The 115,343-nt window shown below is 44.4% G+C and carries 95 protein-coding genes, 7 pseudogenes and 1 riboswitch (1 of these 103 running past the window's edge); of the genes and pseudogenes, 62 read left to right on the forward strand and 40 right to left on the reverse strand.

The genetic code is table 11. From position 1 onward, the window contains the following. The 3 genes from P4S59_RS05180 (at position 1) to udp (ending at position 3,971) form a co-directional block, all read left to right on the forward strand. Entirely contained in the window at positions 1-420 is a 420-nt protein-coding gene (locus P4S59_RS05180) for a CBS domain-containing protein (protein WP_005390603.1), read from the forward strand. Positions 421-599: 179 nt separating this feature from the next. Beyond that, positions 600-2,906: a zinc/cadmium/mercury/lead-transporting ATPase gene (locus P4S59_RS05185; RefSeq protein ID WP_337168048.1), complete on the forward strand. Its 2,307-nt coding sequence runs from the start codon at positions 600-602 to the stop codon at positions 2,904-2,906. 306 nt (positions 2,907-3,212) lie between these two features. Then, the gene (gene udp / locus P4S59_RS05190; protein ID WP_337168049.1) at positions 3,213-3,971 is read left to right on the forward strand and encodes a uridine phosphorylase; all 759 of its coding nucleotides are present in this window, start codon (positions 3,213-3,215) and stop codon (positions 3,969-3,971) included. A gap of 156 nt (positions 3,972-4,127) precedes the next feature. On the opposite strand, the gene P4S59_RS05195 is transcribed toward udp, so the two are convergent. Further along, positions 4,128-5,288, reverse strand: coding sequence for a DUF1887 family protein (locus P4S59_RS05195; RefSeq protein ID WP_005390608.1), 1,161 nt, complete (start codon positions 5,286-5,288; stop codon positions 4,128-4,130). A gap of 163 nt (positions 5,289-5,451) precedes the next feature. Beyond that, positions 5,452-7,443 carry a methyl-accepting chemotaxis protein gene (locus tag P4S59_RS05200; RefSeq protein WP_005390610.1) on the reverse strand — a complete coding sequence of 664 codons (1,992 nt, stop codon included), beginning with the start codon at positions 7,441-7,443 and terminating at the stop codon, positions 5,452-5,454. 267 nt (positions 7,444-7,710) lie between these two features. Here P4S59_RS05200 and hinT point away from each other — a divergent pair, with 267 nt between their 5' ends. The 7 genes and pseudogenes from hinT (at position 7,711) to P4S59_RS05235 (ending at position 13,928) form a co-directional block, all read left to right on the forward strand. Continuing rightward, positions 7,711-8,061, forward strand: coding sequence for a purine nucleoside phosphoramidase (gene hinT, locus P4S59_RS05205; RefSeq protein WP_005390611.1), 351 nt, complete (start codon positions 7,711-7,713; stop codon positions 8,059-8,061). Positions 8,062-8,133: 72 nt separating this feature from the next. Continuing rightward, positions 8,134-9,531 carry a COG3014 family protein gene (locus P4S59_RS05210; protein WP_065645411.1) on the forward strand — a complete coding sequence of 466 codons (1,398 nt, stop codon included), beginning with the start codon at positions 8,134-8,136 and terminating at the stop codon, positions 9,529-9,531. Next, the gene (locus P4S59_RS05215) at positions 9,531-9,923 is read left to right on the forward strand and encodes a YcfL family protein (protein WP_005390620.1); all 393 of its coding nucleotides are present in this window, start codon (positions 9,531-9,533) and stop codon (positions 9,921-9,923) included. Before P4S59_RS05210 ends, P4S59_RS05215 begins: the two co-directional genes overlap by 1 nt. A 66-nt stretch (positions 9,924-9,989) precedes the next feature. Then, positions 9,990-10,580, forward strand: coding sequence for a penicillin-binding protein activator LpoB (lpoB, locus tag P4S59_RS05220; protein ID WP_005378467.1), 591 nt, complete (start codon positions 9,990-9,992; stop codon positions 10,578-10,580). Between the two features lie 24 nt (positions 10,581-10,604). Continuing rightward, a pseudogene (gene thiK, locus P4S59_RS05225) lies at positions 10,605-11,485 on the forward strand (thiamine kinase). 75 nt (positions 11,486-11,560) lie between these two features. Further along, positions 11,561-12,100 carry an alpha/beta hydrolase YcfP gene (gene ycfP, locus P4S59_RS05230; protein WP_012842003.1) on the forward strand — a complete coding sequence of 180 codons (540 nt, stop codon included), beginning with the start codon at positions 11,561-11,563 and terminating at the stop codon, positions 12,098-12,100. Between the two features lie 538 nt (positions 12,101-12,638). Beyond that, positions 12,639-13,928: an NAD(P)/FAD-dependent oxidoreductase gene (locus tag P4S59_RS05235; RefSeq protein WP_005390626.1), complete on the forward strand. Its 1,290-nt coding sequence runs from the start codon at positions 12,639-12,641 to the stop codon at positions 13,926-13,928. Between the two features lie 84 nt (positions 13,929-14,012). On the opposite strand, the gene P4S59_RS05240 is transcribed toward P4S59_RS05235, so the two are convergent. The 4 genes from P4S59_RS05240 to P4S59_RS05255 all read right to left on the reverse strand — a co-directional run bounded on the left by P4S59_RS05240 (position 14,013) and on the right by P4S59_RS05255 (position 19,539). Then, complete coding sequence (locus tag P4S59_RS05240) at positions 14,013-14,561, reverse strand: GNAT family N-acetyltransferase (RefSeq protein ID WP_048626173.1); 549 nt, start codon at positions 14,559-14,561, stop codon at positions 14,013-14,015. 163 nt (positions 14,562-14,724) lie between these two features. Beyond that, positions 14,725-15,495 carry a peptidoglycan binding protein CsiV gene (locus P4S59_RS05245; RefSeq protein WP_074191059.1) on the reverse strand — a complete coding sequence of 257 codons (771 nt, stop codon included), beginning with the start codon at positions 15,493-15,495 and terminating at the stop codon, positions 14,725-14,727. A 7-nt stretch (positions 15,496-15,502) separates the two neighbouring features. Next, positions 15,503-18,964, reverse strand: coding sequence for a transcription-repair coupling factor (gene mfd / locus P4S59_RS05250; RefSeq protein ID WP_337168050.1), 3,462 nt, complete (start codon positions 18,962-18,964; stop codon positions 15,503-15,505). A gap of 5 nt (positions 18,965-18,969) precedes the next feature. Continuing rightward, entirely contained in the window at positions 18,970-19,539 is a 570-nt protein-coding gene (locus P4S59_RS05255; protein ID WP_025766933.1) for a hypothetical protein, read from the reverse strand. 249 nt (positions 19,540-19,788) lie between these two features. On the opposite strand from P4S59_RS05255, the gene lolC reads away from it, so the two are divergent. From lolC to lolE, 3 genes are read left to right on the forward strand one after another with little or no spacing between them, the layout of a single operon-like run. Further along, on the forward strand, positions 19,789-20,997 hold the full coding sequence (lolC, locus tag P4S59_RS05260) for a lipoprotein-releasing ABC transporter permease subunit LolC (RefSeq protein ID WP_213910967.1): 1,209 nt from the start codon (positions 19,789-19,791) through the stop codon (positions 20,995-20,997). Beyond that, positions 20,990-21,697, forward strand: coding sequence for a lipoprotein-releasing ABC transporter ATP-binding protein LolD (gene lolD / locus P4S59_RS05265; RefSeq protein WP_337168051.1), 708 nt, complete (start codon positions 20,990-20,992; stop codon positions 21,695-21,697). The genes lolC and lolD overlap by 8 nt, the downstream gene beginning before the upstream one ends. A 2-nt stretch (positions 21,698-21,699) precedes the next feature. Continuing rightward, entirely contained in the window at positions 21,700-22,944 is a 1,245-nt protein-coding gene (lolE, locus tag P4S59_RS05270) for a lipoprotein-releasing ABC transporter permease subunit LolE (RefSeq protein WP_337168052.1), read from the forward strand. Positions 22,945-23,093: 149 nt separating this feature from the next. Here lolE and P4S59_RS05275 read toward each other — a convergent pair whose 3' ends face one another. Next, positions 23,094-23,603, reverse strand: coding sequence for a DUF2062 domain-containing protein (locus P4S59_RS05275; RefSeq protein WP_005390643.1), 510 nt, complete (start codon positions 23,601-23,603; stop codon positions 23,094-23,096). Positions 23,604-23,611: 8 nt separating this feature from the next. Between P4S59_RS05275 and P4S59_RS05280 the strand changes: the two genes are divergently transcribed. The 5 genes from P4S59_RS05280 to kdsB are packed head-to-tail and all read left to right on the forward strand — an operon-like array spanning position 23,612 to position 29,578. Continuing rightward, a complete protein-coding gene (locus tag P4S59_RS05280; protein WP_337168053.1) occupies positions 23,612-25,870 on the forward strand; it encodes a DNA internalization-related competence protein ComEC/Rec2 in 2,259 nt (752 codons plus the stop codon). A gap of 31 nt (positions 25,871-25,901) precedes the next feature. Further along, the gene (msbA, locus tag P4S59_RS05285) at positions 25,902-27,650 is read left to right on the forward strand and encodes a lipid A ABC transporter ATP-binding protein/permease MsbA (protein WP_006742148.1); all 1,749 of its coding nucleotides are present in this window, start codon (positions 25,902-25,904) and stop codon (positions 27,648-27,650) included. Positions 27,651-27,655: 5 nt separating this feature from the next. Further along, positions 27,656-28,663, forward strand: a complete 1,008-nt coding sequence (gene lpxK / locus P4S59_RS05290; RefSeq protein ID WP_337168054.1) for a tetraacyldisaccharide 4'-kinase — start codon at positions 27,656-27,658, stop codon at positions 28,661-28,663. Then, a complete protein-coding gene (locus P4S59_RS05295; RefSeq protein ID WP_005390649.1) occupies positions 28,644-28,823 on the forward strand; it encodes a Trm112 family protein in 180 nt (59 codons plus the stop codon). The genes lpxK and P4S59_RS05295 overlap by 20 nt, the downstream gene beginning before the upstream one ends. Continuing rightward, the gene (gene kdsB / locus P4S59_RS05300) at positions 28,823-29,578 is read left to right on the forward strand and encodes a 3-deoxy-manno-octulosonate cytidylyltransferase (RefSeq protein WP_301658968.1); all 756 of its coding nucleotides are present in this window, start codon (positions 28,823-28,825) and stop codon (positions 29,576-29,578) included. Before P4S59_RS05295 ends, kdsB begins: the two co-directional genes overlap by 1 nt. 77 nt (positions 29,579-29,655) lie before the next feature. Here kdsB and P4S59_RS05305 read toward each other — a convergent pair whose 3' ends face one another. The 9 genes and pseudogenes from P4S59_RS05305 to P4S59_RS05345 all read right to left on the reverse strand — a co-directional run bounded on the left by P4S59_RS05305 (position 29,656) and on the right by P4S59_RS05345 (position 42,634). Next, positions 29,656-31,215, reverse strand: a complete 1,560-nt coding sequence (locus P4S59_RS05305) for a SpoVR family protein (RefSeq protein WP_006742146.1) — start codon at positions 31,213-31,215, stop codon at positions 29,656-29,658. Between the two features lie 11 nt (positions 31,216-31,226). After that, positions 31,227-32,498, reverse strand: coding sequence for a YeaH/YhbH family protein (locus P4S59_RS05310; protein WP_048626176.1), 1,272 nt, complete (start codon positions 32,496-32,498; stop codon positions 31,227-31,229). Positions 32,499-32,545: 47 nt separating this feature from the next. Then, positions 32,546-34,480: a PrkA family serine protein kinase gene (locus tag P4S59_RS05315; protein ID WP_005390658.1), complete on the reverse strand. Its 1,935-nt coding sequence runs from the start codon at positions 34,478-34,480 to the stop codon at positions 32,546-32,548. A 486-nt stretch (positions 34,481-34,966) separates the two neighbouring features. Continuing rightward, complete coding sequence (locus tag P4S59_RS05320; protein ID WP_005390659.1) at positions 34,967-35,467, reverse strand: YfbU family protein; 501 nt, start codon at positions 35,465-35,467, stop codon at positions 34,967-34,969. Positions 35,468-35,603: 136 nt separating this feature from the next. After that, a pseudogene (locus P4S59_RS05325) lies at positions 35,604-36,268 on the reverse strand (energy-coupling factor ABC transporter permease). A gap of 154 nt (positions 36,269-36,422) precedes the next feature. After that, positions 36,423-37,163: a pyruvate formate lyase 1-activating protein gene (pflA, locus tag P4S59_RS05330; RefSeq protein ID WP_226422017.1), complete on the reverse strand. Its 741-nt coding sequence runs from the start codon at positions 37,161-37,163 to the stop codon at positions 36,423-36,425. Between the two features lie 211 nt (positions 37,164-37,374). Then, the gene (locus P4S59_RS05335) at positions 37,375-38,352 is read right to left on the reverse strand and encodes a lipid A deacylase LpxR family protein (protein ID WP_182036986.1); all 978 of its coding nucleotides are present in this window, start codon (positions 38,350-38,352) and stop codon (positions 37,375-37,377) included. A 152-nt stretch (positions 38,353-38,504) separates the two neighbouring features. Beyond that, the gene (pflB, locus tag P4S59_RS05340) at positions 38,505-40,781 is read right to left on the reverse strand and encodes a formate C-acetyltransferase (RefSeq protein ID WP_005390666.1); all 2,277 of its coding nucleotides are present in this window, start codon (positions 40,779-40,781) and stop codon (positions 38,505-38,507) included. 305 nt (positions 40,782-41,086) lie between these two features. Then, on the reverse strand, positions 41,087-42,634 hold the full coding sequence (locus P4S59_RS05345; RefSeq protein ID WP_005390668.1) for a DUF3360 family protein: 1,548 nt from the start codon (positions 42,632-42,634) through the stop codon (positions 41,087-41,089). A gap of 455 nt (positions 42,635-43,089) precedes the next feature. On the opposite strand from P4S59_RS05345, the gene P4S59_RS05350 reads away from it, so the two are divergent. The 6 genes from P4S59_RS05350 to P4S59_RS05375 all read left to right on the forward strand — a co-directional run bounded on the left by P4S59_RS05350 (position 43,090) and on the right by P4S59_RS05375 (position 50,797). Further along, entirely contained in the window at positions 43,090-44,553 is a 1,464-nt protein-coding gene (locus P4S59_RS05350; protein ID WP_170891661.1) for a 54K polar flagellar sheath protein A, read from the forward strand. 241 nt (positions 44,554-44,794) lie between these two features. Continuing rightward, positions 44,795-45,565: an ABC transporter ATP-binding protein gene (locus tag P4S59_RS05355; protein ID WP_337168055.1), complete on the forward strand. Its 771-nt coding sequence runs from the start codon at positions 44,795-44,797 to the stop codon at positions 45,563-45,565. An 82-nt stretch (positions 45,566-45,647) separates the two neighbouring features. Further along, positions 45,648-46,418 (forward strand): ABC transporter substrate-binding protein, encoded by a 771-nt coding sequence (locus P4S59_RS05360; protein ID WP_012841998.1) that lies wholly within the window; start codon positions 45,648-45,650, stop codon positions 46,416-46,418. Between the two features lie 81 nt (positions 46,419-46,499). Beyond that, the gene (locus P4S59_RS05365; RefSeq protein ID WP_006742137.1) at positions 46,500-47,240 is read left to right on the forward strand and encodes an ABC transporter permease; all 741 of its coding nucleotides are present in this window, start codon (positions 46,500-46,502) and stop codon (positions 47,238-47,240) included. Between the two features lie 3 nt (positions 47,241-47,243). Beyond that, a complete protein-coding gene (locus P4S59_RS05370) occupies positions 47,244-47,921 on the forward strand; it encodes an ABC transporter permease (protein WP_005390676.1) in 678 nt (225 codons plus the stop codon). 155 nt (positions 47,922-48,076) lie between these two features. Continuing rightward, positions 48,077-50,797 (forward strand): ImpA family metalloprotease, encoded by a 2,721-nt coding sequence (locus tag P4S59_RS05375; RefSeq protein ID WP_337168056.1) that lies wholly within the window; start codon positions 48,077-48,079, stop codon positions 50,795-50,797. Positions 50,798-50,894: 97 nt separating this feature from the next. Here P4S59_RS05375 and xthA read toward each other — a convergent pair whose 3' ends face one another. The 5 genes and pseudogenes from xthA to dinG all read right to left on the reverse strand — a co-directional run bounded on the left by xthA (position 50,895) and on the right by dinG (position 55,376). Next, the gene (xthA, locus tag P4S59_RS05380; RefSeq protein WP_048626179.1) at positions 50,895-51,701 is read right to left on the reverse strand and encodes an exodeoxyribonuclease III; all 807 of its coding nucleotides are present in this window, start codon (positions 51,699-51,701) and stop codon (positions 50,895-50,897) included. 94 nt (positions 51,702-51,795) lie between these two features. Then, positions 51,796-51,960, reverse strand: a complete 165-nt coding sequence (gene rsmS / locus P4S59_RS05385; RefSeq protein ID WP_337168057.1) for a pleiotropic regulatory protein RsmS — start codon at positions 51,958-51,960, stop codon at positions 51,796-51,798. After that, complete coding sequence (locus P4S59_RS05390) at positions 51,960-52,505, reverse strand: primosomal replication protein (protein WP_012841995.1); 546 nt, start codon at positions 52,503-52,505, stop codon at positions 51,960-51,962. The genes rsmS and P4S59_RS05390 overlap by 1 nt, the downstream gene beginning before the upstream one ends. Beyond that, positions 52,502-53,287 carry a sulfite exporter TauE/SafE family protein gene (locus P4S59_RS05395; RefSeq protein ID WP_005390688.1) on the reverse strand — a complete coding sequence of 262 codons (786 nt, stop codon included), beginning with the start codon at positions 53,285-53,287 and terminating at the stop codon, positions 52,502-52,504. Before P4S59_RS05395 ends, P4S59_RS05390 begins: the two co-directional genes overlap by 4 nt. Positions 53,288-53,301: 14 nt before the next feature. After that, positions 53,302-55,376, reverse strand: a pseudogene (gene dinG / locus P4S59_RS05400) (ATP-dependent DNA helicase DinG). A 516-nt stretch (positions 55,377-55,892) separates the two neighbouring features. Here dinG and P4S59_RS05405 point away from each other — a divergent pair. The 3 genes from P4S59_RS05405 to P4S59_RS05410 all read left to right on the forward strand — a co-directional run bounded on the left by P4S59_RS05405 (position 55,893) and on the right by P4S59_RS05410 (position 57,677). Beyond that, entirely contained in the window at positions 55,893-56,924 is a 1,032-nt protein-coding gene (locus tag P4S59_RS05405) for a porin (protein ID WP_006742133.1), read from the forward strand. 76 nt (positions 56,925-57,000) lie between these two features. Beyond that, on the forward strand, positions 57,001-57,252 hold the full coding sequence (locus P4S59_RS24390) for a hypothetical protein (RefSeq protein ID WP_225311856.1): 252 nt from the start codon (positions 57,001-57,003) through the stop codon (positions 57,250-57,252). Continuing rightward, positions 57,186-57,677 carry a DUF2057 family protein gene (locus P4S59_RS05410; protein ID WP_263641620.1) on the forward strand — a complete coding sequence of 164 codons (492 nt, stop codon included), beginning with the start codon at positions 57,186-57,188 and terminating at the stop codon, positions 57,675-57,677. The genes P4S59_RS24390 and P4S59_RS05410 overlap by 67 nt, the downstream gene beginning before the upstream one ends. Before the next feature lie 85 nt (positions 57,678-57,762). Here the strand turns inward: P4S59_RS05410 and P4S59_RS05415 are convergent, their stop codons facing one another. Continuing rightward, positions 57,763-58,464, reverse strand: a complete 702-nt coding sequence (locus tag P4S59_RS05415) for a pseudouridine synthase (protein WP_053807161.1) — start codon at positions 58,462-58,464, stop codon at positions 57,763-57,765. 311 nt (positions 58,465-58,775) lie between these two features. Here P4S59_RS05415 and P4S59_RS05420 point away from each other — a divergent pair, with 311 nt between their 5' ends. Then, positions 58,776-61,001 carry an NADP-dependent isocitrate dehydrogenase gene (locus P4S59_RS05420; protein WP_337168058.1) on the forward strand — a complete coding sequence of 742 codons (2,226 nt, stop codon included), beginning with the start codon at positions 58,776-58,778 and terminating at the stop codon, positions 60,999-61,001. A gap of 187 nt (positions 61,002-61,188) precedes the next feature. Here P4S59_RS05420 and cspD read toward each other — a convergent pair whose 3' ends face one another. Then, positions 61,189-61,407 (reverse strand): cold shock domain-containing protein CspD, encoded by a 219-nt coding sequence (cspD, locus tag P4S59_RS05425; RefSeq protein ID WP_005378407.1) that lies wholly within the window; start codon positions 61,405-61,407, stop codon positions 61,189-61,191. A gap of 704 nt (positions 61,408-62,111) precedes the next feature. Between cspD and clpS the strand changes: the two genes are divergently transcribed. Further along, complete coding sequence (gene clpS / locus P4S59_RS05430) at positions 62,112-62,432, forward strand: ATP-dependent Clp protease adapter ClpS (protein ID WP_031780157.1); 321 nt, start codon at positions 62,112-62,114, stop codon at positions 62,430-62,432. Positions 62,433-62,482: 50 nt separating this feature from the next. Then, positions 62,483-64,750, forward strand: a complete 2,268-nt coding sequence (gene clpA / locus P4S59_RS05435) for an ATP-dependent Clp protease ATP-binding subunit ClpA (RefSeq protein ID WP_005390700.1) — start codon at positions 62,483-62,485, stop codon at positions 64,748-64,750. A gap of 139 nt (positions 64,751-64,889) precedes the next feature. Here the strand turns inward: clpA and infA are convergent, their stop codons facing one another. The 3 genes and pseudogenes from infA to aat all read right to left on the reverse strand — a co-directional run bounded on the left by infA (position 64,890) and on the right by aat (position 66,594). Next, on the reverse strand, positions 64,890-65,108 hold the full coding sequence (gene infA / locus P4S59_RS05440) for a translation initiation factor IF-1 (protein ID WP_001040192.1): 219 nt from the start codon (positions 65,106-65,108) through the stop codon (positions 64,890-64,892). A gap of 81 nt (positions 65,109-65,189) precedes the next feature. Further along, on the reverse strand, positions 65,190-65,891 hold the full coding sequence (locus tag P4S59_RS05445; protein ID WP_337168059.1) for an arginyltransferase: 702 nt from the start codon (positions 65,889-65,891) through the stop codon (positions 65,190-65,192). Beyond that, a pseudogene (gene aat, locus P4S59_RS05450) lies at positions 65,888-66,594 on the reverse strand (leucyl/phenylalanyl-tRNA--protein transferase). The gene P4S59_RS05445 and the pseudogene aat overlap by 4 nt, the downstream one beginning before the upstream one ends. Positions 66,595-66,633: 39 nt before the next feature. Between aat and P4S59_RS05455 the strand changes: the two are divergent. After that, positions 66,634-67,110 carry a glycine zipper 2TM domain-containing protein gene (locus P4S59_RS05455; RefSeq protein WP_337168060.1) on the forward strand — a complete coding sequence of 159 codons (477 nt, stop codon included), beginning with the start codon at positions 66,634-66,636 and terminating at the stop codon, positions 67,108-67,110. A 290-nt stretch (positions 67,111-67,400) separates the two neighbouring features. Next, the gene (gene aroA, locus P4S59_RS05460) at positions 67,401-68,681 is read left to right on the forward strand and encodes a 3-phosphoshikimate 1-carboxyvinyltransferase (protein ID WP_337168061.1); all 1,281 of its coding nucleotides are present in this window, start codon (positions 67,401-67,403) and stop codon (positions 68,679-68,681) included. 63 nt (positions 68,682-68,744) lie between these two features. Here the strand turns inward: aroA and P4S59_RS05465 are convergent, their stop codons facing one another. Further along, positions 68,745-68,993, reverse strand: coding sequence for a YciN family protein (locus P4S59_RS05465; protein ID WP_337168062.1), 249 nt, complete (start codon positions 68,991-68,993; stop codon positions 68,745-68,747). Positions 68,994-69,430: 437 nt separating this feature from the next. Here P4S59_RS05465 and topA point away from each other — a divergent pair, with 437 nt between their 5' ends. The 4 genes and pseudogenes from topA to P4S59_RS05485 all read left to right on the forward strand — a co-directional run bounded on the left by topA (position 69,431) and on the right by P4S59_RS05485 (position 76,249). Then, positions 69,431-72,061 (forward strand): type I DNA topoisomerase, encoded by a 2,631-nt coding sequence (topA, locus tag P4S59_RS05470; RefSeq protein WP_005390711.1) that lies wholly within the window; start codon positions 69,431-69,433, stop codon positions 72,059-72,061. A gap of 610 nt (positions 72,062-72,671) precedes the next feature. Continuing rightward, on the forward strand, positions 72,672-73,889 hold the full coding sequence (gene glgC, locus P4S59_RS05475; RefSeq protein ID WP_048626184.1) for a glucose-1-phosphate adenylyltransferase: 1,218 nt from the start codon (positions 72,672-72,674) through the stop codon (positions 73,887-73,889). Further along, positions 73,879-75,335 (forward strand): annotated as a pseudogene (gene glgA / locus P4S59_RS05480) (glycogen synthase GlgA). Before glgC ends, glgA begins: the two are co-directional and overlap by 11 nt. Before the next feature lie 110 nt (positions 75,336-75,445). Continuing rightward, positions 75,446-76,249 carry an alpha/beta fold hydrolase gene (locus P4S59_RS05485; RefSeq protein ID WP_006742124.1) on the forward strand — a complete coding sequence of 268 codons (804 nt, stop codon included), beginning with the start codon at positions 75,446-75,448 and terminating at the stop codon, positions 76,247-76,249. 37 nt (positions 76,250-76,286) lie between these two features. Here P4S59_RS05485 and P4S59_RS05490 read toward each other — a convergent pair whose 3' ends face one another. The 5 genes from P4S59_RS05490 to torD all read right to left on the reverse strand — a co-directional run bounded on the left by P4S59_RS05490 (position 76,287) and on the right by torD (position 80,630). Further along, positions 76,287-76,607, reverse strand: a complete 321-nt coding sequence (locus P4S59_RS05490) for a DUF2007 domain-containing protein (RefSeq protein WP_225462357.1) — start codon at positions 76,605-76,607, stop codon at positions 76,287-76,289. A gap of 20 nt (positions 76,608-76,627) precedes the next feature. Further along, the gene (locus tag P4S59_RS05495) at positions 76,628-77,314 is read right to left on the reverse strand and encodes a TVP38/TMEM64 family protein (RefSeq protein ID WP_046874737.1); all 687 of its coding nucleotides are present in this window, start codon (positions 77,312-77,314) and stop codon (positions 76,628-76,630) included. Positions 77,315-77,429: 115 nt separating this feature from the next. Further along, positions 77,430-78,020, reverse strand: a complete 591-nt coding sequence (locus P4S59_RS05500; RefSeq protein ID WP_005390721.1) for a TfoX/Sxy family DNA transformation protein — start codon at positions 78,018-78,020, stop codon at positions 77,430-77,432. A gap of 116 nt (positions 78,021-78,136) precedes the next feature. Beyond that, positions 78,137-78,226: riboswitch (cyclic di-GMP riboswitch) on the reverse strand. A 285-nt stretch (positions 78,227-78,511) separates the two neighbouring features. Then, positions 78,512-79,516 (reverse strand): HTH-type transcriptional repressor PurR, encoded by a 1,005-nt coding sequence (gene purR / locus P4S59_RS05505; protein ID WP_053807169.1) that lies wholly within the window; start codon positions 79,514-79,516, stop codon positions 78,512-78,514. A 466-nt stretch (positions 79,517-79,982) separates the two neighbouring features. After that, the gene (gene torD / locus P4S59_RS05510) at positions 79,983-80,630 is read right to left on the reverse strand and encodes a molecular chaperone TorD (protein ID WP_006742122.1); all 648 of its coding nucleotides are present in this window, start codon (positions 80,628-80,630) and stop codon (positions 79,983-79,985) included. Positions 80,631-80,896: 266 nt separating this feature from the next. On the opposite strand from torD, the gene torR reads away from it, so the two are divergent. After that, entirely contained in the window at positions 80,897-81,607 is a 711-nt protein-coding gene (torR, locus tag P4S59_RS05515) for a two-component system response regulator TorR (protein WP_005390726.1), read from the forward strand. A gap of 73 nt (positions 81,608-81,680) precedes the next feature. Here the strand turns inward: torR and elyC are convergent, their stop codons facing one another. Further along, entirely contained in the window at positions 81,681-82,466 is a 786-nt protein-coding gene (gene elyC, locus P4S59_RS05520) for an envelope biogenesis factor ElyC (RefSeq protein WP_337168063.1), read from the reverse strand. Positions 82,467-82,580: 114 nt separating this feature from the next. Between elyC and cmoM the strand changes: the two are divergent. From cmoM to mukB, 4 genes and pseudogenes are all read left to right on the forward strand, one after another. Beyond that, a pseudogene (cmoM, locus tag P4S59_RS05525) lies at positions 82,581-83,373 on the forward strand (tRNA uridine 5-oxyacetic acid(34) methyltransferase CmoM). Between the two features lie 2 nt (positions 83,374-83,375). Then, positions 83,376-84,713, forward strand: coding sequence for a chromosome partition protein MukF (mukF, locus tag P4S59_RS05530; protein WP_048626187.1), 1,338 nt, complete (start codon positions 83,376-83,378; stop codon positions 84,711-84,713). Next, on the forward strand, positions 84,694-85,419 hold the full coding sequence (mukE, locus tag P4S59_RS05535) for a chromosome partition protein MukE (protein ID WP_337168064.1): 726 nt from the start codon (positions 84,694-84,696) through the stop codon (positions 85,417-85,419). The genes mukF and mukE overlap by 20 nt, the downstream gene beginning before the upstream one ends. Before the next feature lie 2 nt (positions 85,420-85,421). Next, positions 85,422-89,885 (forward strand): chromosome partition protein MukB, encoded by a 4,464-nt coding sequence (mukB, locus tag P4S59_RS05540; protein ID WP_337168637.1) that lies wholly within the window; start codon positions 85,422-85,424, stop codon positions 89,883-89,885. 127 nt (positions 89,886-90,012) lie between these two features. Here mukB and P4S59_RS05545 read toward each other — a convergent pair whose 3' ends face one another. The 7 genes from P4S59_RS05545 to P4S59_RS05575 form a co-directional block, all read right to left on the reverse strand. Beyond that, positions 90,013-90,165, reverse strand: a complete 153-nt coding sequence (locus P4S59_RS05545) for a hypothetical protein (protein WP_005390736.1) — start codon at positions 90,163-90,165, stop codon at positions 90,013-90,015. 220 nt (positions 90,166-90,385) lie between these two features. Beyond that, on the reverse strand, positions 90,386-91,354 hold the full coding sequence (locus P4S59_RS05550; RefSeq protein WP_337168065.1) for an alpha-L-glutamate ligase-like protein: 969 nt from the start codon (positions 91,352-91,354) through the stop codon (positions 90,386-90,388). A gap of 3 nt (positions 91,355-91,357) precedes the next feature. After that, positions 91,358-92,863 (reverse strand): inactive transglutaminase family protein, encoded by a 1,506-nt coding sequence (locus tag P4S59_RS05555; protein ID WP_337168066.1) that lies wholly within the window; start codon positions 92,861-92,863, stop codon positions 91,358-91,360. Positions 92,864-92,874: 11 nt separating this feature from the next. After that, positions 92,875-93,621 carry an ATP-dependent zinc protease family protein gene (locus P4S59_RS05560; protein ID WP_012841986.1) on the reverse strand — a complete coding sequence of 249 codons (747 nt, stop codon included), beginning with the start codon at positions 93,619-93,621 and terminating at the stop codon, positions 92,875-92,877. Between the two features lie 276 nt (positions 93,622-93,897). Continuing rightward, the gene (gene cmoB / locus P4S59_RS05565; RefSeq protein ID WP_012841985.1) at positions 93,898-94,869 is read right to left on the reverse strand and encodes a tRNA 5-methoxyuridine(34)/uridine 5-oxyacetic acid(34) synthase CmoB; all 972 of its coding nucleotides are present in this window, start codon (positions 94,867-94,869) and stop codon (positions 93,898-93,900) included. Positions 94,870-94,954: 85 nt separating this feature from the next. Then, a complete protein-coding gene (cmoA, locus tag P4S59_RS05570; RefSeq protein ID WP_048626189.1) occupies positions 94,955-95,692 on the reverse strand; it encodes a carboxy-S-adenosyl-L-methionine synthase CmoA in 738 nt (245 codons plus the stop codon). Positions 95,693-95,785: 93 nt separating this feature from the next. Then, on the reverse strand, positions 95,786-96,619 hold the full coding sequence (locus P4S59_RS05575) for a DUF72 domain-containing protein (protein WP_337168067.1): 834 nt from the start codon (positions 96,617-96,619) through the stop codon (positions 95,786-95,788). Positions 96,620-96,925: 306 nt separating this feature from the next. Between P4S59_RS05575 and aspS the strand changes: the two genes are divergently transcribed. The 21 genes and pseudogenes from aspS to P4S59_RS05680 form a co-directional block, all read left to right on the forward strand. Next, the gene (aspS, locus tag P4S59_RS05580; protein ID WP_074191083.1) at positions 96,926-98,704 is read left to right on the forward strand and encodes an aspartate--tRNA ligase; all 1,779 of its coding nucleotides are present in this window, start codon (positions 96,926-96,928) and stop codon (positions 98,702-98,704) included. 142 nt (positions 98,705-98,846) lie between these two features. Beyond that, a complete protein-coding gene (locus P4S59_RS05585) occupies positions 98,847-99,593 on the forward strand; it encodes a YebC/PmpR family DNA-binding transcriptional regulator (RefSeq protein WP_047008558.1) in 747 nt (248 codons plus the stop codon). Between the two features lie 102 nt (positions 99,594-99,695). Further along, positions 99,696-100,217, forward strand: coding sequence for a crossover junction endodeoxyribonuclease RuvC (ruvC, locus tag P4S59_RS05590; protein ID WP_012841980.1), 522 nt, complete (start codon positions 99,696-99,698; stop codon positions 100,215-100,217). A 67-nt stretch (positions 100,218-100,284) separates the two neighbouring features. Further along, positions 100,285-100,896 carry a Holliday junction branch migration protein RuvA gene (ruvA, locus tag P4S59_RS05595; RefSeq protein WP_012841979.1) on the forward strand — a complete coding sequence of 204 codons (612 nt, stop codon included), beginning with the start codon at positions 100,285-100,287 and terminating at the stop codon, positions 100,894-100,896. A 289-nt stretch (positions 100,897-101,185) separates the two neighbouring features. Continuing rightward, a complete protein-coding gene (ruvB, locus tag P4S59_RS05600; RefSeq protein ID WP_031780162.1) occupies positions 101,186-102,190 on the forward strand; it encodes a Holliday junction branch migration DNA helicase RuvB in 1,005 nt (334 codons plus the stop codon). Between the two features lie 461 nt (positions 102,191-102,651). Beyond that, on the forward strand, positions 102,652-104,238 hold the full coding sequence (gene cydA / locus P4S59_RS05605; RefSeq protein WP_012841977.1) for a cytochrome ubiquinol oxidase subunit I: 1,587 nt from the start codon (positions 102,652-102,654) through the stop codon (positions 104,236-104,238). 17 nt (positions 104,239-104,255) lie between these two features. Further along, entirely contained in the window at positions 104,256-105,392 is a 1,137-nt protein-coding gene (gene cydB / locus P4S59_RS05610; protein WP_006742909.1) for a cytochrome d ubiquinol oxidase subunit II, read from the forward strand. Positions 105,393-105,404: 12 nt separating this feature from the next. Next, entirely contained in the window at positions 105,405-105,512 is a 108-nt protein-coding gene (gene cydX, locus P4S59_RS05615; RefSeq protein ID WP_000270284.1) for a cytochrome bd-I oxidase subunit CydX, read from the forward strand. Beyond that, positions 105,505-105,807 (forward strand): cyd operon protein YbgE, encoded by a 303-nt coding sequence (ybgE, locus tag P4S59_RS05620; protein WP_337168068.1) that lies wholly within the window; start codon positions 105,505-105,507, stop codon positions 105,805-105,807. The genes cydX and ybgE overlap by 8 nt, the downstream gene beginning before the upstream one ends. 172 nt (positions 105,808-105,979) lie before the next feature. Continuing rightward, on the forward strand, positions 105,980-106,399 hold the full coding sequence (gene ybgC / locus P4S59_RS05625; protein ID WP_012841975.1) for a tol-pal system-associated acyl-CoA thioesterase: 420 nt from the start codon (positions 105,980-105,982) through the stop codon (positions 106,397-106,399). After that, a complete protein-coding gene (gene tolQ, locus P4S59_RS05630) occupies positions 106,389-107,087 on the forward strand; it encodes a protein TolQ (protein ID WP_005378301.1) in 699 nt (232 codons plus the stop codon). The genes ybgC and tolQ overlap by 11 nt, the downstream gene beginning before the upstream one ends. Positions 107,088-107,090: 3 nt before the next feature. After that, entirely contained in the window at positions 107,091-107,534 is a 444-nt protein-coding gene (locus P4S59_RS05635; protein WP_005378298.1) for an ExbD/TolR family protein, read from the forward strand. 13 nt (positions 107,535-107,547) lie between these two features. Then, a pseudogene (gene tolA / locus P4S59_RS05640) lies at positions 107,548-108,614 on the forward strand (cell envelope integrity protein TolA). A gap of 12 nt (positions 108,615-108,626) precedes the next feature. Then, positions 108,627-109,979, forward strand: a complete 1,353-nt coding sequence (tolB, locus tag P4S59_RS05645) for a Tol-Pal system beta propeller repeat protein TolB (protein ID WP_337168069.1) — start codon at positions 108,627-108,629, stop codon at positions 109,977-109,979. A 30-nt stretch (positions 109,980-110,009) separates the two neighbouring features. Beyond that, positions 110,010-110,534 (forward strand): peptidoglycan-associated lipoprotein Pal, encoded by a 525-nt coding sequence (pal, locus tag P4S59_RS05650; protein ID WP_337168070.1) that lies wholly within the window; start codon positions 110,010-110,012, stop codon positions 110,532-110,534. A 15-nt stretch (positions 110,535-110,549) separates the two neighbouring features. Continuing rightward, complete coding sequence (gene ybgF, locus P4S59_RS05655) at positions 110,550-111,305, forward strand: tol-pal system protein YbgF (protein ID WP_337168071.1); 756 nt, start codon at positions 110,550-110,552, stop codon at positions 111,303-111,305. 253 nt (positions 111,306-111,558) lie between these two features. Next, positions 111,559-112,620, forward strand: a complete 1,062-nt coding sequence (nadA, locus tag P4S59_RS05660) for a quinolinate synthase NadA (protein ID WP_337168072.1) — start codon at positions 111,559-111,561, stop codon at positions 112,618-112,620. Positions 112,621-112,738: 118 nt separating this feature from the next. Next, positions 112,739-113,782, forward strand: coding sequence for a potassium channel protein (locus tag P4S59_RS05665; RefSeq protein ID WP_337168073.1), 1,044 nt, complete (start codon positions 112,739-112,741; stop codon positions 113,780-113,782). Then, positions 113,782-114,198: a DUF350 domain-containing protein gene (locus P4S59_RS05670; protein ID WP_337168074.1), complete on the forward strand. Its 417-nt coding sequence runs from the start codon at positions 113,782-113,784 to the stop codon at positions 114,196-114,198. Before P4S59_RS05665 ends, P4S59_RS05670 begins: the two co-directional genes overlap by 1 nt. An 8-nt stretch (positions 114,199-114,206) precedes the next feature. After that, entirely contained in the window at positions 114,207-114,776 is a 570-nt protein-coding gene (locus P4S59_RS05675) for a DUF1190 domain-containing protein (protein ID WP_005390768.1), read from the forward strand. 8 nt (positions 114,777-114,784) lie between these two features. Then, positions 114,785-115,343, forward strand: partial view of a glutathionylspermidine synthase family protein gene (locus P4S59_RS05680; protein ID WP_337168075.1) — the 5' portion only. It continues 608 nt past the right edge of the window; the window shows 559 of its 1,167 coding nt (coding positions 1-559); it begins with the start codon at positions 114,785-114,787; its stop codon lies off the right edge, out of view.

Below are 115,343 nucleotides of genomic sequence, written 5' to 3' on the forward strand. Positions count from 1 at the left end.
ATGCATTCATTAAAAGTAAAAGATTACATGACGTTGCAAGCGGTGACCTTCACTAAAGATATGTCACTTTCGGCTGCTTTGAATAAAGTCATGCAAAGCGTCACATTAGGTGGACCCGTCATTGATGAGAATGAAAAGGTAGTTGGATTCTTATCAGAGCAAGATTTGTTAGATAAATTGGTGAAAGCGAGTTATCACTGCCAAGATACGCATACCGTTCAAGAGTGTATGCATGACGATGTTTTATCTGTTTCTCCAGACATGTCAGTGATTGAGTTGGCTGACATGATGAAGATTGGTAAGCCAAAAATGTATCCAGTGGTTGACGGCAAAGGTAAATTGGTTGGCGTTATCACTAGGCGAGATGTGCTGCGCGCCATCGGGATGACTTTAAATGAGTGTTTTAAGCATCCAGTTTAACCTTTTTGATCAAATTTCATAGGTGCTTGATTTTAAATAAGTCATTTGGAAAGACGCTTCGGCGTCTTTTTTTATTTTCAATCGACGAGTTTTTAAAAAATTACCTTGACCTTGGAGCTAGCTCTAAGGTTTATCCTTAGTCATAGGCAAAGAGCCTACACCAATAAGGAAAATAAATTATGTGCACGAAACATCAAGGTTGCCAATCTAGCAAAATCAAAACTGCGGTGCCGCTTGGCGCGAGCGAGTCGTGCTGCGCACCAGTAAAATCTTCACTCAACATTTCTCAAGCTGGCGTAGAAGTGTCCGAAAGTTCATGTTGCAGCGGAGGGAGTTGTAGCGCCGACCCTGGTGAGGAAGAAGAGCCCTCAAGGGAGAGTGATTCCTCAATTCGAAACTCGTGGCTTGTGTCAGGTATGGATTGCCCTTCATGTGCACAAAAGCTTGAGAAGGCTATTACGTCTTTGGAAGGCGTTAATCAAGCAAAAGTCTTATTTGCAACAGAAAAACTGGTTGTCGATTTTGACGATCGCGAGCTGACCTCTACGATAGAGCATACAGCCCAACAAACAGGTTTTCCGCTTTCTTCACTCGATGCTCCAAAACCAAATACCGCAACGAAGGGCTGGCGTGGGGTAGTAAAAGACAACATTCAAATTCTCTCTATTGCTAGTGCGATGGTTGTCGCGGCAATAATTTCTAAGATCGACCCTCAAATAAGCACTTGGTTATTCACGTTGACCTGTTTACTGGGTTTATACCCAATTGCGCTCAAAGCGCTCAAGTTGGCGCGTAGCGGTACGCCTTTTGCGATTGAAACGTTAATGAGTGTGGCAGCGCTCGGCGCTTTATATTTAGGTGAAACCGCTGAAGCGGCAATGGTGTTATTGCTTTTCCTTATTGGTGAAAAGTTAGAAACATATGCATCATCCCGCGCTCGAAGTGGTGTCCAAGCGCTAATGGACTTAGTCCCAGAAAATTCAATTTTAATTGTTGATGGTGAGCGTAAAGAGGTGCCTGCAGCTCAGCTTAAGCCGGGGGATATTATAGAAGTTGCACCCGGTGGTCGTTTGCCAGCGGATGGTGTGTTGCAAGATGCGCTTGCAAGTTTTGACGAAAGCGCGTTAACGGGAGAATCCGTTCCCGTTGAGCACCAAACGGGTGGCAAAGTGATGGCCGGGGCTGTGGTTGTCGATAAAGTCGTTCGTTTACAGGTGACTTCTCGTCAAGGCGAGAATGCGATTGACCGAATTCTCCATTTGATTGAAGAAGCAGAATCTCGTAAGGCACCATTAGAACGTTTTCTGGATAAATTCAGCCGTTGGTATACGCCGCTGATGATGTTGGTGTCCTTGATGGTTATCGTCACGCCACCACTGTTGTTTGCTCAACCATGGGAAACGTGGATTTATCGAGGACTTGCCCTGTTACTGATCGCCTGTCCGTGTGCGTTGGTTATTTCAACGCCTGCAGCGATTACTTCTGGCTTGGCGGCTGCGGCAAAGCGGGGGGCATTAATCAAAGGTGGTGCGGCGCTTGAGTTGCTTGGTAAGGTGGAGTCCGTCGCATTTGATAAAACCGGTACATTGACGCAAGGTAAGCCGCAGGTGACCGACGTCTTTGCTTTTGATGTAGATGAAGACAAGTTACTTAGCCTGACAGCCTCAATCGAAGTTGGCTCAAGCCATCCTCTCGCAGTTTCTTTAGTTAATAAAGTGCAACAGCAGGGGCTTCCTATTCCTGAAGCGCTAGATAAAACCGCACAAGTGGGCTCTGGTGTCACTGGTTACGTCGATGGGAAAATAGTCCAAGTAGTCACGCCTTCTAAGGCCGGTTTCCCACTTTCTCAAGAAACCGAAGAGCGAGTGGTGACGTTGGAACAACAAGGTAAAACGGTTGTTATTGTGCGTTACGATTACGAGGTCATTGGCGTGATCGCATGGCAAGATACATTGCGCCCAGATGCCCAAGAAGCTATCGCTACGTTGAAGGAGCTTGGGATAACGTCGGTGATGCTAACCGGTGACAACCCGAGAAGTGCTGAAGCAATGGCGACCAGAATAGGCTTGGATTATAAAGCAAGCTTATTACCAGCAGATAAAGTGCATTACGTCGAGAAACTATCACAGCAACACACCGTTGCAATGGTGGGAGATGGTATTAATGATGCGCCAGCGATGAAAGCTTCGAGTATCGGTATTGCGATGGGAGGCGGTACGGATGTTGCGCTGGAAACGGCCGACGCGGCATTAACGCACAATCGTCTGATTGAGTTACCTGCCATGATAGAACTATCGCGTGCGACGTTAAGTAATATTCGTCAGAATGTTGCGTTAGCGCTTGGTTTGAAAGGCGTTTTCTTGGTGACAAGTTTACTGGGTATTACGGGTCTATGGGTGGCAGTATTAGCCGACAGCGGCGCAACTGCACTGGTTACGTTAAATGCGTTGAGATTGCTCCGTTTTGAGTCCAAGCAGGCCAAGTGACCTACCTAACTAGTTAATAAAAAGCCCGAGGCATTCGTGTCTCGGGCTTTTTTAACCGTATCGACGAAATCTAATAATATGTTTTAGTTTGTTTTTGTAATCACGCATCGCTATGCAACAAAATGAGCCAAACTCCCCAAAAGTGTGATCATTGCTTGTTTTGGGTGAAATTATAGTTTCATTACATTTTCTCATTGTGATTGTGATCACTCTATGTTGGTGAAAGGTTCGCTACAGTGCATTTGTACCCAATAACTGATTAATGAGCTTATTGTTCATAAAATAAGCCACAATAAGGAGCGACTTATGTCTCAAGCTGTATTTCATTTAGGTGTTACTGAAGCTGATCTTAATGGTGCGACTCTAGCCATCATTCCTGGTGATCCAGCGCGCGTTCAAAAAATCGCAGAACAAATGGAAAACCCAGTATTTCTAGCAAGTCACCGTGAATACACGCTATACCGTGCCGAATTAGACGGTAAACCTGTTGTGGTTTGTTCTACAGGTATTGGTGGCCCTTCTACCTCTATCGCAGTTGAGGAACTCGCGCAACTTGGTGTTCGTACTTTCCTACGTGTTGGTACAACTGGCGCAATTCAACCGCATGTAAACGTAGGTGACATGATCGTAACGACGGGGTCAGTTCGCCTTGACGGTGCGAGCCTGCACTTTGCGCCAATGGAATTCCCAGCAGTTGCTGACTTTGAACTAGCAACTGCAATGAAAGCGGCAGTAGAAGAGTCTGGCGCTGCGGTTCACATGGGTGTGACGGCTTCAAGTGATACTTTCTACCCAGGTCAAGAGCGCTACGACACGTTCTCTGGTCGCGTTGTTAAGCGTTTCCAAGGTTCTATGCAAGAATGGCAAGACATGGGCGTACTTAACTTTGAGATGGAGTCTGCAACATTGCTAACAATGTGTGCGAGCTCTGGTCTAAAAGCAGGTTGTGTAGCGGGTGTAATCATCAACCGTACACAAAAAGAGATTCCAGATCATTCAACTCTGAAAGAGACGGAAGCTCGTTCAATTAAGGTGGTAGTAGAAGCAGCGCGTAAAATGCTGTAAGCCGCGATAATTGGCATTTTAAACAAACGGAAAAACCAGAGGCATGCCTCTGGTTTTTTTCTACCTATCTAAACCCACACTTAAAAATTAGGTATAAAAAAAGCAGCCTGTAACGCTGCTTTTGATCATTTTGAATTCTAGCTGTTATCGCTGATGTTAGATCTCGTCCGAGCCACCTGCGTCTTTAAACCAAGCCGTTAGGTGCGTTCTTAAGTCTTTAAGCTCATCAGGGCCAATCAGAGCTAGCCCCAAATCTTCTGCACGAGTAATGTCATTGTGACGAAGCGGTCGGAAGCTCACCAGCATTGCACGTGCTTGTAAACCACCTAGCAGATCTCTGAGGGATTCTAGCTTGTACAAGGTGTCATCGCCGTCATCTCGCATGCCTTTGGTTTTACACTCAATGATGTGGAGCTTGTTGTTTACCACTGTTGCAACATCCAACTCATTGCGTACTTCACTTTCCCCAAGTTTGCGATAAACCTGAACATTCAAAGAGCGATCTTGAATCGTCGGCATCGTATCTTGAATTTGCTTGACCGTGCTGTGTACCAGAGTCTCTAACCATTCACCGTTTGAAAAGCGGCGTGCATCTTCATCTGCAAACGTTAGAACACCATTCTCATAAGTGGCGATTTGCGCTTCCACTAAGTCCGAAAGCAGCATGTTGAGCTCACGGTAGCCTTGTTGCTTTTCAGAAAGCTCCACATCAAGTTTTTGCTCTTTGCGGCATGTGGTTGCAAGGTAGTTAAGAGTCGCTAAGCCTGGACCAAGTTCAAGCGCATTTGAGGCCCAGCGTTCACCAAGTTCATACAGTTTTTTATCAAGAAGAGGAGGTAAATCAACGTGGTGGAACTCGCCGCGTGCGCCGAAGATAGTGAGGTAGTCAGCAATCGTAATGTGGTCTTCGACCTGAGTATCTTCTTTGCCATCTGGGTATAACCAGCAAAGCTTATCGCTACTTGGCTCAACCACAAAAATTGGCCAGCGATAGGTACGGAAAACCTCGTACACAGACAATAAGCGATGACGAAGACCGCAACTGGCGTTCAATTTCACATCTTCGCCGCGCTCATGGAGATCTTTTGCCAGTTTTTGAATCGCTTGTTTGATCAGCGAAGTATTGACGGCGGATGGGATTTCAAAAAATTCGGAAGTAATGTCTCGTTGCTCTAAAACGGCACTCAGTCGGTCAAATATATCTAACTGGCTCTTGTCTCCGATGAAGACGATATGTGTGCTTAGCGTACGATTATCTAATAGAGGAGTGACCAATCTCACTGGGTCTTGGTCGATAATACCAACATGAACAGCCATAGATTTTCCTTTTTATGAGGCCGCTCGAAAAGAGATGTGCAAGGGGATGAGCTGGCCATATTAATCATATGTAGACATGGCTGATAAAAAACAAGGGCGACTTAACAAAAAGTCGCCCTTATACAGTTGATTGCACTAATTAATGCTCAAATTTATAAATTATTTATAACTTAAAGCGGTGAACCAATTCATTCTGCTGATGAGCCAAGTGAGTCAGGGATTCACTGGTCTGTGCGATGCTCGACATAGCTTGGAAGCTTTCATCGGCGATACTATTGATATCTTCAATACTGCGTGCAATGTCTGCTGAGGTTTCACTTTGCTCTGCTGCCGCTTGCGAAATATGCGTACTCATTTGGCTGATTTCGATGATTAGCGCTTGAATCTCTTCCATTGAGCTGTTCGCTTTTGATGCTTGCTCAACAGACATCTCCATATCGCTCATGCAGCTTTGTATCACTTGATTTGCTGACTGAGAGCTGGATTGCAGATTACTGATCATCGATTCAATTTCAGTGGTGGACTGAGTGGTTCTGGATGCAAGCACACGCACCTCATCGGCCACTACCGCAAAGCCGCGACCTTGTTCGCCAGCGCGAGCCGCTTCAATTGCTGCATTCAATGCCAATAGGTTAGTTTGTTCAGCAATGTTGCGAATCACATCGAGGATAGAACCAATTTGACCACTCATTTTTTGCAGTTCAGAGACAGCGGAAACGGATTCGTTCAAACGCGTTTCCAGTTGATTTATGGTCGAGATATTGCTGCTCATGACATTTCTGCCTTCTTCAGAAGCAGATTCGACACGCTGCACCATTTCTAGTGAACCTTGTGCACTTTGAGCGACTTCTTGCACTGAGTGAGACATTTCCGTCATTGCGGTCGCAACGTTTGCTGTTTGCTCGCGTTGTGAGCTTAATTTGCTTTGCGCTTGCGAAGACGTGCTTTCGTTTGTTGCTGCGGTCGAAGATAGGTTCTCTGATGCTTCGTTGAGTTTCACTAAGATCTCGTGAAGACTGTCGGCTAGTGAGTTAATGTGTCCACTCACTCGGCTGAACTCGTTGTTATAGCGAATATCGATACGTTGTGTCATGTCACCTTCAGTCAGGCTTTCAAGCACTTTTAGAATACGAGTCAATGGTTCGCGAACGCTATGCGCGATGTGGTAGCCAATCGCTGTGGCAAGTAACACGACAACAACGCCAATGATGATTGCTTTCGTCACACCCGCAGAATAAATGTCACCAGCGTCTGCTAACGATTCATTAAGTTTATCCGTTGCGGTTGTCGTAAATTGCTCAAGAATCGCCATCGTTGAATCAACTTTATTCGCTAGGTTGGCGATGTTGTTGTATAGCGCTGCACGAGCATTGAGGTAATTATTGTGCTGGTCTAAGACACCTCCACGCATTCCCACATCGCGTGTGAATTGTTCTACCGACTCACCAAACGCTGTTTTTAGTTCAGGTAATTGAGTAACTAAACCACGGAAAGCATAGTTCAAATGAGTCACTGCTTTGCGGTTTTTGGTCACGGCTTGCGTAACAAACTCAGGATCAGAGCTGGCGAGGGCATCAGAGGTTATCACTTCGGCATCTTTTAGCTTAATGAAGTAACTCTTCGCCATGACTTTGACAGAAATGCTGGTTTGATCTGCCACATATTCTTTAAGGCCGACCGACAACTCGGTATTCAGCTTTTGGAAGCGACGTGACGATTTTTGCACTTTTTCTTGCGCAGCGAACATTGCTTCGTAGTTGTCCATGGCTTCAAGAGCTTCAGTAAAATAGCTCTGCTCTAACGTTTTTAATTGTGAAAACGGTTCGGCAAGAGAGGGGTAGATTTGGCTTGCAGTTTCCAGTTGAGCCAAAGTGGATTCGAAACGTTGTTGAGATCTAGCAAATTCCTGACGCATTTCATCCATGCGTTGTTTATTCTCTGTCGTCAGAAAATCTTTAAACGATTTGTCGGCAGAAAGCAGTTCAACACTGGTTTGGTTAGATAACGATACCAGAGGTAGGGATGATTTAGACACGGTGCCAAACTTCCCGTGAATATCACTCATTCCTCCCATCATAATGGCAATTGTGACGGCAAATAGGATGATGATCAGAGCAAAGCCCGCATACATCCTTTTAATAACTGAACCTCGCATAAGTGAGCTTCCTCTCCCAAAATAGACAAGCTACCCAAGAATTTTGAGCTTACTTGGGTATAAAAATAATAATTGTCTTAAAAAAGTAACAAAATTCATTGGATTGTATTGAGTTTGTGACGCGCATTTTATGACGCACACGACAAAAAAAGCTTCGTTAATTAGCGTTTGATTAATAATGTTAAGTGAACACTGTTTTTATTGAGCTCCGCTTTTGGTTGGCGCATACTAATTGGGGTCTAATTACCTTTATAAAATGGAGTCCTCATGGCGGAAGAAACGATCTTTAGTAAAATTATTCGTAAGGAAATCCCTGCCGATATTCTTTATCAAGATGAGTTGGTGACTGCGTTTCGCGATATTAACCCGCGCACACCGAGCCATATTCTCATTATTCCGAATAAATTGATCCCAACAACGAATGATGTTGAAGCTGAAGATGAAGCAATGATGGGGCGTTTGTTCACTGTTGCTAAAAAACTGGCGAAAGAGGAAGGCATTGCGGAAGACGGCTATCGCCTGATCGTTAATTGTAACCCGCACGGTGGCCAGGAGGTTTACCATATTCACATGCACCTATTAGGCGGTCGTCCTCTAGGTCCAATGGTATTGAGCTAAGCTTTAAAAAAGTGGGTGGCGCAGTTCACCCACTTCTTTTTCCTGTCGAATGACACATTTGTGGAGATAAATGTGAAACTAGGTGTAAAGCTGTTAGGGCTGATGAGCTGGGCTTTAATGGCCTCTGGCTGCGCGAATTTGTCTGCGGGCAATCTGTTTAGTCACTACAGCGACCAGAATCAAGAAGTTTATCAAGCCGTTGTTGCCGGGGAATATGCGAAAGCGAAACAACTTCAATCGAGCGAAGTGGGTGGCGAGATACTTGGCAACTTTGAAAAGGGCCGTATTTCTTTTCTTGCTGAAGATTACCCGACAAGTTTGAAAGCGCTGGAAAATGGTGATCGTGCCGTTCGTGTTCAGCAAGATCGCGCGACTATTTCTGTGTCAGAAACGGCAACGAGCGTCGGCTCTCTCGCAGTGAACGACAATCTCCAAGATTATCATCCCGCCGATTATGAACTAGGCTTTCTGCACCTTTATCTCGGGCTAAACTATTTACAGAAAAACGATTTGGAAGGGGCGCTTGTTGAAGTGCGTCGAGCCAATCAAGTTCAGGAAGCGGCAAGAAAGGCGCGTGAAAAAGAACTAAAAGCAGCAGAAAAAGACCTGAAAAAGCAAGGCATGTCTGCCAATTTAGGCAGTGTGTTGGCGAGCTACCCTGATGCTGGTAAAAAACTAAGCGCAGTACAAAACGGCTATTTGTTCTATCTTTCTGGCTTGTTATATGAAGCGTCACGAGATTTAAACAGTGCTTATGTTGATTACCGACGAGCACTCGCTGTGATGCCAGACAACAAACAAGTTGTTGAAAGCACGTTGTACGCCGCTAAGAAACTAGGCATGCGTGAAGACTTACGCATGCTAGAGAAACGGTATGGTAAAGCACCTTCTGGGTTAACTCAGTCTCAAGGTCGAGTCATCGTTATTGATGAACAAGGCGTTGTGGAGGCTTTGAAAGGTTGGCGTATTGATCTACCGATTTACGACAGTCGCGATAATGGGGCCATTTATTCGTTGGCGCTTCCTTATTATCCGAATCGGGGTGCTCAACGTTTTAGCGATGTGGTTTTAAATGGTCAGGTATTGCCTTCTAGCACGCTGACTGATGTTAATGCGATGGCACAAAACGATCTTAATGAACGTCTGACTACAATGGTGATCCGTCAAGCTCTTCGCGTTTGGGCAAAAGATCGAATCCGAAAAGAGGCAGCGAAAAAAGGCGATGATGTGGGTAACATACTTTTCAATGTATGGAACACATTGACCGAGCAGCCGGATACGAGAAGTTGGCAAACATTACCAGCGCAAGTGAAAACGGCATCAAAAGTCGTGAAACCGGGAACACAAAGTTTAAACTTGGGTGATCAAACCTATCAGTTTGAAGTGCCTGCACAGCAGACTACATTGGTATGGGTATCTCGTCAGGGAACACACTCAACCGTGTGGCATAAACAGCTAGGGAGACTGTAATGAAAGCATGGCTTATTTGTTTAGCAATGGCTATTGGTTTAGTTGGATGCGCCGAAAACACGGCTGGTATTCGAATTGATGGTCAAACGCAAAAAGTATTTTTTAATGATAACGTTTTGGGTAGTCGCTTATTAGTTGACAACATCACCACCACTTACGTTGATGATCGTCCACGTGGAGTGGTGCAACTAAGCAGTAACTATAAAGGTGACCAGCACATTCTTTACCGCTTCTATTGGTATGACAATAATGGTTTAGAAGTGAATACCAAGCCTGGCCCATGGCGCAAAATGATTGTGCGAGGGTTTGAGCAAGTCACGTTATCTGAAGTTACTGTGAATCCAAATGGCACCAAATTCCGTGTTCAAATTAGAGAAGCACAAGACAATTAATCTTAACGGCTTTGCCGAAGCTGCCGCGCTAACGATGCGCTGGTATTGAAAAACTAAGGAACTCTCATGAAAAAAAGTATTATTGCTCTTTTAGGTCTTGCCGTCATTTTGGGTGGCTGTTCTAACAAAGTCTCTTACGGCGATGCGCAAGCAACAGAAACCACAACTATCGATTTTGGCTCAACAGATTTACAAAAAATCGCGGCTGAAATGGTGGATAGCATGATGATGTCGGGTTCTGTAGCAGCAATTACTCGTGATCAACGTCCTATCGTTTTTGTTGAGCGAATTAAGAACAAGACCAGTGAACACATTGACACTGAATCCATTACCGACACTATTTCTACTAAGATGCTGAACTCTGGTAAGTTCCGCTTTGTTGATATGGACCGTGTTGAGTCTGTGCGTGAACAGCTTAACTTCCAAAACACGGATGAGCTGGTTAACCAAAGCACAGCGATCCAATTTGGTAAAATGGTGGGTGCGCAATACATGCTTTACGGTAACCTATCTAGCATCGTCAAAAATGCAGGTAGCGATAAAGATGTATACTACAAGATGACCATGCGCCTAATGGACCTAGAAACAGGTTTGATTGAGTGGGCGGATGAAACGGAAATTCGTAAAGCGCAATCGAAGAGCTTATTCGGTCTTTAATCGATACTGATGGAGAAGTCATCAATGGCATGGTTTTCTTGGCAACAAGCAAAACAGTTAGATCCGAGTCTTAATGCTCTCGATGGCTTCTTTACTGAGCCTCCGGTAAAAGTTCAAACCGTTACCGGGGGCTAACCAACCGTTGTTGGCGGTTGGAATCCTCTCAAGGCCTTGTATACATCTGGCGACCGACCAGTAATGTTTGCAAGGCTTTTTCAATTTCTCGCCACAATGAATATCAAGTTCTGAATGCTATCTCTTCATTAGAAATTGGCCCCAAGCCAGTATTTATCCACGAGCAAGGTTTACTGGTGGAATGGATCGAAGGGCAAGCACTTTCGGATGTAGGGCTACCAGTAAGAGATTTATTATCCATTGCGGCGACCATTCATCAGCACCCGATCAGTGCGCTCCCTTTGGTTCCATTTTCTTATATTTCTCGCATCGATCATTATTGGCTTGAGCTTGATGGTCAGTATGCGGATACGGAATTTGAGGCTCTATACATGAAGTGGCGCACGGAACCGAGTGTAGCGCCGGTTCCACTAGCTCTTTGTCACTTTGACCTGGGGTGTTACAACCTCGTTCGGGGAGAGAGTGGGGTGAAAGTCATTGATTGGGAGTATGCTGGTATTGCTGACCCTAGGCTTGATTTGACCTTGACTATTCAAGTCGCGGATGCGCCTGTGGAAGAGGCAGTGAAACAGTATTGCCAAATTCGAGGTATCGACGATACGTCTCTTTGGTTAAGTGGTGTACAGGAGTGGCAGCCAAGAACCCTAGTGATGGCGATGCTTTGGTATCTACTGGCCTATAAATTGTGGGGAGATGAACAATACTTAAACAGTGCGCATGAGTTGAAAGGCTCATTGTGTATGGAAGATCACTGTTTTGAGAACTCGTGATATTTTCCCCTTTAACAGTAAGGAAATAGTGGTAGTTTTAATAAAAGTACCAGATACACACAGGGAGAGGTACACATGATTATTTACTTACACGGCTTTGACAGTACAAGCCCGGGTAACCACGAAAAAGTTCTTCAACTGCAATTCATCGACGACGACGTTCGTTTTATCAATTACAGCACCCTTCACCCAAAGCACGACATGCAACACTTGTTAAAAGAGGTGTCTAAAGTTATCGATCAATCTGATGATCCAAACCCGTTAATCTGTGGGGTTGGTTTAGGTGGTTATTGGTCTGAACGAATTGGTTTTCTATGCGGTATCAAACAAGTGATGTTTAACCCGAACTTGCACCCAGAAAAAACGATGGCTGGTCGAATCGATCGCCCAGAAGAGTACGAAGATATCGCAACAAAATGTGTTGATCAGTTCCGAGCGAAAAATCAGGCGCACTGCTTGGTGATTTTATCCAAAGATGATGAAGTGCATGACAATGCGAAAACTGCAGCTGAGTTAGAAAAATACTATCAAATCATTTGGGACGAAACGCAGTCCCACAAGTTCAAAAAGATCTCTCACCATTTACAAGCGATGAAGGCATTTAAAAATACTTAAGAGTGTTTGAGTGTGAACAGTAAAGCGGCATTTTTTATCGGCTGCTTTGCTGCGCCCCCTCTTGTGAGTATGCCGAGTCACTTTCTCTTTAAAGGCCTCATTTTCTTGGTTTAGCGCTTAGAATATTGTGTTCTCCTTACCGTTTTCTTACTTCCATCCTATGTGGCACGAATACCTTGTTGTAGAGTAGTCGAAAAGTAGTCAATCCGTACTCGTCACACGGATTTTGGTTGCCTTCAAAGTACGTCTCTATATAATGAACCAGACTAAAATAATTTGATAAATATCAAAAAAAATTGAGAGCGAGTAATAAACTTGCCCAAAAATCTCTGGCGTCGTATGCGTACCAGACAAATATGCTGATTCCTAACAAGTTATTGATAGATAAAGAATAAAATTAGGCAGCAGTTTTTAATCCAAATAAATTGAGACACCTCTAAGAACCAAGAATTCATCGGTTGGATGTACGGCACAGCATGTCTGTGAGCCATATGTCGAGCTGAACCCCATATATTCATTTTTGTAGAGGAAAATCATTGTGACACGCATTATCGTTGTAGGCGGCGGTGCTGGTGGTCTTGAGTTGGCAACTAAGCTTGGCCGAACTCTAGGTCGCAAGAACCGTGCGCAAATTACGCTAGTAGATCGTAAAGCGAGCCACTTGTGGAAGCCATTATTGCATGAAGTTGCAACTGGCTCTTTGGACGAAGGGGTGGATGCTCTGAGTTATCGAGCTCATGCAAAAAACCACAGCTTCGACTTCCAAATGGGTAGCCTTCAAGACATCGACCGCGAACGTAAAGTGATCATCTTAAGTGAGCTTAAAGATGAGCATGGTGAGCTTCTGATGCCAAGCCGCGAGCTAGAATACGACATTCTGGTCATGGCGATTGGTTCAACATCAAACGACTTCAACACTCCTGGCGTTCGTGAGAATTGTATTTTCCTAGACAGTCCAGAACAAGCGCACCGTTTCCGCACAGAAATGAACAATGAGTTCCTAAAACTGCACGCGAAAAACGGTAACGGTACGGTGGATATCGCGATTGTTGGTGCTGGTGCAACTGGCGTTGAACTATCAGCTGAGTTACATAATGCTGTTAAAGAGCTGCGCACTTACGGCTTTGGCGATCTTGACTCTAGCAAGTTGAACGTCAATCTGATTGAAGCAGGTGAGCGTATTCTACCAGCGTTACCTCCACGTATTTCTTCTGCTGCTCATCAGGAGCTGGTGAAGTTGGGCGTAAATGTACGCACGGCAACCATGGTGACTAAAGCTGAAAAAGATGGCCTCACCACGAAAGATGGTGAGAAGATCCCGGCACAAATCATGGTTTGGGCTGCGGGTATTAAAGCACCAGATTTTATTAAAGATATCGCTGGTTTAGAAACGAACCGTATCAACCAGCTGGTAGTGAAAAATACACTACAAACGACGCGTGATGATGACATTTTCGTTATTGGTGACTTAGCACAATGTACTCAGGCTGATGGTTCGTTTGTTCCACCACGTGCGCAAGCTGCGCACCAAATGGCAAGCCAAGCATTCAGCAACATCGTTGCGAAGATCAACGGACGCGAGCTGAAAGATTATGTGTATAAAGATCACGGCTCATTGGTGTCTCTAAGCCGTTTCTCTACCGTTGGTAGTTTGATGGGCAACCTAACCAAAGGGTCGATGATGGTAGAAGGCCGTATTGCACGTGTCGTTTATATCTCGTTATATCGAATGCACCTGATGGCGTTGCACGGCGTATTTAAAACCGGACTGATGATGCTTGTGGGCCGTATCAACCGAGTACTGCGTCCAAACCTTAAGCTTCACTAAGACGCCAAATTCACATCTACGCGGATTGCGCGGATGCTGTATCTTCGAAAGATAAAAAGCCACCGCAAGTCGGTGGCTTTTTATTTATGTTAGATCTGCCGGTAAAAGTGAGTACACAACGCCATCCTTAGGCTTACCATGAAAAATAAACCGGTTTCTGGCGATGGTTTCTTTTTGTGCACCGACTGACTCAATTAAGGTTTGGCTTGCTTCGTTGTCGGGGTCACAGACAATTTCCAGTCGAGTTAAACTCAGCTTTGCAAAGCAGAATTCAGCCAAGGCTCTAACGGCTTCTTGAGCATAGCCCTGTCGTTGATAGCGGTCAGCAACCCAGTAGCCAATACTTGCCATATTAAACGTGTGATATAACTCGTTTACGGCGGCCATTCCTACTAGAGTGTTACTTTGTCGCTCATAGATACCGAAACCGAAAGCTTCTGTTTTTACCCAGTTAAGTCGGGTTGCCAACAGGAAGTCCTGTGCATCTTTCAACGTAACGTTTTGATTACACCAATCTAGCCACTGGTGTAGGGAAGGGGACTCTGCAAGCAAACGTTGTAGTAAGTGAGCTTCTTCAGAAGGGATGAGCTTGAGCGCTAAGCGGGGCGCAATGATTTCAAAATCTGGACTCATGAACTGATACGACTTCCATGTTGAGTGTAAGTAATTTGAAAACTGTCTATTTCATACTGTAACGCAGTTATTTTCCTTGCTCTGCGTTGGTTAGGAATAACTGAGGACATAACAGATAAAAACAAAGCGCAGCAAATGCTGCGCTTTGTTGAATCACTCGTGCTTATCGAACGCGACGAACTTGAATGATCATGCCCATCAATGGGTTGTCTAGGTAATGAGTCTCACTACTACGCATACGGCGTTTTTGATCCATTCGGTAGCTCTTGAGGAACTTTTCTTCTGTTATTGTAGGGGAGATTTCCGCCAAGTTACCCACTTGAACATTACCATCGACCTCACCTAAATCATCCGCCAATTGCTCGGTTGAAGTTGGTTCAAAACGCACTTCTCTAACACTTGGCTCGCGCAGATCTAGTGTCGTTTCAGCGAATAGATAATGCTGCACGTAAATTTGGAATCGACCGTCTAGTTCATACAAAGGACCGTTGACTGTCTCTTCACTGTAACCGTCAGTGGAAAATGTCTGAGTACTGCCATTGATTGGACTACCATCTGCGTGATAAGAATCAGAGAAATCTCGTCCACCAACAATACGGAAAATTGGGGCGCTAGATTTGCCTCGGTCACCTTGACGCCATGCTACGTGTTTAAGCACTTTAAACCCAGCGTGGTTGTTTAATGCTGCTTCTTGCGCATTCAGGCGGAAAGATGAGCGTGGCAGTAGTGTTACGCCTTTAGAGCGACGGTATGATTCACTCTCTAAGCTGCCGACATTTTCCATATCGATTTTTGGCAGTTGATTCGGCCAAGATTCAGTGGTGCTTTCAGCGTCGACTGCTCGCTTGAAAATGATCACTTCAATATCAAATTGACGCTGTGCCCAAGAAGGCATTGAGACACATAGAAGCAATAACGGGATCAGTATTCTCATTCGACTATTAGCTCGTTGGTAATAAATTCTGTTTAAAATCATTCAGTAAGTCTTGAACAAACTGAATGCGTTTACGTCGGTCCGCCAATGGTACGCTAAACTTGAACTTAGTTGGACCTTCCATTGCAAATTTTTGCGGCTGTGATTGCAGCAGTTTAACCAAATACGCTGGATTTATGTCAGCATCAGGGTAAAACTCGATAAATCCACCTTTATCATGGGCTTCTATCTTTTTCGCTTTTAGGCTACCAGCCGAAATTTTCAATTCTGAGACAGCAAGTAAGTTCTTCGTCGCGTCTGGAAGCAGTCCAAATCGATCGATAAGTTCCACTTTGAGCTCTGAGAGTTCTTCACCACTCGTAACGCTCGCAATACGTTTGTACATCGACAGTCGTGTATTCACATCCGGGATGTAATCGTCTGGCAAGAGCGCTGGGATTCGCATTTCAACTTCAGTTTGTTCACGAAGCAGCTCGTCCAAAGAAGGTTCTTTACCTTCTTTCAATGCTTGGACTGCTTGTTCCAGCATTTCCATGTACAGTGTAAAACCAACCGATTGAATTTGCCCACTTTGCTCGTCACCAAGCAGTTCACCAGCCCCACGGATTTCCAAGTCGTGAGTTGCTAGAGTAAAGCCTGCGCCTAAGTCTTCCAGTGAAGCAATCGCATCAAGACGCTTGATAGCATCTTTGGTCATGGCTTTTGGATGTGGCGTTAATAAGTAAGCATAGGCTTGATGATGAGAGCGTCCAACACGGCCACGCAATTGGTGCAGTTGCGCTAAACCAAGGTTGTCTGCACGATCCATAATAATGGTATTCGCCGTTGGTACGTCGATACCGGTCTCGATAATAGTTGTACACACCAACACATTAAAGCGCTGATGGTAGAAATCATTCATGATGCGCTCCAGTTCGCGCTCACGCATTTGACCATGTGCCACGGTAATTCGTGCTTCAGGAATCAGCTTTTGCAAGTCTTCCGCAGTTTTCTCGATAGTCTCTACCTGATTGTGCAGGAAGTAAACCTGACCACCACGCATGATTTCACGCAGTACCGCCTCACGGACCACAGATTCTTCTCTTTGACGAACAAAGGTTTTGATGGCTAAACGACGCGCTGGAGGTGTCGCGATGATCGACAGATCGCGCATGCCACTCATGGCCATATTAAGAGTACGTGGAATTGGTGTTGCGGTGAGGGTAAGAATATCCACATCCGCACGCATTGCTTTGACTTTTTCTTTTTGACGAACTCCGAAGCGGTGTTCCTCATCAACGATCAACAAACCTAAATCTTTGAATTTAATGTCGCTCGAAAGCAGCTTATGCGTACCAACGACAATATCGACTTTACCATATGCAACGTCTTGCAAAATGACTTTTTGTTCTTTGGCCGATTTAAAACGAGACAGTACTTCAACTCGGATTGGTAAGTTGGCAAAACGGTCACGGAAGTTTTCGAAATGCTGCTGAGCAAGCAGGGTTGTCGGTACGAGTACGGCGACCTGTTTACTGTTATCCGTTGCGACAAATGCTGCGCGCATAGCGACTTCCGTTTTACCAAAGCCCACGTCACCACACACTAGACGATCCATCGCTTTTGCTTGGCACATGTCAGACAAGACAGCATTGATGGCCATCGCTTGGTCATCCGTTTCTTCAAATGGGAACGTTGCTTTAAACGTTGCGTATTGCCCACGATCTAGCTCAAATTTGAAGCCCGGTTTTAATTCTCGTTTAGCGTAAACATCCAGCAACTCAGCCGCGACATCACGCACTTTTTCTGCTGCTTTACGACGTGCTTTTGCCCAAGCCTCGCCACCCAATTTATGCAGTGGTGCACTTTCTTCAGCACCGCCTGAATAACGGCTAATAAGGTTTAGTGATGAAACTGGTACGTAGAGCTTGGCATCGTTTTGATACTCAAGGGTGACGTATTCCGTTTTCATGCCACCGGCTTCAAGTGTTTGTAAACCGATGTAGCGGCCAATACCGTGATCAATATGAACCACGGGTTGACCGGGTTTCAATTCCGCAAGGTGGCGAATAACGGTGTCACTGTTGACTGCTTTTTTATCTTTGCGGCGTCGCTGGATAACGCGGTCACCGAGAAGATCACTTTCACAGATCAGAGCGAAGTTCAGCTCTTCGTGAATGAAACCATGCTCTGCAGCGCCTAAGATCAAACTGAAGCGATCACCCGAATCTAGAGCTTGGTAAAGTGAGCCATGTACGACAGGGCGAACTTTGATGCCTTGCAACAGTTCCGTTAGTGCTTCACGACGACCTTCTGACTCTACCGAGAAAACAATTTTGCCGCTGAATTGCTCACTGAATTGACGAAGACGCGAAAGCGGTTCTTTATTTTGTTGCTGAACGCCAAGCTCGGCTAACGATTGTACTGGTAGGTTTTGACGACCAGCACGCTTAACCACTTTCTCTAGGCTCAATTGAGCCATAGGGAGCTGTTTTAGTTGGCTGAAGAGTTCGTCTTTTTTCAGCCAAAGTTGTTCAGGAGTCAAAAGAGGACGTAGTGGATCAACTTTTTTCTGGTCGTACCGATATTCGACATCGGTTAAGAAAGTATCGACCGCAGATTCAATATCACCATATGTGATTACTTGAGAGTCTTCTGGCAAATATTCAAATAAAGTCTCGGTATGGTCAAAAAACAGCGGTTGCCAATACTCAATACCAGCGGGCCAAGTGCCTTTGGTCACTTGCATGTAGATCGATTCTGGCTCTCGGCGTGCTTCAAATTGGGTGCGCCAACGTGTTCGGAAATCCTCAATCGCTTCTTTAGTGGTTGGGAATTCATGTGCAGGCAGCAATTGGATTTGCTGAATATCGTCGATAGAGCGTTGGTTCTCTGGATCAAACGTGCGAATGGTATCTATCTCATCATCAAAGAAGTCGATGCGATACGGGTCATCGCTGCCCATAGGAAAGAGATCCAGAATCGACCCACGGCTCGCGTATTCACCTGGCCCAAATACTTGGTCTACGTGGCGGTAGCCCGAATTTTCAAGTTGTACACGTAGTTTCTCAAGCGAGAGTCGATCACCAGTTTTCACCATTAAAGTGTGTTGCAACAGAAAATCACGTGGCGATTGGCGTTGCAATACTGTACTGACCGGGACGATGGTTATGCCATTACGTTGGCTTGGCAGTTGGTATAGGCGCGCGATACGTTCAGAGATGATTTCTTGATGCGGAGAAAAGTTATCGTAAGGCAGCGTTTCCCAATCAGGGAACAGGCTTACTGTTTGGTCGGTGAATTGTTCAATCTCCGCTTGAAGCTTTAAAGCGATTTGCGGGTCAGGCACGACGAGTAGCGAGTGACTCGAATGCTGCTTGGCTAGCTCAGCAATAGCTAGAGGTAGAGCTGCGCCCGGTAAATTACCTAGCTGTTTTTTGTCGCCACGCTCAGAAGGATTGGTGACGGAAAGAATCGTTGCTTTTGTCATAGGAATTATTTTTTATCTCGCTCCATCGAGCGCTGACGTAAAAGTTTTTGTTGTTGATACAGTGCCGCCTTTATCAGTAAATCTTGATCAGATTCTCGGAGCATCTTATATCTAAGCGTGATAATGAAATCCTGCTCTGAAGCATCACATTCTTCTACTTGAGCGTAACAGTAAATCGCCGCAGCAGGGTGATCGAGGAACAGTTTAACACGAACGAGTTGTTGAGTAGTTAACGCTGTATCTGAGCGGAAACTGAGTTGACTAGCACCAAACTGCGTCGTTTGATATCGAATGGAGGCGTCATCTTGTTGTGAAAGCATAAAGCTCAACAAGAGGTTAAGTTTCGCGTTTTGCGTATCAAGCAAGTTGATCACATGCTTTAACTCTTTGTTTTTCAGCTCTAGACGCGCGTTGTCTGCCAACATATCTAAGTGACTAAATTCACTGGCGACAATAAATGGTGCTGGAATTTCGGAGACAAAGGTTTCTTCATCTGGCAAAGCAAAGTCCTCACTCAACGTTTCGACGTTGATGGTGAGGTTATGATGGACGGTAAAGTATTCTTGCTCTGTCATATAGTCGATCCTTTTGCCAGTGAGCGCTCCCTGTTCACTCAACAAACAAAGAGAAATAGGGCACTGATTATCGCTAACTGAATGAAGTTATCAAGTTTAGCCGATTTGTCCTTGAACTTTTTGCCCTAAATACAGACTTATTGCATGTCGTTGACAAATTTAGCGATTCTCTTGTCTTCTTAATGAGAAGAGTAAGGTAAGATAATCTGCTAAAGCTTTATATCAAAACAACCAGTTGGTTTGTCTTATATGTATCATCCTATCTCATTGTTTATTGGCTTAAGGTATCTTCGGGGACGCTCTGGAGATAGGTTCAGCCGATTTGTTTCTTATATGTCGACGGCGGGTATTACGATCGGTGTAATGGCGTTGGTGACGGTTCTTTCTGTGATGAACGGGTTTGAATCGCAGTTAAAAGAACGCATTTTAGGTGTGCTACCTCATGCCGTTGTTTCGCAACACGATGGAAAAACGCCTATGACCGAGTCTGCTCCTCCATTTGTTCAAGCGATGTCGAGTGAATCTGAACCGGAGCCTATCGTTAGAGGAGAGGCTGTTATTCAGAGTTCTGCACAGCTGACGGCTGGTTACCTCATCGGTATTGAACCTAAGAAAGGCGATCCGATTAGCAACCATTTGATTGCCGGACGATTATCGTCACTTCAAGCAGGTGACTACAATGTATTTTTGGGTCACAGTTTGGCGCGTTCACTAAAGGTCTCAATCGGGGATAAAGTGCGCTTGATGGTGACCAACGCGACGCAGTTTACCCCACTTGGTCGTATTCCTAGCCAGCGAAACTTTACTGTCTCAGGCATTTTCAATACGGGATCGGACGTTGATGGTCAATTAATGATTGTGAACATGACGGATGCATCTAAGCTGATGCGTTTCCCTAAAGACACGGTTTCTGGTTGGCGTGTCTTTTTCTCTGACCCATTTATGGTGACGGATTTTGCTGACCAACCCATGCCTGATGGGTGGCAATGGAGTGATTGGCGTGAACAGCGTGGTGAGCTTTTCCAAGCGGTGAAAATGGAAAAGAACATGATGGGACTTATGCTAGGTCTAATTGTGGGTGTCGCTGCATTCAATATTATCTCCGCTTTAATCATGGTGGTGATGGAGAAACAATCAGAAGTCGCAATATTGAAAACTCAAGGCATGACTCAATCTCAAGTGATGACCATTTTCATGGTACAAGGGGCAAGCAGCGGTGTAATTGGCGCGATTGTCGGTGGCGCTGCGGGCGTGATCTTGTCACTTAACCTGAATGCGATTCTTGAATCTGCCGGTGTGGCGCTATTCAGTTTCGGTGGTCATCTACCTATTTTGATTGATTCACTGCAAATTCTTTTAGTGGTGGTGTTGGCGATTGCTCTTAGCCTTGCTGCTACGCTTTATCCTTCTTATCGAGCATCTTCTGTTAAACCTGCTGAGGCACTTCGCTATGAATAAGCTATTAGAATGTCGTGATATTCGTAAAGTCTACCGAGAGGGTTCGTTAGATACGGAAGTGTTGAAAGGCGTAAGTTTCGATATCGATAAAGGGGAGCTGGTTTCTATTGTTGGCTCTTCTGGTTCTGGAAAAAGTACCTTATTGCATATTTTAGGGGCGTTAGATGACGCAACTCATGGTGAAGTTGATTTTCTAGGGCAAAACCTAGCGGCTTTAAGTTCGAATAAACAGGCGGCTTTACGCAACAAGCACCTTGGTTTTGTATACCAGTTCCATCACTTGTTAGCTGATTTTACTGCGCTTGAAAACGTGGCGATGCCACTGATGATTGGTGGCGCTAAAGTAGCGGATGCAAAACAGGCGGCTAAAGCGTTGTTAGATAAAGTTGGTTTGAGTCATCGGATGCAACACAGGCCTTCTGAGTTATCGGGCGGTGAGCGTCAACGTGTTGCGATTGCGCGTGCATTGGTGAATAAGCCTGATCTGGTTTTGGCCGATGAACCTACGGGGAACTTAGATCACAATACGGCACTGTCTATCTATGATTTGATGCGCGAGCTCAATAAAGAGTCAAACATTGCATTTTTAGTTGTCACGCATGACAAAGAGCTGGCAGCGAAAATGGATCGTCAAATGCACATGCAAGATGGTTTGCTCGTAGATCGTTTTGTGACTGATACTGCGTCTGCGGAGGGCTAGTTTTGTTTACCTCTTTAGCATTGATGATTGGTGGTCGCTTTAGTCGAGCGAAAAAGCGCAACAAGATGGTGTCTTTCATTTCGCTTTCTTCAACGATTGGCATTGCGGTTGGTGTAGCCGTGATCATTATCGGTCTTTCTGCAATGAATGGCTTTGAGCGCGAGCTGCAATCGCGTGTGTTGTCAGTTATTCCACACGGCGAGTTGGAAGGTGTTAATGGACCGCTTCATAACTACACCAAAACGATGAATCAAGCCCTAAACCATGAACATGTTGTTGCGGCAGCACCGTACGTTCGTTTTACGGGCTTAGCAGAAAAAGGCAGTAAGCTAAAAGCGATAGAAGTTCGTGGCGTAGAGCCTACTTTCGAGCAAGCGGTGTCGAGCTTATCGAATTTTATCGACCAAGAAGCTTGGCAAAACTTTTATGCCGGTCAGCAGCAAGTGATCTTAGGCCGAGGTGTAGCAAACGAGCTAAATGTCGCCGTGGGGGATTACATTACGTTGATGATTCCGCAAGCAGGCGGCGCAAACAAAGTGCAGGCTCCCAAGCGTGTGCGCGTGAAGGTGTCAGGGTTCTTAACGTTGAATGGCCAAATAGACCACTCTTTAGCGTTAGTGCCATTAGCGGATGCTCAGCAGTACGCAAGGTTAGGGGAAGGGGTCACTGGCATTTCACTAAAAACGGATGATGTTCTCAATGCGCCTTCTATTGTTCGTGAGGTAGGTAGCATGGTGGATGTTTACGTGTATTTGAAAAGCTGGCAGCAAAAGTTTGGTTTTTTGTATCGCGATATACAACTCGTGCGCACTATTATGTACTTGGTGATGGTACTGGTGATTGGCGTGGCGTGTTTTAACATTGTGTCTACGCTGATGATGGCAGTGAAAGATCGAGCCGCAGAAATTGCAATTTTGCGAACTATGGGAGCAAAAGATAGCCTAGTCAAACGTATCTTTGTTTGGCAAGGAGTCTTCTCTGGTGTATTTGGCAGTCTCGTAGGCAGTGTTATCGGTGTATTAGTGGCATTAAATCTAACCCCGTTAATAAAAGTGCTAGAAAGTTTAATTGGTCATCAGTTTTTATCGGGTGATATTTACTTCGTCGACTTCTTACCATCACAGTTACACTGGCCAGACGTAGCATTGGTGTCGGTGACGGCGATAGTTTTGAGTTTGCTTGCAACGTGGTATCCCGCTTCTCGCGCCGCGAAGTTAAATCCAGCAGCGGTGCTGAGTTCTAAATAACCAACCGTTTTACAATACGAGAAAAGCAAAAAAGGACCGAACTCGGTCCTTTTTTGTATTTATCCAACTTGAGCGACATCGTGTTTCATTCTAACTGTTAGGTGCCCCTCATCTGATAGCGCAAATGCTGATTTTTATGCAGTAACGTCTTATCTTATTTTGCGTTTCTGCCAGCTCCGAACCACTGAGTAGCGCCAAAGCCCTCTAATGCCGAAGTAGCCAATAATCGCGGATACAACACCACAGATAGCACAGCCTAATAAGAATGGAGGGCCAATAGTGCTCATCTGTTGCATGATGAATTCCCATGAAAGTTCAAAGTGGAAAGGTTGCGGAGGAACATGCATCACTAAAGCGCCAAGCTTATACGCAAAATAAAATAACACAGGCATGGTAATAGGGTTGCTTATCCATACCAAAGCGACGGAGAGAGGTAAATTGACGCCAAGCATGATTGCCAAACCTGCAGCCATGATCATTTGGCTTGGTAGCGGAACAAATGCCATAAATAACCCGACAGCAAAAGCCCCAGACGCCGAGCGACGATTTAAACACCACAAGTTCGGGTTGTATAACACATTGCCGAAGACCTTCAATGCTTTTTGGCGTTTGATCAATTCATGATCTGGCATGAAGCGTTTTATCAGCTTTCTAGGCATAGGACAGCATGACTCTCTCAGAAAAAAGTTGGACCTTGGCGTTATTTGTAGCGAGCGTAATTTCGTCAGCTTGGTGGCCGACAATACCAGATTGGCGTTGGTTGCTGCTGGGAATAATAACCACTGGCTCAATAATCAAATTACGTCGTGGCTTAATTAGCATAGGCGCAATTGCGGGCTTTATGGTTGTCATCGTCCACGGCAATGTATTGGAGTCTCAGAGACAAGCCCTTTTTCAAGCAGGGGAGAATATTACCATAATTGGTAAAGTTGACAGCCCTTTTACGCAAATAAGTCACGGATATGAAGGCATTGTGGCTCTAAAAAAGGTAAATTCTCAAACTCTGTTACCTTTTCTTAAACCTAAAATCCGTCTTATTACGCCTTTTCCACTCGATGTTAACAGTGAGTTTACGACATCTGTCTCGTTAAAGCCGATTACAGGCCTACGTAACGAAGCTGGTTTTGACGCCGAAAAGCACGCAATGGGTAAAAGTATTATCGCACGCGGTGTTGTTAACAAGGATGTTACCTGGATTATTCGTTCTACTACATCTTTGCGCCAAGCCATTATCGCTGATGTTTCGGAGGATGTGTCCTCCCTTCATCATTTCTCGTTAATAAATGCGTTAGTTTTTGCCGATCGCTCTTGGTTATCTAAGGAGGATTGGCAAGCACTCAGAGACAGTGGTTTACTGCACTTGGTCTCGATTTCGGGCTTACATATTGGTATGGCGTTTACTTTTGGGCTAGTGGTGGGCGGTGCCATTCGTTATGCGTTACCTCAATACCAGCTATTGCCTAGCTTCTGTGGGCTGATGTTTGCCGTTGCCTATGCTTGGTTAGCGGACTTCTCATTACCTACTACCCGCGCGGTGTCGGTATGTATTATTTACGTCGTTCTCAAATATACCTTAGTGCACTGGGCTTCCTGGCGGGTACTTTTGCTCGCGGTAGCGCTACAACTGCTTGTTCAACCTTTTGCATCGTATAGCATGAGTTTTTGGTTATCGTATTTGTCAGTTTGCGCAGTGTTGTTCGCAATCAATTTGATTCGGCATCAAAACGGGGGCTGGAAGGCGAAGTTAAAAGTGCTACTGCTTACTCAATTGATGTTGAGTGTGTTAATCGTGCCTATTAGTGGCTATTACTTTTCTGGTTTCAGTTTGTCATCAATTGCATACAACTTGGCGTTTATTCCTTGGTTCGGGTTTATCGTTGTGCCTTTGATGTTTCTGGCCCTGTTCTCATCTTTATTTCTTGAAATGATAGCAAAGTCTCTGTGGCAGTTGGTGGACTGGTCATTGCAGCCATTGAGCACGTCAATTCAGTACGCGATAGGCTCCTGGCAACCCATTAGTATAGAAATGACAGGGTTGATTCTGGCGGGAATTGTTTGCTTGGTGTTTCAACGATTCATGTTTCAGTACGCGTGGTGTTTGTTACTTGGCATTGTAATTAGTATTAAGCTCACATCGGAATATGATCAGCAACATTGGCGCATTGATGTACTAGATGTGGGCCATGGCCTTGCGGTGATTGTAGAAAAAGACGATAAAGTGTTGCTCTATGATACAGGTAAAGCATGGCAAAATGGCAGCATTGCGGAGCAGGTCGTCACTCCGGTCTTGCATAAACGAGGTTATGAAAGCATCGATACGATGATCCTCAGCCATTCCGACAATGACCATGCAGGAGGACGCTTGTTCATTGAAGATTCCTTTTCGCCACAGCGCAAACTCAGTAGCCAAAATTTTATCGGATATGAGTCTTGTACTCGCGGCGATCATTGGAAATGGCAAGGGTTAAATATAGAAGTACTTTGGCCTCCTGCTGTTGTTCAACGTGCATATAATCCGCACTCCTGTGTGCTACGTCTTACCGACCCTATTTCTACGTTCAGTATGCTTTTTACTGGTGATATTGAGACCATTAGCGAGTGGATCTTGCTCAGGGAGCCTGAAAAGTTAAAAAGTGATGTGATGTTGGTCCCTCATCATGGTAGTAAAAGTTCGTCGAATCCTCGCTTTATTGAGGCGGTAAACCCGAGTGTGGCCGTTGCTTCTTTGGCAAAAAATAATCAATGGGGAATGCCGGCAGAACATGTTGTTGCAGCATATCGCAAGCTTGACATTACTTGGCTTGATACTGGGGAATATGGTCAGGTAAGCTTCTCTATTCACCGTGATAATTGGCGCTCAGAAACCAAACGTAGCGATACATTTGAGCCTTGGTATAGGCAGATGCTGCGTAAGGGAGTAGAATGAGAGTCTTAATGTAAGAAAATAAAGCACTTCTATGTCGATAAATACTGATGAAACGACTTGGCAGACGTTTAAGCGTCTATGGCAATTTATTCGCCTTTACAAGTCAGGTCTTGTCGTTGCAGTCATTGCATTAGTTATTAATGCTATATCAGATACCTATATGATTTCCCTATTAAAACCATTACTAGATGAAGGTTTTGGGAACGCTGAATCTGATTTTCTACGCACGCTTCCATTGATTATTTTTGCCATGATGTTTGTCCGTGGCATAAGTGGATTTGTCTCCACATACTGTTTGAGCTGGGTATCCGGCAATGTGGTTATGCAAGTCCGCCGTATGGTATTCAATCACTTTATGCATATGCCTGTGTCTTACTTCGATAAGGAAAAGACGGGCAATTTATTGTCACGTATTACCTACGATTCAGAGCAAGTCTCTGCGGCAACCAGCCAAGCGTTAGTGAGCATTGTTCGCGAAGGTGCAAGTATCATTGGCCTGTTAGTCCTGATGTTTTACAACAGCTGGCAGTTGTCGTTAGTGCTGTTTGCTGTTGCTCCCGTTGTCGCGTGGGGTATTGGTGTCGTTTCTAAACGTTTTAGAAAAATATCTAAAAATATGCAGACAATGATGGGCAACGTGACTGCGTCAGCAGAGCAGATGCTTAAAGGCCATAAAGTCGTGCTGAGCTACGGCGGCCAGGATATCGAACGTCAACGATTTGAGAAGGTCAGCAACCAAATGCGTCAACAAAGCATGAAGTTGGTGACAGCTCAAGCAGCGGCTAACCCTATCATCCAAATGATTGCGTCACTTGCTATTGTTGCCGTTCTTTACTTAGCAAGTATTGACTCGATTAAAGAGCAATTGACTCCAGGTACATTTACCGTTGTCTTCTCTGCGATGTTTGGTTTGATGCGTCCGCTTAAAGCGCTTACTAACGTTACCTCTCAGTTCCAACGTGGTATGGCTGCGAGCCAAACGCTCTTTGCGTTGATTGACCTTGAGCCTGAGAAAAACGAAGGTAAGTTGACAGTTGAACGCGCAAATGGCGATGTTTCAGTTAAAAACGTAAGCTTTACTTATACTGGCGCAGAAAAGCCAGCATTGGAAAATGTCAGCTTCGATATTCCAAGAGGGAAGACCGTTGCGCTGGTTGGTCGTTCCGGTTCCGGTAAAAGTACCATCGCGAACTTGTTCAATCGTTTCTATGATGTTGATAGTGGCTCCATCACATTAGACGGACATGATATTCGTGAATACGAGTTAAAGAACTTGCGTCAGCAGTTTGCGCTAGTATCACAAAATGTTCATTTATTTAATGACACGATTGCAAACAATATTGCTTACGCAACGGATGGAAAATACGAGCGCAGTGATATCGAGAAAGCGGCAAAACTCGCGCATGCTATGGAATTCATCAGCAAAATGGATGATGGGCTTGATACCATGATTGGTGAAAATGGCGCGAGTCTATCTGGCGGTCAACGTCAACGTGTCGCTATTGCACGTGCTCTATTGCGTGATGCACCGGTATTGATTCTTGATGAGGCGACCTCTGCTTTGGATACGGAATCAGAACGCGCTATCCAAGCTGCATTAGATGAGCTGCAGAAAGACAAAACGGTACTCGTGATTGCGCACCGCTTGTCAACTATCGAGAAAGCCGATGAGATTCTTGTGGTTGATGATGGCGCCATCATTGAGCGTGGCAACCATGCCGATCTTATTGCAAAAAATGGTGCGTATGCACAATTGCACCGTATTCAGTTTGGTGAATAGACGCGGTGGTTGAAAAAATCTGGTTTGAAAACCATCCAATAAAATACCTCTTGTGGCCGCTTTTGTGGCCACTGAGTGTATTATTTGGAGCAATAAGTAAGTCTAAGCGAAAGCAATATCAAACAGGCCGTAAGCAAGCCTACAACGCGCCTATCCCTGTTATTGTTGTCGGCAATATCACGGCTGGTGGTAATGGCAAAACACCAGTTGTGGTTTGGCTTGTTGAGCAACTGCAACAGCTTGGGCTTAAGCCAGGGGTCGTTTCTCGTGGTTATGGAGCAAAAGCTCCTGCCTATCCGTTAGTGCTAAAAGAAGATACGCCTGCGAAACATTGTGGTGATGAACCTAAGTTGATTCATCGCCGCACAGGAGCGCCTGTTGCGGTAGACCCGGTGCGTTCAAATGCAGTGAAAGCACTGCTAGAGTCAGGTGTGGATATCATTATTACGGACGATGGGTTACAACATTATGCGTTAGGCCGTGATATTGAGTTAGTGATTGTGGATGGGAATCGCCGATTTGGGAATGAAAGCCTCATTCCGCTTGGCCCACTTCGTGAAGGGGTCGAGCGTCTTGCTGAAGTCGACTTTATCATCACCAATGGTGGTCAAGCACATACGGGCGAAATCGCAATGACTTTAGCGCCATCTAAAGCCATTAACCTCAAGACTAAGCAACTTGTGGACGTTTCTGAATTAAAAGAGCTAGTGGCATTTGCAGGGATTGGGCATCCACCACGATTTTTTCATACACTAAACTCGATGAACGCAGATGTTAAAGTCACAAAAGGTTTTGCTGACCATCAAGACTTTAACCAACAAGAATTAGAAGCATTGGCTCAACAAGGAGCCAATGTGATTATGACCGAGAAAGATGCCGTCAAGTGCAGCCATTTTGCGCAAGATAATTGGTGGTATCTGCCTGTATCTGCCCAGTTTGAACCAAACGATGCAGAGCAAATTTTAAAGAGAATAAAAGAGGTTAAAGCGGCTTATGGATCACCGTCTGCTTGAGATTGTAGCTTGCCCTGTTTGCAAAGGTAAGCTGACGTACGATAAAGAGAATCAAGAGTTGATCTGCAAATTGGATCGCCTCGCTTACCCAATCAAAGAGGGTATTCCCGTTCTGCTCGAGCCTGAGGCTCGTACTATGAGTATGGATGAGGGACGCTAATGTCTTTTACGGTTGTCATTCCTTCGCGTTACGCATCGAGCCGCTTGCCTGGTAAACCGTTAGCGGATATTAGCGGTAAGCCTATGGTTCAGTGGGTTTACGAGCAAGCGCTACAAGCGGGTGCGGAAGATGTTATCGTGGCAACTGATGACGAGCGTGTTGCTGATGCTGTCTCGTCGTTTGGTGGTAAAGTCTGTATGACCTCTCCTAACCACGAATCAGGTACTGAACGCCTTGCTGAAGTTGTTGAAAAGATGGCTATTCCTGCAGACCACATTATTGTTAATGTGCAAGGGGACGAGCCTTTGATTCCACCGTCTATCATTCGTCAGGTTGCTGATAACTTATCGGGGTGTGACGCTCCGATGGCGACATTAGCCGTAGAAATAGACTCGGAAGAAGAAGTGTTCAATCCGAATGCAGTTAAAGTTGTGGCTAATGAGCAAGGCTATGCGATGTACTTTAGCCGAGCAACTATCCCTTGGGATCGCGATAACTTTGCCAAACAAGACAAAATCATTGCCAACCCATTAATGCGTCATATTGGTATTTATGCTTATCGAGCTGGTTTCATTAATACGTATGTAAATTGGGCTCCGAGCGCATTGGAGCAGATCGAGTGCCTTGAGCAACTACGAGTGCTTTGGTACGGTGAAAAAATTCATGTAGCGGTAGCGAAAGAAGCGCCAGCTGCCGGCGTTGATACGCCAGAAGATCTAGAGGCGGTGCGCGCTATTGTGGCGAAGCAAGCATAACTAAAGGTCACATTGAATTAAGAACGAGAAAGGCTCCTGAATTAGGAGCCTTTTTGTTGCTTATATCCAAGTATTAGTTAGATGTTTGTGTCATATTGGTTTCGTTTAGGGCAGGTCGCTAAGACTTCTCGGTGACCTGTGTCTTTTACTTCTTGCAGAATGACATCAAATCCCCACAATCGGTATACGTGTTTAAGAACTTCTTCATAACTGTCATCAAGCGGGATTCGGTTATGAGGTACGTATTGCAACGTGAGTGAGCGGTCCCCACGAACATCGACATTAAATACCTGAATGTTTGGCTCAAGATTAGATAAGTTGTACTGAGCGGCTAAGGTTTCTCTAATGCGTTTATAACCCATCTCATCGTGTATCGCGGCGACTTCAATAAAGTTTTTGTGGTCATCATCGTTGATCGCAAACAGCTTGAAATCACGCATTAATTTCGGAGAAAGGTATTGGCTAATGAAGCTTTCATCTTTGAAATTATGCATCGCGAAATGTACTGCATCTAACCAATCGGTTCCTGCCAAGTCCGGAAACCACTCCTTGTCCTCATCAGTGGGTTCTTCACAGATACGTTTAATATCTCGGAACATAGCAAAGCCCAAGGCGTATGGATTAATACCATTAAAGTAAGGACTGTTATAAGGCGGTTGAGCTACCACACTGGTATGGCTATGTAAGAACTCTAGAATGAACTTTTCGGATACCAAACCCTCATCGTAAAGATGGTTGAGAATGGTGTAATGCCAGAATGTTGCCCAGCCTTCGTTCATGACCTGCGTTTGTTTTTGCGGATAAAAATACTGACTGATTTTGCGTACAATCCGCACGACTTCACGTTGCCACGGCTCTAGTAGCGGGGCATGCTTTTCGAAAAAGTAGAGCAAGTTTTCCTGAGGCTCGCTTGGGAATCGCTCTTTAAGATCTTCCTCTTTGGTTTTGGCTCTTGGTACTGTGCGCCACAATTCATTCACTTGAGACTGTAAGTATGCCTCGCGTTCTTCTTGTCGCGCTTTCTCTTCGGTAATGGAGATTTTCTCTGGTCGCTTGTAACGATCCACACCAAAGTTCATTAAGGCGTGGCAGGAGTCGAGCAGTTTTTCCACTTCCTGTACTCCATATCGCTCCTCACATTCAGCTAAATACTTTTTGGCAAACAGCAAATAATCGATGATGGAGCTAGCGTCCGTCCAGGTTTGGAACAGATAATTACCTTTGAAGAAAGAGTTGTGCCCGTAACAAGCGTGAGCAATCACCAGCGCTTGCATTGTCACGGTATTTTCTTCCATCAAATAAGCGATACACGGATTGGAGTTAATGACAATCTCGTAGGCTAACCCCATTTGACCATGCTTATAGTTCTGCTCCGTTTGGATGAACTTCTTACCAAACGACCAGTGGTTGTAATTGATGGGCATACCAATACTTGAGTAGGCATCCATCATTTGCTCGGAAGTAATCACTTCTATCTGGTTAGGGTAAGTGTCTAGGCGATAGTGTTGTGCGACACGCTTAATCTCTTTGTGGTAGCGTTCCAACAGCTCAAATGTCCAATCCGGTCCATCTGGCAGCATTTTACTATTACGCTTCTTAGGCGCCTCTCCTGAGAGGTTTTTCGTTGCGGTACTCATCGCTAGCCTCCTTACGCCGTTTCTTTTTGGAATAGTTCACGGAAGACTGGGAAAATATCCTCCACAGAGCGAATGTTTTTCATTGCGAAGTTCGGAAATTCATCGGTGAGTTTTTCGTACTCATGCCATAGAGTTTGGTGCGAGCGTCGCGTAATTTCTATGTAGGAGTAGTACTGACAGTTTGGCAGTAGTTTGTTCACTAATAGATCGCGGCATCTTGGCGAGTCATCTGCCCAGTTATCGCCATCAGATGCTTGCGCAGCATAAATGTTCCATTGTCCAATTGGATAGCGCTCTTTTACGATTTCGTCCATCAGTTTCAATGCGCTGGATACAATAGTGCCCCCGGTCTCTTGCGAGTAGAAGAACTCGTGTTCGTCCACTTCTTTCGCTTGGGTGTGGTGGCGAATAAAGACGACGTCTACATTCTCGTAAGTACGAGTTAAAAACAGGTATAACAGAACGTAAAAACGTTTTGCGATGTCTTTCGTTGCTTGATCCATCGAGCCCGATACGTCCATCAAACAAAACATCACAGCTTGACTAGATGGTACAGGGCGTTTTTCATAGTTTTTAAAGCGTAAGTCGAAGGTGTCAATAAATGGAACCCCCTCAATTTTCTTACGCAGCTCTTCAATTTCAGCCTTCAAGCGGTTCTCTTCAAACTGCTGAGCGGGTTCAATGTTTTTGATACGAGCAAGTTCATCTTCTAGCTCTTTGAGAAGACGTTTCTTACCTGCGGTCATTGCCGTACGTCGTGCAAGAGATTGTTGTAGCGAACGTACAACCGCAATGTTTGAAGGGATACCAGCAGTTTGAAAGCCTGCGCGGTGCGTTTTCCATTCAGTAATTTTGGCAATTTGGTTTTTTTCTAGATTAGGCAGCTCGAGATCTTCGAACAAAATATCGAGGTACTCATCTTTTGATATTTGGAATACAAATTCGTCTTGGCCTTCTCCATCTGGACTGGCATTGCCTTCTCCCGAGCCACCACCTTGACCGCCACCTTTGGGACGCTCAATTTTATCACCAGTAATGAATTGGTCATTGCCGGGATGAACTCGTTCGCGAACACCACCTTTGCCTTGATGAAAGATCGGTTCATTGATGTCTTTGTGAGGGATAGAGACGTCTTCGCCCGTTTCCGTATTCGTAATCGAGCGTCGATTCACTGCGTCTGCTACCGACTCTTTTATTTGCTCTTTGTGGCGCTTCAAGAAGCGCTGTCGATTAACAGCGCTCTTGTTCTTGCCATTGAGCCTTCGGTCTATAAATTGCGCCATGAAATAGCCCTCTTCATGTTTCACAAGCGACCTAACTCAATACTGGGTTAGGATGACTTACGTACTCGTAGGTACCACTCAGAAAGTAGGCGAACCTGTTTCTCGGTATAGCCTTTTTCCATCATGCGAGCGACAAAGTCGTCATGCTTCTTCTGATCTTCAGAAGAGGTTTTCGCATTAAATGAGATAACCGGAAGTAGCTCTTCGGTATTGGAGAACATTTTCTTCTCGATTACTGTGCGCAGTTTTTCGTAGCTGGTCCAAACCGGGTTTTGACCATTGTTATTCGCTTTCGCACGAAGCACAAAGTTAACGATTTCGTTTCGGAAATCTTTCGGGTTAGAAATACCAGCGGTTTTCTCGATCTTCTCTAGTTCAGCGTTCAGTGAAGATCGATCAAATAGCTGACCAGTTTCTGGATCTCGGTACTCTTGGTCTTGAATCCAGAAGTCTGCATAGGTGACATAGCGGTCGAAGATATTCTGACCGTATTCAGAGTAAGACTCGAGATAAGCGGTCTGAATCTCTTTACCGATAAATTCAACGTAGCGAGGCACTAGATAGCCTTTCAAAAACTCGAGATATTTCTCTGCCGTTTCAGCAGGGAACTGTTCACGTTCAACCTGTTGTTCAATCACATAGAACAGGTGTACAGGGTTGGCTGCCACCTCGGTTTGGTCGAAGTTAAATACGCGCGACAAAATCTTAAAGGCGAAACGTGTAGAGAGACCATTCATGCCTTCATCGACACCCGCATAATCACGATACTCTTGATAGCTTTTCGCTTTCGGATCGGTGTCTTTGAGTGTTTCACCATCGTAGACGCGCATTTTTGAGAAAATGGATGAGTTTTCAGGCTCTTTCAGGCGTGAAAGAATACTGAATTGCGCTAGAGTTTCGAGCGTGCTTGGAGAACAAGGAGCCTGAGACAGCTCACTGTTTTCAAGCAGTTTTTGGTAGATTTTCACTTCTTCGGATACGCGGAGACAGTAAGGTACTTTTACAATGTACACACGGTCGAGGAAGGCTTCGTTATTTTTGTTGTTACGGAAAGTCTGCCACTCAGATTCGTTCGAGTGAGCCAGAATCATACCGTCGAATGGAATCGCAGATAGACCTTCAGTACCGTTGAAGTTACCTTCTTGCGTTGCCGTCAAAAGTGGGTGAAGTACTTTGATCGGCGCCTTGAACATCTCAACGAATTCCATTAAACCTTGATTTGCTTTACACAGCGCACCGGAGTAGCTGTAGGCATCTGGGTCGTCTTGCGAATAATGTTCGAGTTTACGGATATCGACTTTACCAACCAGTGATGAAATATCTTGGTTGTTTTCATCCCCAGGTTCTGTTTTAGCAATACCGATCTGATCGAGAATTGAAGGGCGAACTTTCACTACTTTAAATTTAGTGATATCACCGCCAAATTCATGAAGGCGTTTAGCGGCCCATGGCGACATAATCGAGCGAAGATAACGTTGCTCGATACCATATTCTTTTTTCAAAATATCGCCGTCTTCCGTGGCTTTGAATAGACAGAATGGATGGTCATTCACTGGGCTACGTTCGCCATTGGCAGTAAGTACATAGATAGGCATCTGTTCCATCAGAGCCTTAAGTTTTTCAGCAAGTGAGGACTTACCACCGCCGACAGGACCGAGTAGGTAAAGGATCTGCTTACGTTCCTCTAAACCTTGCGCCGCGTGTTTTAGGTAAGACACAATTTGCTCTATGGCATCTTCCATACCATAAAAATCTTTAAAGGTTTCATAACGAGAGATAACACGATTCGAGAAGATGCGGCTCAATCTCGGGTCTTTTGCCGTATCGATTATCTCTGGTTCACCGATCGCCATCAGTAGGCGTTCTGCTGCATTAGCATAAGCGCTTTTGTCATCCTTACACAGGGCTAGAAACTCCTGTAACGACATCTCTTCATCTTTTGCAGCTTCATATCTTGATTGATAGTGGTCGAAAATACTCATGTCGCTTTCCCCTTTAATAGTCAGTCTACCGACGAACGTTGATTCAGGCTTTCCCACCTATTGTTATGCTCCTTGTTGTTTGAATATACGTCCTGTTATCACATTTGGTTCGTACAGGATGTAAGATTGGCGACACCAAAGACTTTGCTTTATGGACAGTTTTTTCATTACAACGGTGAGCGGTGGGTATGAATCTTTCAATCACAGCCTTTCTCTACTTAAGCCTAGTCGGGGATTTGCAATTTTGCTTAACAATTATGAATTTATTGCAAAAGTGACATTTGAATCACTCTTTCACTGAAGATGAATTTATGTCGTAAATAGGTGCAATAGAAATCAAATATTTGGCAAAGACAGAAGAGTCTCAGTGATTCATTGCTCTACATCGCACAAGGGAAGCGTAAGAAGGTGAAAAAGCAGCGGTAAGGTTGTGACAGGGCAAATAAAAAAGGAAAGCGAGTGCTTTCCTTTTCGTAGACGAATATTTTATGCGCTGAAGATTTGTGCAAGCTCGTTTTCGCATAAATGGTACTGACGAGGACAGTTGCGCCAAGTTTGTAGCATACGACGGTATTTATCCAGCATTGGCATTTGGCTGTTAAAGTGATGGTCTGCTTTATCAAATTGAGGGTACAGACCTTCAGAATCAATAAGGAAGCGTACGTAATGGACTTGTTGGGCCTCTGAAGCAATATCAAACCCAAGGAACTGCAAGCGGCGCTGATCCACTTTGTTACGATCTTCGGTATCGAGCATGTTGTAAGATTCTTGCATCGCGTGATACATCTCCATAACGTCGATGATCTCACGACACTCCGCTTCTGACAGACAGCCGAAATCTTTATTCAACTCACGCATTTGTAGCTCATAGCCACGTTCAACGATCGTTTGTAAGCGTTTGTATTTGGCCGCATTACTTGGATCAAGTTGAGACATAAGGTTGTATTGGTTTGATAGAATCAAACGTTGAGCGTTTGACATTTCCATGATGACCTCACTAGATATCTAATACATTTTTAATGTGCTTAGGTTAACGCTTAAGACATGAGTGAAACATGATCTCAACACATATTTAATACTAAAAAATGGCAAGAACTGTCACTTTTGACCAGTTTAAAAACACTTATTTATGGTAATGATTGTATATGTAGTCTCGGTCTGAAAATACTCTTAGCCACTCTGGCTTGAATACGGTTAAAACCGCCAGTGACATACCATTTAATAGGCCCTCAGGGAAGGCAAGCAACGGTACAAAAATAAAGTAGTTATGTTGAATGGTTTCCCAATCGTAATGACCAACCGATAAATGGTAAAAGGAGTTAATCAGCAGATGCAGGCTTCCTGTTATCGCGCCGTTGAAAAAACCTGCAACGAAGATGAACACAAAAATGTTTCTTGGCAAGTAGTGATAACTCAAAAGAAAGACGAGGTAACTAATGAAGATAGGAAGCAGGGCAGACAATACTAAAGACGTGGGTAACTGCAACAACGACACATCATGTAGCAGGTGGTTGACCAGCATTGCGGGGATACTGATTAGAAAGGCCATACGCCAACCATACATCATCGTCAGCGTTGTTAGCGCGAGAAAATGAATCTGTAGTCCTTCTTTTACGCCTGCTTGAGTTGCCCATAGGATGCTGAAAAAAAGAGTGTTGCAAAAACGAGGTGCTGAAATGCTTTTTCCTTTTCAAGCTTGGGCCAAACTACTTTTTTCCAATCTGGTAGACAGTAGGCGAGCACTATCCAAAGTATGACAACCAGAGAGCCCAAGTTAAACCAATCCATGTTACTTCCTTCCTATGCGATCATGACGCAATCATTTCTATTGTTCTTTTTATACCTAAATCACCTCATAGAGATTCATTGAAGGTACTTAGGTATAGTTAAAAAAATACCAGCAATATGCTGGTATTTTAAAGAGGTTAGTCTTGCTGTTCACTTAGTATTTTACGTTATCGTTGTACTGAGCAAGAATGGATTGAATCTCGTCCATGGTTTCTTTCGGTGGAGGGTTTACCCCTTCGAGTGGGTATTCTAAGCCCAATGCTTCCCATTTATGGGCACCCAATTTGTGATAAGGAAGTAACTCGATCTTTTCGATGTTATCCATATCTTTAATAAACTCACCAAGCATGTGTGCTGCTTCAGGATCATCCGTGTAACCTGGCACGACTACATAGCGAATCCAAGTTTTCTTTCCGATTTTTTGCAAGTAACGAGCAAAGTCCAATGTACGTCGGTTCGATACGCCGATGAGATCTTGGTGCACTTCATCTTTCATGTGCTTGATATCAAGCATTACTAAGTCTGTTGCATCCAGTACTTCATCGATAACATCAGTGTGTTTACGAACATAACCGTTCGTATCTAGACACGTATGAATACCTTCTGCCTTAGCTGCGCGGAAAAAGTCTCGTACAAATTCAGGCTGAAGCATCGCTTCGCCGCCAGAACAAGTAACACCACCACCTGATGCATTCATGAAGTGGCGGTAACTTTTCGCTTCGGAAATGATCTCTTCAACCGTAACTTCTTTGCCATCATGCGTATCCCATGTATCGCGATTGTGGCAATACTTACAGCGCATCAAACAACCTTGCAAGAAGACGATAAAACGAATACCAGGTCCGTCTACGGTACCACATGACTCAAATGAGTGAATACGACCAGTTGTTGACATCTTTTGCTCTCATTACTAGTAAATTCTAGCTGTTATTTTATTACAAAAAGCAGGGTTAAAACAGCTTTGTCGGTACTAAAGGCAAGGTTATGTGAAGAAAGAAAATAGATAGACCAATCTAAATAAATGCTTGATCACAGGGTTAGTTAATACCAAACGAGAGAACTTGCCTCGTATTTAGATTGGTGCGGATACAGGGATAAGTCAGCTTTTAGAAAAAGGCGAACACAGAGAAGGAGCCTGTCCCATAAATATCAGTTTGGGATTCTTCATAATCTGGCGTTTTTATCGTAAAGGTTAGGCTTGCACCGTAATTTTGGTTATACCAAGTTGCACCCGCTACGGCGCTTGCTTGCCAATTTTGCAGTGTGACGTCGTATGGCGCGGATGGCTCAGGAATACCAGGGCGATCACCTTCGATGGTCATGTCATTGAAACGGTAACGACCTTCAAACCCCGTAAATAAGAACCAGCTTGAAGTATCCTGTGCGAGCATACTCGCTGAGAACGGGCTCTCAACACTAATATTGGCGGCTCCGATGCTGCTTGCTAGGTTTGTACCCCAACGAAACATGACGCCTTGAGAGACATCACTACGGAAGTTACCCGCATTGATGTCGTTAATGTTGGTGATTTCCCATTGCGTTTTTTGTTCTTCGCTGCGCATCAATTTATTAAATACGCGGTAGCCAAGGCTAAACGCTACTTTATCGTCGATCTGGTAATCCCAACCTTGTGGGTCAGTCGAGCCTGTTATGCCGTGAACGATTTCTTGCGCTTTTTCTGAAAGCGAACTTTCACCTGTTGCACCGATGGTGAAGTTGTAGCGGACGGCCTTATCATCAGTCAAAGAAAGATAGTTGATCTCAGTATGTAGATAACCCGCATATGGGCGATCATTGACCAGTGGATAATCCGCTTCAATGTCGCTCGGAGTCCACATTTTGTGGCCAAGAACCAACTCTATTTTATCGATATTGGCGTGTTCTGAGTCAGCCAGACTCAGCCATTTCCATTGGCTTTCTTGTTTCAGTTGGCCTGTTGCGTAGGAAAGAAAAATACCATTTGTGTAGTCTTGGTCGACGCCGAAAATACCATCATTGTCGAGTGTAAAAGAGACCGTAGACTTAGTGGATGCCATCGCAACTGGAGAAAGAAGAGTAAGAACAATTAATTTACTGAGTTTCATATACTTTATTTACTAACTTTTTTCGCATCATACGTAAGAATGTGGGCAAAATCTCTCGTAATATCACAACTTTCATTCAAGAAATAAAAAAAGGCTGATGCTTCTAAGCATCAGCCTTTGTTGTATCACTAAAACGTTATTTCATTAAAGTCTTATAGAGACTCTGTGAATGTACGTGCGATTACGTCAGCTTGTTGCTCTGCAGTTAGAGAGTTAAAGCGAACAGCGTAACCAGATACACGGATTGTTAGCTGAGGGTATTTCTCTGGGTGCTTAACGGCGTCTTCTAGAGTTTCGCGGTTAAGAACGTTCACGTTTAGGTGTTGACCACCTTCGATACCCGCTTCGTGGTGGAAGTAACCATCCATCAGACCAGCAAGGTTAGCGCGTTGTGAACCCTCATCTTTACCTAGTGCATTAGGTACGATAGAGAATGTGTAAGAGATACCATCTTGTGCGTCAGCAAACGGCAGTTTTGCAACTGAAGTTAGTGATGCTACGGCACCTTTCTCATCGCGACCGTGCATTGGGTTAGCACCTGGAGCAAATGGAGCACCAGCACGACGACCGTCAGGTGTGTTACCAGTTTTCTTACCGTAAACCACGTTTGAAGTGATAGTAAGAATTGACTGAGTAGGGATTGCATCACGGTAAGTCTTAAGCTTACGGATTTTGCCCATAAATACAGAAACAAGTTCACATGCGATATCATCAACGCGTGGGTCGTTGTTACCAAATTTAGGGTAATCACCTTCGATTTCGAAGTCGATTGCTAGACCGTCTTCGTCACGGATTGGCTTAACTTTTGCGTATTTGATTGCAGACAGAGAGTCAGCCGCAACAGATAGACCAGCAATACCACAAGCCATAGTACGTTTAACGTCACGGTCATGTAGAGCCATTAGTGCCGCTTCGTAGCTGTACTTGTCGTGCATGAAGTGGATAGCGTTTAGTGCAGTTACGTACTGCTTCGCTAGCCAATCCATGAAGTGGTCCATTTTCTCCCACAACTCATCGTAGTTCAGTACATCGCCTTCGATCTTCGGCATTTGTGGACCAACTTGGATTTTTAGCTTCTCATCCACACCACCGTTGATGGTGTAAAGCATAGTTTTCGCAAGGTTAGCACGAGCACCGAAGAACTGCATTTGCTTACCAACAACCATTGGAGATACACAACATGCGATTGCGTAGTCGTCAGAGTTCATGTCTGGACGCATTAGGTCGTCGTTTTCGTACTGGATTGAAGAAGTATCGATAGACACTTTCGCACAGAACTTCTTGAAACCTTCAGGTAGTTGCTCAGACCAAAGAACAGTGATGTTTGGCTCTGGAGAAGGACCCATTGTGTATAGTGAGTTTAGGAAACGGAAGTTTGTACGAGTAACTAGCGTACGACCGTCAAGACCCATACCACCCATAGACTCAGTTGCCCAGATAGGGTCGCCAGAGAATAGATCATCGTACTCAGGAGTACGTAGGAAACGAACCATGCGTAGTTTCATTACGAAGTGGTCGATCATTTCCTGAGCTTGTTCTTCTGTGATGCGGCCAGCAGCGATATCGCGCTCGATGAAGATGTCTAGGAACGTAGAAGTACGGCCTAGAGACATTGCCGCGCCGTTTTGAGATTTAACAGCAGCTAGGTAACCGAAGTAAGTCCACTGGATAGCTTCTTGTGCAGTTTCAGCAGGACGAGAAATGTCACAACCGTATTTTGCAGCCATTTCTTTGATTTGACCTAGAGCACGGTGTTGCTCTGCGATCTCTTCACGAAGCTGCATTGTCATTTGTAGGTCTTCGCCGTTCTCGAAACGCTCTTGTAGAGAAGAGAACTGTGCGAATTTATCCTTCATTAGGAAATCAATACCGTATAGAGCAACACGACGGTAGTCACCGATGATACGACCACGACCGTATGCATCAGGAAGACCAGTCAATACGCCAGACTTACGACACGCCATGATTTGTGGAGTGTAGATGTCGAAAACGCCTTGGTTGTGAGTTTTACGGTATTCTGTGTAGATTTTCTTAACTTGTGGGTCAAGCTCGCGGTTGTAGGCTTTGCATGAACCTTCAACCATACGGATACCACCGTTAGGGATGATCGCACGCTTTAGAGGAGCGTCAGTTTGAAGACCTACGATAGTTTCTAGGTCTTTTTCGATGTAGCCTGCATCGTGAGCAGTGATGGTAGAGATAACTGAAGTATCAAAATCAACAGGAGCGTGAGTCGCGTTCTCTTGTTTGATGCCTTCCATTACCTTAGCCCAAAGCTTGTTAGTCGCTTCAGTACCTTCAGAAACTAGGAAAGATTCGTCGCCTTCGTACGGAGTGTAGTTCTTCTGAATGAAATCACGAACGTTTACTTCGTTTTGCCAGTCGCCTGCAGCAAAACCTTCCCAAGCTTTAGCAAATTGCTCTGCCATGACATACCTACCTTTTTAGTAGAAAAAAATACGTACTGCTTCGCCGTTGAGCCAGCTATCCCCAAGTTAAAGAGGGGAACAGTACACTCTTATGAATAACAATATTTATAGTCTTAAATTTAAATGTTCGAGTTACAAAACTATAAATATTGTCACTAGTTTTAACGTTTCTCTTTTTAAGCAACAGTTAGAGGTTAAACTAAAATTTTTTTGCAAACCTTAAACTAAATCAATAAATCCTCAAAAATCTCGATAAAAATGGGGTAGCGACTAGCGCTACCCACACATTTTCTGAACTGTCAGCTTTACAGCCAAGCTTGGATCCCATATTGGCCTTCAAGCATACCAACTGCAAGCATAGCAACTAAACAGATAATAAGTACGCTTACTGGGATCACAATCTTGTCTACAAATGACAAGCGAGACGCGCGCTCTTTATCACCAATTAAGCCGTTGTTATCTAAAAGCATAGTTAGTGCCCAAGCTAGAACAGGGTTAACGACTGCTGAACCAAAGATACAGATGCCTGCTGCTTGTGAATCTTTTGAGTCTTTCACCATCTGCATGCCTGCTTCAAGTAGTGGTAGAGAGACGCCAACGAGAAGAGCAACGCGCATAACTGGTGGCCATACTGCAACATCCATAGGGAAACCAAGGATTGCAACAATAATACATAGAGAACCTAGTAAGATTGCACCGCCAGGAATAGGGCGCTTCGCGATTGCTGCAGGGATCATGTAAGTCCCCCAAGATGATGTGATGTTACCACCACCGACAGCGGTACCGACCATTTGGCGCACAGAACACATTGTCATTGTGTCATCAACGTCCATCAGTACTTTTTCACTCTTACGTGGGTAGTTCATTTCTTGGAAGATGCGGTGACCCAAGAAGTCAGGAGACCACATTGCTACAGCAAGAATTGCGAATGGTAGAGAAGCAATGAAGTGTTCCATATTAGGAAGACCAAGCATCCAACCTTCTTCTGTTGAACCCCACCAGTAGATTGGGTTTAGGTTTGGAAGACCCGTCTCGGTTACGAATTTAATATCGAAGCCTGCGCCAAGAACAAGTGCGATTGCAAGGCCAGTGAAGGCACAAACAGGGATTGCTAGCCAGCGTTTGTTCACTTTAGCAAGGAACGCGTATAGGCCAATGGTAACCGCAAGAACGATTAGACCGATGTAACCCATGCTACCTGCGGCAACTGTGTCGGATTGCAAACCAACAGCCCAAGCTTGAATGGAATTAATTTGGCTCATCGTTCCGGTTAAACCCAAGAAGATGAGAAGGCCACCAGCCGTACCTTCAGATGTGAGGTTAACCAGTTTTGAACCACCTTTTAACAGGCTCAGAATTAAACCAAACACACCAATGAGAATTGCCAATGCAAGAGGGTGAGCACCAGCAAGCGCGATGGTACCAATAAGAGGGATCATTGGGCCGTGGTTACCTGCTAGGTTGGCTTTAGGGTTAATAAAGCCAGAAGCAAGTACACAGAAAAGAAGTGCTGGGATGAGCATCTCTACACGGGCAACTTCGATGGCGAAATCTTTGCCCAGGTTAACATGGTCCCATGCGGCAGTTAGGCCTTCAGCCCAAGACATCATTACCGCAGAGTACATCGCGATAATACCAATCGTACCGGCAAGTGCTGGAACAAGATCTTCAAGTTCAAAACGGAAGTCACGACCTGGCAAGTTTAAGCCGAAACGACGCGGCTTCATAATTTGTAGTTCGTGGTCTAGGTAGTCTGAACGGCTTGCGAACTCAGATGCTGGACGATGAAGCTCACGGTAGCTCTTGGTCTCGATATCTGAATCAGAGTGCGTTTTGTTAACTGCGTCTGACATAGATTCCTCATATATTTAAAAGTTATGAATTCTTCATTCAATTGTGTTAATCCGCATCCTGCGGCACGCTTATGCTAGCTATTATTAGATTTGTTACACGTCGACATTGTGCCTAAGCATAGCTAATAACTTATTGTGTTGAGGCACAAAAAAATCCTCATCTTTTGGCAGGAGTCTAGCAAGATAGCCATTTAGGGTGATTGATTTAGATCACTTTAAGAATGGTTGTGAAATAAAACTACAGAAAGTTTCTGGCATGCGAATGAGATGGTGAAATCTTGTGTAATTTCATTACACAAGTTGCATAAAATTAGAATTTGTTGCTCTTATCGTTCTGGGATGCAGGGTAAATATCAATATTCATGATGATTATATAAAGCTGGCTTTATTCTTGCTTTCTACAGGGCAAAGACGATTTTTTGGCTAATCATTGCCGCTCAGTTTAGGAAAAAGACATGAAACAGCTTAAAGTACTGCCACTAGTGGCAATCATCTCAGGGTTAATGGTCGGTTGTGGCGGCGGTGGCGGTGGCGGTGGTAGTTCCACACCAAGAACTACATTCACTTTTACTTTTGCAGCTCCAAATGTCATTAGTGAAACAAATGCACAAAAAGACAGCTGTACTATTTACGACCGTAGAGTAGATGGCAATGGCATCGAGCAGGTATTGACCTATCAACCAGCCGTAAGTGCACAGCTAACAGGAGGTAAGGTTGTCGGTTTCTATTCAGACAAGAATGGTGTCCGTCAAGGCGACTTTATCTACCCATCAGGCACTACTTTGAAATTTGTTCTAGAAGACATTCCTGAGGACGGCTATTTTACTTATCAGTTGCTTGATGCTTCTGGAACCGTATTTACGGCAAACAGCTTCAGTCGAGACTTTTTAAAGGACAATAACCTTAGAAACTCAACGTTCTCTATGAATCGAGAGGCGGTGTCTGCTTGTAATAAAAATGGCAACTTCCGTAAGGCTACCCGAACTGACCTTAAGTATGAAGCAACGGAGGCTGGTGGCTTAGAGTACAACTTCATATCTCAAATTGCGAAAGAGTCTAAGCCTACCTATTCTATTGATTCTTTAGATGTAAGATCAATTGGTTCGAAGATGGAGTCGACAGTCGTGCTGCAATATGCAGACGCAGCGAAAACAGAACTGCACCAGTATGGTATTCGCGATTGGTCGAGTGAATCACCATTGCCATTGGTTGGCATGAATGGTTCTTCTCCAATCTTGAACCCAACATCTTTCAAATATGACACTTTAGACATCAGTGTACTTGTTGGTGATTACAACTACGAAGTTGCAGAGCTACCTATGTCAACGACAAAGTTCTACCACCCGCTTGAGCCAAAAACGGAAACTTGGACTTACAGTGTTGCAGCTGAAAAACCTATCAATGGTTGGACGGTAGCGCTGAACCAAAAGATGTATCAGGACGCAAATTGGGATATCTCAATTGATCCAAGCGCTTACTACAACCTAAATGCTCTGCCTGCGTCGCATGTGGTGAGAGGTTCAACTATTGATACTGGTTTTGCTTTCACTGACCAAGATAAAGGCTTTAGCCGCCTTGCATATCGTGCAGAGTCTAACTCTGGAACACTACACCGAGTAACACACAAGATATTTACAACTTTAGAGAGTGATGTCGTTGTTCCGGAGTTGTTCTACTACACATTCGATGACAGTGTGAAACAAGATTTGAAAGTTTCTTCTACAAGTGATTACTCACAATCTATTGTCGTGGAGTCTGCTGAAGCAAACCTAAATAGCTATGACTTTGTTTCTCTTTTCTCTCATGGTGATGTGACCGATCTTAAAGTGGATCACGATGGTCTTGTGATCAGTGAAGTTGATTCTGAGAAGGTCAATACGAATGCTCAGAAATCTGATTTTATGGTATTGGTTAAGTAGCGTCTTAACACTTTTGTAATTTTATTAAGCCCCTTCTAAAGGGGCTTTTTTATATTTAATATTCAGCTTTTGAAGAATAAGTTGCTATATATTGCATATTAATTTGGCTATCGTATCTTTCTATTCGAATTATTTAGGTTAATAATTTGTTGCAAGTTTCAGGGCGTGGTGCTAATTTGTTCCGAATTAGAGAGGGCGGAGTCCCTTAATTGCAGTGACAAAAACACAGGGAGTAGAGCGCATGAATGATGTACCAGCGCTAGATATAAAAGACCTGCACAAAACATTTGGACAAAATGAAGTTCTCAAGGGAATTTCTCTTGCCGCGCACAAAGGAGATGTCATCTCCATCATTGGCTCTTCCGGTTCTGGTAAGAGTACCTTTCTTAGATGTATCAACTTGCTAGAAACGCCTACCGCAGGCGAAATTTGGGTGAATGGTGAATTAATCCAAATGAAGAACAACCGAGCAGGGGAATCCGTTCCTGCTAATGAAAAGCAAGTGCAACGTATTCGCTCACGTCTAGCGATGGTGTTCCAAGGTTTCAACTTATGGTCACACCTGACAGTACTAGAAAACGTGATTGAAGCCCCTGTTCATGTTCTAGGCGTACCAAAAGCCCAAGCGATTGAAAACGCAGAAGTCTTGCTTAAGAAAGTAGGCCTATATGAGCGTAAAGACTATTATCCTGGGCACTTATCTGGCGGTCAGCAGCAACGTGCCGCTATTGCCCGTGCGCTAGCAGTTGACCCTGAAGTGATGTTGTTTGACGAGCCAACCTCTGCGCTTGACCCAGAACTTGTTGGGGAAGTATTAGGGGTAATGAGAGATTTGGCAGATGAAGGACGAACCATGCTGGTGGTCACGCACGAGATGGCATTTGCGCGAGACGTATCAAACCATGTGATGTTCTTGCATCAAGGCTTAGTGGAAGAACAGGGAAATCCAGCTAAGCTATTTACAAAACCGGATTCAGAACGATTACAGCAGTTTATCTCATCCATTTACTAATATTTTTAGGCGGCAGACTATTGCCTCCTAAGCCAGCACAACAAACAAAACGAAATAAAATAGCAATCACAGGAGTATGGAAATGAAAAAGTGGTTATTAGCAGCAACGATCGCTGCAACGGCAGTATCTGGTGTCGCTCAAGCGAAAGAATGGAAAACAGTTCGCTTCGGCATTGAGGGTGCTTACCCTCCGTTTAGCTGGACAGAAACTGATGGTTCTCTGAAAGGCTTCGACGTAGACATGGCCAACGCGCTTTGTGAAGAAATGCAAGTGAAATGTAAGATTGTCGCGCAAGATTGGGATGGCATCATTCCTTCTCTATTAGCGCGTAAGTACGACGCAATCATCGCTGCGATGTCTATTACTGAAGAACGTAAGAAGAAAGTCGATTTCACTGGCAAATACGCACTGATTCCAAACAAATTTATTGCCAAGAAGGGTGCGAATCTGGATTTTGACAACCTAGATGGCAAGAAAATCGCCGTTCAACGTGCAACAACACACGACAAATATCTGACAGATAACTATGGCGATAAAGTAGAGATTGTTCGTTACGGTTCTTTTGATGAGGCTTACCTAGATTTAGCCAATGGTCGTGTTGCCGCTGTATTGGGAGACGCCTCTGCTCTAGAAGAAGGTGTGCTTAATAAAGCGGGCGGCGACGCGTACGAGTTTGTTGGTCCGTCATTGACCGATCCTAAGTGGTTCGGTGAAGGTTTTGGTATTGCCGTGCGTAAACAAGATAAAGATCTAACGAAGAAATTGGACGCGGCGATAATTTCACTACGTGAGAAAGGTGTTTATCAAGAAATTGCTGGTAAATACTTTAACTACGATGTGTACGGTGAATAAACCGTAATTAAGCGACCGTTGGCTTGTTCCTAGAAGTAGTCAACGGTCGATTTTTTGAGTTTAGGGATTAGGAACTCACCTATGCTAGATTTACAAGGATACGAAGCTTCGATTTTAAAAGGGGCTTTAGTAACGATAGAAGTTGCAGTGCTTTCACTCCTTCTTGCCGTGATCTTAGGTATGCTTGGCGCATTAGCTAAGTTAGCGCCTTACAAATGGGCAAGGGCGATTGCCACTCTTTACACCACCGTCATTCGCGGCATTCCTGATTTGGTTCTGATGATGCTGATTTTCTTTGGTGGACAAATACTTTTAAACAATAGCCTGTACTCCATTAACGAAACGCTCAATGAGTGGTTTGCTTCGAGTGATCCAAACCATGAATGGACGTCTTACTTACCCGACTATATTGATGTCAGCCCATTTATTGCAGGTGTACTCACGATTGGTTTTATCTTTGGTGCCTACATGGCGGAGACTTTTCGCGGAGCGATCATGGCGGTGGACAAAGGTGAACTAGAAGCGGCGAAAGCTTATGGTATGAGCTCAGCCTTATCGTTTAGAAGAATCTTACTGCCTCAGATGATTCGTCATGCATTACCTGGATTTGGTAATAACTGGTTAGTGTTACTCAAGACCACAGCGTTAGTGTCCATCATCGGCCTGGATGACATGGTGAGAATGAGCTCGTTGGCGGCGGGTACGACGAAAATGCCGTTTACCTTTTACATGGCTGTCGCGCTCATCTTTTTGTTTTTTACCAGCGTTTCGACCGGGCTACTCAAGCTTGTTGAGCGTAAGTTCAGTATTCATGCGAGGTAAGTTATGGATTTTTCTTTGATTATTGAAAGTTTCCCAACTTATCTTCAGGGACTTTGGACGACAGTTTGGCTGGTAGGATTAGCGTTGGTTATCGGTTTGTGTGTCTCGATTCCATTAGCCGTGGCACGTAATAGTACGAATTATGCCTTTAGCTTACCTTCTTGGGGATTCATTTACTTTTTCCGTGGAACGCCGTTGTTGGTCCAGTTGTATTTGATTTACTACGGTATGGATCAGTTCTTTCCTGTGAAAGATACCTTGTGGGAAAACGCCTGGTTTTGTGCTTTAGTCGCTTTTATTCTTAATACGTCGGCTTATACAGCAGAAATTATTCGTGGTGCGATTAATGGCTTGCCCAAAGGTGAAGTAGAAGCTGCCAAAGCGTATGGGATGAGTAAGTTTATGACATACAGACGTATCATCTTGCCTAGTGCACTGCGTCGAGCATTACCAGCTTATTCAAACGAAGTGATTTTCATGCTGCACGGTAGTGCGGTCGCGGGTATCGTTACCATTATGGATCTAACTGGCGCTGCGCGTTTAGTTAACTCACGTTACTATGCGCCATTTGAATCTTTCCTAACGGCGGGGCTGTTCTACATGGCACTGACGTTTATGATCTTGTGGTGCTTTAAAGTGGCAGAGAAGCGCTTCTTGGCATACCTACGTCCTTTAAGTTAATAATTAATGTCAGCAATGGTATCGAAATGGGTACCATTGCTTTTTGATGATTTTGTTATCTTCATTCCTATTTTTCCTACCGATACAAAAGACTATTTCTTTTTATTCATGTACTTACATTAATATTTGATAAACCCATTGTTTAGTAAGTAAAAATGAAAAAAACAATTCTATCGTTGGGCCTTGCCGCCGTTGCCACTGGATGTGGTGGGGGAGAGGGAGAGTCACAACCTAATGCTCAAGTAAAACCAACGCCAGCTCCAGTTCAACAAGCTCTGGAAACTGGTAATGCACTGCTCGTTTCTGACCCGAACGATTTCATCCGAGAAAGTCGGCAAGTTGTGGAAGGGCACAAGAAACAGTCGAATACGATCAAATCTGCAATTGCGAAAAACCTTTCTGGCCTTTATTGGGATCCAACCCATGATGCAGCGATCTTGGCACCTCAGTATGGGTTCAACGACACCATCTTGATGACCAACAAGGCTATGGCTAGCGGTTATAAAGATCAGGCGTTGTCAATTGGCGTTGCTGGAGAAAAAGCTAATGGTCAACGTTATGCGCTATTAGGTAGTAACCCATTTAGAACGGCACAACGCTTTCCCGAATCTTCGAATGCAGCGATGACTCAATGGCTAAGCAACCTGGTCACTTGGTTGTCAGGCGGAGCTACTTCAAACGTTGTCATCGCGCAAATGGATCAGTCTTATTACTTCCCTGATGAGCAAGCGACTCGGAATTGGCTGAACGACAATGTTTCACAAGAGTTGGCGTTTAACGAGGCCAACCTATGCGATGGTTCGAAGCTACTTAGCTGCTTGCAAACCAATACTCCAAACTTATTGATCTTGTCACAGCATCTGCAATCTGGCGACACCAACCAACAAGTACTCGATGCTCTGGCATACGCTGAGCAAGCCCAAATTCCTGTTCTATACCTGCATTGGGATGGAGGACTAACTGAACTTGGCCGAGACATTTTGGAAAAATTCCATGTTGATTATGTGGGAGATAACTATTGGCGTAAGTTAGGCTTGGTTGATTGGGCGCCTTCATCACTCATGAACTTAGTGCCAGACTCTGTTGCTACGCAACAAGCGCTGTTGTCTCGTTTTGAATCTCAAAACTTCAATGTTGACTTGTCACAGTGTGATGACAAATCTTGTCCTGACACTGCGAATATGGAAAGTCAATTTTATGCAGGGGCAAACAGTATTCGCCATCGGTTGAAAAAGCTTGATGAACAAAAAGTAGATTTGTTTAATCAAGATGACTACCAATACGAAAAACTCATGGTATTGCTGGCTGATCACTATCGTCAAACGGTTGTGTTCCCAATGGACAAACAATCAACCCAAACGACCGAATTCCTAAAGTCGTACTTTGCCGATTACGTGCAATACAACAGCCGAAGCGTAAACCCAAAACAACCAAATATGGGGAACTTCAGCCGTAGTGAGTTTAGCCCTGAAGTAAAGAGAATCAGCGCAACGATTAATATGGAATCAAAGCGTAACTTCCGCTCTGCTGGTGTGTATGCGCTTCCTGGGGAGACCTTTACGGTCACGCGCAATGACAGTAATGAAGTGACGACTAAAATTGTCATCAACAGTTTAAGAAGTGGCGCAACTCATGAGTTCAGCAAAGATGGATACACGCGACCAAAAATGCTGACTTCATTTGCTTACGAAGTTAAAGCGGGTGAAACCATCACGCTGACATCTCCTTATGGCGGCCCAGTACAGGTTCACTTTGACAAAAATGATATTCCGGTTGAACTGAGATTTAACCATGTGGCACAGCATCCTGTATGGAGAAGTGAGAAGGACAACGACACCTTTATTCAGCAGCTAGAAGCCAATTTGTTTGATTGGGCCGAGCTGATCACCCCTGGGTTTGAAGTGCACTCAAAGCGTGACAAGATGTTAGAGTCGGTCAACGATGAGATGTGGTCGACACCAGCTGAAATGGCCCTGGCGACAGAAGAGTATGTTCATAACTACCCACATGTCTTGGCTGGTTTCCAAGGGCCGGGTATCGATGGGGTTCCGGAAATTATCCAGTATGCCAAAAATCAAGGTTGGGAAATCGCCAATATTGATATGGTGAAGCATATGAACGCTGACCAAGCGACGTGTGGTTACGGCTGTTCTGGTAACCCATACGATGCTTACTGGTCATTCAGCCCACTCGGTCACGGTGATTTACATGAGCTTGGTCATGGCTTGGAAAAAGGTCGATTCCGATTTGCAGGCTGGGAAGGGCATTCAACGACTAATTACTACTCGTATTACAGTAAGTCTCGTTTCTTCCAGAATACGGGGAAAGTTTCAACTTGCCAAAGCTTAGATTTCAAAGGCCAGTTTGAATTATTGCAAGCAAGCCGAACTCAAGCGGATCCAAACGCTTACATGGCAGCGCAAAATCAAACTGGTTGGAGTTGGGGAGCTCGCGTTTACATTCAAATGATGATGGCGACGCAGCATGAAGGTGTACTGCAAAATGGTTGGCATTTATTGGCGCGATTGCACCTGATTGAACGTGAGTTTAACCGCTTGAAATCGGATGATGCGCTTTGGAATGAGAGACGATTGAGTATTGGTTTCACCAACTACTCTCGTGAAGAGGCAAATAGCATCTCAAACAACGACTGGTTGCTTATTGCTCTGAGCTACATCTCTCAGCGAGACATGACGAGCTATTTAGATATGTGGGGCTTCTCGTTCACAGAAAAAGCGAAACAGCAGGTTGTGGCGCTGAATCTACCATCGATGCCTCTCACTTACTTTGCAAGCAGCAATACCGGCTACTGTCTTAACGAATTTGCTCAAACGCCAGTCAGTGTTGATGGTCAAACGGTTTGGCCGCTGAACTAGCTGAGTAGAAAGTAACTTGCATGAAAAAGGGAGACAGAGTCTCCCTTTTTCATGGGTTAAGCTTAGCGTTGAGTCCCGCTTATTGCTCAGTTATGTATTACTTGAACGTCGACCAAATTGGAGCGTGGTCTGAAGGTTTTTCAATACCGCGCAATTCATAATCGATACCCGACTCAATACATTTTTGCGCGAGAGAAGGGGTCGCCAAAATGACATCAATTCGTAGACCTCGGTTATCATCAAATCCGCGAGAGCGATAATCAAACCACGAGAATTGATCGTTCACTTCTGGATATAGCTTGCGGAAGGTGTCCTCAAAGCCCCAATCTAGCAAGGTTTTCAGCCATTCGCGCTCTTCCGGTTGGAATGAACATTTACCTGTTTTTAGCCAACGCTTACGGTTTGGTTCGCCGATACCGATATCTGCATCAATAGGGCTGATGTTGATGTCACCCATAACAATCAATTGCTCGTCACTATTGTGATGATCGTTTAGGTAGGTCATCAGATCTTTATAAAACTGACGTTTGTATGGGAATTTTGTTTCGTGGCTGATGTTATCCCCTTGAGGGAAGTAGCCGTTTAGCACCGTGACCTTTTCGCCGTTTTCATTTAAAAACGTTGCCATGATCATGCGCTTTTGGTGCTCTTCGTTATCCGTCGGGAACCCTTTTTGTACGTGTAGAGGTTCTTGCTTACAAAGCATTGCGACGCCGTAGTGCGCTTTTTGACCATGGAAATACACTTTGTAGCCCATGGCTTCGACAGCTTCAATCGGGAATGCTTCATCGTGAACTTTAATTTCCTGAAGGCCAATCACATCTGGTTGGTGTTTGTCGATTAGCGCTTGGAGTTGGTGCAGTCGCGCACGTAGTCCATTGATGTTAAAGCTGATTACTTTCATTGTTTATCCTTTTTGAGGGCGTACTTTTTTATGAATAGTATCATTGTGCAAGAGCACTGAAAACGAGTCTCGGTGAAAGGAGCGAAACGTTGGGCTACTTTGCTTTTAATTTGTTTTCTAAGTCGTTTTGCACGATCTTTAAAGCGTTAAGCGCAACTTCTGGATCTATCTCATTGCTCTCAAGTAAATAGATCAAATCGACAGCCAATTTGATCTCTTCAGGTGCGTCATCTAAAGTCGAGGTTGGTTGATCGGCCATTATTGGTGTTTTTCCCTATGTGTAATTTGGTTCTCTAGTTTCAGAAGCGCTGCCTCACAACGTGCCAAACGTTGCTCGGTCGCTAGTAACACTTTCTGAGCCTCGGCACGCATAAAACTCGGAGCGGTTTCGACAGCACGTTCTTTTTCTAACACCATTTCGCGCAAGCGTCTTGCCCACTCTTGGTGTTGAGCGAGTTCCTGATAAAGCACGTTAATAGGCTTGCGGAAATGGCTGCTATGTTTGATCTCATTCTTGCGAATTTTGGTGGTAGAAATCTCGCGTTGAATCGCACCTATTTGCGCTACTAACCGTTCAGTGAGGTACTCAGCACGCAAAGCGGTGAGCTTACCTTCATTTTGCTCACGCACAATCGCATCCAGCGTGGCTTTTGCTTCTTTTACGCAAGGAGTAAGTAAGCGAGAGCGACAACCAAATAAGCGCTCATCAAAAAGCGGAACATGGTGTTCGCCTCTTTGACGGTCAAGAACAGCGGCTTGCTTCGCCATTTGTTCTAGGTTTTCCTGGAGTTGAGAAATGTTCATGACAAACCTACAAACCATGCGTCATAAGCCAATTTTATGGCCAGTATACTGACGACAGTAACAAATACAGGGCGAATGAATTTAGAACCGAACCGAATGGCGGAATGTGCGCCAACAAAAGCGCCAGCCATTAAACATACCCCCATTGTTAAGCCTAGCACCCAGTTGATATGACCGAGGACTGCAAACGTGATCAAAGAGGTAAAGTTGCTGGTAAAGTTCATTGCTTTTGCTAAGCCAGAGGCGAGCAAGATATTCAGCCGATACAGAGCCATTGAACTTACCGTCCAAAAAGCCCCAGTTCCAGGCCCTGCGAGCCCGTCATAGAACCCTATGGATAATCCTTGCATGTACTGTTTTCTATGAAGTTTTGGGCAAGGCTCGGGAATTGGACTTTGATGAGGAGAGTGCGGTGTTTTATGGAAGACGGTATATAACGCCGCCGCTAAAATAACAAGAGGTAACCCTTTTTCTAGCCAATCCGTGCTAATCGCGTCCACAAGTAGGGTACCTAATGTTGCTCCGACAAGCGTCGCAACAAATGCTCTTCCCCAGCATTGAGGCTTGAATAAACGTTTCTTGTAGTACGTAAATGCCGCAGTAGAAGAGGCAAAGGTAGCCGCAAGTTTATTGGTGCCTAGTGCAATATGGGGCGGCAAGCCCAACGATAGTAGAGCAGGTACGGTTAGCATGCCACCACCACCGGCAACTGCATCAATAAATCCAGCGACAAAAGCGACAAGCGCCAACACCAACAGCATAGTTGGCTCAATCATTTCCATAAATGGTGATTCTTCTAATATTCTATTTTACGTTTAAATGGAGGTAGTGAGTCGATTAAGGCTTGTCCGTATCGCTTAGTGACTAGGCGTCGATCAAGAATCGTTACTCTACCAGAATCTCTCTCTTTACGCAGTAAGCGACCTACGCTCTGGATCAGCTTTTTGCTTGCGTCAGGTATAGTTATTTGCATAAACGGGTTCCCTCCTTTTTTCTCGATATACTCGGAGTGAGCCTGTTCGACAGGAGAGGTTGGAACACCAAATGGAATTTTTGTAATCACCAAGTTTTCAAGTAATTCGCCAGGTAAATCTAGCCCCTCAGAGAAACTGCCAGTACCAAATAAGATGCTAGTTTTATTTGATTCTATTAGCTTTTTATGTTTTTTTAGAATTTCTTGACGTGAGCTTTCACCTTGAACTTGCAACGCCCAGCCTTTTTTTATGAAATCCGAAGACAGCGCCTTCGCAACTTGGTTCATCTGCCAATAGGATGAGAATAATACTAAGTTGGCTTTCTTGTCTTCCAAGTACTTAGGCAATATCTCAATAAGATATTCAGTAAATTGAGGCGCTGGTGGTTCATATTTCATCGCAGGGATGAGCAATTCTGCCTGGTTTTGGTAATCGAATGGTGACGCAAGCGCTAAAAACTGTGTGCCTGATTCTGGTTTTCCATCAATACCAACCTGATGGCAAAAGTAATGGAAGGAGTTTAATGCACGCATCGTTGCGGAAACTAAAATGGCGCCAATGCACCTGCTCCAAATTTGTTGGTCGAGTTGCCATCCAATTTCAAGCGGAGAAACACTCACAATGAAATCACCCTCGCGATCGGGGTGGGTTTCTAACCAGCGAGCTAAAGGCGCACCTTTTTCACGAGTTGGCTCAGCCATCAAGTGCCAGACTTGCGCTAGGTTTTCTAACCTTTGAATGTAGAAGCCGAGCTCTGCAAGCGCTGGTTCAGCCAATCTTGTCGCAAGCTCCCCATCTTTTACTCTTTCCGCAATAAGGTCGGCAATTTTTGCCACACTTTGATTTGCTTTTTTACTGAACTGCTTTAACTCTTTGGATTGGTTCTCTAGCCATTCTGGTAGTTCACCGTGCTCAAAGCGGTAGATACTCTCTTCAAATTGAGCTGGATCGAACTGTTTAGGCAGTTGAGTCAGTGCTGGTATCAAGTTCTGAACCGCGTCTTGAAGGTCGTTGCGAAATCGAGCTACGCGCTTCTCGTCTGCGAGCGACGAAAACTTGCTAATCGACTGATTTAACTTCTCAAGCCATGCTGCCGCACCTTTTAAGCTCGCAGATGCTGAAGCATGATCGCGGGCGACGTGAGGTAAGTGATGTGCCTCGTCAAAGACGTATATCGTGTTTTCTGGCTCAGGTAAGATTACTCCGCCCCCAAGTCTGCGTCTGCCATGACGAGAGAGTGGTTCGCAATGATGACATCATTCTTATCCAGCTCCGAGCGCGCTTTTTGAAATGGACAGCCGCGATGGCCCGGTAGACTGTTATTGCAACTGTGTTTATCACTGACAATCAGTTGCCAAAGCTTATCATCGATGGTTTTAGGCCAAGAATCACGGTCACCATCCCATTTACCTTGCGCAAGAGAGCGATGCATTGTTTCCAACAGCTCTATATCTTTTTGCTTAGGCTTGGTTTCGAACATGGCTAACTGACCACCATCAGCACCACAAGACGAAGCAAGTTTTTCTGCACAACAATAGCGTTGACGGCCTTTTGCCAAAATAAAAGAAAACTCTCGGTCGGTAATCCGACGAAAAAGAGGGAGGTCTTTATTTATGAGCTGCTCTTGCAGAGCTACGGTCGCCGTTGAGATAACCACTTTTCTATTGTTATGTACAGCCACGGGGATGGCAGCCATTAGATAGGAGAGCGACTTACCAATTCCAGTCCCTGCTTCTGCAACCAGTATTCGGTTAGATTTGTGGTACTGACCGCACAGCGTTTTTGCAATCTCTGCAACAAGGTAGTTTTGTGCTCTTCTAGGTACAAAGTTATCAAGTTGATCTTGCAGGTTTTGATAGCTATTACGAATCGATTTTTGAATGTTACTGGTCAGCATACGGGCCTCAAATGCGTTGGAGGCGAATAGTAGCACACATCACTAGTTGTACAGTAGTTCACAAAACGGAATGCTTTTATGAGGAATGTAGATCTTCTTCACAAAAAAATATTGAACCTTATCTAAATGAAATTAATTTCATTATATGAAAAATATAAAACTCCAAATATGATATTTGTATGGTTTTTTATTCTATATATTGTGTTTTTTAGTATTTTTTTTTGGGTTTAAAATCTCATTGTTAATGGTTTTATAAATTATGAAAAATCAAGAGGATTGATTAGATGTTCGTCGAATAAATAAAGATAAACTTTTCAAGTTATTGTTTTTAAATGTTATTTTTGTTTTTTTACATTGGTATTTAGAAAATTTGACAGCCAGAATAATCTTTTGCACTCTTAGCTCCAGATTTTGAGAAGGCGCTGTATAACGTTTTGTTAACGCTCTATCTCAAACATATAAAAAAAGGGAACCGGACAAGGATATCCCGAACTAAGAAAAGGCAGTGGATTAATTATGAAAAAAACTCTATTAGCACTAGCTGTAGTTGCGTCTGCAACTTCAGTGAACGCAGCTGAAGTATTCAAATCTGAAGAAGGTTCTGTAGATTTCTACGGTCAGCTACGTCCAACTCTTCTATTCCTAGACAGCACAGACCACACTGCAGAGCTAAACACTAGCTCTTCTCGTATGGGTGTAAATGGTGTTTACGTTGTAAACGACAACCTAAAAGTTCTAGGTGAAGTTGAAATCGGTGTTGCTCTAGGTGACAACTACGGTGCAGGTGCTGATTCAAGCGAGCGTACTGATGACTCAGTATACGTACGCCGTCACATCTTTGGCTTCGACATGGGCGATATGGGTACACTTCGTTTTGGTAAAGAAGGTACTTGGGCTGATGACATCTACGGAGCTGATTACTCATACTTCTTCGGTGGTTCTGCACTTCTTTACGGACACGCGTGGAACAACTCTTCTCAAATTAAATACGCTTACGAAAATGACGCATTCTGGCTAAAAGCTGGTTACGCGCTAGGTGAGAAAGATCAAAACGAAGAAATCCGCGAAGTATTCGTAGGTAAGTCTTTCAATGACCTATCTGTACACGCTGGCGTTCTTTCTTCTGAGAACAAGATTGCTTCTAAAGGTAACAACACTGAGAACCTATCTTTCGAAGTAACTGCTGAATACGCTCTAGATGAGCACACTCTAGGTGCTACGTACTACTACAACGAAAATGAAGACAAAGCAGCTAACGAGACTATCGATTCTCACGGTATCTCTCTAGCAGGCATGTTCGCTGTAGCTCCTAAAACAACACTTTACTCTGGCTACGAGCTAGTAATGTCATCTTCTGACAAATCTGGCAAGAAAGATGGCGACCAATCTAAGTTTTACGCTGGCGTTGAATACAAGTTCTCTAAATGGGCTCGCGTATTCGCAGAAGCGGGTTACAATTTTGATGGTGATAAGCTAGAAGCTGGTAAAACAACTGCAGAAACTGATTCTAAAACTGACTTCGGTGTTGGTGCACGTTTCTACTGGTAATCAATACCCAGTTTGATATTGTAAGACCCAGCTATATGCTGGGTCTTTTACTATGAAGATAAGGATGAAAAACTCTATGCAGTTATCATTAAAAGTGGCAATGGCGTTGTCTATTCTTGCCAGTACAAACCTTTATGCTGCAACGACTTTAGTGGTTCCAGAAGACGTGAAGTTACTGGCCGTCAATATGGAGAAGCCAAAACTTGAGGGGGACTTTTCTCTAGTGAGAAGACAATTGAGATCCCCGACGGAACTAACCAAATTGTCTTCAAATATCAACCTGCTTTTGAAACAAACGAAAACCTTAAGACAGTTTACAGTGACGTGATCATCGCTAAGTTTGATGTTGAAAATGAAAAACTAAAGTTTGAACTACCAGAGTTTAAAACTCTTCGTCAAGCGCAAAACAACATCTCACCTTTAGATTGGCAACTGCTGGACACCAAAGGTCAACCTATTGCTTTGGTCGAAGATGTATTAGAGTCAGATGGTGTTCAAATTGGTCGTAATTACCCTCAAGAATCTCGTAACTACAATATTGCTGGCGGTATCGCGAGTGTTGCCGTTAGTTATGTAACTGTGAATCAGCATCAACAATCAGTAAGTGATATCGAGCCTCGAGTTGAGAGTAGTGATACCCGTTCAACAGTCGCATCGAACGACAGCCCAATGGTTGATGTATTAAAGACGATGTACCAGAAAGCGTCTCCGGCGGAAAAAGAGGCATTTAAAAACTGGCTTGCTGAGCAGTAATCCCTTAGTTCATTAGATAGGGCTTAACTGAAAAAGTACGAATCTAAAAAGCAGGCTTTAAGCCTGCTTTTATCTTTTCTGCCTATTAGAGAGAGATTTCTCTCCATTCACCAGGCATTAGGTCTTTAAGGACGATATCACCCATCGAATGACGAATGAGGCGCAAAGTAGGGAAGCCAATGTGCGCAGTCATGCGACGCACCTGACGATTTCTTCCTTCAATAATGGTAATGGCTAACCAAGTGGTAGGGATATTTGCGCGAAAACGAACAGGAGGGGTTCTATCCCAGACTTGTGGTTCTGGAATCACTTCAACTTCGGCTGGTAGAGTCATACCATCTTTTAGCTCTACTCCCTTTCTCAATTTTTCAAGATCTTGCTCCTGAGGAGCGCCATCAACTTGAACCCAATAAGTCTTCGGCGATTTTGACTTTGGCTGCGTTAGCTTCGCCTGCAAGATGCCATCGTTAGTGAGTACCATCAAACCTTCGCTGTCTCGGTCCAATCGGCCAGCCGCATAGACATCTTTGATTGGGATATAGTCCGCTAACGTTTTGCGACCATCGCCATCGGTAAATTGACTGAGCGTATCGTAAGGCTTATTGAAAATAATGACTTTACGATCTTTGGGGGCCACTTTTGGCTTTTGGCTTTTTGTTGGGCGATTAGGTCGACGGTCTTGCTGAGTACGAGTCTTCGAGCCATTGCGAGCTCCTGAGTGTTTAAAATGGCCCGTTTTAGACTGGTTACGACTGCGACCTTTTTCCTGACCTGTACGAGATGACATGTTAACTACCCTGCAAAAATGTAAATGAACTGTGTTTGAAAGTTTTAAGTTTTCTCATGATCGGATATGATTTGCGCGCCTAAAACTAACAAACGCGCACAGAATGATAGACTAATTCGTGTTATTTGTTTAATTATATCAGTGCACTCATGGATTCAGAGCCCAGAGCTTCAAACTACAACAAAGAGTGCGAACCGCATGTGGCGTTAGTGAGGAGACATGTACTGCTAACGTGCAGCAATGCGTCAATTAAACCAACTCAGACGCTGAGTTGATCAGCCAACAAGTTGATTAAAAAATAGGGAAATTTCATGCCTACAGAAAAACCTACAATTATCTACACCATCACTGATGAAGCGCCGGCGCTAGCAACTTATTCATTACTACCAATCATTCAATCATTCACAGCATCGTCTGGCATCAATGTAGATACTCGTGATATTTCACTAGCAGGTCGAATTATCGCTAACTTCCCAGAGCATCTAAAAGAAGAACAGCGCATTGGCGATGCGTTGACTGAGCTTGGTGAACTAGCTCAAACTCCAGAAGCAAATATCATCAAGCTACCTAACATTTCAGCTTCAGTTCCTCAGCTTAAAGCGGCGATTAAAGAGCTTCAGGCGAAAGGTTACGATTTACCAAACTACCCAGAAGAACCGAGCACGTACGAAGAGAAAGCGATTAAAGCGGCTTACGACAAAATCAAAGGTAGTGCGGTTAACCCAGTACTTCGTGAAGGTAACTCAGACCGTCGTGCTCCAACTTCGGTTAAGAACTACGCGAAGAAAAATCCACATTCAATGGGTGCGTGGTCATCAGAGTCTAAGTCTCATGTCGCGAGCATGTCAGATAACGACTTCTTTGGGAGCGAAAAGTCGACAACCATCTCTGGCGCAACAGAGGTCAAAATCGAGTTCGTCGGTAATGACGGTACAGTTAAAGAGCTTAAGCCGGCTTTCCCATTACTAGATAAAGAAGTCATTGACACTTCAGTTATGAAGAAGAAGGCGCTGGTTGAATTTTTCGAGAAAGAGATTGCTGAAGCGAAAGCACAAGACGTGCTGTTGTCTCTTCATATGAAAGCGACGATGATGAAGGTTTCTGACCCAGTCATTTTCGGCCATGCAGTGAAAGTTTACTACAAAGACGTTTTCGATAAATACGGTAAGCTGTTTGAAGAACTGGGCGTTGATGTAAACAATGGCATTGGTGATGTCTACTCGAAAATTGAGTCTCTACCTGAAGCGCAAAAAGCAGAAATTGAAGCGGCCATTCAAGCGGTTTATCAAACTCAACCAGAACTTGCGATGGTTGACTCTGATCGTGGTATCACAAACTTACATGTACCAAGCGACATCATTGTAGATGCTTCTATGCCAGCAATGCTTCGCTCTTCTGGTCAAATGTGGGGACCAGATGGTAAACAAAAAGACACCAAAGCGATGATACCAGATCGTAGCTACGCAGGTATTTACCAAGCGGTGATTGATTTCTGTAAAGAGCACGGCGCATTTGACCCGACCACTATGGGTAGCGTGCCTAACGTTGGCTTAATGGCTCAAAAGGCAGAAGAATATGGTTCTCACGACAAGACGTTCATTCTAGATGCAGCGGGTACCGTTCGCGTTGTTGATACTGCGGGTAACGTATTGTTAGAGCAAGCGGTTGAAGAAGGCGATATCTTCCGTATGTGTCAGGTGAAGGACGCACCAATCCAAGATTGGGTTAAACTAGCAGTGACTCGCGCACGTGCAACAGGTGTTCCAGCCGTATTCTGGCTAGACGAAAACCGTGCGCACGATGCTGAACTCATTAAGAAAGTAAATACCTACTTACCAGAGCACGATACTGACGGTCTAGAGATTAAGATCCTATCTCCTGTTGATGCTTGTAAGTACTCGCTAGAGCGTATGAAAGCGGGTCTGGATACTATCTCTGTAACGGGTAACGTTCTTCGTGACTACCTAACAGACTTGTTCCCAATTCTAGAGTTAGGCACGTCAGCTAAGATGCTATCTATCGTTCCATTGATGAATGGCGGTGGTCTATTTGAAACAGGTGCTGGTGGTTCTGCTCCTAAGCATGTTCAACAAGTAGAAAAAGAAAATCACCTTCGTTGGGATTCTTTAGGTGAGTTCTTAGCACTAGCTGCATCCCTAGAACATCTAAGTGTGGTGGCAAACAACCCGAAAGCACAAGTTTTGGCGGATACGCTAGACAAAGCGACTGGTGAGTTTTTAGATACCAACAAGTCTCCGTCACGTAAAGTGGGCGAATTAGATAACCGCGGTAGTCATTTCTACCTCGCACTTTACTGGGCGAAAGCACTTGCTGAGCAAACAGACGATGCTGATCTCGCTGCTGAGTTTGCACTGATTGCGAAAGCGTTGTCAGAGCATGAAGAAAAAATCGTCGCTGAGCTAAACAACGCACAGGGTGTGAAAGGAGAACTGGGCGGTTACTATCTGCTAGATGATGCATTGGTTTCTAAGTTGATGCGCCCAAGCGAAACCTTTAACGCGATCATTAACAAGTAAAATAGATGAAAAGAGCACGTCGCTTTCGGCGTGTTTCTTCTTTTATCAATACTTTGTATGTGGTCTATCTGTATTTCATAAGCTACAAATAGTAAGAAACCCGCTATCTTGGCGGGTTTATTTTTCTCTTCAGAACATCAAAATGACGTTTCGAGAGCAATATTTTTATTTTTCGACAGCGCTCTAATTATTTGGCTTGACCTTCAAGAGGCACGACGCTACTCGCGTGACAGCCTTTGGGACCTTTTTCAATCTCGTATGAGACTTGTTGGCCTGCTTTCAGTGTACGATAACCGTCCATCTGGATAGTTGAGTAGTGGGCAAAGATATCTCCCTCTTCTTCATCTGAACAAATAAACCCAAATCCTTTGGCATTGTTAAACCACTTTACTGTACCTGTAGCCATGCTTTTACATCCCTCATGCATTTTTTACTGAGTTGTTACAACAACCAAGTTATACCTTTAACCTGGTACTACTATTGTCAGCGAACGCTAACAAACATCTAGTCAATGAGAAATCACATTCACCAAGCTGCTTAAAAACAAATGGATTCAAAATGACGATTTATGCATCAACACTTTCCACTGTAGTCAATGAATCCCGACAGTCAATAGCATTAAGCAACAAACAGAAACATAATTGAAAACAAATCACTTTTGAGATTAACAAATTTGCAAACAGTTTTTCGTATATACGCGGAAGTTTGGTCAATTAGCCTGCAAAGTAGTATTCACTGGAAAAACCATACTGTTCGTGTTGCTTATGATAGATGAATCCTCTAACTGAATAAAAAATGAAGTTTTCGTGATAATTACCCCATTCTCAGTTAGGAAGTGTGATCTCGGTAGAAGACTGAGAGATGTTTCGCAATAGCTCGGAGGGGGTAAAAAGAAAGTTATTTTATAAGTAAAAATGTGTAACTTATCGACAAGCATCTTTTATTTGCGCCCCCTCAAGACCTGCATTAGTCTCTATATTAGGTAGCAACTTTTATCGATCAAAGATCGAATTCGGTGCCATATCTCACTACACCGCGCTGCACGCTTGTGGTAGATTGTTTTTATAGGTCGAAAACATCAACCCTTTGATACGATATCTTTGAATTGCCATGAGTAAAAATTTTGAATGGGTCACTCCGGACTCTGATCTTCTGGAGCGAGAAAGTACGAAAGTTCAGCCACCTAAGCTGTACAATGTTGTACTAAATAATGATGACTATACACCTATGGATTTCGTCATAGAGGTACTTGAGCGATTCTTTTCACATGACATTGATAAAGCGACTCAGATCATGCTCAAGATTCACTATGAAGGAAAGGCAATCTGTGGCACATACAGTGCAGAAATTGCCGAAACAAAAGTAGCGCAAGTTACGATGTACGCAAGGGAAAATGAACATCCGCTACTTTGCACTATGGAGCAAGCGTAAACAAAGAAGACTTGCTCGAACAACCCAAGTTGTTTTTTCGGGAGGTACTTATGCTAAATAAAGAACTAGAGTCAAGCCTTAACGGTGCATTTGCTCGGGCGCGAGATAAACGCCACGAGTTTATGACTGTCGAACACCTCCTACTTGCATTATTGGAAAATGATGCAGCTAAGGAAGCCCTTTTAGCTTGTAAAGCGGATCTTGACGCTTTACGTAACGAACTCGATATATTCATCGATCAAACTACGCCTCTTATCCCAGACAGTGATGAGACGCGTGAAACCCAGCCGACTTTGAGTTTTCAACGTGTGCTACAACGCGCCGTCTTTCATGTACAGTCGTCTGGCCGCAACGAAGTAACAGGTGCAAACGTGCTTGTGGCGATCTTCAGTGAGCAAGAGTCGCATGCCGCCTACTTACTGAAGAAAAACGACATCTCCCGATTAGATATTGTTAACTTTATCTCCCATGGTATTACTAAAGCGTCAGGTGCAAGCGAAGACCCATCATCAGATTCGTTCAGTTCAGAGAGTGTCGAAGAGCCGAATTCTGAAGAACGTTTGGAAAGCTTTGCGACTAACCTTAATCAGGTCGCTAAAGATGGCAATATCGATCCACTGATTGGTCGCGATAAAGAGCTAGAGCGCACTATTCAAGTACTTTGCCGCCGCCGCAAGAATAACCCATTACTAGTGGGTGAAGCCGGGGTAGGTAAAACAGCCATCGCAGAAGGTCTTGCTTGGCGAATTGTAGAAGGGCAGGTCCCGGAAGTTATTCAAAACAGCGTGATTTACTCATTGGATATTGGTTCTCTATTGGCTGGTACTAAGTACCGTGGTGATTTTGAAAAACGCTTCAAGGCGATTTTGAAACAGCTTGAAAAAGAAGAAGATGCAATTTTGTTCATCGATGAGATACACACAATCATCGGTGCGGGTGCGGCTTCTGGTGGTCAAGTTGATGCCGCAAACCTTATCAAACCTCTACTAAGTAGCGGTAAGTTGCGTTGTATCGGCTCGACTACATACCAAGAATACAGCAACATTTTCGAGAAAGAGCGTGCGTTGTCCCGTCGTTTCCAAAAGATAGACGTTGTAGAGCCTTCTCTGGATGACACAACTAAAATCTTGATGGGCTTGAAGCCGAAGTACGAAGCACACCATGAAGTACGTTACACCAATAAAGCACTGCGTGCCGCGGTAGAACTTTCGGCGAAATACATCAATGAACGTCATTTACCAGATAAAGCCATTGATGTCATTGATGAAGCTGGCGCTCGCAGTCGTCTTGCTCCTGCAAGCCGCCGTAAGAAAACGGTTGGTGTTGCCGATATCGAAGCGATGGTTGCCAAGATGGCACGAATCCCAGAGAAGTCGGTTTCTTCTTCAGATAAAGACATCTTGAAGAACCTAGATAGCAAGATGAAGATGTTGGTATTTGGTCAAGATAATGCGATTGATGCATTATCCGAAGCGATCAAGCTGACACGTGCAGGTTTGGGCGTGGATAACAAACCAGTTGGTTCATTCTTGTTTGCTGGCCCTACTGGGGTGGGTAAAACAGAGGTGACGGTGCAGCTATCTAAGCTTCTAGGGATCGAGCTACTTCGTTTTGATATGTCGGAATATGGTGAGCGTCACTCCGTGAGTCGCTTAATTGGTGCACCTCCTGGTTATGTCGGTTACGACCAAGGTGGCTTGCTGACAGACGCTGTTATCAAGCACCCACATTCAGTCGTATTGCTTGATGAGATTGAGAAAGCGCATCCAGATATCTTTAATTTGCTATTGCAAGTGATGGATAATGGTACGCTAACGGACAACAACGGTCGTAAAGCAGACTTCCGTAATGTCATCCTCGTTATGACAACCAACGCGGGTGTGGCTGAAACTGAGAAGAAATCAATTGGTTTGATTCAGCAAGACAACAGTCACGATGCGATGGCGGAAATTAAGAAGGTGTTCACTCCTGAGTTCCGTAACCGTCTTGATAACATCATCTGGTTTAACAGCCTTGATGAAAGCGTTATCCATCAAGTTGTTGATAAGTTTATTGTTGAACTGCAGGTGCAACTTGATGCTCGTGGCGTATCAATGGAGGTATCGCAAGATGCACGCCATTGGTTAGCGAATAAAGGTTATGATAAGGCGATGGGTGCTCGCCCAATGGGACGCGTTATCCAAGAGCAACTTAAGAAACCTTTGGCTAATGAATTGTTGTTTGGCTCTCTAGTCGACGGCGGCACTGTGAAAGTAACGCTAGTGAACGACACACTTAAATTTGAATATTTGAGTGAGAAAGAGGCAGCGATGCATTAATCGCTGCCCCGTAAGGGAAGTAAAAGCGCACGATTTTATCGTGCGCTTTTTGTTTGTCTGAACCTACTCGGAAATAAAAATCATGCAATAAAAAACGGAGCAAACTGCTCCGTTTTTTATTGCATCCGAAAATCAGAGATTAACGAGCGCGGAAGACGATGCGGCCTTTTGACAGGTCGTATGGAGTCATCTCTACAGTTACTTTGTCACCCGTTAGGATACGGATGTAGTTCTTACGCATCTTGCCAGAGATGTGAGCAGTCACAACGTGACCGTTTTCAAGTTCAACACGGAACATAGTGTTTGGTAGAGTGTCAAGGACCGTGCCTTGCATCTCGATTACGTCTTCTTTAGCCATTTAATCCTCTTTAGAAATTAGGCAATATTAGCGGGCTATATTCTGCCGCTAAATAGTAATTATGTAAAGTTGAGGCGTATTCTACCCTCGCCAACGCTGATTTACTAGCCTTTGGTGGCGTTGAAAGCGTGTTTTATAGTTCATTGCTGGGCACTCATCAATCTGATAACCCAAATAAAGCCACTGTTGTTTGTTTTCTTGGCAGTATTTTATTTGATAGAGCACTGCCAAAGTGCCAAGAGATAACGGGTAGTCAGGGTCAAAAAAAGTATAAAACGCACTCGAACATTGAGTCATTACATCCGTTACCGCAATGGCGAGTAATTGATTTGACTCATCGTAAATATGTAAAAATGAAGTGGTCAACCAGCTGGTTTGGGCAAACCGAGAAAACTCATCACGCTTTGGTGGGTACATAGTGCCGTTTTTATGCCGTTTGCAGATGTACCGACTGTAAAGCTCAAACCATTCCTCATCCATTTCAGGTTTCATTTCCCAGCGTAAAAACTGTGCTTTACTGAGCAGCCTCTTCTGGCTTTTTGATAGCGTCACGTCCGGAATCGAGACTCTAATTGGCTGGCAAGCATTACAATGCTCACAGTGCGGTTTATATATGGTATCTCCGCTACGACGAAAGCCGTTGGCCATCAGCAGTTGATAGTTTTCTTCAGTATGCAGTACTGCATCAAGTGCTACCGCCACACGCTCTTGCCGTTCAGGCAAGTAACTGCAAGGGTGATTATTCGTTAATCCAATTCGAATATGTTGTATATCCGTACTCATACTGAATCCTGCAAAACTTGGGGCTTATAGGTATCAAATAGTGTTTGTTTTTCTCTTAAAGATAGTAGTTTTTGCATAAACTCGTTACGCTCTAGTTCAAATGCGCCAAGTGATGCCAAGTGCGAGTTCATAACCTGACAATCGATTAATTGACCTTGCTTTGACGCCAAATGGTTGCATAAGTACCACAATGCAATTTTAGATGCGTTATCTTTTAGGCTAAACATCGACTCTCCGCAAAAAAGTTGACCAACGCAGATGCCATATAGTCCCCCAATGAGCTCGTTGTCATGCCATACTTCTACAGAGTGACAGTGACCCAGTTTAGCTAACTCAATGTAAGACGCTTGCATTTCCTCGTTGAGCCAAGTTTCCTCTGCAGGACGTGTTGATGAACATAGTCTAATCACTTCTTCTGTCGCGAAATTGAGCGTTACTTTATAGTTATGTTTACGCTGAAATTTTTTGAGACTTTTAGACGGTTTAAACGCTAAGGGATCAAAAACAGCGCGTGGGAAGGGCTCCACCATAGAATAGGTTCTCCAGGACCATACCAAGGGAAAATGCCTTGATAGTAACCATTGAGGATTCTCATGGGATCTAAGTCACCGCCAAAAGCAAGCAAACCATTGGGATCGCTGAGTGCTTTATAGGGTGAGGGAAAGTTGAACGTTTCATCGAGTTCAGTTAAATAAATAGCCATAAGAAGTCGTTACCAACATTGGAGTCAGAGGAGTTTATGATGACCTGGTTAAGAAATATTGTGAAAGTATGGCTTTGGATCATACTGTTTTTCCCACTTGCCGCCAACGCAGCATATGAAAGAAATGTTGCCAAGCCGGTAAATGAAGTGGTGTATGGGAAGATTGACTCTGTCCGTTATATTACTCAGCAAGAGGTCGTTCAATCGAAAAATAATGGTTGGAAAACGCTACTTGGTGCCACAATAGGCGGTTTAGTCGGCAATCAATTTGGTGGTGGTACAGGACGAGAAGTTGCGACGGCAGTTGGTGCACTTGCAGGTGCAGCGGTTGCACAAAATCAAAGTAATTACCAATACACGGTTGAATATAAGTTAGTTGAGCTACTCATCAAAGTGAAGGGCGACAAGCTGATTAATGTTATCCAAGATGTTGATAAAAATATGCTATTTAGTCGAGGGGATGAAGTTCGTATCTTATATTTTGATGATGGAGTCAGGGTTGATATCGCTTATTAATCCTACGTTATTTTAACCTAAGGTAGCCTAACCAGGCATGCACAGTAGGGCTGGCTTATCGTCAAATAAAGTCGAAATAGCTTGCTGTTTCGTCGCGCCTCTTTCGCTCTTATTTACATCGCTGGCAATGCCTTTAATTCTGCATCTTTAGGCTACTTGAGTATATTCATAAATTAGCGCCGATTTGCTCTGGTTTTGTCGTGTTTTTTTGGGTAGTCTGAATTCACGAAGAATTGTTTAGCTCTCATAAAAAATCGTATGTTGAGGGCACAAAGGATTATCAACTTTTAATGGAAAGCCTAACGTTACAACCTATCAATAAAATTCAAGGGGAAGTGAATCTTCCTGGCTCTAAAAGCGTTTCTAATCGAGCTCTTTTACTTGCTGCTCTTGCTAAAGGCAGAACTCGCCTTACTAACCTCCTCGACAGTGATGATATCCGTCATATGCTGAATGCGCTGACTAAACTCGGCGTTCAATACCAACTTTCCGAAGATAAAACAGAATGTCTCGTTGAAGGCCTTGGGCGTCCGTTTTCTGTCTCAGAACCGGTAGAGTTATTTCTCGGTAATGCTGGCACTGCGATGCGACCATTAGCTGCGGCTCTTTGTCTTGGAGAAGGGCAGTATGTACTGACGGGCGAACCTCGTATGAAAGAGCGTCCAATTGGTCACCTTGTCACGGCACTGAAAGATGCTGGTGCGAACGTTGAGTACATGGAAAACGAGAACTTTCCGCCTCTCAAAATAGTTGGTACTGGCCTAAAAGCAGGTACAGTTTCTATCGATGGATCCATTTCAAGTCAGTTCTTGACCGCTTTCTTAATGTCTGCGCCATTGGCTGAAGGTGAAATTCGCATCAACATCGAAGGCGAGTTGGTTTCTAAGCCTTATATCGATATCACCCTGCATATCATGAAGCAGTTTGGGGTCGATGTGATCAACAACGACTATCAAGAGTTTGTGATTCCTGCCGGTCAGCAATACATCGCTCCAGGTGATTTCTTGGTTGAAGGTGACGCGTCTTCTGCTTCTTACTTCTTGGCGGCGGCAGCCATCAAAGGCGGAGAAGTTAAAGTGACGGGTATCGGTAAAAACAGCATTCAAGGTGATATTCAATTTGCTGATGCGCTTGAAAAAATGGGTGCAGAAATTGAATGGGGTGATGACTACGTAATTTCACGTGTTGGTCAATTGAAAGGCATCGATATGGATTACAACCATATCCCTGATGCTGCAATGACCATCGCGACAACAGCGTTATTTGCCGAAGGCACTACCGCTATTCGTAACGTTTATAACTGGCGTGTAAAAGAAACAGACCGTTTGTCAGCTATGGCGACGGAATTACGTAAAGTTGGTGCGGAAGTGGAAGAAGGGGAAGACTACATCATCGTCAAACCTGTCTCTCAGTTAAAGCATGCTGCGATTGATACTTACGATGATCATCGAATGGCGATGTGTTTTTCGCTGGTGGCACTTAGTGATACGCCTGTGACGATTAACGATCCAAAGTGTACGTCGAAAACGTTCCCTGACTACTTCGACAAACTTAAGGCTTTAAGCTGCTAAATATTCTGACCTGAAACAGGAAAGCCAGAGTGAATAACACTCTGGCTTTTTTGTTTTCCGCTACTATTTAACCAGCGTAAATTCCTTGGAAAGGTGATGCGCTAAGTATTTGAACATATTGAATACTGCAGTCGTATTTGAAGTTGGTAAACCTTTGTCATCAAGGAAGTATTCACCTTTAAAAACTAAAACACCTTCTTTTTCTCCTACGCTTGTTGCTCGCATCCCTTCGATGTAATCATCGTGTTCTTGGATGATTTGGTTAGCGATCAAAAGAAGGTCGAACTCTTCGATAAACGTTCTATCAGACATACTTTTTCTACCATTCATTTCAGTTGAGAACGCTGAGTATACCTACAACTAAAATGGGTTTGCATGATTAATTCAGTCAATCGTTCACTTAGCCTAAACAGATCAATTTTTAGAGTGTAAGTATGATTAGTTGGAGGATATGGAAGAGCCACTGAACGAAACTATTTTGTGATGCGTAACAAAATTTATTGCATTGGATTAGCGGATGCTAAGTTTGCCTGTTTAGATATGCCGCTCAATACCTTTCAGAACCCTGTCTCTTTGAAGTATAAAGACGATGAATTGTCAACCAATCGGATCTGAATTTCAAAAAAGCAGTTGATCTTCTTTTCATCTCGCACAATAGTAAAAAAAGAAGCAATGAAATAGAACATTATGCGGGTGGCCTTTAAACAAGGTTTCTACCCGCATTATTATGAAGGACGTTAGAGTCAGTTATGGGTAAATCACTCGTTATAGTGGAGTCACCAGCCAAGGCAAAGACGATAAATAAGTACCTTGGTAAAGACTTTATTGTTAAGTCTAGTGTTGGTCATGTGCGTGATCTGCCTACGGCCGGTCAAAGCACTGGTGAGAAAAAAGCCGCAGCCATCTCAACAAAAGGGATGAGTCCGGAAGAGAAAGCGCGCGTTAAAAAAGAGAAAGACCGCAAAGCGTTGATCAAAAAAATGGGGATTAACCCATATCATGACTGGGAAGCGAATTACCAAATCCTTCCAGGCAAAGAAAAAGTTGTCAACGAACTACAAAAACTCGCCAAAGACGCAGATTGCGTTTATCTCGCAACCGATTTGGACCGCGAAGGGGAAGCAATCGCATGGCACCTTCGTGAGATCATCGGTGGCGATGAAGAGCGATACAAACGTGTAGTTTTTAACGAAATTACGAAAAACGCGATCCAACAAGCTTTCCAGACACCTGGTGAGCTGAACATGGATGGTGTTAATGCCCAACAAGCGCGTCGCTTCATGGACCGTGTCGTTGGTTTTATGGTTTCACCTTTACTTTGGAAGAAAGTGGCTCGTGGTTTATCTGCTGGTCGCGTGCAGTCTGTTGCGGTGAAACTATTAGTTGAGCGTGAGCGTGAGATTAACGCGTTTGTACCAGAAGAATTCTGGGATATTCATGCGAATACGAAAACGAAAGACAAAGCTGACTTTAAACTGCTTGTTGCTCAGAAAGATGGTTCTGCGTTTAAGCCAGTTAATGAGGCAGAAACCAAAGCAGCGATGTCTGTGCTTGAGAATGCAAGTTACGAAGTATGTAAGCGTGAAGATCGCCCTACAAAGAGCAAGCCTTCAGCACCTTACATCACCTCTACGCTTCAACAGGCAGCAAGTACACGTCTGGGCTACGGCGTGAAAAAGACCATGATGCTAGCTCAGCGCCTCTATGAGGCCGGTTACATCACTTATATGCGTACTGACTCGACTAACCTAAGTGCCGAGGCTGTGGACGCTGTACGTGACTTTATTGGTTCTGAGTTTGGTGATAAGTACTTACCAGCGAAACCATTGACGTACGGTAGCAAAGAAGGGGCACAGGAAGCGCACGAAGCGATCCGTCCTTCAAATGTGGGTGTTAAAGCGGAAGACCTGCAAGGTGTCGATGCTGATGCGCACAAACTTTACGCTTTGATTTGGAATCAGTTTGTCGCGTGTCAAATGACGCCAGCAGAATACGATTCAACAACCATCAGCGTAAAAGCAGCAGAATACACGCTTAAAGCGAAAGGCCGTATCCTTAAATTTGACGGCTGGACTCGTGTACAACGTCCAATGGGCAAAAACGAGGATACAATCCTTCCTGCGGTACAACTTGGCGATAAGCTAAGTTTAGAGTCACTTGACCCTAAACAGCACTTTACAAAGCCACCTGCGCGCTACACTGAAGCAGCACTGGTTAAAGAGCTGGAGAAACGAGGTATTGGTCGTCCGTCGACTTACGCATCGATCATTTCTACGATTCAAGATCGTGGTTACGTGAAAGTTGATCAGCGCCGTTTCTACGCTGAAAAAATGGGTGAAATTGTTACTGACCGCCTTGATGACAGCTTTAACGATTTGATGAACTACGACTTTACTGCGCGTATGGAACAGAAATTGGACCAAATCGCTGAAGGTGAAGTGAACTGGAAAGCTGTGTTAGACAACTTCTTTGCTGATTTTACTGGCGATCTTGAAAAAGCGGAGCTGGATGAGTCAGAAGGCGGTATGAAGTTAAACCACATCGTCATGACGGATATCGAGTGTCCGACGTGTAGCCGTCCAATGGGTATCCGTACTGCTTCGACAGGTGTGTTCTTAGGCTGTTCTGGTTACGCGTTACCACCAAAAGAGCGTTGTAAGACAACCATCAACTTGGGTGACGAAGAAGGTATTATTAACGTTCTAGAAGAAGACGTTGAAACGGCCGCGCTTCGTGCTAAAAAGCGTTGTCCGATCTGTGAAACGGCGATGGATGCATACCTGATTGATGACAAGCGTAAGATGCATGTTTGTGGTAATAACCCGAATTGTGAAGGCTACCTTGTTGAATACGGTGAGTTCAAAGTCAAAGGCTATGATGGTCCAGTTGTTGAATGTGACAAATGTGGCTCAGATATGGTGCTTAAGAACGGTCGCTTTGGTAAATACATGGACTGTACGAGTGAAACGTGTAAGAACACTCGTAAGATTCTGAAGAATGGCGAAGTCGCGCCACCGAAAGAAGATCCTGTTCATTTCCCCGAGTTACCATGTGAAAACTCAGATGCGTATTTCGTACTTCGTGATGGTGCTTCAGGTCTATTTATGGCGGCAAGCAACTTCCCGAAATCGCGCGAGACACGTGCTCCTTTGGTTGCTGAACTGGCACGTTTTGAAGAGCGTTTACCTGAGAAGTTCAAATACCTAGCGACCGCACCGCAAGAAGATCCTGATGGTCGTCCTGCAGTTGTACGCTTTAGTCGCAAAACAAAAGAGAACTACGTTCGTTCGGAAGAGAACGGCAAACCATCTGGTTGGACAGCGCTCTTTGTTGAAGGTAAGTGGGAAGTCACAGATAAGCGTAAAAAAGCGAAAGCATAAAAATGCACCATTAAGGTAAAGTAAAAAGGCAGCGATATCGCTGCCTTTTTTGCGTAGGGGCCGACAGTTTTCTCCTGCGCATTCTTCCTCTAATCGACCTTTCCTCACTTTAACAAGCATCATTGTCGCTAGAAAACACCAGAGTCACGATTTATTGGTAGCGAACGTATTTTTTATGTAAAAAACATTCGTCGTAACTTTCATTTTGCGTTCATATATTTGTTATATATTAAGCTCAAAAAGTCGGTGGTGTAGTGAATCCGTTCGTAAATTGTTTTCATAATGTAATCGTTTGCTTTTGCATGTGTGATCTAGATATCGTCTTGAGTAAGCAAGAACTGTATGGAACACAGAATGGCGTATTAAAAATTGTAATTTAGAACCTGCTTAGATAATTTATTACAAAAATTAGTGCAACTGTGTGCATTTTGCGTCGAAAAATAAGAAAAGAGTGGGCGTTGCATACTGGAAGTGCCGTAGCTTTTTTATCGTGTTGTAAGAGTTCAAAGAAACTCCTAATACGGTTACTAAATGTATTCGCTTGACTCCCCGAGTATGACTCATTCAAGCGAGTACCAAATCCAAGCTATAACGATATGGAGAACAACAAATGGCTGGTGTTTTGGGAATGATTCTTGCTGGCGGTGAAGGCTCTCGTTTGAGACCTTTAACAGAATCTCGTAGTAAACCTTCGGTACCGTTTGGTGGTAGCTATCGATTGATCGATTTTGCTCTAAACAATTTTGTAAATGCGGATTTAATGCGCATTTACGTCCTCACCCAATTTAAATCTCAATCTTTGTTCCATCATTTAAAAAAGGGCTGGAACATTAATGGCATCACTGACCGCTTTATCGATCCTATTCCTGCTCAAATGCGCACTGGTAAGCGTTGGTACGAAGGAACGGCAGACGCGATCTATCAAAACCTCCGTTTTATGGAACTAGAGGAACCGGATCAAGTTTGTATTTTTGGTTCTGACCATATCTATAAGATGGATATTAAACAAATGCTGAACTTCCACTCAGAGAAACAGGCTTCTCTCACGGTATCTGCATTGCGTATGCCACTAAAAGAGGCGTCGCAATTTGGGGTTATCGAAGTGGACAGTGAAGGTCGCATGATAGGCTTTGAAGAGAAACCAGCAAACCCGAAGTCAATTCCTGGCGATCCTGATTACGCTTTAGTTTCAATGGGTAACTACGTTTTTGAGGCTCAGGTGTTATTCTCTGAGTTGGTTGAAGATGCGGATAATGAAGCTTCATCACATGATTTTGGGAAGGACATTATTCCTAAGATGTTCCCTCGAGGTGACGTGTTCGTGTATGACTTCAGTACTAACAAAATCAGCGGCGAAAGAGAAGAGGTGTACTGGCGTGACGTGGGAACCATTGATGCTTACTGGGAAGCGCACATGGATCTGCTAGAAAAAGACGCACCGTTTTCACTATATAACCGTAAATGGCCGCTGCATACTTATTATCCTCCACTGCCGCCAGCGACATTTACAGACTCTGATAATGGCCGTGTTCAGATCATCGACAGTTTGGTATGTAATGGCAGTTACGTCAGAGGCTCAAGAATAGAAAAGTCGGTGCTTGGGTTCCGCAGTAATATTGCATCTGCTTGCGATATCAGCGAATGTATCCTTCTTGGTGACGTGAAAATTGGCGAAGGCTGTGTTTTACGTCGTGTGATTGTCGATAAGGATGCCGATATTGCTCCTGGTACTCAGATTGGTGTGAATCTTCAAGAAGATAAAAAACACTTCCACGTGTCTGAGGAGGGCATTGTTGTTATTCCGAAAGGAGCTCGAGTTGGCTACTAACAACTTATCTATTCTGTTTGTAGCTTCTGAGGTTGAAGGTCTCATTAAAAGTGGTGGCTTGGCAGACGTTGCCAAGGCACTACCGGAAGCCCTTCAAAACCTACAGCAAGAGGTAAGAATTACCATCCCTGCGTACAGCAGTATTGATAAACTCGTTGACGCAGAAGTTGTATTAGAAACAGAACTAACATCATGGCCGCATACGGAGTATCGAGTTCTGCGGCTCATGCTAGGTCAAAATCCTGTTTATCTGATTGATTGTCAGCCGTATTTCAATCGACCATCGATGTATGCGGAGAACAACCAAGCGTATACCGATAACGGTGAGCGCTTTGCGTTTTTAGTGCAGCGTGTTTAGACATGTTGCCGAAGCTTGCTTTTCAGCCAGATATCATACACGCGAACGATTGGCACACTGGTCTTGTTCCATTTTTGCTCAAGCACAGGTATGGCAATGATCCGTTTTTTGCTCATACTAAAAGTGTCATTTCTATACATAATGCGGTTTTTAAAGGCGTATTTAGTTATGAAGACGTGCAGTGCTTGCCAGAGTTTCATTGTCGAAACGTTCCCGATGCTGCGGTGAGTGCAACGCATATTACTATGCTTAAAGCTGGTGTAATGAATGCCGATAAGATAAACGCGGTCAGCCCTACGTACGCAGAGGAACTCAAAACAGAGCTTGGCAGTCATGGAATGGCTTGGGAGTTTCAGCAACGCGCGCAGGACTTAGTTGGTATTTTGAACGGTTGTGATTACAGTGCTTGGAACCCGGAAACGGATACTTACTTGCCAGTTAATTACTGCGCTGACCAACAAAGTATGACGCAAGGCAAGAAAGCGTGTAAACAAGCATTACAACTGCGGCTAAATTTGCCTGAAAAAGATGTAGCCATGTTCGGTATGGTTTGTCGGTTGACCCAGCAAAAAGGTGTGCATTACTTGTTGCCTGCTTTGGCCGATTTTTTGAAGCACGATGTTCAACTAGTTGTCGTTGGGACCGGAGACCCTGTACTAGCCGCTCAGCTAGAAGAGGTTGCTGCACAGTTTTCTAGTAAATTTGTCTTCGTAGAAGCTTATGATAATGAACTTGCGCATATCGTTGAAGCGGGTTCTGATTTCTTTCTGATGCCTTCTGAGTTTGAGCCGTGTGGTTTGAATCAAATCTATAGTATGGCTTACGGTACATTGCCGATAGTACGTGGTGTCGGTGGTCTAAAAGACAGCGTCAACGATTATGATGTGAACCCTTCTGAAGCGACGGGGTTTGTTTTTTTCGAACCGACACCGCAGGCATTGTTGTTAACGATGTTAAGGGCACTGTTGCTCTATGCACAAAACGAACCTGAAGTGAATAAAGTACAGTTGCACGCGATGCAACAAGATTTTTGTTGGCAAAAGGCCGCAGAAGCTTATTTGCAACTTTACAATTCGGCGTTAAATTGACTTAAAATTGTAACGAAAGGCACCGAATGAGGTGCCTTTATTATCTTGAGTAAGGGGAGTGTGGTAGGATGGATTTTTACTCAATAGCACGACCTTTTTGATACTTGAATATGACCCAGCCGCTACTTTTTCATAAAACCTATTTGCACCCTACTAGTCATGAGTGGGTTGTATTTGTGCATGGTGCTGGCGGTAGCTCTTCTATCTGGTTCAAGCAAATCAAAGCTTACAAGCAACATTTTAACTTATTGCTGATCGATTTAAGAGGTCATGGAAAGTCAAATCAGTTACTTAAAGAGCTCATTGCCAGCCGTTATACCTTTACGGAAGTTACCCAAGATATTTTGAAAGTATTGGACCATTTAAAGATCCAATCCGCTCATTTTGTCGGTATGTCACTTGGTACCATTATTGTTCGAAACCTTGCTGAATTATCAGCAGAGCGCGTGCGTTCAATGGTACTCGGTGGCGCTGTCACAAGGCTCAATACTCGTTCTCAAATATTGGTTAAATTAGGTAATTTTTGTAAGCACATTCTGCCGTACATGTGGCTCTACAAACTTTTTGCGTACATTGTTATGCCACAGAGAAGCCAGCGAGAGTCTCGCCATCTTTTTATTCGTGAGGCCAAGAAGCTTTGCCAAAAAGAATTTAAACGTTGGTTTATTCTTGCTGCTGATGTAAATCCTTTAATGAAGTATTTTAAAGATCGAGAGTTACCCATTCCCACACTCTATTTAATGGGCGACAGAGATTACATGTTTATTAAGCCTGTTAAAGAAATGGTTGCGGCGCATAAGCTTAGTGTTTTACGAGAGATCCCCAACTGTGGTCATGTCTGTAATGTTGAGCGGCCTGAAGATTTCAACCAACATTCCATCGAATTTATTAAGCAGCAAACGGTTTCTGCTTAGCGCTGAATAAATCGATTGAGTAGGAGTAGGGGAGTTATTAAGGCTCCCCTATTTGATGTCCACATTGCCAACAAGCACCAAACTGCCCCTCGTTTACCTCATGGCACTTCGGGCACTGCCAATCTTGATACTCATTTCCATCGGATTGTTTGCGGTAGGCTTGTACTATTCCTTCTGCTTTTACTCGTTGTTTGGCGTCAAAAAGCCAGACATAAGGATCGGTATCATCACTAAACGGCAGTTCTCCTTTTAAACCGAAAATACCTTCTCCGCGGACTTCACAATAGACTTGCTCGGTTTTCAATAATTCGCACACGATATGCGCTTCTGCTGGGTTTTTAGCAATGAATATTTTCATTAAACACGTCCACTTACTAATTATGAGTTTTGCTGACTCGGTGTTGGCCTTACTTTATTCATAACCCATTTAGTGATGATTGGAAACAGCCCCAGTAACGCAAAAGAGGCCAATACCGCAGGTGAAATAATGCCTGACAGGCTTTCAATTGTTGCTAACTGAGTACCGGCGTTTAAGTAAACTGCAGTGCCTGGCAACATACCTACTTGGCTAGTAAGGTAAAATCGACCTACAGACATTGGCGTTAAGCCCATCAACAAGTTGATAAGAAAGAAAGGGAATACCGGAATGAGACGCAAGGAAAATAGATAAAATGCACCGTCCTTTTCGACACCTTGGTTAATTGCGATTAACTTATTGCCAAACTTGTTTTGTACCCAGTCACGCAGCAAATATCGGCTGCTTAAAAATGCTAGCGTTGCACCCATAGTACTGGCGAAAGAAACCAGTAATAAGCTCGTCCAAAAACCAAATAGAGCCGCACCAAGTAATGTAACCACAGCAGCCCCAGGAATAGAAAAAGCGGTAATTGCAATGTAGGCAAAAAAGTAAATAGCTGCCGAAAAAACAAAGTTCTGATCGATGTATGTGGTCAGCGCTTCTTGTTGGGCTTTTGCATTTTCCAACGTTAAATACTGACTAAAGTTAACGCCTAAAAAGATAATGATCGCGACCAGGATTAGGCCTAATATCAGTTTCTTATTCATATTTATGATTCCAATTTGGGATATATGTAATAAGACAGAAGGAAAGTCGAAAAAATTTCACAAAAAAACCGCAGATTAGACTGCGGTTTTACAAGATAGTTTTTAAGGCCGACTTTTATTGGAGGCCATTCATCAACTCATCTCGGCGAGCTTGAGGTACAACGCTCCAATGAGTACCGTTAATAGCACCTTCTAGTGCCCATAACAGTTCAATGTTGACGGTTGCAGAGTGCGTATCTCTTATCGCTTTATAAGCGTTAAGTGCACCTTCCTCTTCCAGTTTTTCTACTGACTCAATGCCTGCTTTTTTTAGCATGCGTTCAGTAGCCAGTCGTAAGTTAGGCAAATCTTTTAAGCGATTAGGCTTTGTAGTTGCTTGCTGTTCTTTTTCAAGCTTTGCCTTTTTCAACGATTGGTTAGCTACTTCGATTAAGCGTTCGCTAGACTCCCATAAATCGTTGGAAATTGCGTAGTACTTAGTAACGACTGGGAAGCCACGTTTCTTATAAACGTAAGGCTTTAGCCCTTGTTTCTCGAAGTCAGATGAAGTTTGTTGGTCTGCTCTTATATGAAGCTGATTATTTACAACTAGTGCAAACATTGTTTCATCAGCGAATAGTCCGAAGCCACCAAACATTGAGCGCGACTTGATATTACCAAGTGCCTCAAATAGCTTCATAGAGTCTTTGAGTATCGGTTTATCCATGTTTTGTTATCTCGGTGTAATTAATATTACGCCACCAAAAGTCAGGTCCGAGAGAGTAGCAAACATGCGCAAAAGCAATGTCATTACAGGGTAAAGTCATCGCTTGCACACTTGCCATCGGTAACCCCGCTACCTTCCATATAGTACTATGGTTCAGGCCGGAGGCTTTGCGTCCCACCCTTTCGAATGGTTTGCCCTGTGCGTGACAGAATGAGCATACTTCGTATATTGAATTAACATCACGTTTTACCCGTAAAAGTGTGATTCTGGTTCAATAAAAAGTGTCGACAAGCGCATGTTTGTGCATATTTGAGAATAAGGCGGGATGATCTCGAGGTTGTGAGCGAGTGTGATTTACCTACATATAAAACAGAGACTTAGAGATTCGAGATTTTTTGTCTAACAAACCTAAGTCAGGGGAAAGTTATTTAGAGACAAAAAATAAGCACCCTTTTAGAGCGCTTATTTGACATCGTTATATTTGGCGAATTTTAGTTCATTTTCTTCACGGTGTTTCGAATTACAAGCTCAGGTTGCATTTCGAAAATTCGCTTTTCGTGTTCTTTATCTTTGATTCGCTCAAGTAGGATCTCGAACGCATTTTTACCCACACGACGTTTAGGTTGGTGGATAGTGGTTAACGGTGGAGAGAAGTATTCCGCAAGCTCGATGTTGTCGTAGCCGATCACTGAAATATCATCAGGAACTTTGATACCGTTTTGTTGTAGGCGGCTCATTAAGCCCAAAGCCATTGTGTCGTTAAAACAGAATACCGCTGTCGGACGTTTGTCCATTGCTGTAATTTTATCTGCGACTAATACGGCCGTATCACATTCAAAGTTACCTTCAAGGATCCAATCTTCATTTACAGCTAGGTTTGCTTCGCTCATCGCGCGACGGAAACCTGCAATGCGCTCTTGGCAAGCAAGTTTTTCAAAATGACCGCTTAGACAAGCAATATCAGTATGGCCATTGTCGATCAGATGTTTGGTTGCGATGTAGCCACCTTCTTCTGAGTTATCCATGATCTTGTCCGCTTGTGAGCTTTCTGGACCCCAATCCATGACCACTTTAGGAATGTCGGCATGACGGTCAAGCATCTCTTTAAGCTCTTCGGTTAAGTCAGAACACATCACTAGGATGCCATCAACACGTTTTTCAGCCAGCATACGGATGTAATCGCGTTGTTTTTCGTAAATCCCACCCGTATTACACAGAATCAGAGTGTAGCCTTGGCGGTAACAGTAGCTCTCAACCCCGTCAATCACTTCTGAGAAGAATAGGTTGGTTGACTGCGTTACTAACATGCCAATCGTACGAGTTGAGTTGCACTTTAGGCTGCGTGCAACCGCACTTGGCGCGTAATTCAACTCGTCCACGGCTTTCATTACTTTTTCTTGCGTTGCTTCTGCAACGAAACGCGTTTTATTGATAACGTGCGAAACTGTCGTAGTGGAAACGCCGGCTAAGCGAGCAACGTCTTTTATAGTGGCCATAAATGGTGTCCTGTATCGAGCTACTGAAATATGTCGTGTTGGATGTACCTGATGCTCTAATGGTTTTACACCCAGCAATCTAAGGTTGGCGCTAAGTGTTTCGGCAGCGGTTGGTCCAAGTACGACAAAAGGGTACGTAGCAGCATCGGTCGATGAATTTTATCTTTTTTCTATCTGATGAGAAATTGCCATCAACCTGTTAAAAAACACAAAAACCGCTATATTTCAGCGGTTTACATATAAATCATATTTAATCGTTTGCGCTCACATTTTAGCCCTATGTGGACTGACTAGCAATGTTTTCAGCAAGAGATTTGTGTATTTGAAGTCACATTTTGACTGCTAAATAACCAAGCGTCTTTGAGCTAAGTTAAGGCAAACGAATAATATACCCAACTTACTTACATTCAGTTATTTCAGGTATACAGGAAGCCCGATAGGCGGGCTCCCTAAAAATAGGCGGCAATTATTCACCAAGAAGGTAAGCGCTGTCTAGTTTACAAAATGCAACTAATAGTTTCGCGACGCTCGAGTAGAACCCAAATTCGTCGAATTGTTTACATTTGTCTGCAAACTGAGGTAGCCAAGACATCAACTGTTGCTGGATAAAGTCGTTTTGTTTAACGAAGGCTTCTTCCATGTGTTTTTCTTGCTCAAGTTCGTTTGAGCGGATAATCATGTTGCCGAGAAAGTCGAGTTCAACGGCTAAGTGGTCCGCAGGCTCTTTTAGATTTTCATCTACTTGAACGCCAAATTCTGCCATCAACTTTTCCATTTCCTCGGCTGGCTTGTCATTCAGCAAACCTGATTCACCGATGTACATCGATGCGTAAGGAAGAGCGCCGTATTTTTCTGTCTTCAAAAACAGTTCACAAAAGTCAGCAGCAAGCTCCAATTGAGCGTCTTCACGATCTTGCAATCGGTTTAGCGCATCAACGAGGCTATCAACGGCTGGTTTCAGCGACTCATTTTCACCTAAACCTGCTAGAAAACTGCGAATTTCAACACTGTGGTAGGCTTCCAGCTCTTTCTCTGTTAGCTCTTTTGCGAACAAGCTCGAAAACCACCAGTAAATTTCAGCGCGTTTTTCATTAAAAGCTTTCACTTCTTGCATTTTGGGCTCCTGAATGATGCTTCAAGTTGTGCATCACAAAGTCAATTAGGGATATCCCCTAAGTGTAATCAATTAAAATGAATAGCAGTAACTATAATTATTATGTTTTATGGTCAAAAATTAACGTTTATTAATAGCGATGGGTAAGCTTGTTTTGAATCAATAAAAACGCTAAATCTTGCTTTTTAATGTATCTATGACTAGAAATGTTACTAGTTATGAATAGAATACGTCTTGGATAATAAGAAGACAGAAAAGTGGTGTAAATGAGCTATCACGTATTAGTCGTAGAAGATGATGTTGTAACTCGTAGTAAGCTTGCGGGATATTTCCAAAATGAGGGTTACCAAGTCAGCGAAGCAGAGAGTGGCGCAGAAATGCGTGAGGTCCTGCAAGCGGGTGATGTAGACCTAATCATGCTGGATATCAACCTGCCGGGTGAAGACGGCCTGATGCTTACTCGTGAATTACGTAGCCAATCGGATATTGGTATCATATTAGTAACAGGACGCACGGATAGCATTGATAAAATCGTAGGCCTAGAAATGGGCGCTGACGATTATGTGACAAAACCTTTTGAACTGAGGGAATTGTTGGTTCGCGTTAAAAACTTGCTGTGGCGTATTTCTGCAGCGCGTAGCGGTAGCGCGAAAGCGAACGAAACCAGTGAAGAACATATTGTACGTTTTGGAGAGTGGACATTCGACATTCAACGTCGTGCGCTGAGCCGTAACGGCGAACCCGTAAAATTGACCAAAGCTGAATACGAACTTTTGGTTGCATTATCGTCTTACCCTAACCAGGTGTTAAGTCGCGAACGTATTTTGAATATGATCAGCCACCGAGTTGATGCTCCCAATGATCGTACTATTGATGTTCTTATTCGACGTATGCGCGCAAAAATGGAGTTTGATCCAAAGAACCCGCAAATTTTTGTGACGGTGCACGGCGAAGGCTATATGTTTGCTGGTGATTAAACTGAACAAACCTAAGTCTTAAAAAAGAAAAAGGAGAGCTTCGGCTCTCCTTTTTTTGGGTTTCAAGATAGTACTACTTTGCTTCAACCATTGGTGTTTGGCCGACAGTATCACGCAATCTTTGCCAAATGCTGCCCAAGTACTCATGCCAATAAAGCTCTGTTTGTTCTAAGTAACGCGCTTTAGGTGAGTATTTATCCCAAGGTTGACTGATTTCGCTAATAGCTAAGAAGTTGGTCGGGGCTGGGATTGGTTTAATGCCTGCTGCGTTGAATTCATACAATGCACGACTCATATGGCTCGCAGAAGTGATTAACACAATCTCCTTTTGTTGAACGAATGCAGCTGCTTGACGGGCCTCTTCCCACGTATCTTTCGCATCTTCTAATAAAATGATATCGGATTTCGCGACTCCCAACGCAAGGGCAACGTTCGCCATCATTCTCGCATGGCTAATTTCAGAACCGCCAGCATAGCCAGACAAAATTAATTTAGCACCTGGATACATTCTTAAAATACGAATGCCTTCAGTTAAGCGCATTAATGCTGCACGGCTTAACTGCGAGGTGGGTGGAATTTCGTCATCAATAACATGACCATTCCCTAAAACCATCACGTAGTCGATGGTGCCAGAAACTGGCAAAAAGGCTTTATGCTCTCGCTCTAATGGCATAAGAAGCTTGGTTGAAACAGGTTGGAAGGCAACAAGAAAAATGCCAACAAAAGAGAATAGAACAACGAAGCAGCCAGTTTTACGTTTTGTGGTAAAACTAATGAGAGCAAGACCCAACAAGCCTATCAGCAGCAATGCCGGAAGTGGCATAAGCAAGGCTGACACTACTTTTTTCAGCTCAAACATACATAAATAGTCCGAAAAAACATCAATTGATAATAAAAATGAGGGTACCCCTCTTTATTCCTGCTTTCCTTGTGCCAGAATAGCGGCACAATCCGTTATGATAACTCAGCAGAAGTGACAGAAGACCGCAATTTCGACGATATCGCCCACAAATTTGCAAAAAATATTTACGGCTCCGACAAAGGGGAGATCCGCCAAATCATTGTGTGGGAAGATTTTCTACAGATTCTAAGTGAATTAGATGCTGACCAGCAACCCCTAGAGGTGTTGGATGCTGGTGGTGGTTTGGCACAAATGTCGCAAAAGCTTGCTAAGCTCGGACATCGAATCGCTTTATGTGATCTATCTTCGGAAATGCTGCAGTTGGCTAAGCAGGATATTGAAAAAAACGGTTTGCTTGAGCAGTATCGCCTGATTCATTCGCCTGTCCAATCCATTGGTGAGCATATGGATGAACAGGTGGATCTTGTTATGTTTCACGCCGTCATGGAGTGGTTGGTCGATCCTAAGGCCGCACTTGAAACGGTACTAGAACAAGTAAAACCGGGAGGCATCGCATCAGTGATGTTCTATAACCACCATGGTTTAGTCTATAAAAACGTGGTTTGTGGCAACATTCCTCATATATTAGACGGCATGCCTCACCGAAAAAAGATTTAAACTACAGCCGCAAAAAGGCTTAAAACCTGAAGAAGTCTACCAATGGATAGAAGATTCAGGCTTTAGTATTTGTGGTAAATCTGGTATCCGCTCATTTAGTGATTACATAGGCAATATGCAATACATGGGCGATTACGAGTTTGAAGATGTGTTGGCGCTAGAAAAACAACTTTGTCGACAAGAGCCATACCTCTCATTAGGCCGCTACATTCATGTGTGGGCTAAAAAGAACGATAAACAGGAATAACAATGAGTGAGATGACTCTCAATGCTGCAGAGCAACCAATCGATGAGTTGGTTGGCTGGGTTAAGCAGCACGATTTCTCGTTGAACCTGACCACAGAGCGATTGGCATTCTTAATAGCCATTGCCGTACTGAGTAATGAAAGGTTCGATGAAGAATTGGGTGAAGGTGAATTGCATGATGCGTTTGCCATCGTCACTCGATTATTTGATGAGACTGGCGAAGCATCCGCTTTTCGTGCTAACAACGCCATCAACGAGATGGTAAAGCAGCGCCTTATTAGCCGTTTTGTCAGTGAGATTACTGATGGAGCGAGCATTTACCGCTTGTCGCCTTTAGCGATAGGAATTACCGATTACTACGTGCGTCATCGTGAGTTCTCGAAACTGCGCCTTTCTATTCAACTGTCTATGGTGGCAGATGAAATGGCGAAAGCGATTGAGGCAGCACAAAAAGGTGGCACACCGGGCCACTGGAAGAAAAACGTATACGGAGTTTTAAAATATTCTGTAGGCGAAATCTTCGATCAAATCGATCTTAACCAACGTGTGATGGATGAGCAGCAGCAATCTGTAAAACAACAAATTGCCGATCTGCTAAATAAAGACTGGCGCGAAGCGATCAACAACTGTGAAGCGCTCCTATCAGAAACATCAAGCACGTTGCGTGAACTTCAAGATACGCTGCAAGCCGCCAGTGATGAACTGCAAACTCAGATCCTAGATATTCAAGAAATTGTGTACGGCGATCCTGAGCTAGAGTTCATCGAAGAAGCGTTGTTTGGTCTGCAAATGAAGCTGGATCGAATCACAAGCTGGGGCCAGCAAGCGATCGACCTTTGGATTGGTTACGACCGACATGTGCACAAGTTCATCCGTACTGCAATTGATATGGATAAGAACCGTGCGTTTAGCTCGCGTCTACGTCAATCCGTCAAAGATTACTTCGATGCGCCTTGGTATCTGACTTATGCAGATGCGGAAAGGCTTTCTGACCTTCGTGATGAGGCGTTGGTGCTACGTGATGACGAAGTGACCGGCCAAGTTCCGATGGAAGTAGAGTATGAAGAATTTCAACAAGTCAATGATGAGTTGTCTGAACGAATTGGTGACATGCTAAAAGCGCATAAAGATCAAGGCACGCCAATCGACTTGAGTGTGGTATTGCGAGATTACCTTGCACAGCATCCTTACACTCATCATTTTGATTTAGCTCGCATTATCGTCGATCAAGCCGTACGTCTGGGGTATTCAGAATCGGATTACCAAGCGATTCAACCGGACTGGAAAGCAATCAACGAATTTGGGGCAAAGGTACAAGCGAATGTCATCGACCGATACTAATGAATACATGTCAGATAAACTGGCAAAAGCAATTTCTAACCCTCTGTTCCCAGCGCTAGACAGCATGCTACGAGCAGGGCGTCATATCTCAAGTGAAGATCTGGATAACCACGCGTTGTTATCGGACTTCGAACTTGAGCTTTCTTCTTTCTACCAACGCTACAACACCGAATTGGTGAAAGCGCCAGAAGGTTTCTTCTACCTTCGTCCACGTTCAACGTCTCTGATTGGCCGTAGTGTTCTTTCTGAACTGGATATGCTGGTGGGTAAGGTACTGTGTTTCCTTTACCTAAGCCCAGAGCGTCTTGCGCACGAAGGCATCTTCACTAACCAAGAACTGTACGACGAACTGCTTGCTCTAGCAGATGAAAATAAGCTGATGAAGCTAGTGACGAACCGTGCGACTGGTTCTGACCTTGATAAAGAAAAGCTGTTTGAAAAAGTACGTACGTCACTTCGTCGTCTGCGTCGTCTAGGCATGATCATCAACATCGGTGAAACCGGTAAATTCAGCATCAGTGAAGCGGTATTCCGCTTTGGTGCCGATGTACGTATTGGCGATGATATGCGTGAAGCGCAATTGCGTCTGATCCGTGATGGTGAAGCGGTAGTGCACACCAAAGAGCTAAGCCAAGGCAGCCTATTGTCTGAAGAAGATCAAGACGACCAAGCCCAAGAAGAAACAACAGAAGAGGGTGAAGCATGAGCATGATTGAACGCGGTAAATACCAATCGCTGACCATGGTCAACTGGAACGGCTTCTTTGCCCGTACGTTTGACATCGATGGTCTGGTCACCACGCTATCAGGTGGTAACGGTGCAGGTAAATCAACCACAATGGCGGCGTTCATCACCGCATTGATTCCTGACCAAACGCTGCTGCACTTCCGTAACACGACAGAAGCAGGCAGCAGCCAATCGTCTCGCGACAAAGGTCTATACGGTAAGCTACAACCGGGGGCGTGTTATGCAGCGCTAGACGTGGTGAACTCACGTAACCAACGCCTATTGTTTGCAGTAAAACTGCAGCAAGTTGCCGGTCGTGATAAGAAAGTAGACATCAAACCGTTTGTTATTCAAGGTCTTCCAAGCCATGTGAAACCAACGGATATCTTGGTTGAAAGCGTATCTGCGACTCAAGCTCGTGTACGTCAAATCAACGAAGTAAAAGAATCGATCGCGGAATTTGAAGGCGTTCAGTTCAAAGCGTTCTCTTCTATCGTGGATTACCACGCACAAATGTTTGAATTCGGTGTGATTCCGAAGAAACTGCGTAACTCTGGTGACCGCTCTAAATTCTACCGCCTGATCGAAGCATCGCTTTACGGTGGTATTTCAAGTGCGATTACGCGCTCGCTACGTGACTACCTTCTGCCACAAAACGGCGGCGTGAAGAAAGCGTTCCAAGATATGGAATCGGCGCTGCGTGAAAACCGCATGACGCTAGAAGCGATCAAAACTACGCAAGCAGACCGTGACTTGTTCAAGCACTTGATTACAGAGTCGACCAACTACGTGGCAGCAGACTATATGCGCCATGCCAACGAGCGTCGTAAAAAACTAGAACAGACATTGTCTTTGCGTTCAGAGTTATTTGGTTCTCGCGAGACCTTGATTGAGCAAAACAACCTGCTTAACCGCGTTCAAGAAGAGCTGGAACTGCTGATCGAATCAGAATCTTCTTTAGAGCAAGACTACCAAGCGGCTTCGGATCACTTGCAACTGGTGCAAAACGCGCTGCGTCAGCAAGAGAAGATCGAGCGCTACCAAGAAGATCTTGAAGAGCTGAGCGAGCGTCTTGAAGAACAAATGATGGTAGTGGAAGAAGCGCAAGAACGCGTGATGATGGCTGAAGAGCAAGCGACCATTGCAGAAGAAGAGGTGGACAGCCTTAAGACGCAACTTGCTGATTACCAGCAAGCTCTTGACGTTCAGCAAACTCGCGCGCTTCAATACCAACAAGCCGTTCAAGCGCTGGAGAAAGCCAAGCAGCTACTTGGCGATGACAACCTAACGGCAGAATCCGCACAAGCGTTAGTGGCGGAGCTGAAAAACAAAGAGTCGGAAAATACCAATACGTTGTTGTCTGTGAAACATAAGCTCGATATGTCATCAGCTGCGGCAGAGCAGTTTGAAACCGCGCTTAAACTGGTACAAAGCATCGTTGGTCAAGTTGAGCGCAAAGACGCGTCTGAACATGCGAAAACCGCAATTGCGAAAGCGCGTGAGTCACAACAAATCGCACAAAACGAACAGCAATGGCGAGCACAACACCGTGATCTCGAACGCAGCCTTAACCAGCAGCGTCAAGCACGTGAACTGGTTGCTGAATACAAAAAACAATATCACGTTGAACTAACCGATGAGGTTACGTTTGAACAAGAACGTGAACGTCATGCGACGCAAATCGAATCACTAGAGATAGCTCAAGAAGAAGTTCGTGATCAGCGTGGTGAACAGCGCCGTCTAGAGCAAAACGCGGTGGTAGAAATCAGTAAGCTTGAAGCAATAGCACCAGCTTGGATTGCGGCGAACGATGCGCTAGAGAAACTGAGAGAGCAGAGCGGTGAAGAGCTTGAGGATCGCCATGCGGTAATGAACCACATGCAGGTTGTTCTTGAGCAAGAAAGGGAGCTGTCCTTAGCTAAAGATAAACTTGCTGAGCGTCGCAGTCAGCTTGACACTGAGATTGAACGTCTTGCTTCTCCTGGTGGTTCAAACGACCCTCGCCTGAAAGGTTTGGCTGATACTTTAGGCGGTGTATTACTGTCTGAGATCTACGATGACATCACGATTGATGATGCGCCTTACTTCAGTGCGATGTACGGTCCGGCTCGTCACGCTATCGTTGTTTCTGACCTGTCAGGTATCGAAGAGAAACTGGTAGAGCTAGACGACTGTCCAGAAGACTTGTACATCATTGAAGGTGACATCGATGCCTTTGATGACAGCTCGTTCGATGCAGAAGAGTTAGAGGGCGCGGTTTGTGTTCGCATGAACGATCGCCAAATGCGTTACTCTCGCTTGCCTGAGATCCCATTGTTTGGTCGTGCGGCACGTGAGCAGCGTTTAGAGTTGCTGCGTAACGAACGAGAAGAAGTGGTAGAGAAGCACGCAAAAGCGGCGTTTGACTCTCAGAAAATGCAGCGTTTGTACCAAGCATTTAACCAATTTGTGTCTAACCACATTCAAGTAGCTTTTGACGCTGATCCAGAACAAGCGCTCGCAACCATTCGTGATAAGCGTAACCAAATCGCTCGCGTGCTGGCGGATCTGGATGCAAAAGAGCAGCAGCAACGCTCTCAGCTTCAAACTAGTAAGCAAGCACTGTCTTCTCTGGACAAGTTATCATCACACATGGTGCTTGTTGAAGATGAATCATTGCAAGCGCGTTTTGATGAGCTAGAAGAGAAAATCGCTCAGCTTGCAGAGGCGAAAAACTTCTTAAACAACCATGCAAAAGCCGTCGCGCAACTAGAAAATATTGCGTCTGCGCTTGATGCTGACCCAGAGCAATTCGATGCACTAGAAGCAGAATACAAAGCAGCAGATGAACAGTTACAAGATCTTAAGAAGCAAATCTTTGCACTCTCGGATCTGGTTGAACGTCGTCACTACTTCGCTTACTCAGACTCGGTTGATCTTCTGAACAAAAGTAGCGAACTGAGTGAGCAGCTAAAAGCGAAGTTGGTTCAAGCTGAACAGACTCGTACTCGTTCTCGTGAAGAGTTGAAGCAAGCACAAGGACAAATGAACCAATACAACCAAGTATTGGCGTCTTTGAAGAGTTCGCATCAAGCGAAGCAAGAAACCGTACAAGAGTTCAAACAAGAGCTGCAAGAGTATGGCGTAAATGCCGATGAAGGCGCGGAAGAGCGTGCAATGCGCCGTCGTGACGAGCTGCAAGAACGCTTACATACTTCACGTAGCCGTAAGAGTGAATACGAGCGCACGATAACGTCGACCGAGCTTGAGATGAAAGGCTTGGCGAAACGTCTGAAGAAAGTGCAGAAAGAATACGCAGAGCTGCGTACGTTCGTGGTTGCTGCGAAAGCTGGCTGGTGTTCAGTACTTCGTCTGGCGCGTGAGAACGATGTTGAACGTCGTCTACACAAACGTGAACTGGCGTATATGTCGGCAGATGAATTGCGTTCCATGTCGGATAAATCATTGGGTGCGCTGCGTCTTGCTGTTGCAAACAATGATGACTTGCGTGATGCACTCCGTTTGTCTGAAGACAACGCTCGCCCAGAGCGTAAAGTTCTGTTCTACATTGCTGTTTACCAACACCTTCGTGAGCGTATTCGTCAGGACATCATCCGTACTGATGACCCAGTCGAAGCAATCGAAGAGATGGAAGTAGAGCTAGCGCGTCTAACGGAAGAGCTAACGCAACGTGAAAACCGCCTAGCGATCAGCTCTGAGTCGGTAGCGAGCATCATCAAGAAAACGATTCAGCGTGAGCAAAACCGTATTCGTATGCTGAACCAAGGCTTGTCGAACATCTCGTTCGGTCAGGTCAAGGGCGTACGTCTAAACGTGAAAATTCGTGAAAGTCACGAAGTGTTACTAAACGGTCTAGCGACACAGCAAGAGCTGCATAAAGATCTGTTTGAATCGACTCGCTTTACCTTCTCTGAAGCAATGGCGAAACTGTTCCAACGCGTGAACCCACACATCGATATGGGTCAACGTTCACCGCAAGTTCTAGGTGAAGAGCTACTGGATTACCGTAACTACCTAGAGCTAAGTGTAGAAGTGAACCGTGGTACAGATGGTTGGCTACAGGCCGAGTCTGGCGCGCTATCAACAGGTGAAGCGATCGGTACTGGTCAGTCAATCCTACTGATGGTAGTGCAAAGCTGGGAAGAAGAGTCTCGTCGTCTGCGCAGCAAAGACATTGTGCCTTGTCGTTTGCTCTTCTTGGATGAAGCAGCGCGTCTGGATGCTAAATCGATCGCGACATTGTTCGAATTGTGTGACCGTCTGGATATGCAACTTCTTATTGCGGCACCAGAAAACATCAGCCCAGAGAAAGGGACTACCTACAAGTTGGTGCGTAAGGTGTTTAAAGACCATGAGCACGTACACGTAGTTGGTCTACGTGGTTTTGGTCAAACGGATAAGCCTAAGACCGAAGCGCAAGAGATGATCGAAGAGTTTGAATCGTAAACTTCGAATCTAGCAAAACGCCCGCATTTATTGCGGGCGTTTTTGTATTTGTTAGCGTATAAAATAAGCCGAGACTGTAGGACGACAGTCTCGGCTTATTAATAGAACTTAGCGGGGAGGCTAAGTTTTATTCCTCTGAAATATCGTCTCTGATATCGATCATTTCAGCAAGCTCTTCAAGTGCTTGGACAGAAAGCTCAGACAAGCGTTGTAAATGCTGGTCTAAGCTCTCTTGTTCTTCAAGCTCTGGTTCATCGTTATCTGTTTCTTTTGTTAGCATTTCTCAACCTCTCAAGTTGAGTAAGGGGAGACCTCATCATACTCAAAAGTTAAAGGAGAAAAGAAACGATCTATGTTGATTCTGTTAGCTCGATCATTGATTCAAGTTATAGGTGAGATAGGTTTGTTTAATAAGATGAGTAGGTAGACGGTTTTGGAAACGGAAACAAAAAACGCCAGCAATCCGAACAATTACTGGCGAATGATATTGTGATTGGCGATTAGAACTGCGGTTTTACCCCAAACTGCTCTGCTGCGTAGGCGACACGTTCAATCGGCTTTGGATACTCGGCAGGTGTGCCGAGGCTCTCTATGTGTTTCAAACGAGGAAGCAAGCCTGCACCATTAGCGATTTGGATTGCTAAGCCAGGACGAGCGTTGAGCTCTAAAACCATAGGCCCTTCCTCTTTATCTAACACCATATCAGTGCCCATGTATCCCAACCCTGTCATCTCCCACGCACTAGACGCAAGCTCAAGCAAGCGCTCCCAGTGCGGGACTTGGAGGGTAGAAAGGTCTTTGCCGGTATCCGGATGGTGGGTGACTGGATGGTCGAATTGCACCGCTCGGATTGCTTTACCTGTGGCGATATCAATGCCCACGCCCACAGCGCCTTGGTGGAGGTTTGCTTTACCGTCCGACGCCGCCGTAGAACAGCGCATCATTGCCATAACAGGGTAGCCTTTAAATACGATGATTCGAACATCAGGCACGCCTTCATAACTGAAGCCATCGAAACAATCATCAAACTTAATCAGGTTCTCAACGACTGCGACGTCGTTTTTACCACCAAGAGAGAAAAGGCCTGCAAGCGCATTACTGATATGACGTTCAACTTCGTCCTTACCAATTGTAGAGCCGGAAGGTTTGGTATAGACCCCATTTTTATGCGAGGTAATAACCAAAATACCCTTACCACCACTACCTTGAGCGGGTTTGATAACAAAACCAGGCCAATCTTGCACCATCTTATGGATGGTCTTTACTTCTGCTTGGTTATGAATAACGCCGATCAGGGCAGGGACTGTCGCCCCTGCTGCCTGCGCAATGATTTTAGTCTTGAGCTTGTCATCAACTAATGGGTATTTAGAACGATCATTGTAACGGCCGATATAACTGTGGTTACGTTTGTTCATTCCCATGATGCCTTTATGGCGAAGCTTAGCTGGCGAAGTAAAACTTTCGAACATCGTTTAGTCCTCCGCTAGTGGTTTGAAACGACGTAACTCAGTTAGACGGTAACCTGTGTAAGTACCTAGCAATAGAATACCGGCCAGAACAATCAACTGTAGACCAATGAAATTAAAGGTTAGGTGCTGAATGTATGAGTTCGTCATCGCTAAGTAAACCAATACTGCGGTGAGCAGTGAGCCCCCACCTTGCAGAGCGACTTCTTTCGCGCCTTCTTCTTCCCATAGGATAGACATACGTTCAATTGTCCAAGACAAGATGATCATCGGGAAGAACGTAATTGTTAAGCCTTCCGTTAAGCCCATCTTAAATGCGACTACTGTGAACACCGAAATGATCATAATAACGGTAATAATGACCGCTGATATCCGTGCTACAAGCAGTAAGTTCAACCTCGATAAGTAACTTCGAATAATCAAGCCTGTGCCAACGATCAGTAAGAAACCGACAATACCCGTTAATAGCTGGGTTTGAACAAACGCAACAGCAATCAGTACTGGCATGAAAGTACCGGATGTTTTTAGACCGATAATCACACGCAAGAACACCACGATAAGGGCACCGATAGGGATTAGCATGATAGTCTTAAACATCGCTTGTTCTTCAAGAGGCAAGCTATGAATTGAAATATTCAGCAGCCCATCAGCTTCTATCTTGTTGTTCGTCGCTTGCTGTGGAGTCATTTCTTGTTTGATCATTGAGAAATGAACTTGGCTATTTTTACCACCAACAAGATCAAGCAGGGATACATTCGACTCATCCCAAACTAATAAGTTTGGTTTCACAGCTTTCTGCTCGGAATTCGGTGAGAACAGCACCCAATCTTTACCTGACCAAACCTGAACCATTGGTTGAATGGTTTGGCGTCGACGGCCATCTTCTAATTCAATCACACCAACTGTTTTGCTTTGGATGTCAGCCGTTAGCAGAATATTGTGCAATGCATCAGTACGGCTGAAGTCATTCAGTAGTAGCGATGAGTTTTGACTGTCTGGGTCATTAAGCGCTTTGATGAGCTCACGAGTAAAGGTCACATTGTCGGCAGAGCGACTCATCGCACGCTCTACAAGGGCATTTGCCGCCGCGGCTTGTGGAGCTGATAGCGTTGGTGGCGTAATGTCTTCAGTTGGTGGTAGAGGCGTAACTTTAGCCTGAGGGTCCACTAAGAACTGCGCTTTGTAGTAAATGGTTTGAGGACCTTTGGCCTGACGAATTGACCACTCGGCACGACGTCCAGAATCAGAATTAATGTAGGAAACGCCATAACCAGAAGAGGAAGCGGATTCACCGATAAGCGTATAACCACTTTGTGTATGAGGTGCTGCGAGTGAAGCTTTGACTTCATTGCCGTTAGCATTGAACTCAATACGTGCCTCTACATCCCATACCTGACGAGTTTCGCCTGGTGTCCAAGGCACGCCGTAGTTTTCATGTCTGAAAACACTCAAAGCAATGCCCGCAATCACCAATAAGATGATTGAAAGGTAAAACGGTATTTTTGACGTCATAATCTACCTTATTATTTTTTATCTTCGTCCGTTTGGATATAGGTACGACTTACATCGACAAGTGCGATGTCGCGCATAAATTCTCTACCCAGTAAAATAGGATGGTTCATATGCGAGCGATCTGCCAACGTAAATTGCGCTTTTTCATGAATTTTTCCAACGCGCACCCAAAGTTCGACTACAGCGCGACGTTCTAGTTCTTCACTGGTAACTTGGCGAATTTTTACGTAACGAATGACTGGCGCTTCGATCCAAGTATTTTTTTCTTCTTCAGATTTACTGGTATCTGCCAGGTGGAATCGAACCCAGTTTTTGCCGTTTCTTTCGAACTCTTCAATATCAACTGCATTTAAAGATGAGGTTGCGGCACCGGTGTCGACACGTGCATCAAAAGTCTGCTTAATGGAGTCGATAGTGACCTTTTCAATTGAGCCAAGGACAATATCATGAGTTGGTGTTGGTTCCACAGGAGCAGGAGATTGGACAATAATCGGCTCTTTTGGCTTTTTCACTTCTGCCATTGCTTCATCACGAAATGTCAGAAGTTCAACCTGTAGTTTATCGACTTGTTCTTCAAGGCTGTCGATATAGTCCGATTGGTTGCTGAGCTGAAGCTCTAAGTTAGTAATGCGATTATTGACATTCGCTTCTGAAGTTTGAATAGCCGCTAACGTTTCTTGGTGGTACTGTTCGCCTTTGGTTAGTGAGCATCCAGATAGTAAGGCGATGGCAACAATCGGGGTCAATCGTAATAACATTGAAAACCTTGGGATTGGATTAAGTTGTTTATTTTTTAGGAGTTTAGCTCATATCGATAAAGCCTCACAAGTAAGAATGTTTCTCTATTACTTATTGTTTGAGGAATAGTGATGAAAAGCTAAAAATCAAGGACATAAAAGCGCATCCTTATTTAGAGCGTGCTTATGTTTTGATGTAACAAATGGACTCGAAAAACAAACACGCTCAGTACGAGGAAAGAGGGTAATGTCTTAACTCGTAAAATGAGTTAAGACAATGTCAGGAATCTCAGCGAATTATGGTTTGCGAGCGACAAGAACCGCGCGGCGAGGGGCAGGGTAACCTTCTACAGTCTTGCTTGGGTCGTTCGGATCTAGATAGTCTGGTAGAGAGTTATGCGTCATCCAATCTGTGGTACGTTGTTCATCAACCGAAGTGACGTTTTCATCAACGATGCGCACATCTTCAAATCCTACCAACTCTAACCATACTTTCAGTGCTTTTGCTGAAGGGAAGAAATAGACATTGCGCATTTGTGCGTAACGAGAAGTTGGAACCAACACTGAATTCTCATCACCTTCAATCACTAGTGTTTCTAGTACGAGTTCACCACCAGACACTAATTGATCTTTTAGCTGCACCAAGTGATCCAATGGAGAGCGACGGTGGTAAAGCACGCCCATGCTGAATACCGTGTCGAACGCTTCTAACTTAGGTAGTTGTTCAATACCCAACGGCAGTAGGTGCGCACGTTGGTCATCGCCCATTAGTTTACGAATTGCTTCGAACTGAATTAGGAACAGATGAGATGGATCGATACCGACGGTTAAGCGTGCACCTTCACCCAGCATACGCCACATGTGGTAGCCGTTACCACAACCAACATCGAGTACGCTGCGGTTCTTTAATGGAGAAATATGAGGAAGCACGCGGTCCCATTTCCAATCACTGCGCCACTCAGTATCAATATGAATGCCGTGTACGTGGTATGGCCCTTTGCGCCACGGATGGAATGTACGAAGTAAGTTCTCTAATTTCTTCAGCTCACCTTCATGGAAAGGAGTGTCGTTGCTGATAGTCACTGAATTCTTGATGTCAATTTGATCCGGTGAGCCTTCTGGAATCTTGTTCAGTGCTTTCAACCAGCGACCAAAGTCACCGTGCTCTGCATTTTGCCAATCCGTTAGCTGTTGTGGTAGCACATTGAGCCAAGGTTGAAGACGTGTGTCTTGGGCAATCAATTGGTAGAAGTTTGCAAAGTTAAACATAGTTAGTTAATCGCTGAGTTGGTGGTATTAAAATTATTAAATAACAGCCTAAAGTGGCGTGATTCAGGGCCTTTGTATGCACGGTTTATTTAATTGCGAACATAGAGCCAAAGTTAAAGCATTGGAACCAAACATCGTAGCTAGAAAAGCCAATTTTAGCGAAACGCTCTTTATGCTCTTTCTTTGAATCTGGGCGCATTACGTTTTCTATCGCGCTGCGCTTTTGGCTGATTTCTAGTTCGCTATAACCATTTGCACGTTTAAAGTCGTGGTGAAGGTCAATTAATAGCTCGTTTGACACTTCATCTTCGAAGACGAATTTCTCCGACAAAATCAAAATTCCGCCTGGACGTAGACCCGCGTAGATTCGTTCAAGCAGGGCGTAACGATCGTCTGGAGAAAGAAATTGCAGAGTAAAGTTCAGTACGACAACTGATGCGTTTTCAATATCGATATTACGAATATCCGCTTCAACCACATCTACAGGAGTATCGCTTCGGTACGCGTTTACATGTAATTTGCAACGCTCAACCATTGCAGGTGAATTGTCGACCGCAATGATCTTACAGCCTTCTTGTTTGATATGACGACGCATAGACAGCGTAGCTGCACCCAAAGAGCAACCTAGGTCGTAGATGTTTGAGTGAGGTTTTACAAAACGCTCTGCCAGCATACCAATTGCAGAAATAATGTTGCTGTAACCCGGCACCGATCGTTGAATCATGTCAGGAAATACTTCCGCTACGCGTTCATCGAACGTGAAATCCCCAATTTTATCGATTGGAGCCGAAAAAATAGTATCTGGATTGCTCTTAGGGTTCATAACCAAGTCTCTGCATACAAGCCGCCTGAAAACGTCAGGCACCAAAAAAGGCGCGTATTTTATGGGAATTTCACGCCTCTGTCATGTGTTGCGTTAGAACATCTGCAACTGCGAGTTGCCATCGTTAGCCGGGAAAGATGCCAAGTCAGGAAGTGTTATACGCTTCTGTATGTCTTTATACAGATTGGCTGCCAACTCCGGCGCAATTATATTGTCCGCAGTATGGATCATGACATACGGCTGTTTACCTTCTGCAACCCATTGCGGCAACTTGCTGAGCCATGGTGTAAAAAACTCGTAATTTTGCTGTTCTTCTGGATGACCAATAAAGCGAATCAAAGGGTGTGAAGCGGTAGCAATGGCGTGGACTGGTACTCTTGGTTTTTTCATTTGCGCATCAATGATCGCTTCATTGTTTGGCTTAGCGGCAAAGACAGGGCGGCTATCCATAATAATGCGGTCAATGTTATTTTCTACTAACCATTGGTTAAGCGCTCGCTCTTCTTCACCTTTGGAGAAAAATGCCATATGACGAACCTCAACACCAAGAGGGAAGTTAGGTGGAAAGCTCGCACAGAACTTTTTCAATCGATCAAGGTGCTCAGGACCAAAAGCGGCTGGCAATTGAATTGTCCATTGCCCCACACGGTCATGCAACGGCTCCATGACTTTCATGAAGTCTCTCAGTTGTTCGCTGCAACCTCTTAGCATTTGCTCATGAGTGATGGCTTTAGGAAGTTTGAAAGTAAAGCGAAAATCATCGTGGGTTGCTGCTCTCCAGTTCTGCACCGTGTTGAGCGTCGGCGTGGCATAAAATGTCGTGTTGCCTTCCACGGTATGGAACACCTGTGCATACTTTTCTAAACGTTCAGCGGGCTTTGTCCCGCTGCCGTAAAAGCTTTGCTGCCATTGATTATGCGACCACATTGTCAATCCAAGTCGAAGAGGTAAGTTATCCATTATTCTTTACTGCTTGCTACTCGTGTGAATACTTTACGAGAGTTTTGCTGAAATAGGTAATTTCACGCTATAATCCCCACCAATTTTTTCGCTTTGGTGCGCTTTTGAACATTTGTTGTACTAAAAAGCACCAGTGAATGATAAAACACACTTAATTGTATGTTGAGTAGTCGATTTTCGTGGACATTCAGCGTATAACTGAATCTTTACTCTGCTTGGCAATGAGGCTGACAGAGCGTAGTTAACAACATTTGAGAGATTGGGAATTTCATTATGCGTACCCATTACTGTGGTCACCTGAACAAGTCCCTTGCAGGACAAACTGTAGAACTTTGCGGCTGGGTTAACCGTCGTCGTGATTTAGGCGGTCTTATTTTTATTGATATGCGAGATCGCGAAGGTATCGTTCAGGTAGTTGTTGATCCAGATATGGCGGATGCGTATGAAGTGGCTAACACACTTCGTAATGAATTCTGTATCAAACTAACGGGTGAAGTACGCGTTCGTCCAGAAAGCCAAGCAAACAAAGACATGGCAACAGGTGAAGTTGAGATCCTTGCGACAGGTCTTGAAATCATCAACCGCAGTGACGTTTTGCCTCTAGACTTCAACCAAAAGAACTCTGAAGAGCAACGTCTGAAGTACCGTTACTTAGACCTTCGTCGTCCAGAAATGAGTGACCGCATCAAGCTACGTGCTAAAGCATCTAGCTTTGTTCGTCGTTTCCTAGATGACAACGGCTTCCTAGACATTGAAACTCCAGTACTAACGAAAGCGACACCAGAAGGTGCGCGTGACTACCTAGTACCTAGCCGTGTTCACAAAGGCAGCTTCTACGCGCTTCCTCAGTCTCCACAGCTATTCAAACAGCTTCTAATGATGTCTGGTTTTGACCGTTACTACCAAATAGTTAAGTGTTTCCGTGATGAAGACTTACGCGCTGACCGTCAACCAGAATTCACTCAAATCGATATCGAAACGTCATTCATGACGGCTGAGCAAGTACGTGAAGTGACAGAAAACATGGTTCGCGATATGTGGCAAGAGCTACTAAACGTAGACCTAGGTCAGTTCCCAGTAATGCCATTCAGCGAAGCGATTCGCCGTTTCGGTTCTGACAAGCCAGACCTACGTAACCCACTAGAGCTAGTAGACGTTGCTGACCTAGTGAAAGACGTTGAGTTCAAAGTATTCTCTGGCCCAGCAAACGACGAGAAAGGTCGCGTTGCCGTTATTCGCGTTCCAGGTGGTGCATCTTTGACTCGTAAGCAAATTGATGGCTACGGTGAATTCGTTGGTATCTACGGTGCGAAAGGTCTAGCTTGGATGAAGGTTAACGATCGTGCAGCAGGCATGGAAGGTATCCAATCTCCAGTAGCTAAGTTCCTAAACGAAGATGTGATCAACGCTATCCTAGATCGCACTCAAGCGGAATCTGGTGACATCATCCTATTTGGCGCTGATAAAGCGGGCATCGTTGCAGAAGCAATGGGTGCGCTACGTTTGAAACTAGGTAAAGACCTAGAGCTAACTGACGAATCTGCATGGGCTCCACTATGGGTTGTTGACTTCCCAATGTTCGAAGAAGATGACGAAGGCAACCTACACGCGATGCACCACCCATTCACGTCACCTCTAGGTGTGACTGCGGAAGAGCTAAAAGCGAACCCAGCTGCGGCAAACTCTAACGCTTATGATATGGTTCTAAATGGCTACGAAGTTGGCGGCGGTTCTGTTCGTATCCACAACGCAGATATGCAAGAAGCCGTATTTGATATTCTAGGCATCACACCTGAAGAGCAACAGCTTAAGTTTGGCTTCCTGCTTGATGCACTGAAATTCGGTACGCCTCCACACGCAGGTCTTGCATTCGGTCTTGACCGTCTAGTGATGCTGCTATGTGGTACCGAGAACATCCGTGATGTTATTGCATTCCCGAAAACAACAGCAGCGGCGTGTCTACTAACAGACGCACCAAGCATTGCTAACCCAGCTGCGCTAGAAGAGCTAGCAATCGCAGTGACTGCAGCGAAAGAAAAAGACGCAGAATAAGCGCACAACATTTGAAGAAAACTCCCGCAACTGCGGGAGTTTTTGTTTAAATAAACCTAAGAAACTTCCAAAGCAATTTCCCAAGCAACGCTTTTTAGCTCATGTTTGCTATTAAGCGTCAAAATACATTAAAAGGTGAATTATGGCAGGTCATAGTAAATGGGCGAATATTCGTCACCGTAAAGCAGCGCAAGATGCGAAGCGCGGCAAAATCTTTACCAAATTAATCCGTGAAATCGTTGTTGCTGCAAAAGAGGGAGGCGGTGAGCCAGAAAATAACCCACGTTTGCGAGCTGCAATTGATAAAGCGTTGTCTAACAACATGACGCGTGACACTGTCAACCGCGCTGTCAGCCGAGGTGCTGGTGGTGAAGGCGACGACAATATGGAAACCGTAATCTATGAAGGTTATGGTCCGGGTGGTACTGCGGTTATGGTCGAATGTATGACGGATAACCGAAATCGCACAGTATCAGGTGTACGCCATGCGTTCTCGAAGTCAGGAGGCAATCTGGGTACGGATGGTAGTGTAAACTATCTTTTCGACAAGAAAGGCGTGATCTCATACGCCCCAGGTTTAGATGAAGATGCGGTGATGGAAGTGGCGTTAGAAAGTGGCGCTGATGACATCGAAACATCAGAAGATGGCTCGATTGATGTTTACACCGTACCAAGCGATTTTGGACTCGTAAAAGATGCCCTTGATGCCGCAGGTTTTGAGGCGGAGAACGCCGAAGTGTCGCTTATCCCTTCAACGAAAGCAGAACTGGATGTGGACACTGCGCCAAAACTGCTTCGTTTGATTGACGCTTTAGAAGATTTGGACGATGTTCAGGAGGTTTATCACAACGGTGACATCTCTGACGACGTTGCGGCCTCTCTAGAGTAAACTCAATGTGCAGTGAGCGGTATTCGCTCCGAAGTTAGAAAGTAAGCTAAAAGTAATAATAAGAAATTGAGGCCGTATTCGGCCTCATTTTTAGGAATATTCATGTCAATTATTTTGGGCATTGACCCAGGTTCACGCATTACCGGTTATGGGGTCATTCGTCAAAATGGACGTCATTTGCAATACCTTGGTAGTGGCTGTATTCGTACTTCAGAAAAAGAACTTCCGGGCCGTCTTAAGCAGATTTACGCTGGCGTCACGGAAATCATTACCCAGTTTCAACCGGACGTATTTGCGATTGAACAAGTGTTTATGGCTAAAAATGCGGATTCAGCATTAAAGCTTGGCCAGGCTCGTGGCAGCGCAATTGTTGCTGCGGTGAATGCAGAGTTGCCGGTATACGAATACGCCGCGCGTCTTATTAAGCAAGCTGTAGTCGGTACTGGTGGTGCGGACAAAGCGCAAGTTCAACATATGGTTCAGCAAATGCTTAAACTGCCCGCCAAGCCTCAAGCGGATGCAGCCGATGCTTTAGGTGTGGCGATTTGTCATGCCAATACGAACAAAACCCTCGTTGCCTTAGCGGGCAAAGCAACCAGTGCCAGAAAAGGGCGCTACCGATAAAATTAACTGGATGTCTATCCAGTTCTTTATTATCCTGTCGCAAATTCATTTCCAAAGAGTATTTATAGTGATTGGACGTCTTCGTGGCACACTGATTGAAAAACAACCACCTGAAGTATTAATTGAAGTTAATGGCATCGGTTATGAAGTCCAGATGCCAATGAGCTGTTTTTACGAGCTGCCAAATGTTGGCGAAGAAGCCATTATTTATACTCACTTTGTCGTCCGTGAAGATGCACAATTGCTATACGGTTTCAACACAGTAAAAGAACGCGCACTTTTCCGTGAAGTGATCAAAGCCAATGGCGTTGGTCCTAAACTCGGTCTTGGTATTCTCTCTGGTATGACAGCAACGCAATTTGTTACTTGTGTGGAACATGAAGACGTTTCTACGCTGGTTAAGCTTCCAGGCGTTGGCAAGAAAACCGCAGAGCGATTGGTTGTTGAAATGAAAGACCGCTTGAAAGGGTGGGGCGCTGGCGATCTATTTACACCATTTACGGATGCTGCTCCTGCGGATTCTGGTGCGACATCCAACAACGCGGAAGAAGAGGCAATTAGCGCGCTTCTAGCTTTGGGTTACAAGCCGACTCAAGCGTCGAAAGTGGTGTCTCAGATCGCTAAACCGGACATGAGCAGTGAGCAAATGATCCGTGAAGCTCTAAAATCAATGGTGTAACGCTGGTTTCACAGTGAGCATTTGTTCAAGATAACTCATTCTCTAAGGTTAATGCCAATCGCTTAACGATATTTTTTGTGTCATTCCAGCGAGCCTAGCGAGACTGGGAATCTAATAGCAGCACGCTGAGCGGTTAATGAAACAATTTGACCATAAACCGCTCGGATAGAAGATCCTGTATCACGCTCCTTCGTCGCTGTACAGGATGACGAGATATAGAAAAAATATGCCACTTGCTGTTAAACGAGCGGCATTATTCTCTCAGGTAACCATTTTTCAAGGTAAAAAGATGATTGAAGCCGATCGTTTAATCGCGCCAGAAAACCCTGCCTTTCGTGATGAAGATGTCATTGACCGTGCTATTCGGCCAAAAAAATTAGCGGATTACCAAGGTCAGGATCATGTCCGTGACCAAATGGAGATCTTCATTAAAGCTGCTCAGTTACGTAGTGAAGCTCTTGATCACCTTTTGATTTTTGGTCCTCCAGGTTTGGGTAAAACCACACTTGCGAATATCGTTGCCAATGAAATGGAAGTGAACATTCGCACCACTTCGGGCCCTGTACTTGAGAAAGCAGGGGATTTGGCCGCGCTGTTAACTAACCTAGAAGAAAACGATGTGTTGTTCATCGATGAGATTCACCGCTTGAGCCCGATGGTTGAAGAGGTTCTGTATCCGGCGATGGAAGATTATCAACTGGATATTATGATCGGTGAAGGTCCGGCCGCTCGTTCTATTAAGATCGATTTACCACCATTTACGTTAATTGGTGCGACGACCCGAGCGGGCTCTTTAACGTCACCATTGCGCGACCGCTTTGGTATTACTCAGCGCCTTGAGTTTTATAAGATAAAAGACCTCCAAGATATTGTGCAGCGCAGCGCGGATTGTTTAGGTTTGTCAATGGAACCTGAAGGTGCATTGGAAGTGGCAAGACGTGCACGTGGCACACCACGTATTGCTAACCGCCTACTACGTCGTGTTCGCGATTATGCGGAAGTGAAAGGAAATGGTCACATTTGTGCAGAGGTTGCCGACAAAGCGCTGAATATGCTTGATGTGGACGCCGAAGGTTTCGATTATATGGACCGCAAACTACTACTCGCAATTATGGAGAAATTTGGTGGTGGTCCGGTCGGACTCGATAACATGGCGGCAGCGATAGGTGAAGAAAAGGATACTATCGAAGACGTTCTTGAGCCTTATCTTATTCAACAAGGTTATTTACAACGCACTCCACGTGGAAGAATCGCGACAGATCGTGCGTATTTGCATTTCGGAATTGAAAAATAAGATTCCCGCGCTGGGCCTTTGCTGCCCAGCGCTTCATTAAAGTTGACCAAACTCACATTTTTTGAATTTCTTCTCATACCAGTTTAGTAAGTAAAAAGCATTGATTGTTAACTCTATGTTTGCTCGCAACTGGTTAATTTCTCTCCTGATTACTCTCTCTTAACATCCGTATCTAATACTGGTTGATCTGGATCAATGTGATGGATTTTTGTGCAAATTCCGCGCATAAACATTGATGTATATCAAAGCGCATTCCGGCTATAAACCTTTTGAAACAATCTGTTTTTACAAGTAATATTAGCCCTAGCTATATTAGCTGATGCTTAACAATTAACTAACCAATGAAGCACATTTTTGCAACAATGAGTTGTGATAATTCAACATTTTTCAAGTGTAAATAACACTTGAGTATGGATTGCAATATGTAGAGAGTGTCATTCAGCCGACACATAGGAGTTACCATGATTGACGTAGTTGATCTATCGCGGTTGCAGTTTGCACTGACAGCGATGTATCACTTCCTATTCGTACCATTGACCCTTGGTATGGCCTTCCTTCTGGCCATTATGGAATCGATGTACGTAATGACGAACAAGCAAATCTACAAGGACATGACCAAGTTCTGGGGTAAGCTATTCGGTATTAACTTTGCACTTGGTGTGGCGACAGGCCTTACCATGGAATTCCAGTTTGGTACGAACTGGTCTTACTACTCCCACTATGTAGGTGACATCTTCGGTGCGCCGCTAGCGATCGAAGCCCTTGTCGCATTCTTCCTGGAGTCAACTTTTGTTGGTCTATTCTTCTTCGGGTGGGATCGTCTATCTAAACGTCAACACTTAGCGGTTACTTGGCTTGTGGCGCTGGGCTCTAACTTCTCTGCACTTTGGATTCTTATCGCAAACGGCTGGATGCAAAACCCAGTAGGCGCGGACTTCAACTTCGAAACCATGCGAATGGAAATGGTAAGCTTCTCTGAAGTTGTACTAAACCCAGTTGCTCAGGTTAAGTTCGTGCATACGGTTGCTTCTGGTTACACTTGTGGCGCAATGTTTATTCTAGGCATCAGTTCATACTACCTATTAAAAGGTCGTGACATTGCGTTTGCTCGTCGTTCATTTGCTATCGCTGCTTCTTTCGGTATTGCGGCTATCTTATCTACCATCGTTCTTGGCGATGAATCTGGCTACGAGCTTGGTGAAGTTCAAAAAGTGAAGCTTGCTGCAATTGAAGCAGAGTGGCACACAGAACCAGCTCCAGCAGCGTTTACGTTGTTTGGTGTTCCTAACCAAGAAACCATGCACACAGATTACGCAATCAAGATCCCTTACGTAATGGGTATCATCGCGACACGTTCTTTTGATGAGCAAGTAACAGGTCTTCGTGACCTACGTGATGAGCACGTCGATCGTATTCGTGACGGTATGTACGCTTATGAACTTCTTGAGAAGCTTCGTGCGGGCGACAAGTCAGAAGAAAACATGACTGCGTTTGATGAAGTGAAGGGTGACCTAGGTTACGGTCTACTTCTAAAACGCTACACAGACAATGTTGTTGATGCGACAGAAGAGCAAATCCAAGCTGCTGCGGATGACTCAATCCCAACAGTATGGCCGCTATTCTGGTCATTCCGTATCATGGTTGCTTGTGGTTTCATCATGCTATTCGTTTTCGGTGCGGCATTTATTCAAACGTGTCGTCAGAAGATCGAACAGAAACAATGGATTCTTAAAGCTGCACTATTCAGCATCCCACTACCGTGGATTGCGATTGAAGCGGGTTGGTTCGTCGCTGAGTACGGTCGTCAGCCATGGGCTGTTGGTGAAATTTTACCAGTGCACGTTGCAGCTTCTGCATTAACTGCTGGCGAAATCTGGACTTCACTATTCGCAATTCTGGCGCTATACACGGTATTCCTGGTTGCAGAAGTTTACCTAATGTTGAAATTCGCTCGTAAAGGCCCAAGTAGCCTGAAAACGGGTCGCTACCACTTCGAGCAAAATGCTGACTCTGTTGAAGACAAAGTTAGTCGCCAAGTAGAAGCGTAAGGTAAGGAGATAACAAGATGTTTGATTACGAAATCTTGCGACTCATCTGGTGGGTACTAATCGGTGTTCTACTAGTTGGTTTTGCAGTAACAGACGGTTTCGATATGGGTGTAGGCGCGCTTGTACCTATTATCGGTAAAAACGACACGCAACGTCGCGTCATGATTAACTCAATAGCCCCTCACTGGGATGGTAACCAAGTTTGGCTTATCACTGCTGGTGGTGCATTGTTTGCAGCTTGGCCTTTGGTTTATGCAACGTCATTTTCAGGCTTCTACTTAGCGATGATTTTGACACTAGCAGCGCTATGGCTTCGTCCTCTGGGCCTAGACTACCGCTCTAAAATCGAAGATCCAAAGTGGCGTAATACATGGGATATCTGTATCTCAATCAGTGGTTTCGTTCCACCAATCATCTTTGGTGTAGCGTTTGGCAACCTACTACAGGGTGTACCATTCCAATTGAGTGAGTTCTTGATGCCAACATACCATGGCTCATTCTTTGGTCTTCTAAACCCATTTGCACTGCTGTGTGGCTTAGTTAGTTTGTTCATGATTTTGATGCAAGGTTCGACTTGGCTACAAATGAAAACAACGGGCGAAGTGCATGTGCGTGCTCGCAACGTTGCTCAGTTGGCTGGTTTACTGACGGTTGCAGCGTTTGTAGCTGCTGGTTTCTGGATCCAAAATATTGATGGTTACGTCATTGTTGGCGGTATCGACACTAATGCAGCTTCTAACCCTCTAAACAAAGAGGTAATCCGTGAAGCTGGTGCGTGGATGAAGAATTTTGAAAACTACCCACTACTATGGGCTGCTCCTGTACTAGGTGTCGCAATGCCGCTTCTTGCCGTATTGGCATCTCGTCTTGAAAAATGTGCGATTTCGTTCATTACTTCAAGTCTGGGTGTTGCTGGCGTTATCTTTACTGCAGGTTTTGCGATGTTCCCATTCATCATGCCTTCAGACTTAATGCCAAGCCACAGCTTAACAATGTGGGATGCAACGTCATCTGAACTGACTCTGAACCTAATGACAGGCGTTGCGTTTGTTATGGTGCCAATCATCCTTGGTTACACGTCTTGGACTTACTACAAGATGTTTGGTCGCCTTGATGATCAGTACATTGAAGACAACAAAAACTCACTTTACTAAGGAGCATTTACTATGTGGTATTTCGCATGGATTCTAGGTGTACTACTTGCTTGTGCATTCGGTATCATCAACGCTCTTTGGTTAGAGCACTCAGAAATGATGGACAAAGACAGTGAGTAATCTCGCTGATAAGGTAGCGCAACTTCACGCTCCGATGGATAAGACTCTGTTAAGAGTCTTATCTCTCATCCTTGGCTTTATGCACGTAGGATTGGTGATGTGGGATCCTGAAGCTTATCATCAAGCGATTGGTGGTTTTAACTCAATCATCGCACCGGCACTGATTTGGTCTGTATGCTCAAGCATGGTTTACGGTGTGGGCTTCAAACCGAGAAACTGGTACTGGCAAGTTTTGTTTAGTCCCTATTTTTCGTTAGCTATCTTAATTTATTTAACGGCACTTTATTTCTCTTAGGCTGAAATACGCTGTAATAAAGTCGGTTACTAAATCATCGAATAAAAGCTAGGTATTTCGCCTAGCTTTTATTTTTTCTACAAATTTCAAAAATATTCCCTTAGCTCGGTACCAATTGCTGTCGCTTCAGTTATAGTAATTACTTTAAAGAATTGAATATATTGGGACTCCCTTGCAAGGCACATCAAATCTCTTTCGCTGGCCGATCACCGTGTACTATGAAGACACCGATGCGGGCGGCGTTGTATATCATTCTAATTATCTAAAATTCTTTGAGCGCGCGCGGACAGAAATGTTACGTGCCAAAGGCATTTCTCAACATGTGTTACTGGAACAAAATATCGGCTTTGTTGTCCGACACATGGATATTGATTTCAACCAAGGGGCAAGGCTGGACGAGCATTTGACAGTATTAACCCGAGTGTCAGAAATAAAACGTGCTTCCCTGCAATTCTGTCAAGAGTTGGTCAATGATCAAGGCAAGATATTGTGCAAGGCCTCTGTTAAGGTAGCATGTATCGATAATAAGAAAATGAAACCAATAGCTATTCCAACCTTTATAAATTCGGAGCTAACAAATAGTGACTGCTGATATTTCCATTTTAGATCTCTTTCTTCAGGCTAGTCTGTTGGTAAAGCTTGTGATGCTGACGTTGCTTGGTATGTCAATTGTGTCATGGGCAATGATCATCAAGCGCAGCAAAGTGCTTTCTCAAGCCTCAAAGAATGCAGAGCAGTTTGAAGACAAATTCTGGTCGGGTACTGATCTTTCTCAGCTTTACCAAAAAGTAAAAGCGCGTAAAGACGAAATTGAAGGCACAGAAGAAATTTTTTACGCAGGTTTCACGGAGTTTGCTCGTCTACGTAAGAGCAACGCAAACTCACCAGCGTACATCATGGAAGGCACTGGCCGCGCAATGCGCGTTGCTGTCTCTCGTGAAGTTGATGAGCTTGAAACAAGCTTACCATTCTTAGCGACAGTCGGTTCTATCAGTCCTTACATCGGCCTATTTGGTACCGTTTGGGGCATCATGCACGCTTTTATTGCGTTGGGAGAAGTAAAACAAGCTACGTTGTCTATGGTTGCACCGGGTATCGCCGAGGCATTGATCGCGACAGCGATGGGTCTATTTGCGGCTATTCCGGCTGTAATGGCCTACAACCGCCTAAGCAATAAAGTGAGCAAACTAGAGCACACTTACGCAACATTCTCTGAAGAATTCCACAGCATCCTTCATCGTCAAGCGATGGCTGGCCGAGACAGCGCGGATAAGGAATAAAGCATGGCGGGTTATCAACCTAAAAAGCGAAAAATGACAGCGGAGATCAACGTTGTTCCGTACATTGACGTAATGCTCGTACTGTTGATCATTTTTATGGCGACCGCTCCATTTGTGACTCAAGGCGTCGATGTTGATCTTCCGAAAACATCGACCGCTGAATCTATGCAAGACCTTGCTGGCGAAACTGACAGTAGTTTTATTATCATCGAAATTGATAGCGAGGGTAATTTAGGCCTAAGCGTAAACGATGAAGAAGTTCAGCGAGGTTTGTCGTTGCAAGATGTTATTGTGCGAGTGAAAGCGGAGCGAGAGGTTAAGCCAGATTCACCAGTTGCGGTAGGTGGCGACGCGGCAACACCATATGCCGATGTTGTTCTATTACTGGATGAACTAAGTCGAGCTGGTATCCCTAAGGTAGGTCTAATGACCGATATCAGGGAATAGACATCAATTATCTATGAAAGATCGCAAGAAGAAACCCAACCAATACGCCAAACCGATAGCAATATCGGTTGGTTTGCATGCAATTCTAGTTGCAGCCCTGCTTTGGGGACGGACTTCAACATGTCTAAACCAGAGCCTACAGGGCAAATGGTTCAAGCTGTTGTCATCGATCCAAAACTTGTGCAGCAACAAGCGAAAGAAATTCGCCAGCAACGCGAAAAGGCAGCAAAAAAAGAACAAGAGCGTCTTGATAAACTGAGACGCGAAGCAGAGCAGCTAGAAAAAAACCGTAAAGCTGAAGAAGAGCAAATTCGCAAGTTGAAAGAACAGCAAGCGAAAGATGCTCAAGCGGCACGAGAAGCAGAAGCAGCACGTAAGAAAAAAGAGCAAGAGCGCAAGCAGGAAGAAGAACGCGTTCGCAAAGAAAAAGAGCGAGCTGCTAAGCTAGAGAAAGAGCGTAAGGCAAAAGAAGAAGCTGTGCGTAAAGCTGAGCAGGAGCGTTTAGCGAAAGAAGCGGCTATAGCAAAAGCTGAGCAAGAACGTCTAGCTCGTGAAAAGGCGGCAAAAGAAGCGGAAGAAAAAGCACGTCGTGAGCGTGAAGCCGCTGAAAAAGCTGAACAAGAGCGCATCGCAAAAGAGAAAGCGGCAAAAGAGGCGGCAGAGCGAGAGCGCAAAGCGAGAGAAGCTGCGGAACGTGCAGAGCGCGAGCGTAAAGCGCAAGAAGCCGCGCTAGATGATATTTTTGCAGGCCTTGAGGATGAGGTTAGTAAAAATAGTGCTGCTCGAAATCAATTTATTGACGACGAACTTTCTCGAATGTCATCCATCTATACTCAAAATATTCAGCAAAAGTTGATTAAGGATGACTACTTGCTGGGAAAGGAGTGTAGGGTAAACATCAAATTGATTCCGACAGGAACTGATATGATGGTCTCTGGTGTTACCGTTTTGAGTGGCGATACTCGAGTATGTGCAGCGGCGAAGCGAGCGATAGCTCAGGTAGGGACGTTCCCTAAATCTTCAGAAGCTGCGGTAAACGAAAGACTAAAAGACATCAACATAACTGTTGCTTTGGACTAAAAGGAATAAGACGTGATTAGACGCCTTTTACTAGGAATGTTTGTACTGTTTAGCAGTATGACAAATGTGGCGAATGCCGCATTAGAGTTGGTCATTACCGATGGTATTGATTCAGCACGACCAATTGCTGTTGTTCCGTTTAAGTTGGAGGGTACTCAAGCGCTTCCAACGGATATTTCTGCTGTTATTGCCTCGGATTTGCAACGCAGTGGTAAGTTCAGCCCCGTTCCAACGAGCAAGATGCCACAAACTCCGTTCAGTGAATCAGAAGTCAATTTTGATGCCTGGACTAATTTAGGTGTAGATGCTCTGCTGACTGGCTCAATCAAACAAAATGCTCAAGGTGATTATGTTATCAACTACCAACTTGTTGATATTGTGCGTGGTCAGCTAACGGGCGGGAAAAGTAAAGCGCTTGGTAGCGATGGCGAATTAGTACTGTCAAAAGATCATGTGCTGTTCAATAAGGTCGCGACCGTTCAAGGCCCTCGCATGCGTGAGTATGCTCACCGCATCTCTGATTTGGTGTATGAGCAGTTAACGGGTGACCGTGGTGTCTTCATGACCCGTATTGCATACGTGGTGGTGAATGATAAAGACCGTTTCCCTTACCAACTTCGTGTGGCTGATTACGATGGTTACAACGAGCGCTTGGTTTTACGTTCTAAGCAACCATTAATGTCACCAGCATGGTCGCCAGATGGTAAAAAGCTTGCGTATGTTAGCTTCCAAAATGGTCAAGCAGAAATCTTTATCATGAACATCTACACCGGTGAGCGTGAGAAGATTACTTCATACCCACGTCATAATGGTGCGCCAAGATTTTCGCCTGACGGCAATAAGTTAGCGATTGTTCTCTCTAAGACAGGCTCGCTTCATGTTTATACGTTCGATCTTAACACTCGCAAGCTGACGCAAATTACGCGTGGCAGATCAAATAATACGGAACCGTTCTGGCATCCAGATGGAAAATCGTTGATTTTCACATCGGATAGGGGTGGTAAACCACAGATTTATCAAGTAAATTTGGGCAGCGGTTCTATTGACCGTTTGACTTGGCAAGGCAGCCAAAATTTGGGTGGCCAGATTACTCCTGATGGGCGATTCCTAGTAATGGTGAACCGCAGTAACGCAGGATTTAACTTGGCGAAACAAGATTTGGAAACTGGTGCTCTTCAAGTCTTAACTAAGACCTTGCTTGATGAGTCTCCTAGTATTGCCCCAAACGGTGGCATGGTTGTGTATAGCTCGATTTACAACAAGAAAAACGTACTATCGATGGTGTCAATTGATGGTCGATTCAAAGCTAGATTACCGGCAACAAATGGGCGTGTTAGAGCGCCTGCATGGTCACCGTTTTTGTAGTAATAAGTTTGATTAATAAAGGAAAATAAGATGCAACTGAACAAGGTTCTAAAAGGGCTACTAATCGCGCTTCCTGTAATGGCTGTTACAGCGTGTAGTTCAAGCGACGACGCTGCTTCTAACACTGATGCAGCAACAAACAACAATGGCGCAGTTGAAACAACAGTAGCTACGCCAATTGATCAAAGCGGTCAGCTAACAGAGCAAGAGCTAAAAGAGCAAGCACTACGTGAAACTCAAACAATCTACTTTGCTTTTGATAACTCAACAATTGCAGCAGATTACGAAGAGATGCTTGCAGCTCATGCTTCTTACTTAAGCAAGAACCCAGCTCTTAACGTAACTATCGAAGGTCACGCTGATGAGCGTGGTACTCCTGAGTACAACATCGCTCTTGGTGAGCGTCGTGCACAAGCAGTAGCGAACTACCTGCAAGCACTAGGTGTTCAAGCTGACCAAATCTCAATCGTTAGCTACGGTGAAGAGAAGCCACTTCTTCTAGGTCAATCAGATGAAGTTTACGCTAAGAACCGTCGCGCGGTTCTAGTATACTAATTCGAGGTAATCCTCATGTTCAGTAACACTAAGCGCGCTGTTGCGCTTACGTTACTGGCAAGTGCAGCGAACTTTGCGTTCGCTGTACCAGCTCCAGTATCCGATCTCAACAGCACATCATCCGTCTCTAAGAGCCGTTCATCTGAAACGGAAGTAGAGCGTCTAGAGCGCTTACTACAAAACCGCAATCGCGTTCAGCTCCAAATGCAACAGCAAATTGACCAAATGTCACAAGAGATCAGTGAATTACGTGGTCAATTAGAGCGAAATAGCTACGAAATGAAGCAAATGTTGCAACGTCAACGAGAGTTGTTTGTCGAGCTAGATCGTGTGCGTGGAGAAATCAAATCCTCCGCGCCTGCGCAAGAAGCGAAACCGGCTAAAACAGGTGGTCAGTATACGCCAAATGTTGATGAGCAAACGGCATACCAAAATGCAGTCGACCTCATTCTCAAGAAACGTGACTACACTGGCGCAATTGCAGCGTTCCAGCAGTTCCAGAAAGATTATCCTGACTCCACATACTCAGCGAATTCTCACTATTGGCTAGGCCAATTGTACTTCGCTAAGAAGCAGGACAAAGATGCTGTAAAGAGCTTTGCTGCGGTGGTGTCTTATAAAGACTCCAATAAGCGAGCCGATGCTTTGCTCAAGTTAGGTGAAATCGCTGAGCGTAATAACAATGCAGCTCAAGCGAAAAAGTACTACCAACAAGTGGTTGATGAATACCCAGGTAGTGCATCTGCAAAACTTGCCAGCTCTAAGCTGTAAGACGTTATGTTTTAAAAAGGAAGCTTCGGCTTCCTTTTTCTTTTCCGTTTCTTTATCGGTGGTGATCGAATAAATCGAGAGGAATGGCATCGAGCCTTTTATCCCCATCTTGCAACGGATCCTTTCAATCAGAAATGCTACCTGTAACAAAGATATACGGCTAGATAGCTAGAAATCCCCGCGACAAGTTGGTTTTTGAAAATTAACGAGGTTACAATACTCGGATTAAAGGAAGTTGCGTAGAGCAAGAGCAATGAGCCATATATTAGATAAAATCGACACTGTTTACCCATTCCCACCGAAGCCAGTTCCATTAAGCGAAGAAGAAAAAGCGTCTTACATTGAGCGCATTAAAAAGCTGCTAAAAGAAAAGGATGCGGTACTTATCGCACACTATTATACCGATCCTGATATTCAAGCCCTAGCGGAAGAAACGGGTGGTTTTGTTGGTGACTCCTTGGAAATGGCGAAGTTTGGTAATCGTCATCCTGCAAGCACACTGATCATTGGCGGTGTTCGCTTTATGGGCGAGTCGGCCAAAATCTTAACACCAGAAAAGCGAATTCTAATGCCAACGTTGGAAGCGGAATGTTCGCTCGATCTTGGCTGTCCAGCGGATAAGTTCAGTGAGTTCTGTGATGCTCACCCTGATCACACGGTTGTGGTTTATGCAAATACGTCTGCCGCAGTTAAAGCTCGTGCCGATTGGGTCGTTACATCAAGCATTGCGCTTGAAATCGTGGAACATTTAGACGCCGAAGACAAGCCAATCATCTGGGGACCAGACCGTCACCTAGGGTCGTACATCGCTAATAAAACCGGCGCAGACATGCTGCTATGGCAAGGTGAGTGTGTGGTTCATGATGAGTTTTCTGCTGATGCGCTACGCAAAATGAAGAGCGTGTATCCAGATGCGGCTATTTTGGTTCACCCTGAGTCACCAGCAAGCGTCGTAGAACTTGCCGATGCCGTTGGATCAACGAGTCAGCTGATCAAAGCAGCGAAAGCGCTTCCTCACAAACAAATGATCGTTGCGACAGACAAAGGCATTTTCTTTAAAATGCAGCAACTAGTGCCAGAGAAAGAACTTATCGAAGCTCCAACCGCAGGTGCTGGCGCAACATGCCGTAGCTGCGCACACTGCCCTTGGATGGCAATGAACGGTTTGAAAGCGATAGAGAAAGCGCTTAGTGAAGGCGGTGAAGAACACGAGATCTTTGTTGATGAAGAATTGCGTGTTAAATCGCTCATTCCGTTAAATCGTATGTTGGACTTTGCTGAGCAGCTAAATATGCAAGTGAAAGGTAATGCTTAAAAAGTAGGCGTAACTGAAAGTAAATCTCAAAAACCAGCCGAATATGGCTGGTTTTTTTGTGTCTTACTATCAATGAGTTACTATTGATGTAATCAATGAATGTCGAGGTTATAAATTTATGGCGGTGTGGTTAGTAGTTAAAAAGTGGCTTAGTTCACACCTTTTTAAATTGAGCAACCGAAGTCTTCTCATCTTTAGTGGCTTATATGTGAGCCTTTCATGGGGACTGCTCGTTCTCGCTGGTGAAACCGCATTAACAGACAGCTTCTCTAACTTTATCTATTACCTTATGGTTACGGCGAGTACGGTTGGCTATGGCGATTATTCTCCAGTGACAGATTTGGGTAAATGGGTTGTTGTACTGTTTGTGATCCCAGGCGGCTTGAGCCTATTCGCTGCATTATTGGGACGTGTCGCTGGAGCAGCGATGGATTACTGGCGAGCGGGTATTTTAGGAAAACGGAGAGTAAGAGTGGAAAACCATATTGTATTGTTGGGTTGGAATGGATCGAGAACGATGCACCTTATTCGCATGTTACAACATGAAGAAGAGGGGAAGCGTCCGATTGTTTTATGCAGCCGTTCAGAAATAGAAAATCCGTTGCCAGGCGAGATCAGTTTTATCAAAGTGACCAGCTACACGGATTCACAAGAGATGAAAAACGCCAATATTGCTGAAGCAGCTTGCGTTATTGTTGATAACCTCTCGGACGATATTACGCTGTCAGCTGCGCTGTACTGCGCTTCTGTGAATCCTTCCGCACATTTGGTCGCTTACTTTAAAGATGAGGCGTTAGGCCGTCTTTTAAGTCAACACTGTCCTAAAGCGGAATGCATACCTGCAGTTGGCGCAGAAATGCTGGCAAAAGCGGCGGTAGATCCAGGCTCAAGTGCACTTCACCAAGAGCTATTAGCTTCAACACGGGGTATGACTCAATACTCGGTCATTTATCCTGAAAGGCTGCCAGTAACTACTGTTGAGAGTCTCTTCGTTTTTCTCAAAAGACGTCATCATGCCACGCTAATTGCTTTTGACATTGGCCATGGTATTCAACTCAACCCAGATTTAGATGCTGAAGTACCACCGAGTACCAAGCTGTTTTACATTGCAGATGAACGTATTGAAGATTTTGCCTGGAAAGAAATGAACAAGGAACAATAATGCACATGATTGCTAATCTGTTAGCAGGTTTTCCCAACTTTTTACTCTATTTTTCTGTTTCTATTATTTTCGTTTTGGCGTTTAAGTTCATCTACGTCAAGCTTACGCCTTACGATGAATGGCACCTGATCAAAGAAAAGCAAAATACAGCGGCAGCGATTGCACTGAGTGGCGCATTTCTTGGTTATTGTATTGCGATTTCGGGGGCGGCAAAAAACTCAGTCAACATTGTCGATTTTATGGTGTGGGGCGTTGTTGCAATGCTGGCGCAGATCATTGCATTTGCGATTGTACGTTTTGTTTTACTTCCAAAAGTGACTGAGCGTATCGAAAAAGATGAGCTGCCTGCCGGTATTGTATTAGCGGCTGTTTCTATATCGGTCGGTGTATTAAATGCCGCTTGTATGACGTACTAGGAGGGACGATGAAGCGGAGTTCTAACGTTAAACGTTCTTCCATGGACAAAAGTTTAAAGCTTGGGAAAATTATTCCCTTTGCTGCTTTTGGCGGTATTTTCTTCTTTGCGACACAAGAATCGAAAACCGAAGGCTACATTTTTTCTGACGCTGATGAATGCAAATCAAACTCGCCAGAGTTCAGTGAGCAGTGTGACATTGCTTATCAAGAAGCTTTGGCTCGCGCCGAACGAAATGCCCCTCGCTACAACAATGAGTTCGAATGTGAAAATGATTTTTACGAAGACGATTGTTACTACAGTTCCAGTTCCCGAGCTTATGTGCCTCACTTTGGGGGCTTCTTTTACAGTCGAGCACTGAGCGGTTTGAAAGGTTACAACAAGAGCTATTACTCTGAACCAATGTATCGCTATAAATCCAAATTCTATAATGGTGCCGGACAATTTTTTGGTTCCTATCGTAATCAGCCGACGAAGGTTGCGACCAGTAACCTAAATAAACGTGGTGGCGGAACTATTGGTAGAGCAATGTCTCGAGGCGGGTTTGGTAAAGCGGTATCGGTCAGCCGAGGCGGTTAATAAGCACTATGTTTCGACGAGAAATACAAGAACGAGAAAACTGGCGTGAGTTAGCACGCCAGTTTGGTTTTGGCTTCCATTCCATGTATGACCAACCGTATTGGGATGAGAGTGCTTACTATCAATTCACGCTTGAGCAAATAGAGAACGATATTGAAGCGCCCACTGAAGAGCTGCATCAGATGTGCTTGGCTATTGTGGATGAAGTAGTTCGGAGTGAGAGGTTGCTGACGCAATGTGCGATCCCTGAATTTATGTGGGAGCAGGTTGCTTCTTCGTGGCACCGAAATGAACCCTCACTCTATTCGCGTCTGGATTTTGCATACAACGGAACTTCGCCAGCTAAGTTACTGGAGAACAATGCGGATACGCCGACCAGCCTGTTTGAAACGGGTTTTTGGCAGTGGGTGTGGTTAGAGGATGTTGTAAATAAAGGTCTAATTCACCAGAGCGCGGATCAATTCAACATTCTTCAAGACTTTTTGATTGAGCGTTTTTCCGAGATAGCCAAATATCAACCCGGGCAAACCCTTCACTTTAGCTGCTGCAAGTACACTGAAGAAGATA

Source organism: Vibrio sp. M60_M70, assembly GCF_037162085.1.
GTDB classification, from domain to species: domain Bacteria; phylum Pseudomonadota; class Gammaproteobacteria; order Enterobacterales; family Vibrionaceae; genus Vibrio; species Vibrio diabolicus.

Coding starts and splice junctions, on each gene's coding strand:
- P4S59_RS05180 (WP_005390603.1), top strand. CDS start 1: ATGCATTCATTAAAAGTAAAAGATTACATGACGTTGCAAGCGGTGACC.
- P4S59_RS05185 (WP_337168048.1), top strand. CDS start 600: ATGTGCACGAAACATCAAGGTTGCCAATCTAGCAAAATCAAAACTGCG.
- udp (WP_337168049.1), top strand. CDS start 3,213: ATGTCTCAAGCTGTATTTCATTTAGGTGTTACTGAAGCTGATCTTAAT.
- P4S59_RS05195 (WP_005390608.1), bottom strand. CDS start 5,288: ATGGCTGTTCATGTTGGTATTATCGACCAAGACCCAGTGAGATTGGTC.
- P4S59_RS05200 (WP_005390610.1), bottom strand. CDS start 7,443: ATGCGAGGTTCAGTTATTAAAAGGATGTATGCGGGCTTTGCTCTGATC.
- hinT (WP_005390611.1), top strand. CDS start 7,711: ATGGCGGAAGAAACGATCTTTAGTAAAATTATTCGTAAGGAAATCCCT.
- P4S59_RS05215 (WP_005390620.1), top strand. CDS start 9,531: ATGAAAGCATGGCTTATTTGTTTAGCAATGGCTATTGGTTTAGTTGGA.
- lpoB (WP_005378467.1), top strand. CDS start 9,990: ATGAAAAAAAGTATTATTGCTCTTTTAGGTCTTGCCGTCATTTTGGGT.
- ycfP (WP_012842003.1), top strand. CDS start 11,561: ATGATTATTTACTTACACGGCTTTGACAGTACAAGCCCGGGTAACCAC.
- P4S59_RS05240 (WP_048626173.1), bottom strand. CDS start 14,561: ATGAGTCCAGATTTTGAAATCATTGCGCCCCGCTTAGCGCTCAAGCTC.
- P4S59_RS05245 (WP_074191059.1), bottom strand. CDS start 15,495: ATGAGAATACTGATCCCGTTATTGCTTCTATGTGTCTCAATGCCTTCT.
- mfd (WP_337168050.1), bottom strand. CDS start 18,964: ATGACAAAAGCAACGATTCTTTCCGTCACCAATCCTTCTGAGCGTGGC.
- P4S59_RS05255 (WP_025766933.1), bottom strand. CDS start 19,539: ATGACAGAGCAAGAATACTTTACCGTCCATCATAACCTCACCATCAAC.
- lolC (WP_213910967.1), top strand. CDS start 19,789: ATGTATCATCCTATCTCATTGTTTATTGGCTTAAGGTATCTTCGGGGA.
- lolD (WP_337168051.1), top strand. CDS start 20,990: ATGAATAAGCTATTAGAATGTCGTGATATTCGTAAAGTCTACCGAGAG.
- P4S59_RS05275 (WP_005390643.1), bottom strand. CDS start 23,603: ATGCCTAGAAAGCTGATAAAACGCTTCATGCCAGATCATGAATTGATC.
- P4S59_RS05280 (WP_337168053.1), top strand. CDS start 23,612: ATGACTCTCTCAGAAAAAAGTTGGACCTTGGCGTTATTTGTAGCGAGC.
- msbA (WP_006742148.1), top strand. CDS start 25,902: ATGTCGATAAATACTGATGAAACGACTTGGCAGACGTTTAAGCGTCTA.
- P4S59_RS05295 (WP_005390649.1), top strand. CDS start 28,644: ATGGATCACCGTCTGCTTGAGATTGTAGCTTGCCCTGTTTGCAAAGGT.
- kdsB (WP_301658968.1), top strand. CDS start 28,823: ATGTCTTTTACGGTTGTCATTCCTTCGCGTTACGCATCGAGCCGCTTG.
- P4S59_RS05305 (WP_006742146.1), bottom strand. CDS start 31,215: ATGAGTACCGCAACGAAAAACCTCTCAGGAGAGGCGCCTAAGAAGCGT.
- P4S59_RS05310 (WP_048626176.1), bottom strand. CDS start 32,498: ATGGCGCAATTTATAGACCGAAGGCTCAATGGCAAGAACAAGAGCGCT.
- P4S59_RS05315 (WP_005390658.1), bottom strand. CDS start 34,480: ATGAGTATTTTCGACCACTATCAATCAAGATATGAAGCTGCAAAAGAT.
- P4S59_RS05320 (WP_005390659.1), bottom strand. CDS start 35,467: ATGGAAATGTCAAACGCTCAACGTTTGATTCTATCAAACCAATACAAC.
- pflA (WP_226422017.1), bottom strand. CDS start 37,163: ATGTCAACAACTGGTCGTATTCACTCATTTGAGTCATGTGGTACCGTA.
- P4S59_RS05335 (WP_182036986.1), bottom strand. CDS start 38,352: ATGAAACTCAGTAAATTAATTGTTCTTACTCTTCTTTCTCCAGTTGCG.
- pflB (WP_005390666.1), bottom strand. CDS start 40,781: ATGGCAGAGCAATTTGCTAAAGCTTGGGAAGGTTTTGCTGCAGGCGAC.
- P4S59_RS05345 (WP_005390668.1), bottom strand. CDS start 42,634: ATGTCAGACGCAGTTAACAAAACGCACTCTGATTCAGATATCGAGACC.
- P4S59_RS05350 (WP_170891661.1), top strand. CDS start 43,090: ATGAAACAGCTTAAAGTACTGCCACTAGTGGCAATCATCTCAGGGTTA.
- P4S59_RS05355 (WP_337168055.1), top strand. CDS start 44,795: ATGAATGATGTACCAGCGCTAGATATAAAAGACCTGCACAAAACATTT.
- P4S59_RS05360 (WP_012841998.1), top strand. CDS start 45,648: ATGAAAAAGTGGTTATTAGCAGCAACGATCGCTGCAACGGCAGTATCT.
- P4S59_RS05365 (WP_006742137.1), top strand. CDS start 46,500: ATGCTAGATTTACAAGGATACGAAGCTTCGATTTTAAAAGGGGCTTTA.
- P4S59_RS05370 (WP_005390676.1), top strand. CDS start 47,244: ATGGATTTTTCTTTGATTATTGAAAGTTTCCCAACTTATCTTCAGGGA.
- P4S59_RS05375 (WP_337168056.1), top strand. CDS start 48,077: ATGAAAAAAACAATTCTATCGTTGGGCCTTGCCGCCGTTGCCACTGGA.
- xthA (WP_048626179.1), bottom strand. CDS start 51,701: ATGAAAGTAATCAGCTTTAACATCAATGGACTACGTGCGCGACTGCAC.
- rsmS (WP_337168057.1), bottom strand. CDS start 51,960: ATGGCCGATCAACCAACCTCGACTTTAGATGACGCACCTGAAGAGATC.
- P4S59_RS05390 (WP_012841995.1), bottom strand. CDS start 52,505: ATGAACATTTCTCAACTCCAGGAAAACCTAGAACAAATGGCGAAGCAA.
- P4S59_RS05395 (WP_005390688.1), bottom strand. CDS start 53,287: ATGGAAATGATTGAGCCAACTATGCTGTTGGTGTTGGCGCTTGTCGCT.
- P4S59_RS05405 (WP_006742133.1), top strand. CDS start 55,893: ATGAAAAAAACTCTATTAGCACTAGCTGTAGTTGCGTCTGCAACTTCA.
- P4S59_RS24390 (WP_225311856.1), top strand. CDS start 57,001: ATGCAGTTATCATTAAAAGTGGCAATGGCGTTGTCTATTCTTGCCAGT.
- P4S59_RS05415 (WP_053807161.1), bottom strand. CDS start 58,464: ATGTCATCTCGTACAGGTCAGGAAAAAGGTCGCAGTCGTAACCAGTCT.
- P4S59_RS05420 (WP_337168058.1), top strand. CDS start 58,776: ATGCCTACAGAAAAACCTACAATTATCTACACCATCACTGATGAAGCG.
- cspD (WP_005378407.1), bottom strand. CDS start 61,407: ATGGCTACAGGTACAGTAAAGTGGTTTAACAATGCCAAAGGATTTGGG.
- clpS (WP_031780157.1), top strand. CDS start 62,112: ATGAGTAAAAATTTTGAATGGGTCACTCCGGACTCTGATCTTCTGGAG.
- clpA (WP_005390700.1), top strand. CDS start 62,483: ATGCTAAATAAAGAACTAGAGTCAAGCCTTAACGGTGCATTTGCTCGG.
- infA (WP_001040192.1), bottom strand. CDS start 65,108: ATGGCTAAAGAAGACGTAATCGAGATGCAAGGCACGGTCCTTGACACT.
- P4S59_RS05445 (WP_337168059.1), bottom strand. CDS start 65,891: ATGAGTACGGATATACAACATATTCGAATTGGATTAACGAATAATCAC.
- P4S59_RS05455 (WP_337168060.1), top strand. CDS start 66,634: ATGACCTGGTTAAGAAATATTGTGAAAGTATGGCTTTGGATCATACTG.
- aroA (WP_337168061.1), top strand. CDS start 67,401: ATGGAAAGCCTAACGTTACAACCTATCAATAAAATTCAAGGGGAAGTG.
- P4S59_RS05465 (WP_337168062.1), bottom strand. CDS start 68,993: ATGTCTGATAGAACGTTTATCGAAGAGTTCGACCTTCTTTTGATCGCT.
- topA (WP_005390711.1), top strand. CDS start 69,431: ATGGGTAAATCACTCGTTATAGTGGAGTCACCAGCCAAGGCAAAGACG.
- glgC (WP_048626184.1), top strand. CDS start 72,672: ATGGCTGGTGTTTTGGGAATGATTCTTGCTGGCGGTGAAGGCTCTCGT.
- P4S59_RS05485 (WP_006742124.1), top strand. CDS start 75,446: ATGACCCAGCCGCTACTTTTTCATAAAACCTATTTGCACCCTACTAGT.
- P4S59_RS05490 (WP_225462357.1), bottom strand. CDS start 76,607: ATGAAAATATTCATTGCTAAAAACCCAGCAGAAGCGCATATCGTGTGC.
- P4S59_RS05495 (WP_046874737.1), bottom strand. CDS start 77,314: ATGAATAAGAAACTGATATTAGGCCTAATCCTGGTCGCGATCATTATC.
- P4S59_RS05500 (WP_005390721.1), bottom strand. CDS start 78,020: ATGGATAAACCGATACTCAAAGACTCTATGAAGCTATTTGAGGCACTT.
- purR (WP_053807169.1), bottom strand. CDS start 79,516: ATGGCCACTATAAAAGACGTTGCTCGCTTAGCCGGCGTTTCCACTACG.
- torD (WP_006742122.1), bottom strand. CDS start 80,630: ATGCAAGAAGTGAAAGCTTTTAATGAAAAACGCGCTGAAATTTACTGG.
- torR (WP_005390726.1), top strand. CDS start 80,897: ATGAGCTATCACGTATTAGTCGTAGAAGATGATGTTGTAACTCGTAGT.
- elyC (WP_337168063.1), bottom strand. CDS start 82,466: ATGTTTGAGCTGAAAAAAGTAGTGTCAGCCTTGCTTATGCCACTTCCG.
- mukF (WP_048626187.1), top strand. CDS start 83,376: ATGAGTGAGATGACTCTCAATGCTGCAGAGCAACCAATCGATGAGTTG.
- mukE (WP_337168064.1), top strand. CDS start 84,694: ATGTCATCGACCGATACTAATGAATACATGTCAGATAAACTGGCAAAA.
- mukB (WP_337168637.1), top strand. CDS start 85,422: ATGATTGAACGCGGTAAATACCAATCGCTGACCATGGTCAACTGGAAC.
- P4S59_RS05545 (WP_005390736.1), bottom strand. CDS start 90,165: ATGCTAACAAAAGAAACAGATAACGATGAACCAGAGCTTGAAGAACAA.
- P4S59_RS05550 (WP_337168065.1), bottom strand. CDS start 91,354: ATGTTCGAAAGTTTTACTTCGCCAGCTAAGCTTCGCCATAAAGGCATC.
- P4S59_RS05555 (WP_337168066.1), bottom strand. CDS start 92,863: ATGACGTCAAAAATACCGTTTTACCTTTCAATCATCTTATTGGTGATT.
- P4S59_RS05560 (WP_012841986.1), bottom strand. CDS start 93,621: ATGTTATTACGATTGACCCCGATTGTTGCCATCGCCTTACTATCTGGA.
- cmoB (WP_012841985.1), bottom strand. CDS start 94,869: ATGTTTAACTTTGCAAACTTCTACCAATTGATTGCCCAAGACACACGT.
- cmoA (WP_048626189.1), bottom strand. CDS start 95,692: ATGAACCCTAAGAGCAATCCAGATACTATTTTTTCGGCTCCAATCGAT.
- P4S59_RS05575 (WP_337168067.1), bottom strand. CDS start 96,619: ATGTGGTCGCATAATCAATGGCAGCAAAGCTTTTACGGCAGCGGGACA.
- aspS (WP_074191083.1), top strand. CDS start 96,926: ATGCGTACCCATTACTGTGGTCACCTGAACAAGTCCCTTGCAGGACAA.
- P4S59_RS05585 (WP_047008558.1), top strand. CDS start 98,847: ATGGCAGGTCATAGTAAATGGGCGAATATTCGTCACCGTAAAGCAGCG.
- ruvC (WP_012841980.1), top strand. CDS start 99,696: ATGTCAATTATTTTGGGCATTGACCCAGGTTCACGCATTACCGGTTAT.
- ruvB (WP_031780162.1), top strand. CDS start 101,186: ATGATTGAAGCCGATCGTTTAATCGCGCCAGAAAACCCTGCCTTTCGT.
- cydA (WP_012841977.1), top strand. CDS start 102,652: ATGATTGACGTAGTTGATCTATCGCGGTTGCAGTTTGCACTGACAGCG.
- cydB (WP_006742909.1), top strand. CDS start 104,256: ATGTTTGATTACGAAATCTTGCGACTCATCTGGTGGGTACTAATCGGT.
- cydX (WP_000270284.1), top strand. CDS start 105,405: ATGTGGTATTTCGCATGGATTCTAGGTGTACTACTTGCTTGTGCATTC.
- P4S59_RS05635 (WP_005378298.1), top strand. CDS start 107,091: ATGGCGGGTTATCAACCTAAAAAGCGAAAAATGACAGCGGAGATCAAC.
- pal (WP_337168070.1), top strand. CDS start 110,010: ATGCAACTGAACAAGGTTCTAAAAGGGCTACTAATCGCGCTTCCTGTA.
- ybgF (WP_337168071.1), top strand. CDS start 110,550: ATGTTCAGTAACACTAAGCGCGCTGTTGCGCTTACGTTACTGGCAAGT.
- nadA (WP_337168072.1), top strand. CDS start 111,559: ATGAGCCATATATTAGATAAAATCGACACTGTTTACCCATTCCCACCG.
- P4S59_RS05665 (WP_337168073.1), top strand. CDS start 112,739: ATGGCGGTGTGGTTAGTAGTTAAAAAGTGGCTTAGTTCACACCTTTTT.
- P4S59_RS05670 (WP_337168074.1), top strand. CDS start 113,782: ATGCACATGATTGCTAATCTGTTAGCAGGTTTTCCCAACTTTTTACTC.
- P4S59_RS05675 (WP_005390768.1), top strand. CDS start 114,207: ATGAAGCGGAGTTCTAACGTTAAACGTTCTTCCATGGACAAAAGTTTA.